The sequence below is a fragment of the Yersinia alsatica genome (genome assembly GCF_025133195.1).
GTDB classification, from domain to species: domain Bacteria; phylum Pseudomonadota; class Gammaproteobacteria; order Enterobacterales; family Enterobacteriaceae; genus Yersinia; species Yersinia alsatica.
In genome coordinates this window covers 2,537,542-2,652,884 of record NZ_CP104006.1, presented here as the reverse complement: position 1 = coordinate 2,652,884, position 115,343 = coordinate 2,537,542, and the positions used below count along the sequence as shown (strand labels likewise).

The following is a 115,343-nucleotide window of genomic DNA, read 5'->3' as shown; positions in this document are numbered from 1 at the left end:
GATATCGATATTATCTTTGAAGCTCTCAAACAGCATGGTCACATTCTTATTAAATTCAGAGACTATCTCTGCGGTGGTGACCTTGGCTTTCTCATGAGCCCGTGATACCAGCTCAAATGGCGGTACCAGTTTTTGCTGTGACAGCGCTTCCTCCAGTTCACGTCTGAAAGCCGAATAACCGGTAAACCCTAATTTATTTAAAAAACGCCCAACGGTTGCTTTACTCACCATGGCATTACGTGCGAGATCGACAATGCCATGAAATGGCAGTTCGTTAAAATGCCCTTGAATATATGCATCAAGGCGACATTCTGATTCTGTCAATGAATTTAATTGGATAGTTTGTGAAATATATTTCTCAAGTGTCAACAAATTATTAATTTTCATTCATTATTGCCTCTTGACCTTCAAATTGACTAGCTAACATATAAATATATTCTCGGAAAAAATATCTTGTTAATGATCACGCAAAGTATAGGTAAAATGAAATCATTTATTGATGTAACAAAGAATTTCAAGGAATGAGACGTCGCGCACAAATTACTGTGAGAAAACTATTTTCTCATTCTGCCAATGATTTCTTACTTCTACTATGGATACATTGCAAACAGGCACACAGATTAACCGTTCACGCCTGAGATATATCTGAAAAGATTTATTTAACTGTGGTTTTTCACTCGGGAAAACAAATAAAAAGGGCTCATCTCATGATTGCATTTATAATCGCAATAGTGATTACTATCATTGCTGCATGGTTAATCATTAAGAATTACCAACCGCAAACCGTGCTGTTGTTAGCCGGTATTTCATTACTGACTATCACTGCTATTTTTTACCCAGAACACGATATTTTATACGATAAAGCGAAATCGACCGGTTCAGTTTGGATTGATATTTTTGCCTTTGCAAAAAACTCACTCTCTACTCAGGTTGCCGGCATCGGTTTGATCATTATGGCTGCCGGCGGTTTTGCCAGCTATATGGACCATATCAAAGCATCAAATGCCATGGTTAATGCCTGTATTCGCCCTCTACAACTGATTAAAGCCCCCTACCTTATTCTGGCAATTGGCTATATTTGCGCACAGTTATTGCACGTGGCAATTTCCAGTGCTGCCGGGTTAGCCATGCTGTTGTTGGTGACTTTCTTCCCGGTACTGGTGCGCTTAGGTGTGAGTAAAGCCGCAGCAGCCTCAATGATTGGCCTTTGTGCCTTTATGGATCTTGGTCCTGCGGTGGGGACAGCTAACCTCGCGGCAAAACACGCAGGCATGGAAACCGCAATCTATTTTGTCCATTATCAGATGCCGATTGCTGTTGCCGTGATGTTAGTGGTGTCGGTGTTAGTCTTCTTTACCGCCAAATATTACGATAAAAAAGATGGTCATTCTGTTGTCGTTCAAGATATTAACAGCGCCGAAAACACCGAAGAAGCACGTGTTCCTACCTTCTACGCATTATTACCTATCTTCCCGGTTGCTCTGGTTCTGATATTCAGCCCGTTATTTATTGATACCATAAAAATAGATGTGGTCACCGCCATGATTATCGGTACGTTGACGGCATTTGTTTGTGACCTGTTGGTGAAACGTGATTTCCGTGGCTGTTGTAAAGGCATTCAAGTTTTCTTCAAAGGTATGGGGAGCATGTTTACCAGCATCGTTTCTTTACTGGTTTGTGCTGATATTTATGCCCAAGGGATGCAGAAAATTGGGGCGATAGACTATTTGCTGGAGTCAGTCCAAAACGCCGGCTTTGGCTTTGCCAGCATGACAATTCTAATGACGCTGCTGGTCGGTGTAACTGCAGTATTAACTGGTTCTGGTGTCGCTGCCTTTTTCTCCTTCTCAGGTATGGCACCCTCTATCGCCAGTAAATTCGGCCAAGAAGCAGTTACCATGATTCTACCGATGCAGTTAATGGCCGGGATGGGCCGCTCTATTTCTCCGGTAGCCGGTATCATCATCGCCGTCAGTAAGGCCGGTGAATGCTCTCCGTTTATGATTGTAAGACGAACGCTAATTCCGGCTATCGGTGGCATCGTCACCATGATGATAGCTAATTACCTGCTGTTTTAAATTCAGAACATTTCATCATCGTTGAGTATTTGGATATTTAATATGTTTCATGAAGATAGCCAAGAATCACTGTATATTCCCTATACGGGCACGTTATTGATGGACACTCCCCTGTTAAATAAGGGGAGTGGATTTACCAGTCATGAGCGGGAAACTTTTAATTTACGCGGGCTGCTGCCCGCGGCGGTAGAAACTATTGAAGAGCAGTCGCAGCGGGCCTATCAACAGTTTCTCGACATCAAGTCCGATATTGCTCGCCATATTTACCTGCGCAATATCCAAGATACTAACGAGACACTGTTTTACCATATGGTCGGCAAGCATATTTCAGAGATGATGCCGATCATTTATACCCCGGTTGTCGGCCATGCTTGTGAGCACTTTTCTGATATTTATCGCCGGGCTCGGGGGCTGTTTATCTCTTGGCCTGACAGACATATGGTTGATGATATTTTGCATAATGCGACTAAGCAGAATATTAAAGTGATTGTGGTAACTGATGGTGAGCGCATTCTCGGTCTTGGAGACCAAGGTATTGGCGGTATGGGGATTCCAATAGGCAAACTCTCCTTATATACCTTGTGCGGTGGTATCAGCCCAACTCAAACACTGCCTATTTTACTTGATGTGGGAACGAACAATTCTCAGCTGCTTAATGACCCACTCTATATGGGTTGGCGTCATCCACGGATTAGCGGCGATGAGTATTTTGAGTTTGTTGATATGTTTATCAGCGCAGTCAAACGCCGCTGGCCCCATGTATTATTACAGTTTGAAGATTTTGCCCAGCATACGGCTATTCCACTGCTAAACCGCTATCGCGATCAGCTCTGTTGCTTTAACGATGATATTCAGGGTACAGCCGCCGTCACGTTGGGTACCTTAATGGCCGCCAGTCGCGCCGCAAATAATCAGCTACGGGATCAGCGCGTGGTATTCCTTGGTGCTGGTTCTGCGGGGTGCGGTATTGCTGAGCATATCGTGGCACAGATGGTATCCGAAGGCTTAACCGACGCCCTAGCGCGCGCCAATATCTATATGGTTGACCGGTTTGGTCTGTTAACCGATGACCAAACTAATCTTGCGGCTTTCCAGCAGCATCTGGCGCAACCACGCTCAAGTTTGACAGGCTGGAATTGCCAAGGTGAAACATTCTCACTTATAGAAGTGATCCAGAACGTCAAGCCGACAGTGCTGATTGGGGTCACGGGTCAACCGGGGTTATTCAGTGAAGAAGTGATCAGGACAATGTATTGCCACTGTCAAAAGCCCATTGTTATGCCGTTATCCAACCCAACCTCGCGCATGGAAGCTCGCCCGGAGGATATTCTGCGCTGGACTGAGAGTCATGCCATTATCGCCACTGGCAGCCCCTTCGAGCCCATTGTTTATAAGGATAAGGCCTACCCTATTGCCCAATGTAATAATGTTTATATTTTCCCCGGCATAGGGCTGGGTGTTATTGCCAGCCAGGCACGACGTGTCACGGATAGTATGTTAATGGCCGCCAGTCGGACGCTGGCCGATTTCTCGCCCCAAGCTCGTGATGGCAATGGCCCACTGCTACCGGATATTAAAGATATTCAACAAGTCACACAGGCCATTGCTTATAGCGTCGCGAAAGAAGCTCAGTTAGCCAGCGTAGCAAACGAGATCCCAGATGATATGCTGAGAGAAACTATCATTAAGAATTTCTGGCAACCGCAATACCGTCTTTATAAACGAACATCCTTTTGATTATTTTTAAGAGACTGGGGAGCAACGTATTTATAAAGTGCCACTGGCACTAAATATGATACTCCCGCTATCAATACCTAGTCTTGATTTTTTACTTCATTAACTGATGGGTATCAGGCTAAGGTCTGAGTTAATTGGAGTCGGAAGCGGTAGACAAGGTCTATAACAAAACTAATTATCTTGGTGTTGTAATTTTCGAGTTTTGGATATGGGGTAACAAGTCACTGGTAATTAAAGGTGACCCGCACACTGAGCCTCGCATTACGGATGCAGAAAAACTGGAGGTTTCCACTGCACTCAAAGTAGTAGCTGCAGTCTATCCCAAATCCAGTCTTTCATTTTCTGGTAATCAATTTAATTGATTCGAGAATTTCATTACTACTCAGCGAATCATTATCAACGTTAAACTAACAGAAGATTAAATTCTATAGTCATATTTGCAACTATATTAATTTTTCAGTAGTTTTTCTTTCCAAAGAATCCATCTTCATATTTACACTCCTTATCCTCTTTTCCCCAATACCTTGGAATACCATCAGTATGATTTAAATCAACAATTTTAACACCAGAATTCACTGCATAAATATCATAGTCATGCCCTGTTTCAGGAACAAAACCTATCCAACGCGTTGCGATTATTTGGTTATACTGCGACCTAAATGTTTCTTCCTTATATGTTATTCTTATATGCTGATTAGATTTAATTCTATACTCCAACGAATCCATTCCATTCATTTCCGAAGAAGGAGGACGCATTCCTGTTATTTTCTTATTGTACGTCGATTTTATGCCAACAAGATTAATACCTGCGGTCAAAGATTTTGTACTTACCAGTTTAAAACATTGACCTGATTTTTCATAAATTTCTAATGTCAGTGGTGGAAGATAGTTTTTGACTCTTATTCTTGCCGAATCACTTCCAGTGTAATCCTCCAACGATTTGGTCATATTAACTGCACATCCTGAAATGGCACAACTCAAAATAAATACTGTATTAAGCTTAATTAATTTCATTAAAAACATAGCAAATCCTTTTCCATAAGTTAATTTTACTACAACAAAAAATATTAGCCCTAAGTTTATCGCTGATCTTCAGTTAGGTCTTCACGTTTGATACCCAGGTACATCTGTTGGGCAATATACTTACCCATTACCCCACCAGACGCGTCGACCACCACATTACTGGCAAAGGGCTGATTTCGAGAGTGGGGAAACAGACATCACTAACTGAGCATTTTATCTATCCCTAAGGGATATATTGCTTCATCCAAAGGCATTTTTAGTCACGGCGGGGAACAAATGCCCCCTGTAATATCAGGGGGCATGGGCACTAAAGAGAGTTACTTAGCATCTTTACCGTAATTGGGTGAACGCGGCCCGTACAGAATGCCGTTAGGCGTTCCTGCCGTCAGCATTCGGGTGCTGGTAATTCCAGCAATATCATGACTATGATCAGTCAGTGTATTGCTGATTTGTGTGACCGCCGCTTGCACCAACATGTCGATGACACCACCAGAAGAGTTATCGCCTTCATTACTGGACGCAGTAGCACTGCCGCTCCACAACAATTTTCCGGTTCTCAAATCAACCAGTTTGGCATTCGCTGTGACACGAGTATCACTGGTGATAATCTGATAAGAGGTACCGTATTGCACCACAGTGATGTACAGCACTGCATCTGCGCCGAAGATTTTATGCAGTTTGGCTGGGCTGGCAGCATGGATGTCGCCCGCATTTGTCATGCCATTTTGCTTAAATGTCTCTTCCACGACAGCAACGGGCAGCACGTAATAGCCCGCTTCAGCTAACGGGTAAGTGACCTGAGACAACATACCATGGCTGGCAGCCACTTCTGGTGATTGGTTCTGCGGCAGCAAGACCAAAATACTCTTTGGTTTGCTTTGCTTAAATGCAGAATAGTCCTGCTGCTGTACTGGCTTGGCACAGCCAGTCAACAGTAGCGCCATCATAACAGCACAGATTGCGAAAATAGATTTCATTTAAATGCCCCTTTATCCTTGCTCATCAAGAAATCCATAAACGGAGCAGACTCAGGGAATGCCGTTTTCTCGGTATTGAATTCAGCCATCGCCAAATCGGTATGCCCGGTATTACCATACAGCATGCCCAAATGAGCATGTAAGCCCGGAGGAACTGGCATATTTTTCGCGCGTGACTTTTCAATATTCTCTTTTAAAGCAGCAATTTGCTGTTCAGGGCTGGCATCCGATTTATAGTAATCATAAATCGTCGTTTGGTAGTTATCCCAGTTGTAAATAGGTTTCGGTGCTGTGGCACAGCCCGCCAATACTGCGGCAGCTAGCACCAAAGAGAGCTTTCTCACTAATTTCATATTGTGGTATCCATACTCATTATTAGGAATTATTTTGCCATTAACGTCTATTTCGCCGGTTGCCATGCGCCCGATTCAATGCCAGCAACCAGATTGTTGACAGCTTCACGGATAGCTAAGTCCAGCACCTTGCCATTCAAAGTTGAGTCGTAACTTGCTGTTCCGCCAAAACCGATCACTTCGCGGTTAGACAGTTCATACTCGCCTGCACCTTGTGAAGAGAACACCACTTCAGAGGTTTTCACATTGACGATATTCAGATTCACTTTAGCGTAGGCAATCTGAGATTTACCCCGACCCAAAATGCCAAATAACTGACGATCACCAGTCTCTTTGCGACCAAACTCGGTCACATCACCGGTCACGACGTAAGTCGCGCCTTTCAATTGCTGGCTTTGCCCTGAAATAGCCGCTTCGGTTTTCAGCTCTTCCATATTGGTACGCTCTAATACGTTAAAGCGGCCAGTTTGTTGTAAGTGCGTCACCAGAATGGTTTTTGACTGGTTCCCCAAACGATCAACACCATCGGAGAATATCCCGCTCATATAGCTTGAACGGTTGTCAAATTTACCCACAGAAATAGGGCTGCGTGGGCCGTTATATTGCGTGCCATAAGAGGCGACTTTCGCCACTTCTAACGACCGCGAGGACTCAGAGGCACACCCACTTAATAAAAATGCAGTTATTAAGGTGGAGGCTAAAAATATTCTTTTCATCATAAAAGCACTATTCTCGATAAAAGATTGAACAATTATATCTGATACCCTTGGCAGACCTGTTATGGAGCACTTGGGCAGCCAAAAGACTCAGACAGTTAAGCAGGTTACTGTTGGGTCTCTTTTTTTATTAAAAATACATATTAAATCAAAAAGATAAAAACATTTTCATTGTTAGGTAAAGCCAGTTTTCTACATCAATGTGAGTTCACCGCACTATTAGCCGAATCATCTCCACTCTGCGAAGCGGGAGGAGCGGGACAACTGGGAGTCACCACTGCGCCCGGTGTGCTCCGGTTGCAGCGGTGAGAAGTGGGAGGATTTATATTTATAAAATAGCTTTTGCTATATATCTTTCAATAACATAAACATTATTTACTTCACATTCTGGATAAATCCACTTTTCCCAATTAGCTATGACCCATTGAGTACTAAGTCCTCTAACCTCTGGTAAACTGCTTTCTAGGGGTAACAGAACAAGTATCAGACCAGCTTTATAGCCCGATGATACGATTAATCCATTTGGCCGCTCATCGTCTTGAGTATCGAAGACCATAAAATCGACATACTCTTCATAGGGCCACTGTGCTGGCAGTCGCAATATATTTCCATGGCACAGAGCTTGCTCTTCAAAGTCAGTTAACTTCACAATTTCCTGCATTTTATTTCACCTTCAGGTCATGTTTACCTGATTTATCTGCTGGCTTTGTTTGGGCCATTCCAAAATTAACCTCTCCCAGATGCTTACCATTCTGGGGATCTACTACTTCAAAACGACCATGTTGCGTATCCAACGCGTACAAGTTACCGTCAGCTCCTCGATACACATCTCTGTTATTCAATTTAGTAAGCTTGTTATCCTTAACCATTCCATTTTCTAAAACAACTTTTACTGCTGTTTCTTTAATTTGTGCAACTCGTTCGCCAGGAGGTAAACCCGATATTCCCTTTTCAAACTGACCAACTGTTTTTCCTCCAGGTATTACTATGGCTCCAATATCAGGCAATTTTTTACCCGGTAGGAAAAGACCCGCCAGCATTCCACCTGTGGCTTCAAGAGCAAGCTGGTTACCTTGAGCCGCTTCTTTCACCTGTCCTGCAACCGCTGACCAGGTTTCACTCTTCATTAGGGCTTTCAGCGTATCTGCCGCAGCCTGATTTTTACCCGCCAGATCGTTTAATGCCTGAGTGCAGTAACTGTCTCCCATTGCGCATGAAGTGAGCGCCATAGCCGCATCAGCGCCGTAATCCACGCCACCTAATATCGCATCACCTGTGTCAGCTGTCGCATTGATTATACTGTTAACGATAGCGGAGAGTGTCCCTTCACCCAGTTTGTCTCTTACCTGATCTTTCAGGTTACTCGTAACCTGCTCAACAGACTCGCGGGCTTGATCTCCACTCAGGGAGTTATTCTCAACCGCATTCTTCCCGGCCTGCGCACCTGCAACCGTATCAGCGGTGCTGTCACCGGTCAAGCCACCCGCCAGCCCTGCTGCCAGTGTTGCCAGTGCACTGACCGTCTGTTTCTGGTCTTCCGAGAGATTGTTTTTGTCCCAGCCCATTGCCGCGATGATAATCGGTGCCATCAGTTCTGCCGTCGCCGCACCCGCTGCACCCGCCAGTGCATTGTTACCACTGGCATACGCTGTTACCGCACCCAATACCGCGTGCGCCATGGCATTGGCTACCTGATTATCCCCTGTACCGGCCTTTATCACTTCCGCCAGATACGGTGCCGAGGCGCCGCTCAGTGCCTGTGCCATATTGCCACCCGCCAGTCCCTGTATTGCTGCAGTGGCCGCCTGCATCGCACGCTGTACCGAGCCGCCTGTTCCCAGACCTGACTCGTTAAACGCCTGATTGTAAGCAGTTTGGTATATCTGGTTATTGATATCTTCAGCGGTAGCTACTTTGCCCGGATTGGCTTTTTCCCACTGTTCTTTGGCTGCCGTAATATCTTCAGGCCGGACATCCTTCATCTTCTCGTTAGCCGCATTGGTCGCAATAATCTTGCCCTGCGTGCGCGCAATATCCATCGCCTGACCGCCAATCTCGCCAATCAGCTGGGCTTCTCGCAGGCGGTTTTGCTCTTTCTCTTTATCAAATATCGGGCCGATGCTGCCGTTGGCATTGTCGGTGTCGCGGCTTAGGTCTTCAACATTCTGCTGCTGTTTATCCTGGTCTCGGATGGTGATAGTACCATCCGCGATTGCCGACTGAGTGGTGCCCTCGGCATGACCATCATTACTCAGACCCGACAGCACCACGCCACCCAGATTACTCAGCAGGTCAGACCCGACCGGGCCACCGGAGCTCAGGCTGCCGCCCTGATGTTCGGCCTTGAAATCGGCCTTGTTCTCAATATCACTGAAGCCCAGTGTGCCGGTATCCAGACTGTTTTTGCTCTTGTCGGCGGTGCTGGCAATCACCGCGCCATCAAGCTGCGTATGTTCACCAACGGTGATATCAAAACCGCCTTTGCCCGCAAAGATACCGGTCTGCTCCTGCACCGAATCATAATTGCTGTGCAGCTTGTCCTGACTCATGCTCAGGTTGGCTGAACCGCCGCCGCCGACCACTGCCATGCTGATACCGCCGCTGGTACTGGTTTGCTTCGCATCATAATTGTCGCTGTCTTGCTGGCTTTGCAGCAGCAGGTCGCGGCCGACATCCACCTTGACGGTTTCACCACTCGCCTGAGCACCGATTAACGCGGTATCACGGCCACTGTGTAGCGACAGCGTGCCGCCACTGTCGACCTGGGTTTCCGTCCAAGTCGTGCCGTCGCCGTGCTCATTGCCCTGACCCTTGTTGGCGTTGGCAAAGATGCTCAGGCCACCGCCAGAGCTACCGAACCCCAGACTGACACCCACACTGCCGCCACTGCTGCTGTTACTGCCGTCGGTTTTTTGTGTGTTAGCGGCACCCAGCAGCAATATGTCGCGCGCAGCATCCAACGTCGTATCGCCACCGGCTTTGAGCTGGCTGCCCTGCACCACGATATCGCCGCTGTTCGCTGGGTTCCCATCACCGGTCGCATTGATGGTTAGATTGTTACCTGCCGTCAGGGTCGAACCGGTCACGCTGGTCTGTTCCTGATGCTGTTGCGAGGCCGATTTTTGTGAGCCTAATGAGGCGCTGATGCCGAACATGCTGGCGGTATCGCCCCCCTGCGCCTGCACCAGTTGCCCAGCCTGTACCGCCTGAGCACCACTGAGCGCAGCCTTCACGCCTTGCAATGCCGCCAGTCGGCCATTGCTTTCGTCGCTGGCAGCTTTGGCGGTGGTGACCGCGGTATTGAGGGCGCTGCCGACTGCGCCGGATAGCGCCAGTGTCAGGCCGCTGGATTTTTGTTCGACGGTATGGGTCTGGCTGCTTTGGTTTTCAGCCGCCACAATGGCAACGTTTTTCCCGGTCAGACTGATGTCTTTACCGGCTAACACGTCGGAGCCTTGCACCATCAGGTTTTCACCGGCGGTCATGCTGACATTGCCCAGTACACTGCCCACCGTGCTGCCGACGTTGGAAATCGATTGACCGGTATCGGTCATTTTGGTGCTGTTGCTGCCAACGGTGACCCCAATACCGCCAGTGCTCATTAGGCCAGATTTTTTCTGCTCATACAGGTGAGACTCACTTTCACTCTGCTGCGCGGTGCCGACGATAATGTTCTCTTGCGCGCGCAAGCTAATGTCGTTGTCGGCCACCACATTGCTGCCGATGACGGCGATATTTTTACCACTGATATCCATAGAGCCAGCTGACAGCATCGAACCCACCGCCAACGTCTGGCTAATACTGTCTTCGGTGCGGGTGGTGGTACTGGAGGCCAGCCCTTTTTTAGTGCCGGTATGGTTGCGCTGCTCGTCATGCTGCTCAGTCTGGGTGGTGAGGGTGATATCGCCGCCCGCCGCCAGCTTCAGCGCACCGTCGGTTTGTATCGCGCTGGCGCTGATATTGATGTCGTGCGCGGTGTTCAGGTTGATATCGCCGGTGGCGTTCAACTGGCTGCCAAGCAGGGTTTCATCATAGAGATCCACCGAGCTGCGACTGCGTTTGCTCGACGATTCACCGGTGACATGCAGGCTGTCGGTGGCGGCACTGAGGTTAATATTCTGCGCCTGTACATCAATAGTATTGGCATTAATATTAGCGCCGATGGCGGTCAGATTGTTGACGTTAGCGGTCAGTGCGCCTCCGACATTCACTTCACTGCCCAGATGGCGAATATGCTCACTGGTCGAACTGCCACTGCCATACTGCGCACTGATCTGGTCGCGGGTTTGCACCGTATTGAGCAACCAGTCGCCGCCAGTATTGACCTGTAAATCCTGACCGACATTGAGGCCAGCGCCTTGCATGATAAAGTCACGTTCAGTATTGATAACCGCGTTATTGCTGACATTGATGCTGGCTAGCGGCCCCAGCACGGTTTGGCTGCGCTGGACGGCCCCATTATCGCTGCTGAGCTGCGCACTGTCGGTGCGCAGAATGATATCGCGGCCGCTGTCCAGTTGCAGGTTGGTGGCATTTAATCGGCTGCCCGTCAGGTCAATATCACTGTTCAGTGTACTGAGTAACATGTTGCCGCCCGCCTGCAGTAAGCCGCCGCGGTTATTCAGGTTGATGTCCTGCGCCATGCTGATGCTCAGGTTATTGCCGGCTTTCATCGCTCCCTGATTAGTGAAACCCTGAACCTCGGTTAAGGTGATATTCTCGGCGGCAATTAATGCGCCGTTGGCCTGTAAGTCGCCCGGTTTAACACCCGCCAGATAGACCACCGGTACCAGCACGGTTTGCCCGGCGACTTCACGGCTTTCCATCAGCACAATATTGGTGGTTAATGCCGCCATCTGTTCTGCACTGAGGTGAGTGCCGAGGGTAATATTAAAGGCTTTGCTGTACTCCAGGCCCGCCGCAAATAACTGCTCGAACTGCTCCTGCGCGCTACGATAATCACTGGCCACCGCCTGACCGGTCAACGCCAGCACCTGGTCGCGCACCAAACGCTGCTCATAGGCATTATCGCCCAGCCGTTTGAATATCACATTCGGGTCGTTATTCAGTTGCTGCAGCACGTAGTCCGAGCCACGCCAGTTATTCAGGTTGGCAAAGGCCGGATTCGTTTCTATCAGGTACTGGCTGTTAACGGTGTAGTCAGTACTGAACTGATACAGCCCGCCATTAGGCGGTGTCAGGGAAATGCCGTTAAACTCGATGGCAAGGTCTTTCCCGGAATTGTTGTTTCCATTGGGTGGCGCAATAGCACCGGGATTAGCCCCATTGTTGATCGTGGTGCCACTGCCGCTGACGGTTTGTGCGGTGAGGCTGGAGGCATATTGGTGAGTCGCGCGCGCGCTCACCTCGGGGCCCCAATCTCTGTGCCATAACCCGCCTTTATAGTTACGGTAATTCCACTGACCGGAGGAGGTGGTCTGCTCCATCAGGCGTTGTGCACTTCCCCAGCCATCCTGTTGCAGGGTGACGCCGGTGAGGTTAATCTCACCCTGAGCACTGATTTTACTCCAGAAATTCTCCAGCGTGCCCACTTGCGGGGTCAGGTTGCCCCCCGCCAGCAGTTGCGCCTCCGGGCTGATGTTATCGATGCTGTTATAGGCGATAGTCGACGTATAATCGGTGCCAATATAATCGCTGTTATCTGCCCCCTCATGAGGCGGCTCGCTATAGCGCCCACCCGGTATATCGGGGTTTTCCACTGTCCAGTAAGCTGACCCATTCACCGTGTCGGCCACCACAAAGTCGCTATTGGCGGTGAGAATATGGCGGCTATTGGTCAGCGTTGTGGCGTAAATCAGCATATCCTGGCCGGATTCAATCAAGCCGGACAGGTTGAGTACCTGAGCCGCCCGCAGATAATTCCCGCCGCTGTCTTGCCCACCGGCCAGAATAATCGTGCCCATCCCTAAAATCGTGGTGGTCGGCGCGGTATCGGTGTCAGTGACGGTATCACTGTTTTCAATCACCGGAGCCAGTAAGGCTAAAGTACCGTTTTCATCCGTGGCACCGATCAGGGCGTTCGGGCCGGAGTTAGTGATGCGCTCGCGTGCTTTGAGTGTGGCCTGTGCACTAATAATGGTGCCCGTATTGAACAGGGTGTTAACGTCGGTATTGAGCAGGCCGCGGGTCAAGATATCGCCGCTATTTATCAATGCGCCAACGGTGGTGAGGCTGGTTTGTGCCGCAATGATATCGGCGGTATTCAGTAAGCTGTTTGAGTCGGTGCTGAGTTTGCCGCCCGCGAGCATTTGCCCGTTATTGGTCAAATCGCCTGCGGTGGTCAAGGTGAAATCACGCCCAGCCTGAAGGGTAGAACCCGCCAGATGGGTGAAATCACGCTGTAAGCTAATCGCCAGATCTTCGCTGGCTGTGATCTTGCCAGCATTATTGTCCAATTGGCCCAGATTCAAAGAAACCGTGTTTGCCGCCAGCGCGCCACTCTGGTTATTGAGGGTTTGCCCGGCATTGGCACTGGCGTTAAGGGTCAGTGCGCCAAGGGCGAGTATATTGGCACGCTGCGTGCTGATATCTCCCTGAGTGGCAGTGATATTCATCTCACGAGCTTGGGTGTAACTGTCACTCAGATCAATCCGGCTGCCGGTTAATATCATGGTATCGGCGGCGAGGGTTTGTCCTTGGGCGATTAATTCCTGACGAGTATTGACCAGCAAATTACCGGATTCTGTCAGGCGGCCATCACTCTGTATGCCCGCGCCCAGCAGGCTGTTGCCGTTGCTGTGTAAACCTTCGGCTTGTAGCGAGAGTGTGCCGATAGACAGCAGAGTGCCATCACGGTTATCAATATAACCCGGCAGATTGAGGTTGAAATCTGTGGTGCCGGTTTGCGCAATCACGCCGCCCACATTAGAGAGGGTTTGTGCGTTAAAGGTTATTTTATCTGCAATCAGGCGGGCATTATCGGTATATAACACCGAAGTCGTTGATGCCGACAGGCTGTGGCTGGCAAGCACCTCAGCCCCGGTGAGATTGATGTCCCCGCTTTGTGCTGTGAGGGCCACATCACGGCTTTGTGTCTGACTGCCGCTTAAATCAATACTGCGCGCATTGAAGCTCTGCGCCGTGCCGCTAATATTTTTCCCTTGGGCGACTAACTTGCCGCTGGCTTCTACTTTCAGTGTGCCACTAGTAATGCTGCTGTTGTCGGATTTTACGCCCGCACCCAACACAGAATTTCGGCTGCTGTTAACCTCAGCCGCACGCAACGAAGTGTCACCCGCCGCGGCAATGGTGCCACTGTTAGTCAGTTTACCGGCGGTGGTGAGCTGGGTATTGGCGCTGGCGTAGAGCACCCCGGTGTTCTCTATACCAGCGGCGGTATTCACCACTAAGTGCTGTGCGCTGTTGATTTGGCCGCTGTTCATTAGCATGCCGTCGGCGGTTATCGTGATATCGCCCGCAGCAGCCCCTATCTCTCCGGCATTGCGCACACCGACACCGCTTTCAGTGCCAATTAGACGAATTTTACCGGCATACATGCCGCCTAAACTGGCGACATCCACTGCCACGGTAGGGCGCGGGCTGCCATCGCTGGCTTTGGCATTAATGGCCTGATGCGCGGCATCCACCTGATTGCGCCCGGTGGTGACATTCAGCTCATTGGCCCAAATGCCCGCATTGACTTTGACGGAACGGGCGATCAGATCGGTATGATCCTGACGGCTGCTGTCCAGACCATTGCCCTGAATAACAATTTCGCCCCGTTCGACATCGTAGCCCGTCAGTTGGCCGTTATTGAGTTGCGCCTGACCGGTGGTTAATGTCGCGCGGTTGGCGTTGATAAAGCCGCAGCCCTCGCAGGTAATGCCTGCCGGGTTGGCAATCACCACCTGTGCCTTGCGCCCGGCCACTTCGATATAGCCATTGAGCTTGCTCGGGTCGCGGCTGTTGACTTCGTTGAGGATAATACTAGCTTCGCCCCGTGCCAGCCAGGGGTTGCCATCCACCACACCAGCAATCTGGGTTTGGTTGGGACCGTGGCCGTTATTGAGGATCACCCCGCGATTATCGACATCAAACTGGCTATAAACGTTGCGCGATACCCCACCGCTACTCGGGGTCTGGATATTGACCTGTGGTGTGCCGTTGGCACTGTTAATAATGGTCGGCTGCTGATTACCCGGCGCACTGCCATCGGCGACAATATTGGCCTGAGCGGCTAATGAAACACAGCCCAGCGCCAGTAATAGGCTGAAACTGAGTGGAGATAATGCACTGATACGACGGCTCTGAGTCTGCCCAACACCTGATGACGCAGAAGAGGTAGCCCGACCGGAGGCGGCAATATCAGCCACCACCATCAACATGCCACGCGCCTGGTTAAATACGATACGGTACAGGTTCTTATTCATGGTTCATTCTCAAAGAGTCGTTATTAATCAGGCGCATTAGTATTGCCAGTTCAGGTTAAAGCCCACCGTCACCGAGTCGGTTTTGAAGCCATCGGGTTTCGACAAGGGTTTGCCAGCAAACAGGTCATATTGGGTATTAAGCACGCGGCCACGCACCCCGACGACACTGCCCGCCAGATGGTGGCCCAGAAGATAGGGGTCACTGCGGCCACCCACTTCGCCATAATCAACACCGACATACAGCTCATGCCCCGGCAGGGGCGTATACCAGCCGAGATCATTGCGCACCGTCCAACCACGATCGGCATTAAGCGTGCGTTCGCCGTCAAACCCGCGCACTGACCAGCGCCCGCCGATACTGAACTGATCCTGTGGTGTCAGCGGTGTATTGGTGGTCTGGCGTTGGTACTGCAGGTTGTAATGGAAGTTTTGTTTTTGAATGGCAAAAGGAATATCCAATTGCGCATTCATGCGCAGAATTTTGCTTAACGCAGTGGCTTCGCCGAAATACTCTTCCTGCGCAGGTACCGCGCCAAACCAGCGAGTGCCGCGCTGATAGCTGATACCGGCGTCCAGTGTGGCTTGCGAGATAAAGTGCCGATGCTGTAGCCCGACACGCCAGGCCGAGGTGCGGCGGCGCTGCACTTCCACTTCAGTATCATTGATGTAGTTTTTCGAGGAGCGAGTCAGCACATCGTAAGTAACAGTGGTTTTTTGGCTGGCATTGCGATGCAGCAGGCGGCTGAGTTGCAGTGAAACATTCTCACTTTCGCCCCGATAGCCGTAATCGCCATTCAGACCTGCCACGGTTTGATGATAGTCATAACTGCTGGCGGTAATCCCTGCGGTCCAGTAACCGAACGGCAGCGAATAATGGCCGGTCAGGTTATTGGTGCCTTTCTCGCCGCGACTTTTCAATGAGCCACCAGCAGAGACATAAAACTGGTCACTCAGGGAGAGCGGATTATCCAGAAACAGGGTTGCGCCACCTTGATAACGGCCGGTGCTGCGGGTGCCTGAGTCATCCAGAGAGGCCGCCAATCGCCACATTTTGCTTTGTTGCCAGCTCAGCGCGATATCAGTCTCGCCGGGGGCATCACCGGGGATCAACTCCATGCTGGCCTGTACCGTGGGGAGGCGCTGCAAATTCTCGAGCCCTTGTTCAATATCGCGCAAATCCAATAAGTGACCGGGACGAGCGGGGAAAGCGCTGAATAGCGTGACATAGCGGTCACTGTCGGGTGTCAGCTCAACACGCCGTATTTTGCCGGGCACCACTTGTAACGCCAGGGTGCCGCTGTTCAAATCCTGCTGGGGAGCCAGCACGCGGGTGGTGACATAGCCATGATCCACCAGGCGGTTTTGTATTTGGCTCATCAGCAGGTTAATGCCTTTCGCTCCTAAGCACTGACCTTGCGCCTGATCGGCAATGCGTTGTAGTGGCAACCAGCGCGGTAATGGTTCTGCGCCACTGATTTTTATACGATCAATGACAAAACAGGGCTTTTCTATCGGGAAAGTAAGGTGACCAAAGGAAGCAGGAGGTGCAGATAAGCGCACGTCAGGTGTTGCAGGGGCCAAACGTTCTTCCAGGGCGCGCTGACGTTCTTGTTGATGAATAGTTTGATCGACCGGTATTAATTCAACACCTTGACTAATAGGTGAAATAACTATTGCTGTCAGCAATATACTGCCAAGTAATATAGAATAATTGGAACGCAGCACAGGGCATATCCTTATTCGCCCGGCTGGGGCAGATAAATAATATAATCAAAATAATTTGGCGCATTATGCCTGTGGGAAGATTATTTTCAATGTGTTTTTAACCTCATTAAAAATATAGGAAATTTCGCTAAATTATTGTAGGAATAATCCCACCCCAGCAAGATAACCCCAGAAAACATCCTATTTAGAGATGTTTTAGCATTAAAAAAACAGATTAAATCTTCAAATAAATAATTAATAAAGCTATGCCACTGATATAGAATTATTTAGTAAATTCTTTATTTAAAATGTGTATAGGCGCTGTTTTTAATTTAAAGAAAAAATAACGTGGTTAAATATAAAATCATTATTGGATTAGAACATTATTCGCAGTAATCGCAGCTACAGTTTGACCGTGTTCTTGGTTGGAAATTTCAGCCCACGTTGTCTAACGGCAGTAAAAGGGGAAATGGCATACAGAACAACAAAGTAAGAGATTAGATTGGAGTGAAAAACGAACAAAACTGAGAAGATAAAGAGAAATGATGGCGGAGGAGGAGTCCGCTAAAAATATTTCTAATGCGGAACAATACATTTCAATTTTAAACTATAAAACAAAAGGTTATATAAAAACCACCTCAATCCAGTACAAATGAAAACAACCCTACCTAATCATTAATGGCATACTCAATGGCATACTGGAATTTTAAGAGATTCACTGATGGCTACTCTCACCGATACCAAAGCTCGCCAGATCAAACCAGATGACACTCCCTTTCCTCATGGTGGTATTACCGGTCTGACACTGCATCCTTCCTCCAGCAAAGGTCATGGAAAATGGGTCTTACGCTTCATAAGCCCAGTAACAAAGAAACGTCGTAATGCTGGCTTGGGTACCTATCCAGAAATCAGCATCGCTGATGTAGTAAAACAAGCACATGCCATGCGACAGCAAATTGCCCAGGGGATTGATCCACTTGAACAAAAGAGAGTTAACTCCGAAAAAATCGCAGTGCCAACTTTCGAAAATGCCGCCCGGCGGATTCATACTGACTTATTGCCGGGATGGAAAAATGATAAACACGGAAAACAATGGATTGCAACATTAGAGCAATATGCATTCCCACTCATAGGTACTGCGACGATCAATACTATTTCCCCTGCCCATATAGCTGAAGTATTGAGTCCTATCTGGCTTTCGATACCGGAAACAGCCAGCCGGGTTAAGCAAAGGTTACATGCAGTGATGGCTTGGGGATGGGCTCATGGTCACTGTACTGCTAATCCGGTTGATGTCGTTGTTCATCTACTGCCTCAGCAACCCAGTAAACTCACCCGCACCGAGCATCAGCCTGCCATGCCCTGGCGAGATATTCCTGCATTTATAAATACACATGTCAGAAATGCTAAGCGTTTTGATGTAACCCGTTCACTGCTGGAAATGGTTATCCTAACAGCCTGCCGCTCTGGCGAAGTTAGAGGTATGAGATGGTCTGAGATTGATTTCGATTCTGCTACCTGGACGATCCCCGCAGAGCGGATGAAAGCCAAGATTATGCATCGGGTCCCGTTAACACCTCGAACCATTGAGATCCTGAGAGGTTTAGAAGGATTACATGATGATCTTGTTTTCCCTTCCCCAAGGAAGCAAGCATTGCTGTCTGACATGGTGTTAACTTCGTTCTTGCGCCGCGTCGAAGCCCCCAGCAATACATCCGGACGGGTAGCGACCGCCCACGGCTTCCGCTCAAGCTTTCGCGATTGGTGTAGTGAACAGGGTTATCCCCGAGATTTGGCTGAACGAGCATTGGCCCACACAGTGCAAAATAAAGTCGAAGCGGCCTATCATCGTACTGATTTGCTAGAGCAACGGCGGCCAATGATGTTAGCGTGGGCTGATTTTGTGATAGCAGCGGATCGTGGAAGTATTATTGACGGTGGGACAAAAGGAATGCGGCTCGTTGGGTAGAAAATATAAGCAGTATTGATGCAACTTGAAATCTCACAATGCAGCTCGGCATATGTTGCTAATTAAATTGGTCGCTGCAACGTTATCTTCGAACAATGATAGCGTTGCTTCAACATTGAGGAGAGTCTCCTAAGATATTAGCCGTACTTCTGGTAGATACAAAGACTGTTCCCTTGCTAGCAATAAAACTATCCTTTTGATTTAGATAAATATTTTAGTCTTTTATATTTCATTGTTTTAGACTATCATTTATGTTAAGCAACCCTTATAGCCTTATGATTTTTAGCGTTTTTTAGGATAAAACAATGACAATGCTAAAATGGATTCGACAGGAAAAAGCCTCTAATTTAGTACTCTTTATTCATGGACTGAATGGAGGTGGTGATACTTGGAATTACAGCGATGAAGTTTCCTTTCCAAAGTTATTAAAATCGGATGAAGATTTAGCAAGTTTCGATATTTCATATTTTGAATACTTTACAAACTTCACAAGTAAATTTAATGTAGCGAAAGGCTTCTTGAGGAAGCTTTTTAACTCTACAAATAAAATACAAATGAACTTGCCAGTTGACGAATTATCTGAGCTCTTAGTTACAGAAATTGATGTTAACCTTTCAGAATACAAAAACATTATATTTGTAGCTCACAGCATGGGGGGGTTGGTTGCTAAATCATGTATTTTGAAAATGATAAAATATGGTCGCAACGATAATATTAAAGGTTTTATTTCTCTTGCCGTTCCCCATGCTGGCTCTGAGCTTGCGTCCTACTCGTCAATGATATCATCAAGTGCACAGATAAAAGATTTGAAAGTATTTAGTGATGAGACTGATTCTTTAAATAGAGAATGGCTTGCGTCAAATCAAACGCCAAGTTCAAAGTTCATTTATGGCACAAATGATTTAATAGTAAATAAAAAAAGTGCATTACCAATTCAAATCCTAGCAAAAGACTCAGTAGCAGTTCATGAAGATCACGGTACCATCTGTAAGCCTTCAGATACTGATAACAATGTATATAAATTAGTAAAAAGATTTATATTAGAAATTGATCGTGACAATCGAGAGCCATTAGTTATAAATGATTTCGTCGATGAAAATCAATATGATAATGAATACTTTGTATTAAAGATGATTGTAGCTGATGTACATGATGATATTTCAAATCATGCAAAGGAATATTATTATAATGCGGAGTTAGCAAGAAATTTCTTTACAAGCGATCGTGACAGAGCGATATTAGATGGATTGTATCGTAAAATTAAAGGGTTATATCAAACCCAGCTTCAATCAGCCATTGCTAACCATCTTACTGCTGATCAGTTATTATCAGCGATCCACAAAAAAATTGAAGATGAAGATCGTGTTGCATTAAATGTTTTACTTTCTGATTTCGATAATTTGTATAAAAAAGGTATGCTTCATCAGTTAGCCAACAAATCAAATAGAGATGTAATTTGGTCTGCTGATACTACACTTGAATCGCTCAATCAGCTCAGGAGTAGTCAGTGAACATTTTACCTTATATTCCATTAGATGAAGAGTTTAGTCTCAATCTATGCATATTAATAATTATCACTGAAGGCTTAGGAGAAAATAAAAACTCTGACGCAGTCATGGATATTAATAAAGCGCAGATATTCATGTACTTGATAAAAAACCCATCTAAAATTGAGCGGGCGATGTTTTTAGCTGGTAAAAAAATACCAATAATTGATAGAGAGGAGACTTATACGATAAAAGGTCTCTCTCTAAATGTTGACATTTTATTTAATAGTAGAAAAATAAAAGAGTTAATAAAATACCTGTCTTGCAAAGGGCTTATTGAGGCTTTAAGAAATGATGGTGTTACATTAATTAAACTATCAGAGAATGGAAAGCTCTTCTTCAAGAATTTAGATTCTGATTTTTTTAATCAGGTTAAACAACACGTAAAATTAATTTCTGCTTTAAAATCCTGCACAACACCCAAGCTCAATAAATTGACAAATGACCTAGTAAGGATATCAGAATGAAATCTTATTTAAGGATTGAAAAATTAATTCTCGCAGGGTTAAGAAAAGATTATATTGTTTCTTTTGAGAATGGGCTAAATATTATTCATGGTGATTCTGACACAGGTAAATCCAGCATATTAGAATTTATAAATTATTTACTTGGCTCAAGTAGAATTGAATTAGCTGATGAGGTTATATCTTCGGTTAAGTTCGCTGCCATGGAAGTTTTTATAAATGACTCACCTTTTACTATAATAAGGGATATCTATAAACCATCTGAATTAATTGAAGTTTACCCAAGTTTGTATGAAGAAAAAGATTCTTTTTTACCCGGAAAATATGCACCTAATTTCAAAATAACAAATGCTCCGGACGGTTTTTTTTCTGATTTTTTAATGGATAAACTTAATTTTCCTAAACTGAAGCTAAAAGTGTCGCCAACTCAGGAGGTATCTAAGTTTCAAAGACTAAGCTTCAGGAACATTATGAAATTTGCCTATATTAATCAGGATGACATGGGAAGTAAGTCACTATTAAACTTAACTGAATGGGGACGTTATACCCAAACAAAAGAAGTATTTAAGTACATTTACAATTTGTTCGACGCAGATATAGCCGATATTGAATCTCAAATTTCAGAGAAAAAATCTGAACATGCAAGGTTAGTAAAGAAATATGATAACGTTGCTGAGTTCCTAAGAGAAACGGGCTATGAAAGCATATCATCTTTAGATGACGCAATAACCGAATGTGATACCCTCATAGAAGACATTGAAGAGTCTCTTTCAGAAATCAATGCTACTATGACAGCTGATTCTGAAAATTATAATGAATTAAAGTCACTCCATAATGAATTCAATTTAAAAATAAAAGGTTTAAATAAAAAGTCCATCGAGCTTAGTCACAAGAAAGATCAATATATTAGACTTAAAAATGACTATTTAAATGACGTTAAAAAGATCAAAGCAATTCACGTCGCTAATGAAAGAATTGGCTCACTAGTAGATGTAAAATGCAACTGTCCAATCTGTGACAATATAATGTCAATTAACACCACAGATGGCGGATTCATTAATTCAAAACCAGAACAATTAGATGAAGAACTTAAGTCATTAATCAAAAGAACGAAATCAATTGAAGAATTGATAATAGGTATTACAGCTCAACAGCATGATATGCTAGTTAGTAAGAACATATTAGAAAAAGATCTTATAAAGGTAAGTGAGATGATCGATTCTGAATCTAGGGAAATGATCACTCCATTTTTAACACAGAGAGATACTTTAATCAAAGAGGTTGTTAGCACAAAAAAACAGCGAGAAAATCTCGTATCAAGCCTGCGAGTAAGAAACCATCAAGAAGAAATTCTAGTTAGACAAAAAACATTAATTGATAACTTAGAAAAATTAAATGAAGAGTTGGACCGACTCAGATCTAATGCTCCAAGTATAGATGGTGTACTATCAGATTTAGCTGATAACTTAAACGATTTTCTTGCTAAAATTAATATTAAAAACAGAACTGGGATAGATATTAGCAAGACGCATTTTTCGGCAATTGTTAGAGGGAAGGACTACTTCAATATTACCTCAGGTGGATTGAGAACAATAGTCTCCATTGGATACATGTCCTCTATACTCAAAAGCTCAATTAAAAATGATATTAATCACCCGCGTCTTTTAATGCTCGACACAGTTGGAAAATATTTAGGGAAAAATTTAAAAGAAAAATATGTCGAGTTTACTGATAAAAAGGAAGATGCAATTGAGGGCGCCTCTGACCCCTTAAAATATGAAAAAATATACTTCAATCTTATTGATATTTGCAATTATGCGGAAAAAAATAAAACCCCAATTCAGATCATAGTAGTTGATAATGACGTGCCTGAAAATTTGGCCGAAAAATTGAGGGAGATTACTGTCGCACAATACAGTTCAACCGGTGAAAATGGTTTGCCTATTGGTCTTATTGATGATATTTAGTTAAAATGCCGCCTTCTATGAAGGCGGTATTGATTTCATCTTTAAAAATAGAACGGCTTATATGTGGAATGCTTACACTCACTGTGACAAATTAAACAAAATTCCAAGTAGCACTTCATATATAAACACCTAAAACGCTTCGGGGCATTCATTGAAAAAATATTTTCTACTAATTGGATGCATTACCTTATTTCAGAACCATCAAACCCCAGAGCCATGTCGTAATAATTATTGTCATTGAGATACCAGGGGACCATGCATAACTGATTCAATAAAATGGCATAATAATATCGGATTTTAGAGTAACTATTTTTCCTTATCGCTTTATGCCGCAGATACAAATTTCTAGCTGAAACACTAAAACCAGACTCCATAAACTTTGATCTGATTTTTTCTGAAATTGTAAGGCTATTATTACCCTCATAATAAATCGCCAGTTCAGGTTCTACCCAACGGCTAACCTCAATATCAAATGCTCCCAGCGTTCCCAGCCAGCTTCCCTGTGTGCCACCAAACATTCTTTTATGAAAATAAAATTTGCTCATGTTTTTAAGAAGCATTTCGACATTTAAATCCGAAACATCACCTTTACATTGAAAAACCACAAATGAACCAGGTTTATCTTCCAGCAACCAAACATCAACAAGTCTTTTATAGTAATCAGCAATATTCTTTCGCTCTGTACAGGACATTCGGAGATCTGCAGCGGGTAAAACAAGAGTACCATTATTATTGAGGGAGGTTATCACCTTCACTGCTCTTTGCAGCATCTTAAACTCAAAAAGTAAGCCTGCACGAATGAACAAAAGTGATAATTCTGAACCAGACTTATTCACAAACTGATCACGATGATGTGAGTATTTTCCACATAAAACAATACCCAGACTCACCAACTCCCGATAAAAAAAGAGAGGAGCATCAGGATATTCCAGTGCATAGCAACACTCGGTAAGACGATATCTGATAAAACGCGGCATGGTAGATAACGCCTTATCATTCACTAACTCTTCTGTTGCCTGAAAAAAGAATTCTCTGTCCACACCATTATAATCGGCAATATTGCAAAGTATGGCGATACTGCAATTTCGGTTGTGTTCAACAAATTGCTCGTGAAGCTCTCTGTTGTAAGGTGCACCACCATCAACACCTTTATTATTGTGCTCAATTGTATCCGAAAAAAAGTTGCTATCAATAGACAAGTAGATTTCAAGAGCACCCAGCAAATAATGCTTGGCTATCTGAGCCTGTTTTCCGGTTATCCCTGCCCTCTGAAGGATACTGTTGATTCTGCCAAAAATACGGCGATACCACTCTTCTGCAACGGGGTCTGCGCATATGAGGCTCATCACAACCTGACTGAAGTGAAGACTGTCGATAGCATCAAACGCTGCTTTCTGTGCGGATGTTGTTGCTGGCATAAGTTAGTGTCAAAAAAAGTAAGTAGTAATTGCCAATTTTAGACACCATTCGACTTCATTACAATCCATCGTATACCAGCCAATCGATTCAGGTATTGAATAACGGCTCTCCGTTATTCAACAGATAACTTACATTCTTACAGTTCAATGAGGTAGAAAGATGATCACCTACACCCAGACCGTAAAAATCCTGCGTATGCCAGCAGTTGCGGCCAAACTCGGCATCGCTCGTTCCACCATCTACGACTGGCTGAATGCAAAGTCACCCCGTCACGATCCGGCATTCCCTAAGCCCTACCCGCTAGGAAGGCAGTCTGTTGGCTGGCTGGAGTCCGAGCTGGATGAATGGATTATGCAGCGTAGACCGGCATTGTACTGAGCGCTCACCTTCACAAGCTACTGTAGAAAGAGCCTACTGAAATAACACACCCGTAATGAACATCTACCGCATGCCCTTACCCGGTAGGGTAAGTCGCATCGGCGATGTCATACCTGAATTAATCAGATTAAAGAAAAGGAAATTAAAATGAATCAATTACCACCAAGACCTACTTTCCAGCAGCAACCGATTCCGATATCGACTTTTCCTGTATGTGCACTACCGCTACTCATGCAAAATGTCATTAGCTATCTGCAGGATGGCGGCAAAATTCCGACAGAGTTAGTTGTCAATCCGGTTTTAGCTGCTGTATCGCTGGCTTGCCAGCCCCATATAGAAGTGCTCAATCCCTACACGAACATGGAAGAGCATTGCGCACTTAACATACTGACACTTGCTCACTCCGGTATGGGAAAATCAACCATCAACAAACAGGTGATGAAACCCTTTGATACATTCAGAGCTGAGTTAGCTAAGGAGTATCTGGCCAAATTATCTACTTACAAGGGAGATTATGCCGTCTGGAAGACCAAACATAAGGCTCTGGATAGCAAACTGCATCAAGCTGTCAAAAAGGGTAATTGTGCCGATGAAGCCCAGACAGAACTGAAAGCTCATGCATCAATTGAACCCATCAAGCCTCTACTACCCACGCTTGTATACAATGACACCTCGCTTACGGCTCTCATTGATGGATTAAATGAATATCCATATGCAGGTCTGATATCCGATGAGGCAAGCAGTTTTTTTGACCATCGCCTCAAAGATAATCTGGCATTCTTTAATAAAGCCTGGGATGGTGATATTTATGAGCACAAACGGAGTAATCGAGAACCTCTGAGTTTCAAACCAACTCTGATGGTATCATTACTACTGCAGCCCCCCCTCTTTCTCGATTACATGAAAAAGGATGGTGATAAAGCATTAGAGAGTGGTTTTTTATTCCGCTTCCTATTTACTAATATCCAGCCAAGCAGTAACTACCGCTCACTTGTTATGAGCCATCGTTATTGTTCGAATACTTCTACTCGTGATGAAACTGCATTAAATTGTTTTCATACCCAGATTAACAAATTGCTGATAAAGCAGAAGAAAGAAATTTATTCGCGGCGAACAGAAAAAAAGACGCTTAAACTTTCATCTGTGGCAGAAAACTACTGGGAGCAGCAGCGAGCTATCTGGATTGAACAAACTATGCCTGGTAAGGCTTGGTATTATATCAATCCTATGGTGTTGAAGGCCAACACGAATACTTTACGAATTGCTGGATTGATTCATCATTTCTCTAGTCAGGACGTTGACATTATTTCACTCGAAACTATTGAGCGAGCATCCACTATCATGGAGTGGTATCTCAACCATTTCGCCTCCTGGTTTTATCAGTTCACGGATGAGTATAAATTTCAGCAAGACGTGTATGAACTTCACCAGTGGATTTACCAGCGTTTTATGTCTAATTGCTGTATCCCGTTCAAAAAGAATGAGGTTATCAAATACGGACCTAGCAAGTTCCGCCGCAGCGATAAACTGGAACCTTTGCTGAACAGCATAATAGCTACCGGTAGCATTGTTTACGCCCAATTAAACCCTCATTCAGCGGTGTATATTACCTTCCTCATGGGTAATGGTTACTATGCGCCAATTATTGAGTACCCAACTGGCAAGCAATTTCCCACACAGCAAGAACCTAAACAACTTAATTAAATGCTCTTATTTTAGGCTGGTGATAAACAACAAAACAGCAACATAATGTTGCATTATTGCCATCAAAAACCCACATTCGATAGGCTCGTGATTCAGAGGTATCAACGAGCCTTCCTCCTCTAAAATAGAAGTATCGTTATGCTGGTACCCTGCTACAATTGCTACAGTAGCGAACTGTAGCGGCGTTTAGAGATAGCCATGCAGCAAAATCACATCAAATAGCTTAATTTTCACTCACCTAATGAGTGACATATCATTCCGCTACAGTGCTGCTACAATACATTGCAACCAATGCACGTTAACACCATGTTATATTCAAAACCGCTACAGCACTATTTACGCCCTGCTACAATGATATTCCAAACCATAGCATACTGGTTCTCTTAAATGCGTTAATACTGACTACAACCAAAGTTACGCTGTCGGTCAGTACCTATTTTGCTGTGCTCTTTGGCCAAGTAAATTATTCGGTCCATAACTGTACAATAATCAGTATTGAAACGTTGGTTATTGGTATTCAGATGGTAATAGCATTCGCTAGGGAAATGTACCAAAGAGTAATGCTGCTGATAATTGACTTGTGTATGAAGGTTTAAAGTCCGTACCCATGCTTCCATTATCATCAATGATAAATTATGCACATAGCCATTTTCTTTACAGTAGTAACTGCCCGGATAAGCATAGGTATCTTTATTGAAGAGTAATACCAGATGATAATGTTTCTTGCCATCCGGGTTAAACTCCCTGACCCATATGTGCCGTATTCTGCAAGGGTGTACTCGTTTCCCTGCACAGACCTTTCTCTGTAAATCTGCTTCAACCTGTGCTTTCAGAGAAATGATAAAGCGGGTTATAAGCGTGGAGTCGGCATTATGGTTATTTATATTATCTGTAGGTAAATGAAGATCTATTCTCAGACACATTGTTCTGGGATATTCATTCACTGACTTGTTTAGGGTATCTTGAATACGATTAATATAGTTGGAGTTTAAAGGACCATAACTCTCGATACTGATACTCATTATTCATTGCCTCTTATCATTAACTATCGTTATATTAATATAATCTTACAAGTGGGTATTAGATATAATACATTCTAAATATTAGTGGTATACGTCATTTACTTTTATCAAATAGGCAGCATGATTACTGATTACATTTCTATACGTTATCTGTAGGATAATAAAACCCCTTCTTTATAGTTATATTACCAATCCGACACAATAATACAGACTAAAACCACAAAATGCATATATAAGAAGAAAGTATAGATATTATCCATATTGTTCTCATTAAATAGTAATTATCTACTCTCAAGTTAACATAATATAGGCAACAAAATCATCAGATAGAAAATATCATTAAAATTGGGTTATTAAGCACGTCATTAATAGTGAACGAAAATATAAAACAATAATAAATAACATTAACTACTGACTATCAATTTTTTTAATTAACCTATTCCGTACCTGTCCCATATTCTGTGTAAACGCCCGTTTATAAATACTCAGCCAACCGCTCCGGGTATTCAATCATAAAGTGGTTTAATGCCTGCAGCCAGTTCTGGACTGATATTTGAAGCAGGCCGAGGCAGGAACGTCCGTTTCTGAACTGTGCCGTGAACATGGCATGAGTAATGCTAGTTTCTCCAAGTGGGCTCCCGCTTTGAGCGAGAGGCGGACCTTGAGCCAAAAAGGCCTTTCGGTTTTAAAGCGAAGGGTGAGAGTTTTTATCGGGCTGACAGGCTCTAGCAGTGAAGCTGGTATGCAGAATGGTCCTTTCAACATGCAATTAGCCAACTATCTGAACGTTAATCGGCTGTCCTTCGCGTTTTTATCCAAAAGGAAGTGCTATGCCAAGTAAGCCAGTTACGTTCAGCGAAACCGTAGCACTCTGACGGTAAGTCATGTCGATTCCCTGCTCTTCGATCAAGACCTAGCTCTCAACGAGTTTATTCACAGGAGTTGGACGTGCATGTGCAATAAGTGCATCATAAAATAAAGTATTCTGCATAACCGCCATGCAATTTTTAGCTGCCAGCTCAAATATCTGAAAAGCGTGATCCTGACTCAAAATTACGCCTATTCAGAAACAGGATCAGGCCAGTCATCGAGAGCAGTGGTAAAGCATTCTGATCACAGGTGGCCCATTAATGTCTGAAGAAATTAAAAATACTGCGATCACTGCTGCAGGCTATGTCTATCAGAACAGGCAGGGGCTGAAACTGCTGTGTGACTGGCTAGATGCGCCGACACGCTATACCCGAGTGAAGTTTGAGTGCGACGACGAGGCTGTTGCTCCGACCGGGCTGGATGACATCGTCGCCGAGCGCCCTAACCATCTCGTTGACCTCCAGCAGGTGAAATATACTCCTAATCCTGCCGAGCACACCCTGAATTGGGCGTGGATGTTGGAGAGGACCGGGAAGACAGCACGATCGAGGTCGATGTTGCGTAAGTGGTTTGATGCTTTTGTTAAATTGGATTCTGCTCGCGTCGGAGAGCTATCGTTGAAGACCAATCGCCGACCAGATGCCGACATTGAGTCTTGCCTGACTGATGGAAAAATCGATTTATCCAAAGTTCCAGAGCCACGGCGATTAGAGGTTATCGCCGAACTCGGCGACGAAAAGAAATGCGAATTATTTTTCAAGCAGTTGCAGATTGTTCACAGCGATAAGAGTTTCGAATCACTTGAACACGAGATCGATGCGCGATTGCGCTTGCACGGCACACAAGAGGGAGTTGCGAACTTAAAAAACGTCGCCTTGAACTGGTCTATTCAGAAAAACTTTCCGCCGCCAGAAGGGTGGATTTCTCTGGAGCAAGTCCGCACTATTCTGCGGGCAATACCGCCGGCCCCCCTGCCGGAAGATTTTGTTGTGCCTCTCGGATATGAGGTGCCTGACGAGACGTTCCACAGTGAATTCGTACGTGACACGATTGCCGGGGCCGGGCAGACAATCGTGCTCACAGGGCCGCCTGGTCGTGGGAAGAGCACATACTTGAGCGCGATGTGCGAAGTACTTGCTGAATCAGGGGTTCCCACGGTACGGCACCACTACTTCCTCTCGACGACCGAGCGGGGACGAGACCGTGTGAACAGCTACGTGGTTGAGCAATCGATCGAGGCGCAAGTCAAACGGTTACATCCGGAAGTTGATGCGCCTGGTAATGACCTGCGGGGCCTCCTCGAAGCATGCGCAACCTACTACAAGACTAAGGACAAGCCGTTCGTACTGGTTCTGGACGGCCTGGACCATGTCTGGCGCATTAACAACGCTGACAAACGGCCGCTGGACGATGTGTTCTCCCAGATTATTCCCTGCCCGGATAACATGGTTCTGTTGGTAGGCACACAGCCGGTCGACGACACTCAACTGCCCAGGGACCTCTTGTCAGTTGCACCTAAGGCTAGTTGGCGAACATTGCCGGCGATGTCCGAGAACGCCATCCTGTCCTACCTTCACAAGGCGGTTGACGAAGGCAGGCTCTTGATCCGGTTCAACGATGAAGATCAGATAGAACACCAGCTACAGGAAGCTGCGACCGCACTTCGCAATAAGACCAACGGCCACCCGCTGCACGTCATCTATGCCACGGCTGAGCTTGAGCACGCAAGACGAGACCTGGATAGCTGGAATATTGAGCGGCTACAGGGTGACATGACCAAAGAGGCAAAGTTCTACTACGCATCGTTGTGGGAAGAGCTGCCACCAAGTCTCAAAGACACGCTGCGATTGGTATGTGCGTTTCCCTTCTTTTGGCCCAAAGCCGCTTTTCTGGAGATCTCCGCTAAGCAGGGCGCTGCGCCGCCAGATGTCGCCAGGGTGGAACATCTGCTGCACTCATCGGCTGCTGGTCTGAAGGTCTTCCATGAGAGTCTGGCGGTTTTTGTACGCTCGACCTCTGACTACGGCGAGCGTATCAAGAACCTGATGCCAGCGGTGGCGATCTGGCTGGAAACTGAGGCGCCACCTTCTCTTCGCGTTAACTGGCTCTGGACGGTCCAGGCAAGGTTGGGTAATCCTGAAAATCTCATTACTGGGCTAACTCGTGACTGGATCATGCTTCGTTTAGAGGAAGGCTATCCAGAATCGCTCTTTGACACGCTGCTATCCGAGGCACTGGTCGCAGCTCTGGAGACCAACGCATTTGCGGACGCATATCGGCTCGCACACCTGCAGTCCCGGATGGTTGGCGGCAGCGAATTTCAGATGCAGAGCGACGACATAGCCCGGCTTGTGTCATTTACCCTGACGCTGACAGCCAATGAGGGGGTTGTTCAAGAGGCTATAGCCTCGCGGCACGAGACAGATATTTTGGACGTGGCAGCTCTCGGCTTAGCCTTGCAAGCACGTGGACAAACTGTACTGGCCGAGACCTGCGGTGAGGAGACCCTGCGTCGTTTTAGAGGCCTTAGCCGCTTCTCCAATCGGTATTCAACCAACGCGGGGGCTGACGAGTTCCAGTTTCTGGTCGATGCGTTCACACGCCTTGGTGCCATTGGGGCGCCCCCAGAGGCTTTTACCCAGTTAGTTCGAGAAAGCAGCCAAATAGTATGGATGCCCAGAGCCCGAATGCTGGTTCAGGATGGTTATCTGGATGACTTGATGGAAGCGGCTGTTTCGCTTCTACCTGATTCGGACACGAGTGTTCTAAGTGATTTCTGCGTTCGCGCGGCCGCAACGGCCGGAGTAAGCATCGTCGACCACGATGACTTCAGCAAGCTGACGCGAACCCCCTTTGTTGCAGCGGTGGAAGCGGCCTGTAAGCGGACTTCGAAGCCACTAAATGAGCCTATTCCGGTCGAGTGGCTCAAAGGAAACTACTACGAGCATAAAGACAATCTAAACACGCTGGTACACCATTGGTTCTTCAGCGGTGTGCACCTGAGCCTGTGCATGAAAGCTGAGAATCAAATCGCCTTCGAGTTCGTACGAGCACCCAGTTACGAGGAAAGGGAGAACATCAGTCACTTCCTTGATGCTCTCTCAGAGATTGCAGCCCAGGTTGCAGAGCGTTGGTGGCAAGGGGAATTTGTGGATTTTCATGAGCTATTCAATCTCCTCAAACCGGTCAAGTTCCAACATTTCAGGCAGGATCACCATATGAGTTCAGCGGCAGAGGACTTCCGGGCAGGATTGCATCGTGTTGCCTGCGACATTCGGCTTGGAAGCTGCTTGCTCTTCAATAGTGACGATGTGGTTCTTACTGAGTCAACCTTGGCAGCGGCAGCCACATCTGAGTGGTTTGACAGTGCATCTTTCCGCACTCAGTACGCAACAGGATTGCTGACAAGGATGAGTGATGAGGCGGCTGCAGCTTTCGTCCATTCTCAACGCGTCATGCTGGATGCAGATATCCGCGAGGAGACCAGCGTGCATTTACAGACGCCTCTGCAGTTATGTGGCATCACTTTGGCCCATGGATTAAACGTCAACGCACAAGAGCTCTGCAAACAGGTCTGGGAGCTAACGACCGGCTATGGACATCGTAAAGATCCCACGTTGAGTAACACGGTCGATGCTATTGGCTACCTGGTGGATGCCTCACCAGATGACGCTCGACGGCTACTCAGTCTGCTTTCGCCCCAGATCCATCACGTGCTGGACTACACAGACGGAAAAGGCACTAGGCACCTGCTTGAAGTTGCAGACCACCTGCTGGCAAAACTCAGCCCGATGGCTTTGGTCGTAAAATACGAGGAACACACGCACGCAGGTGAATGGTCGCATGCGGAGAACAGTTTGCGGGTATATGTGCAACAGGGCGTCAGAGACGGCTGGCCGCTGGATGCACTCATGCGTACGGGAGTTCATCCCGACGTTCAGGACGAGTTAATACAGCTTGAACGCGATGGTCAGGATGGTGCCGCAGAACAGCTACGTGTTCTTAGGGAGCATGCCGGCTGGGACATTGGTGTGCTGCAGGGCACTGGTTCGCCCAGCAGCGATAACGACAGCAATCCGTATACTGGCGATATTACCAACTTTGCCCCGGAGCAACTCGATGAGCTGCTGGTAAGTTTGTCAACTAGCAACAACGACAAGAAGAGACTGCTTCGGGCCTGGTATGAGCACTGGGATCGCTCCGGGCAGGGGAAACGCTTACTCGCGGCTCTGGATGGTTTGCTGCAGTCAGACGAGGGGCGGCAAAAGGGCATCTTCGATCTGTCTGACCTTGCCTTTGAGACCAAACGCAGGTTGAGCGGCTCGAAAGCTGCGTGGAAATATCTTGTCCAGGCGCAGATTCGAAATGGCGGGTGGATGAGTTTTGTGGAGAGAGAGGAAGATACATGTAAGAGGTTTGACATGGTAGTGAAGTACTTCCCGAGCCGTTGCGATGAGTTTGTTGATGCGACTACCTACAGCTGGTTCGGAGAGCCCGAGCTGCAGCGTGTAGCGCCGACCGAGCTGCTGGTCTATTTCTATGTGCAACAAAAGCGCGTAGCAGATGCCGTGAAGTTTGCCGAAATGATGGTCAACTGCGTGCGTGAAGATACCCGAACCCTGCCTCTGGAACGCCCACATTGGGCAACAGAACTTGATGCTTCGATGACAATGGGAAAATGATGGACGACCTAAGTATTCTAATCGCCAGACTCGGCTGGCCATCAACCGCTACAAGATGGTGGACCATGCAGGAACTTGCCGCCCGGTTGGGTGAATCAGCATCGAAAGCTACAACGGAGGCTGCGTTACTTAGGTTTCTGAGCTCGCGTAAGCTTGAGGCCGAAGTGGTGGAGGCACTTTGCGTCTTCTGGATAGCGGTGCAGATGCATCGTTACAAGGCGAGCCAGAAATTGGCGCAAAACATTCCTAGACCGTCCATCCTCTCTGATCTATTGCTGGAAAGCCTTGGTCTACAGACTGAGACCCCTATAACCGGTCTGGAAGAGGTGACTGAGAGCTTCGCTATTCCACAGGATTTTAACGGTGTTCAAGGAACAGATCTTCCACGGATTTTTCACACTACTATGGTTAACCTTGAGCGTGATAGCGGCTTCCCATTCGTCCGTCAGATGGCGTTCGAGTGGTCAGTAAACAGCAATGTCTATCCAGATGCTCCTTTTCAGGGGGACCACTGGCATTTTGTGAGGCCACTTGGCGACGGGTTCATCGGTCAGATCTCTTCCAGGGCTGCCATACGGATGATCTCCGCCTATCTCCGCACATTGTCGGTTGCTGAAGAGCTCTGGAGCATGCCTTTAGAATTGGCGGAAAAAATGACTCTGCTGGCATTGCCTGTACACCCAACGCTTGCGTTGCTCAGACCTCGACGTCCGTCTTGGTTTCCCTGCGTAACTGATTTCGATGGTGGCCACGAGGCAATAGGTGCAGCTGTACGCAGTCTAATTGGACAAGCCTCAATCGAAAGTCCCGGAGACGAGCTGATAGCCTTCACGTCGCCCATCGTAATTTCAACTGAGCGCTGTGTAGAAGTATCGGTCGTCCGCTGGGAGCAGATAACAGATGGCTGCATCGAGGATGATAACTTGGCCGAGCACCTAAAAGACTTTTGGAGTAGCGGACAAATGCTTCACGGTTATGCTCCGGAGCCACTGAGTACGACGACTGTCTTGATGTCGCCCACCCTTTACTCTGTCGTGGACAATAGGAGTAGAGCCTTACCTATGGCCATGCCGATCGGTATGGCCCGTTTGGGCTACCTGCAACATGATCTGTACCCGGGACGACTTTTATTGCCCACTATGCCTGGCCATGAACTGATCGAGATCGTTCCTCGTAACGGGCAATTGGAGGTGAAATCAGGTAATGAGGTTGTCGCCCACCTTTATTACTGGAATGCGGGTTGGGGACCAGTTCGCCCAATGCAGTTTGATGGAAACTGCGGTACAGCTCTTGTTTCTAAAGGTAAAGTCTATCGGGAACTACCAGATGTGGCAGTCCAAGATATGCGATCGTTTTACTTCTGGCGTGTACGAACACTTCACAGAAAGGGCTCTTTTGACAGTTTCGACGAGGCGATGGACTTTGGAGTCGTGTTTGTGTGATGAAATTAATTATAGCCATTTAATTCAATGGATTGATGACTATAGCAGTAAACTAACTAGGAATGATATGTGAGAAGTATTGGTGGCTCTCATCGCTGTTAAATGGAACCGCGCCTATATAATTTCCTATCATTTAATGGAGCGTTATGGATTTTCTAGCATCTGCTGTTGGCACAGAGCAGACAAAAAGCAAGGTCATAAGGTTCGCTATGAGCGAAGAACGGACATATACCTGAGTAGCGATTGCATGATATGTATATTATAGAAAACGCAAAATGATCAGATATGATAAGGATAATCTATGAAAGGCATTAATTTTCCTCCGTTTGTTGGGGATAAGTACTATGACAGCTGTTACGGAATACGCGTAATGGTGCTGGGAGAATCACATTACGGAGACGGCTCAGATTCAGCCTGCGATTTCACGCAACAAGTGGTTAAAAAACATGCTCTAAAAGCTGGTCAGGCATTCTTTAGCAAGCTGACTAATTTACTCAGGGGCCATATTGATTACCCTACAGAAGAAGAGCGGATAGAGATTTGGAAGCATGTTGCTTTTTACAACTACATACAGGAGTTTGTAGGCGAAGGAGCTCGAATAGCACCTACACCGGAAATGTGGAAAGCGGCATACGTTCCATTCCTTGAAGTTGTGAAGCAACTGGAGCCGAATGTTATTCTGGTACTTGGCAGCAGGCTTTGGGATGAAGTGCCTGAACTACCGCCCGCATACCCTGTTGAGTGGTGCGGCATTATACATCCCAGCAGTCGTATGGCATATGAACCATCAATCGCCGCCTTGGCTGAATCTATTAAGAAAGCTGGCGGTATTTATCCAAAAAAGGACTGAAGTGGGATACTTGACCTGTCGTTGTTTCGTATCATCTGCAGTTTTGCTTCTTTGATTAGCCGTAATGTGGCGGTCAGTTTGAAGGGATGTCGTTTTACCTCGTTTCCGCTGAGGTAGTCATATACAATCCGTGATTTAGCGACAAAGGATATTTCGTGAAAACCCTATTGAAAGTAGCCGTCATTTTTCTGATTAGTGCAGCATTATACGGGTGCGTTGCGCCAACGGATTGGATTGCCAAAGAAGAAACCTTCAACACTGAAATTACCTATTATCAGGTAAACAATGATGAGGGAAAAGTGAAATTGACGACGGCGCCATCATCACTAAATGAAAACCACCTCAGACGTCTGGACGGTAGCGAGCAAACCTTTTTTCAGTTGTATTATGGTGGGTATTTTTCTGTGTTCGCTATTCAGAATCCGGCTGAATTTGACACAAAAATAAATCTACTTAACGATTTCATCCATTGGTCCAGGAAAGCCAGTAGTGAGCGGCAGCCACAATTGAATATAGCTAAAATATTCACTGGCTCTGATGAAGGGCACTACTCCTTTATTGACGTTGATGGAGAACCTTATCTTCAGGCAGTCTGGGGAAATGGCAGCAACTCCTATTTCCCGACGCACAACTTCAATATTGCTCTGGACACTCGCAATGTAAAATTGTTACTCAAACAGGTCGAACTGGCCCGCAATTTCACGTTCAGATAGGAGAGAAAGGGTATCGCACAGCAGCGTTTTAGATGAATAGCTGTTGCGGGTACTCGATCCTGATTTTGGGATATTTTTCTCGCACCTGAGGAGGTCTGTCAGCTCTGCATCAAGTGCCGTTTCAACGGTAAGCTTCGTCAGTATGCGAGAAAATGCATTTAGTTCGGCTTCGGTTTTAAGGCCTTAGCCAATTCAGTTGCAAGAGATTTAAGTTTCTTTTGCTCATAACTTACCTATCACTGTTATTGAAAGAAACATATCAAAAACTGGTAATTACACATTTTTATTACAGCCTCGGCTTTGCATAAATTCAAAATTTTTAATGGTAACCATATTACATTCACTTCTCTTATTGAGAGAGAAAAAATAATATAATTAATACCGTGGGATATATTACCCCTCCCCCATCGGCCTCTGCCAGAGGAGGTGGGATATATATTACTCTTGTAAGTAAACATCATTTGAATTAATGCTTTGATACCACTTAATAGCTTTAGTGTAATCTTGCGGCACTCCTTTGCCGTAATAATAAAGGTTACCAATATTTTTTTTAGCATTGGCATTACCATTACTGGCCGCTTTTAGATACCATTCCATCGCTTTAGTATAGTCTTGTGGTACACCTTTTGCTTTTTCATACATCACGCCAACATTATTTTGAGCTTCACCGTGATTTTGCTTTGCAGCCTTTAAATACCACGCCATAGCTTTTGAATAATCTTTTTCAACTCCTTGTCCTGAAACATAACAAAAAGCCACATTATTTTGAGCTTGAGGATCATTTTGAATAGCTGCTTTCATATAAAATTCAAAGGCTTTATGATAATTCTGCGTAACACCTAATCCTTTAGCGTACATAATTCCCATTCTATTTTGCATTTCAGAAGTTATATCCTTGGGCTTGTCCGGCTGAATAGAATTAGATGTGCAAGCAGTTAATGCTAGAGTTAAAAAACAACAGATAAGATAAATTCTTTTCACTTTTCATCCTTGATAAATAATTACAATAACTCAATAAAATAATTTTTTCATAATCACTACACCCCTAATCAAATTCATCAATCACACTAGTTACTAAATTATATTCGTGATTATTCAATCTGAATTTAACTTGTTTCATATTTTCCCCATCAAATCGACTGCAGGAACAGACAAAACGATAGTTTTAGATATTTATGGTAAATTGTACCAATTTGGCAATGGATGTCTATCCTGTATTGTTATTTGTACTTTCTTATGGGTTAATCAACTTTTTAGCTCTCGCAATATCAAGCGTCTGTTTTGAACTCTTCGGTATAGCGTTTACTGCTCGTGGGCAACTTTCTTTTCAGCTATCTTAAATGACTCAGAAACTGAAATTTTCGTTCTGTGTTCGCGATGATTTTTGTACGGACTTGTTATCAGACGCTGCACTGAGTGGCAACATACCCTTCATCCATCCAGACGCTGTAGACGAAATATAGGTTCACCCATCAAAGCGATGAACCTGCTTGCTCATCAACATATTACGCTAACATTCTCCAGCTTCACCTGACTTTCAGGCTTATCATTTATCTGATGGGCAACCGGGACAAATACGTTTATATCTTTCGGCCAGGCTTCTTTGCTACTGCTATCTGGCTGATTTTTCTGTGTTTTAGTACATTCAACTAACAGATATTGCCCGCTAAACTCAGGGAAAGGTTATGAGCATCTCCCTCTCCTGTTACCTCGCAACGTAAGATTCCTGAAGAAGATACTTGTTTATTGGAATCAATATCGTCCCTGTGTGTCTGAAAATGTTGACCCATTACCAGCGGGAAATGCAAATCAGTCTGCAACTGGCCAAGCAGTCTCGCTTCACTAGTGATGGACATGGCGAACTTTAGCTGTAGCAGATTAGCCAGCGTTAAACGCTGAACCTTCCAGATACCATATTCTTCCAGTTTACGCACATAGCCATCCGGCTGAGCCTCTAATTGAACATTAACCTTACCAAGTGCGCTTATCCGTCACCGCGCTGGAGACGCTGAAACATATAAGTCCTCAATTTCGCGGCTGATATCGGTTTAGCTCATCCCCAGCGCGGACATCCGAATGATTTTCTGTTCAATCTCATCGAAGAGCGTGGTCTGGTGTTTTTTCACTAATTGCGGTTCGAAAGTGCTGTTGTGGTCGCGAGGTGTAGCGAGTTCAAAGCTGCCAGTCGGCGTTTGGATGGTTTTTTTGCCAGCGTCGTTCCTACGATTAACGTCAGTATCACTGGCCAGATGAGAGTCCAGCGTCGCCGCTAATGCAGCTTCAGTTAACTGTTTGATTAACGAAGTTAAGATGTCATCTTTACCGGTCAACGCTTGACCTGATTGCAAGGCTTTTAGAGCTTTTTCAAAATCGAAAGGTTGAGTCATGTGTCATTCCTTTTTTTAAATACTTTAGCAGAATGACATAGAATTTCTAATACTCCCTACTTAGTCGCGCGCCCACTATTCGCGGTTAGGATCATGTATCTATTACTTTTTTATTCAGTTTCTTCAATGCACTTCTCTGCTCTGGATATATTTTCTTCTTTTAACCTATCCCATTAATTTTCAGACCTATATCACTAAGTTGAAAGTATTCCTCTTAGATATTTCACATCATCATTCTGAAACTATTGATCTGCCACACCGATCGAAACACCCCAATTAATAGATATTAACAATCAATAAAAATAAATCGATCGTTAATATCGATAGGTTGTAACGATCGGTTTCAGCTTATTGATCTGTACTAACGATTATCCCATCTCCCGAAAAATGAATACGATTGCACAGAAGCATTCTCTGTCTATATCAAAAGAATACTCTGATTTTCATTACATTAGGCCATCGAGCCTATCGACAACATGTCCCTATTAACGGGGTTTAAGGAGACTCAATGACTAAAACTATACGCGCAGGGCTGCTACTGGCAGGGATGATGCTCTTTAGCGCAACAACACAGGCCGTCGTCGGGGAGCAGCAGTGGGGGAAATGGTACGGCAATATCGATGCCATGGAGTTTGCGTTGAACACGAACAATAAAGCAGGAGAAACCCTGACGCTGCGTTGCAGTGATAGTCAATTGGCAGTGACTTATGAAGATACGAAAGGACATTACCGTGTCAATAGCGAAGGCCTTAATGATGTCCAATTGCTAATAGGCAAGAAGGCATACAGCCTAAACAGTTCAGCCTTTTCCGCACTCAAATACAGCAGTGCAAAAGACAATATCACTTTCTCCTCGCGTCAGAGTGGGGAATCAGCCCCCTTCAGTGCTCAGGGCCTGAAAGAGGCTCTGCAGGACATCACCTGGCAGGATTGCACCAGCCATTAATTAATTGAAAGGATATCTCATGCGTAGATTCATTATGTTATCACTCAGCAGCGTAACGTTGCTTATTCCCGCCGTATCTTCAGCGCTGGATGTCTATGGAGAAATTCATCCTGAACGCTATACCTTTTTTCTCAATGATAAAGGCGGTGACAATTTAAAGCGTTTAAATAATAAGATGGTCAGCGCTATTGGCAAGGTTCGTCCTGGTAATATGCATGATGCCCTGAACATGAGTAATTTGCAGAAAGAAGGATATGACTCGGTCGGAATTGCATCTTTTGTCCCTGAGAGTATCCAGAAATCGACGGTACGTGACGACGATCAACCTGTAAAAGCTGTGACTTGCCTGATGTCCACTGTCACGGTCCCACACGCTAGCCGTCATATCACAATGGAAAGAACCTGGTGCAAGGATGAAGTGGGTGCCGAATACATTGGCTTCAACGGGTGGCCGTTGCGCAGTGCAATAGCCAAGTCTTGCCGTGTGGGTGACAATGATTGCCCTGTCTATCTGACTCTGCAGAACGACGATCCCACTGTGCGGGATGATTCTGTTAATTTCGTTCCAGTACATCCGCCAAAACCACAAGCTCTTCCCGAACCGGCACCAAAGGAAACTGATCCGGCAATTGTGAGCAAAGTCGTTGCCGACCTGAAAGCCAATGGCTGCGCAATCATCAACAAATATAAGCAATCTCCTCCTCAATGTGGCTCAGTGATTGAAGTGGTTACAGGGAAAGGTATGGATCGCGAGGGTATCAGATCTTATGAAATTGATTATGCGGAAGCAGGTACTGGCTGGCGAGTGCAATGGCCTGCCAAGCTGACCTATCGCGGTACGACTTTAATTCGTTTTAAAGGTGGCGATAGTTTTGATGCCGTGGACATTGAGGATCCCACTAATAATCAGCCTTCCATCACATCGACACAAAGTAGTGCCTGGAAAATGGCCCGCAATGAAAGCTCAATAATATTCACGACAGAAAATGAATCCGGTACACAACTTGAATTAGCCTGTGGTGAAAATGGTGATTTTGCAGTCCGATACGGAACAGAAGGTCACTGGACGTCTTCAGGTCCTATGTCACCGCTGAGTCTGAAGGTCGGAGCAGATGAATTTAGCCCGGACCAGATATTCTTTGAATCACTCAGCCACCTTCCACCCAGCAGTAAAATCGTTGTATTACAAATGGGTCATGAATACGGGAGTTTTTCCAGTCATGGCTTATCTGAACTGTTAAAGGGGATCTCCTGGAAACAATGCCTCAATCCGCAGAGCAGTATATAGAAAGGAACTCTTTATGCCGAAAGACACCTGCAAACCTGAAATGCCGGATGTTACCTGGCCTGTTGTGTTGGTCGTTACAGGGATCACTTTAATGCGCAGCGACTCTATAACAATCAAAAGTATGGGGGCAGCGCTCACGACGTTACACCTAATCCGGATTGTCAAAAAACTCGCCATATTGGCCTGAACACCCGACCTGCTGGCCTGGAGGATAATAGTCATATGCCTGAAAATACCAAAGGGAAATTCGGCAGGCTGAAAGATAAATTAAGCTTTGCCCGAAAGGCGTCTCCTGTCGATATACCAATTGAAACCGTTGAAGAGCCTGAACTGGGCAGCCCTGTTGAACCGTCGGTTTCTCGCTTATCAAAATATAAACCGTTGCTTGAAAATATCGTTATCAATGGGCTGTTGAATATTGCTGAAGATAAATTAAACGACGATATTTTTGTTGAATCTGTCTTCAGCAAAGCCTATGAGCTTTTACCTGCACCAGTAAGAATGGTGGTAAAGCGGGAATGGTGTTTGAGCTACCTGCAGTCGCGTAAGACACCGCTTCTGGTGAAACTGCAGCTTTATCGGGATGAAAGAAGCCGTGCTGAAGAGCCCGCAGCATTGCCTGATAAGGAACACATTGCCCAACCGGTTTTGCCCCCCGTGACACCGTAAACAATCTTGCCACTCAATCAGGGCCATCCTTCGGGGTGGCTTTTTTATGCCCACTTTTTGTTAAGGAATGAATCATGACCCGTTTAGCCTCCCGCTTTGGCCGGGTGAACTCTGTTCGCCGCGACCGCCCCCTGACCCATGATGAACTGGCCTACTATGTCCCCAGTGTATTTGGCGAAGACAAACATGCCTCCCGCAGTGCGCGGTATACCTATATTCCCACTATTACCTTGTTGGATAAATTGCGCGAAGAAGGATTTGTGCCGTTCTTTGCCTGCCAGACTCGAGTACGAGACCTGGGTAAACGTGAGCATACCAAGCATATGGTGCGGTTACGCCGAACAGGGCAAATCACGCAGAGAGAAGTGCAGGAGATTGTTCTGCTCAACAGCCATGATGGCTCCAGCAGCTATCAAATGCTGCCGGGTATGTTCCGTGAAATTTGTAGCAACGGACTGGTTTGTGGTCAGAGTTTTGGCGAAATTCGTGTACCGCATAAAGGGGATGTGGTGGAAAAGGTGATTGAAGGGGCCTATGAAGTGTTGGGGATATTTGACCAGATAGAAGAAAGTCGTGAAAGCATGCAGTCATTGACGCTATCAGCGGAGCACCAACATGCATTGGCCCATGCTGCACTGACCTACCGTTACGGTGAGGAGCACCATCCCGTCACGGAGTCCCAAATCCTGATGCCTCGTCGTTGGGAAGATAAGAAAGATGACCTCTGGACAACATTTCAGCGTGTGCAGGAGAATCTGACCAAAGGCGGGATATCAGGTAAGAGCACTGGAGGAAAACGTGCCAGAACCCGTGCTATCAGTGGTATCGATGGTGACATCAAACTCAATCGTGCACTGTGGGTCATGGCTGAACAGCTTAAGCAGGCTGTGCTCTGATGTTGTTTCACACCTCCAGTGACGATCGATTTCAACGATCGGTTTCGCGTTATTGATCTGCACAACCCATTATCTTTTCTCTTTACCCATCGATAAAATTGATAGGGTTACCTGTCAGCAAAATGTATTCAAAACAGCAGTCAGGGACAGGCGTTATGCCAATATTCAGGGAAAACCACCGCCCGTTATCCCGACGATAACGGGTTTTTAATCTAAGAGGTCCTGCCTCTCCCCGCGTCCTATCTTCACTCACGACTTTAAATATTGAATCAAATTCTTAACCCATTAAATAAACAGGTTCCCCGGTATTCCCGGAGGGCTGTTTTGCTATTTATCTTTATTAAAGAAGGACATTACTCATGAATATCCCAACGACAACTCAGATGGATACACTAACCGCCACGCCGGTTACCGACTCTCAGCGCATTCACTTCTGGCCAGACCATTTTGGTGGGATACCGCAATGGATTTTGATTGAACCACAGGTGTTTGGTTGGCTGGACCGATTGTGTGACGACTATCGCGGCGACTTCTGGGACTACTATACGCTCAGCGACGGCGGCGCATTTATGGTGCCAGGTACGGAGCAAGACTACGCATTGTTTAACGCACTCAATGGCAACGGAGCCACCGTCAGTCGTGAAGCAGCCGGAATCATCGCCTGCCTGATGGCTTACAGTCACCATGCCTGCCGTTCTGAAAATGAGCTTATGACCGAACACTTCTATCGGTTGCGTGCTTACGCGCTGCATCATCCAGAAAGTCATGCCATTTTTGCATTAATCGATTGATATAAGGTGATGTTCCATTCAACCAAACGATTTGGTAACCCTTAGCATCTTCCTGACTTAATCCCAAATTATCCACATTGAGAACATCCCCATGAAACCAAACCCCACAACAGCGGGTGCATTGCCCGTGCCTGTTATTTATCAACAACTGCTCGCTTTTCTGCTGGAGCACCACTACGGCCTGAGCCTCAACGATACGCCCTATCACGATGAACAGGTGATTGCACAGCAGATAGAACAAGAGATTTCAGTCGGCGACACCATAAACACACTGGTTGAGAAATATGCCTTAGTGCGAATTGGTCGTAATGGGTTCAGCGCACTGGCGCAAGACCCGATGTTGAGCAAGGGCGATATCGTGCGGGCTCGCCAGGCTGCGGGTCAGTGGCGTGCGCATTTTCCGCCAACGTTGCTGTACCCAACCGAGTCCCTCAATCCTATTCCATAGAGACCGTTAACATGAATAACCACATGACTACTTCCCCAACATGGGGTCTGAAACGTGACATTACGCCACGTTTGGGAGCTAGGCTGGTACAGGAGGGAACACACCTGCACTTTCTGAGTGACAGAGCCAATATTCTCGGCACCTTTTCCCTTGAAGCCACTCAGGCTCTTGATGCAGCGTTTCCCGCACTGATAACCAAACTAGAATCTCAGCTGCTGTCCGGGGCGCTGGATCCACGCCGTCAGCAAGGCATTACGGTTCGGCATGGCGAATTTGTCTGTGACGCCGATACTCTGGGCAGTCACGGTTATGTCTATATCGCGGTGTATCAGGAACTGTCTTGAACGGCAGACACTGGCACCTGAAACATCCCTCTTCCTCGACGCCAACAACAATAGTTGGTGTTTTGCTTTTATGGAGTTCCTACGATGTCTACTTCACTCAGCACAGTTATCGATGAGCCACAGGTTCTAACCGGCCACACCGATGTGATTTGCTCCACCAGTATTGAACGTATCATCACCGTGCGTAACACCGCGCTAGTGCAGATTGAGATGCTAATCCAGCAGCTTGAGGATATTTCAGCCATCACCAACAGCATTGGCGGTGGAATTGCAAAGGATTGGGCCATGCGGCAAGACTTCCGTACTGGCTGCTGGTTCATGGAGAAATCAGAAACGGCGATGAAAGCCATTATCCGCAATCTTGATCGCGGTATATGGCGAGATTTGATGAAAAAATCGGGCATGCTCAGTTTGATGGATGCCCAAGCCCGTGACCAGTGGTACAGAAACCTTGAGGGAGATAATATTCCTGCCGTCAGCGAAGCCAACATACTCAGTACCTTTGAGCAACTCCACCAGCAGAAAGACGAGGTATTTGAACGCGGGGTCATCAATTTATTCAAAGGGTTATCTTGGCACTATAAAACCAATAGCCCATGCCGATTTGGTAAAAAGCTGATCATCAGCAATCTGGTCAGTTGCAACCAATGGGGCTTTACCCTGAACCACAGTTACCGGCGAGACCAGTTGGCGGATTTGGAACGAATGCTTTATCTGCTGGATAGTAAACCTATTCCTGACAACCGTGGCGATGTGACAACTCGGCTTTATGCGCATATCAGTGCCAATCCGCATATAGCGAAAGTTTATGAAGACGATTACTTTTCGATAAAATATTTCATGAAGGGCTCAGCGCATCTGACATTTAGGAAGCCTGAGTTGATTGATAAGATGAATGATATCGTGGCGAAACACTATCCACAGATGCTTTCGACAAAAATTTAGCAGCATCTAAATTCGATACTCTCAGAACCGATTGACCCGATTTCTATCGGGCCGAATTGTGGATACTTATCTTCATCGCAGACTGTATCTATCCTAATCTCAATCAATTTAGTCTAATCACAGCGAATGGGACATGGCATACCCGATGGCATACCAGAAAAAGTCACAAACAAAAAATCCCAACCTTTTCAAGGGATTGGGATTCTAAGATGGCGGAGGAGGAGAGATTCGAACTCTCGAACGGTTTCCCGTCGACGGTTTTCAAGACCGTTGCCTTCAGCCACTCGGCCACCCCTCCGCAACGAGCCGAACTATAAACAGAGCGCCGCTGCTTGTAAAGCTTGTTCGCGTTCAACCGCCCAAAAAGTCATCATTCAATTGTTAAATGCTGAATTAATCGTCATCCGCGATACTGGCTGATGGTTCAGTGTACAGCTCCCTGACCTTGTTCTGCATCAATGGAATCTTACAGCGTAAAAATACGGACTTCATTGGGTTATCGGCAAAGATTTGCTAAATTAGCCACCGTTTCATTAATTGAATCTGAGGTTGTATGTTGGAGTTTGAAGGTCGGACAATTGAAACCGACGCACAAGGGTATCTAAAAAACAGTGCAGACTGGAGCGAAGCTTTGGCTAGCATACTTGCCGAGCAGGAAGGTATTACGCTCACCGAACCTCACTGGGAAGTGGTGCGTTTTGTGCGCGCTTTTTATCAAGAGTTCAATACCTCACCCGCGATTCGTATGCTGGTAAAGGCGATGGCGCAGAAATATGGTGAAGAAAAAGGCAATAGCCGCTATCTGTACCGCTTATTCCCCAAAGGGCCAGCAAAACAGGCGACCAAAATTGCGGGATTGCCAAAGCCGGTGAAGTGTATTTAACGCGGAGCCGCGAGTAACGCTTTTTCCGGTGCATACCTTGGTTAATAACGAATTTTAAAAGTCTCAAACTGTGTGGGAGGATACGGCTCGGTCAGCAAGCGCTCAACTCGCGCTCCGCGTGGCCCTCCCTGCTTGATCCACTCCATTAGCTGCGCCACAGCTTGCTGCTCACCACAAGCAACCACTTCCACACTGCCATCATCACAATTCCTGGCATACCCCGTCACCCCCAGTTCTTGCGCCTGGCGTTGCGTGCTATAGCGAAAACCGACACCTTGGACGACACCATAAACATAGGCCGCAGTGCATACTTGAGGCATATCGACTCCTTATCTCCGTGATAATTTGCATTTTACGGCTCATACTCCGACAATACCGCTCTTTTTTACCTAGCTGGCAGCAACCTAATTATGACCGTACGCTTGATTCTTGCCAAAGGACGTGAAAAATCCTTACTTCGTCGCCATCCATGGATTTTCTCTGGGGCTGTTCAACGCATTGAAGGCAATGCTATTTCCGGGGAAACCATCGATATTCTTGATAGTCAGGGAAAATGGCTGGCCCGCGCCGCCTACTCACCAGAATCTCAAATTCTGGCACGAGTCTGGACATTCCAACAAGATGAAGTTATCGATAGCGAATTCTTTGTTCGCCGTCTACAGCAAGCACAAAGCTGGCGGGATTGGTTGGCACAACGAGATGGCTTGAATGGCTATCGCCTGATTGCGGGCGAATCTGACGGCTTGCCCGGCATCACCATTGATCGCTTCCAAAACTTCCTGGTATTGCAACTGCTGTCAGCGGGTGCCGAATATCAGCGAGCGGCGCTGGTCAGTGCCTTGCAAAAGTGCTACCCAGAATGCTCTATTTATGACCGCTCCGATGTTTCAGTGCGTAAAAAAGAAGGCTTACCGCTGACCCAAGGTACGGTCTATGGTGAGATGCCTCCGGCACTGTTGCCAATTACTGAAAATGGCATGCAATTGCTGGTTGATATTCAGCAAGGTCATAAGACAGGCTTTTATTTAGATCAGCGCGATAGCCGCCTCGCGGCGCGTAATTACGCCGATGGCCGCCGTGTTCTGAACTGTTTCTCTTATACCGGGGCTTTCGCTGTTGCCGCGTTAATGGGGAATTGCCAACAGGTTATCAGTGTCGATACGTCACAATCAGTGCTGGATATCGCCAAACAGAACGTTGAACTCAACCAATTGGATTTGAGTAAAGCTGAATTTATTCGTGATGATGTATTCCAATTGCTGCGCAACTACCGCGCGCAAGGGGAAAAGTTCGACATGATTATCATGGACCCACCGAAATTTGTAGAAAACAAAAGCCAGCTCGCCAGTGCTTGTCGCGGTTATAAAGATATCAATATGTTAGCCATACAGCTATTGCGCCCAGGCGGGATCTTGTTAAGTTTCTCCTGCTCAGGTTTAATGCCAACAGATTTATTCCAGAAAATTTTGGCTGATGCTGCGTTAGATGCAGGTCATGATATACAATTTATAGAACAGTTCCGTCAGGCAGCGGATCACCCTGTTATCGCGGCATATCCGGAAGGTTTGTACCTGAAAGGATTTGCGTGTCGGGTAATGTGACTTGAAATGCCCTGCACTGCCCTCATATAGAAGGCAGAGTAAGTTTCTCAGGAGGTTATCATGATCGCCAGCAAATTCGGTATTGGGCAGCAGGTTCGCCATAGCCTACATGGCTACTTGGGTGTGGTGATTGATATCGATCCTGAATATTCTCTTGAGCCACCAGCACCTGATGAAGTTGCAAACAATGACATTTTGCGTTCATCACCTTGGTATCATGTGGTCATTGAGGATGATGAGGGGCAACCGGTACACACCTATCTGGCTGAAGCACAGCTGACTTATGAAGATATGGATGCTCATCCGGAGCAACCTTCATTAGATGAACTGGCGGCGTCCATTCGCCATCAGTTACAGGCTCCGCGTCTGCGCAACTAAGTCTTGAGACTAATCAATAAAACCCGGCTCATTTGGCCGGGTTTTTTATCGTCAAAAATTCATCCCATAGGTAGCGAAAAGATCACTCTTTTTCTAATCCCAATCGCGGGATTTCAATTTTCGGGCAGCGGTCCATAACCACCTTCAGCCCAGCATCTGCCGCCAAAGTTGCCGCCAATTCATTAATAACCCCAATTTGCAGCCACAGAACCTTAGCGCCGATAGCAATAGCATCCTGTGCGACACCATACGCAGCCTCAGCGTTACGGAATACATCCACCATATCAATCGGATGAGGTATGTCAGCTAACTCAGCATATACCTGCTGACCTAGCAATGACGTTCCAGCCAGTTTAGGGCTGACAGGTATCACCTGATATCCCTGCTGTAACAGGTAAGCCATGACACCGTAACTTGGACGTGAAGGCTTATCACTCGCGCCAACCAATGCAATTGTTTTTACCTGCTGGAGAATGTCAGCAATCTCTTTATCGTGCATTTTTCAGTTCCTCTGATGCGCTAAAAGAATGTTCCAATCCATTTGCATCCGAATGGATTTACAAATAGGGGCGACGCCTTAAGTGTACATCATGATGAAAAACGATGATAAATGCAGACTAATTGATTTGGTTTAATAGTTAGAGAAGTATTAACTGTTAGATTAGCTGTTTTATCTTTAGAATTCATCAGGATAAAATGCCGTATTTATACTGAATATTTCAAAACGTAAATAAATATGGGCAACCGGAAAGAGTTTGACACATAATCTAGCTGGTCTGACAAAATAAGCAGATATCGCCTTCAGGAGTAGCACATGAAATTTGGTCTGGTGGTCGCAGGGATTTTGGCCGTTTGCTGTAGTGCTTCAGCTATAGCCACGACCTTAAAACTTGCACCGGAAATTGACCTGTTGGTGGTCGATGGAAAAAATATGTCGGGTTCCTTGCTGAAGGGAGCTGATAGCTTGGAATTAAATAGTGGGCAGCACCAAATCCTGTTCAAAGTCGCTAAAGCGCTTCCGGCCGACCCGAAAGTTTTGTACACCTCTCCGCCGTTAGTCGTGGTATTTAACACCCGCAACATTCGTTCAGTTGCTATAAAATTACCGACGATTGATACCGAGCGAGATGGCTATAAGTTCTCTAAAAACCCGCTATATCAACTTATTGGAGATAATGGTCGCCCATTGTCTGTACGTCATGACGTATTGCATCAGGACAACCTCAATACTGCTGCCACACTTGAAACGGCCATGGCAACTTATAATGTCGGGCAATTTAGTGCTTCAGTCCCCTCTTTTGCCACTATTCCTCCGTCGCCAGTAAGTGCGGTACCGGGTACTACCATTGCCGTGGCGGGCACCAATGCCGCACAGAAAGCCACCAACTTGCAAGGTGAGAATGTCGCCGAGCAGATGCTGCAATATTGGTTCCTGCAAGCGGACAAAGAAACCCAGCAACGTTTCCTGTTATGGGCAAAAAAACCGCCGACTAAATAGCCCAACAGCGCTAAGGCCGTTTTTAAACATCAGGTTATGCTTGTTTCCTCGCATTTCTTTGCGTTACCACTATGCACAAAATCGCCATTTCAGTAATCTGTCAGCAAACCGTCGGCACTTATTGAAGGATATTTTGATGGAACTCACTACCCGCACTATTGCGGCACGTAAGCATATTGCTCTTGTTTCTCACGACCACTGTAAGAAATCACTGCTCGAGTGGGTGATGGAAAACCGGGATCTTTTATCGCAGCACGAACTTTATGCCACCGGCACCACAGGGAACCTGGTGCAGAACGCAACAGGTATTGATGTTCACTGTTTGCTCAGTGGCCCAATGGGTGGAGATCAAGAAGTGGGGGCGCTGATATCTGAGAAGAAAATTGATATTTTGATTTTCTTCTGGGATCCGCTCAATGCCGTCCCTCATGATCCTGATGTCAAAGCCCTACTGCGCCTGGCTACCGTGTGGAATATTCCGGTTGCCACTAACCGATCTACCGCAGATTTCTTAATTGGGTCGGCGTTATTTAGCGGTGAAGTGACCATCGCGATCCCCGATTATGAGCGCTATCTAAAACAACGCCTTAAATAAGCATTAAGCCCGGTGCGTTAAAATCACCGGGCTTAATCTATCGAGAATCCCTTCGTAAACCTTAATTAGGGCTTGCGCTGAGTTGGCACACCTAACTCACTGAGTTGGCTGATAAAGACTGAAGGGTTAGCAGTGTCTTGCAGTAACCAAACTTGATGTTTTGCTCTGGTCATCGCGACATAAAGTAAACGCCGTTCTTCCGCGTCAGGGAAATCCTCTGGAGCGGGTAGCAGCACATCCTCCAGAATAGATTCGCGCGCGACGGCTGGGAAACCGTCATTCCCATCATGCAGACCAACAATGATGACGTAGTCTGCCTGTTGCCCTTTACTGGCGTGAATAGTCATAAAATCAATCGTTAACTTTGGCCAACGGGTTGCTGCTTTTTGTAAAATCTCTGGTCGCAGATGATGATAACGCGCCAAAACAAGGATACGTTCATCATCCTTAACAAAGCCACTGCATTTATCCAGCAGTGTTTCAAGCTGCTCACTTGGCAAGATAACCACTGACTTTTTATTGCCTTTACTCAAGCTATTTAGTGGTTTTTTCAGTTGGTATGGATTCTGCTGAATAAACCGGTTAGCAATCTCACCAATACGGTCATTGAAACGATAAGTGGTATCCAAGGCGCATTCCGCCCCTTCACCAAAATTCTGCTTAAAAGCGGTGGTGAGAGAAAGCTCTGCACCACTGAATCGATAAATAGCCTGCCAATCATCACCAACAGCAAATAGACAAGTTTGCTTATTTTGCTTACGCAAGGCAGTCAGCAACATTGCGCGTTGTGGCGAGATATCTTGAAACTCATCGACCAATATATGTTTCCACGGGCTGACAAAACGCCCTTTATCCAACAAGTTAACGGCTTGATGGATAAGCCCGGAAAAATCGACCGCGCCCTCTTCTTTCAGTGCAGTCTTCCATGCTTTGAGTAGTGGTGCCATTAGCCGTATACGTTTTTGGAAGAGATCACGCACTTCTTCATCAGCCTGCTCTATCATTTCAGCTTGGCTGCCACCATGCATCCGCATTAATCCTAACCAACGTTCCAGTCGCCCTCCCAGCCGTGCCGCCAGCCGTTTATCCTGCCAAAACTCGCCTTCGGCGACGTCCCACTCCAGCTCGTCAGTAAGCCATTCGCGCCACCCTTTGGCTTGGGCTTTTTTCTCACTGCATTGTTGCTGCCAATTCTGAATCAATAATGACCTTCTGGCCTTGCTATCAGACTCAAGCTTACTGATCACTGGCGTTTTGCGGCTACCTTGCTGGATTATCTGCAGTGCAAGGGCGTGGAAGGTTTTGGCCTGAATATCGTCCACCGCCAGCCGTTGCTTAATGCGGCTATTCATTTCATCCGCCGCTTGACGACCAAAAGCCAGCAATAAGATTTGCTCCGGTAAGGCTTCATTGCGACGTAATAGCCAACCTGCACGCGCAACCAACACTGACGTTTTGCCGCTCCCGGCACCCGCCAACACCAATACCGAATCTTCACCATTGACCACCGCACGGCATTGCGATTCATTCAACGGAGAAGTTTCGACACTCTGGAAGAAGTCTTGATGCTCTTCCAACATGCGGTTAGTCCACTGCTGATTACGATGATCAACACTGCGGCTGCCCTGCTGTAGCCAGCGCAGACAGAGCTCATAATCGGCGCGGCACGATGCAAACTCGGGCAGGCGCTGAACCGGCATTGGCAGTGATGCAAAAGCCTCACCAATGGCAGCCTGCACTTGACCTAATTCGCTACGTTTAAACCATTTATCCTGCTGCTCAATTCGCTTAATTGATTCGACTTGTTTCTGCAAAACCTCAACACAAACCAGGCTCATCTCCTCACTCCATTGCTGCCAGATACCCAGTAAGTGATGATAAAAGCGCTGAGTTTCCTGCCATTCAGTGCCATGCAAGCGCACAACTTGTTGATTTGGCAATTCAAATTCCATTTCGCCCCAGACAATACCGCGCTTACATTGAATGTTAACCAACTGGTTAAAAGGAATCAGGTATTGATGTTTATCACCGCATACTTCGATGCCCGCATTGAGCAAACGAACCCGGTTATAGGGGTGCTGAGCCAGATGCTTGCCAAAGGATGTCGCTTTAAGTTCCATATCTGCGCGCCATAACTCGTATTAAGTGAATTGAAGTAACATAAGGGAGTGTAAATAAAATAATTGAGTTTAAACAACAGGTATCCGATAGTTGTTTAAGGAAACTAACTGGCGCTATCCGTATAGAATAGATAGCACCTGTTTTTACTCATCCGCATTGCGGTTTTTTATTCAGCGAGGCTGACTAACTATTATGCGTACTGTACTGAATATTTTGAACTTTGTTTTAGGTGGTTTCTTCACAACATTAGGCTGGCTACTCGCAACCGTGGTCAGTGTTATCCTGATTTTCACCTTACCACTAACTCGCTCTTGCTGGGAGATTACTAAGTTATCATTTCTGCCTTATGGTAATGAGGCGATCCATGTCAATGAATTATACCCAGAAAAAAGTAATCCTCTGTTATCCGCAGGCGGTTCTTTACTGAATATAGTCTGGTTTGTTTTGTTTGGCTGGTGGTTGTGTTTATCGCATATTGCGACCGGCATTGTGCAATGTATAACCATAATTGGTATTCCGGTTGGGATCGCCAATTTTAAAATTGCCGCTATCGCATTATGGCCAGTGGGCCGACGTGTCGTTTCTGTCGAAATGGCACAACAAGCAAGAATAGCCAACGCCCAACGCCAGTATCAGCAACGCTGACTTTTCTGTTTTTAGAGGTTTTTTGTGCTCACTTTCGTCACTGGTTTACGTCGTTACGTCTACAACAGCAACCTGCTTTACCATGTCCGTATTTTTATCGCATTAGCAGGAGTAACGGCGGTTCCATGGTGGATTGATCAACCCAAGCTGACAATCCCCTTAACTCTCGGTGTCGTTGCCGCAGCACTTACTGATCTTGATGACCGCCTGGCTGGGCGGTTACGTAACTTATTTATTACGCTGATTTGTTTTTTTATCGCATCAGCCTCTATTGAACTGTTATTTCCTTATCCATGGTTTTTTGCCCTTGGGCTGACCTTATCAACTTGCGGCTTTATTCTGCTCGGAGCCTTAGGCCAGCGTTATGCCACCATCGCTTTTGGCGCATTACTTATCGCCATCTACACCATGCTGGGCACCTCGATGTACCATATTTGGTACCAGCAACCACTGTTACTGATAATCGGTGCCGTTTGGTACAACGTTCTGACCCTGTGTGGCCACCTGATTTTCCCTATTCGCCCCTTGCAGGATAATCTGGCCCGTTGTTATCAGCAGCTTTCTCACTATTTGGAAGCAAAAGCCAATCTATTTGACCCAGATATTGAATCTGATGTTGACCAGCCGCTTATTGATGTGGCGATGGCTAACGGCATATTACTGACGACATTGAATCAGGCCAGAATTTCACTGGTTTCACGGCTGAAAGGTGACCGCGGGCAGCGCGAGACTCGACGAACGCTTCATTATTATTTCGTGGCACAAGATATCCATGAACGCGCCAGTTCATCACATGTTCAGTATCAGTTGCTTCGAGAGAAATTCCGCTACAGTGATGTTTTGTTCCGCTTTCAGCGCCTACTTAGCATGCAAGCCAGAGCCTGTATGCAACTCTCGCAATCCATTTTAATGCGGCAAAAGTATCAACATGACCCACGTTTCGAGCGCGCATTTACCTATTTAGATGCCGCACTCGCCAGAGAAATGGCTCAAAATGAGAATGTGCCACAAGTGAAAGCGCTGTCACTTTTGCTTAAAAACTTACGTGCCATTGATGCACAACTGGCTGGTATTGAATCTGAACAGGTATTAGCCGAAGGCTCACAGCCTGAAAACCGTCTATCTGATGATCGCCTCACCGGATGGAGCGACATTAAGCTGCGTATCAGCCGCCATCTGACACCGCAATCTGCACTATTTCGCCATGCTATCCGCATGTCAGTGGTACTTTGCGTGGGTTATGCTTTCATTCAGCTTACTGGTATGCGCCACGGCTATTGGATTCTATTAACCAGCCTTTTTGTCTGCCAACCCAACTACAACGCGACGCGCAGCCGCCTTACACGGCGTATTATCGGTACCCTCGCAGGGATACTTATCGGGCTACCTATCCTGTATTTTGTCCCTTCCATTGAAGGGCAACTGATCTTAATCGTCATTAGCGGCGTGCTGTTTTTTGCTTTCCGCAATGTTCAGTATGCTCATGCAACAATGTTCATTACCCTGTTGGTTTTATTATGTTTTAACCTATTAGGTGAAGGATTTGAGGTTGCCATTCCGCGAGTATTTGACACCTTGCTCGGCTGTGCCATTGCCTGGGTTGCGGTGAGTTTTATCTGGCCTGACTGGAAATTCCGTCATCTTCCCGCCGTGGTGAATAAAACACTGAATGCCAACTGCCGTTACCTTGATGCTATTTTAGTGCAATATCATCAAGGTAAGGATAATAGCCTGTCCTACCGCGTTGCACGCCGCGACGCGCATAATTGCGATGCTGAACTGGCGTCAGTGATTTCAAATATGTCAGCTGAGCCCAACAGCAATAAAGAAACTCAGGAAGCGGCATTCCGTTTACTCTGCCTAAACCACACGATGTTGAGTTATATCTCTGCGCTGGGCGCTCATCGTGAAAAACTGAGTAATACCGCCACCCTGAGTTTACTCAATGACGCGATTTGTTATATCGAGGGCTCACTTGAGCAAGAACAACCCGACAGTAGCCAAATGGCACGAGTGCTAACCGGCTTATCTACCAGGCTGCAGGACTGTAATCCTGAGCCGGAAAGTATAGACCAGTTGGTTTTACAACAAATTGGCTTATTGCTTGAATTGTTACCTGAACTTAGCGAGCTGAATAAACGCATCAGTCAAGCGAGCTAATTAATGCTCGGGCCACGTTCTATTAGTGGCCCACTGCTATACAGTTTCATATTGTGCAATTTTGGGCGAACGAATGTGTATTTCAAACCATTCAATAAGCTCACTTCGCATCATTAGAGGCAATGCTGCATAGTGGTGACCACTGATCGCGCCAGCAAGGGATAACAAAATATTCACTCCGAGCGACCGTCTTAATGCTCGCAATTTAAGATAGCAGCACTTGGCACCCTCGATGCGCAACTCTGCTGCACTCTTGATGCCCACTTTCCATAATAATCGCTCTAGACTGGCACTAAGATTTGGTAAATCTTTTAAGCGAACCGCGGGGCCTTTCTTACTTAAAACCTCAGCTTTAGCCCCTTGATAAGCCAACTTAGCAAAATGGCGCAGTGCGAGGTCATCACTCCATAGTAGAGTGTCCACCCAATAGTAGCGCAGCAAAACCGGAAGCCCGCGTTTAGCATAAATAAGGTTGGTCATTTCTCTGGTGCGGAATAAATTTTCAACCTGATCATTACCCCGTAGATACAACTCTCCCTCAGAAACCACAGCAAACATAATGCCGTTAGCCAACAGTCCATAACCGCCAAATTGTGAGCGAACTGTGATTTGACCCAAAAAATCAAAATGAGACTGAGCCCGTACTATCATCCTTTCTGATACGTTTTTCATGACTACTCCTTTAGCAAAAATCCGATCAAACGTCCCTATTCAGTTGTAATAAGTGTAAGAGGAACAACTAATTAGAAAATACGCAATATAGATAACTGAGCCAAACAAAAAATGTGTTTGACGCCCATCTGCATCACAATAATGCGAAGCGTCTTGTAAAAATTTAGTTGATCTTCGAACAAACAGTGACTACTGTATATACATACAGCACACTACAGGCGAGGTTCATAATGCGTACCCAATCACTAAAACCTTATCATGCTAATTATCATTCTCTGAATACCCGTGATACACAGGAAAGAGTTGATGCCCCAACAGATAGCGGTCTTATCAGTGAACTTATGTACAGTGAAAACCAGCCTGCTGTAACACAGTTATTGCTTCCACTTTTACAGCAACTTGGCAAACAATCTCGCTGGTTGTTATGGTTAACACCACAGCAGAAATTAAGCCGTTCATGGATACAGCAATCAGGTTTACCAATCAGTAAAATTGTGCAGGTAAGGCAGATCAATCCATTATCAACAGTTGATGCTATGGAAAAAGCCCTGTTGACCGGGAATTATAGTGTTGTTCTTGGTTGGCTACCTGAATTGTCAGAAAACGATCGTAGCCGATTACGCTTAGCAGCAAAGTTAGGGAATACTTACGGGTTTGTTATGCATCCTGTGGATGACACAAAATCGCCTCAAGGACAGTGCGCAACGTTAAAAATTCATTCTTCTTTGTATCATTAAGTAAATTTAGGATTTATCCCATGAATTTTTACAATATCTAGCGCTTAGTCCTGTGTAACCAGCATAAAGCGAGTCAGAATGCGGCTTGCAGCAGAAAATAACGTATAAGAAAAGCTGCATTTTCCCGCTAAATCGTTAAAGATCATGCACAATTTCGGTTTTTTTTCAGGCGGTTTATCACATCACACTTGTAACTTTCTCGCCACGTTGTAGACTTTACATCGCCAAGGTTGCTCTAAAACGCCAAATTATACTGGCAGCGTGATTAACGGGAGCGCGAATACCTTGACGAAGAATTTTAACCAAGGGCTTGGCTTTTAAAGCTCATTGCCTATTTGGATGATAACGAGGCGTAAAATGAAAAAGACAGCTATCGCATTAGCAGTGGCACTGGCAGGTTTCGCTACAGTAGCGCAAGCCGCACCGAAAGATAACACCTGGTACACCGGTGGTAAACTGGGTTGGTCCCAGTATCAAGATACTGGCACTGGCGGTATCTATGGCGACGTTGGCAACGACGGTCCTACCCATAAAAACCAACTGGGCGCTGGTGCATTCTTGGGTTACCAAGCAAACCAATACCTGGGCTTTGAAATGGGATACGACTGGCTTGGCCGTATGCCTTACAAAGGCGACGTGAATAACGGCGACTTTAAAGCACAGGGCGTTCAACTGGCTGCTAAACTGAGCTACCCAATTGCTCAGGACCTGGATCTGTATACCCGTCTGGGTGGTATGGTATGGCGTGCAGATTCTAGCGCTTACAATGCTCCAACTGATACTCGTGCTAGCAACCATGACACCGGTGTTTCTCCACTGGTAGCTCTGGGTGCTGAATACGCATGGACCAAAAACTGGGCAACCCGTATGGAATACCAATGGGTTAGCAACATCGGTGATAAAGCTACCGTTGGTGCTCGTCCAGACAACGGCATGCTGAGCGTAGGTGTTTCTTACCGTTTCGGTCAAGATGATGTAGTAGCTCCAGTAGCTCCTGCTCCAGCTCCAGCTCCAGTTGTTGACACTAAGCGTTTCACTCTGAAATCTGACGTGCTGTTCGCTTTCAACAAGTCAACTTTGAAACCAGAAGGCCAGCAAGCTCTGGACCAACTGTATTCACAGCTGAGCTCTATCGATCCTAAAGACGGTTCTGTAGTTGTTCTGGGCTTCGCTGACCGTATCGGTCAACCAGCTCCTAACTTAGCTCTGTCTCAGCGTCGTGCTGACAGCGTGCGTGACTACCTGGTTTCTAAAGGTATCCCTGCTGACAAAATCACCGCTCGCGGTGAAGGTCAAGCAAACCCAGTTACAGGTAATACCTGTGACAACGTGAAACCACGTGCTGCTCTGATTGAGTGCTTGGCACCAGATCGTCGCGTAGAGATCGAAGTTAAAGGCTACAAAGAAGTTGTAACTCAGCCACAGGCTTAAGTTTACTCCTTTAATAAAAAACCCCGCTTTGCGGGGTTTTTTTTATCATCTGTTTCTTATTAGATATTCTTTAGTATCTATATCAGCAAAATACACGGCATATCTTATTGGCTTAATAGCCGTATTTTAGTGCTCTGAATATTGATTCATACCTAAACAGCTTAAATCTCTTTCCTCAGAATATCCTGCAAGTCCTGCTTTAAGGACGACATCTGACTCTCATATTTCTCTTTGCGCTCAGCATCTTCAATTAATTGAACAACGGTCTCTGACAAAGTTATCCCTCGGCGTCTGGCAAGAGCTGCCAAACGTTGCCAAACCAGAAATTCCAAATCGATTGATTTCTTGCGGGTATGTTGATGTTCTGCATTGAAATGCCGCTTACGTCTGGCACGAATAGTCTGCTTCATCCGGTTAGCCAGTTGCCTATTCATGTGAGTATCAATCCACTCCAGCACTTTCACCGGCTCACTTTCCAGTTTCATCAGTTGCTCTACTGCTTCCTGCGCGGCGCTGTTTTCAATATGACGAGTAATAGCCTCACCTTCACGGTGTTTTTTTACCAAATACGCCCATTTCCAACCGCTTTCCAGATTTTCCAGTTGCTGATATTTCATCGTGAGCTCTTTAGTGACCGTGTAACTTAACTCAAGCATAACAGCTTTACACAGAATTTCACCCTACTAAAAGCACATGATTAGTTTGTTTTTTGTACGGAACACTGCCGATTTCTTACTCCTTGCCACCAACTACCACTCTACGTATATGCAGTCTGCTTTATTCTTGTATAATCGCACTTTCCCTTTTTGACGATTGCATCTATCACTTTGACCAATAACAGACTTGAATGGCAGTCACTGCTGCCGAACACAACGCCATATGAAGCGTTATTTGCTACTGCCTCCCAGTTGGAGCCTGTTTCTTTCGCCGCGATTCAGCCCCGGTTAGAAAATGGCATGACGTTATTCTGTCATCCACAATCTCAGCCGCGTTTTATGCTGATCAAAGCACAGGAAAGTACTGAGTATTTGGCATTGATCGCTCAAGCTGTTAAGGAGCTGCAACCTGAGGCCTCTGCCCTGTCTGGCGGAGATTATCTGGTGCACGGTCACCAAGTCACTTGGCAACCAGCGCAACGCGGTGACGAGCCCTTTGCGGCGCTCTCACGCTGTCTCTATCAAGAGTGGGTAGAGCCCGAACAGCTGTTTGGCTGTGTCAGATGGCATAAAGATCAAATAAGTTTACAGCCCGGCTTGGTTCATCAAGCCAATGGCGGCATCTTGATCTTGTCGGTGCGCGCATTACAGGCGCAGCCTTTGATGTGGTTACGACTGAAGCAGATGATTGTTCAGCAGCGCTTCGACTGGCTATCACCGGATGAAACTCGTCCTTTGCCAGTACATATCCCGTCAATGCCATTGGATTTACGTCTGATTCTGGTTGGCGATCGTCTGGGATTGGGTGATTTCCATGATATGGAACCCGAGCTGGGCGAATTGGCTATTTATGGTGAGTTCGAAGTAGAGCTGCCGCTGGTCGATATTGATGGCATGACCTTGTGGTGCGGCTATATCAATACACTGTTGCAGCAAAAACAGCTCCCTGCGCTGTCTGCCGATGCCTGGCCGGTACTGTTCCGCCAAGCAGTGCGTTATAGCGGCGACCAAGGCAGTCTGCCACTGTGCCCACAATGGCTGACCCGCGTGCTTGCGGAAGCTGCGCTTTATGCCGAAGAAGACACCATCACAGCTAACGCGCTGGAAGTGGCGCTCAATGCCCGAGATTGGCGCAATAGCTACCTGGCTGAACGGATGCAGGATGAGATAGAACTGGGGCAAATTCTGGTTGAGACCGAAGGGCAAGTTGTCGGTCAGATTAATGGTCTGTCAGTCTTGGAATATCCCGGCCACCCTTATGCCTTTGGTGAACCCGCTCGTATCAGTTGCGTCGTCCACTTAGGTGATGGCGAATTTGTTGACGTTGAACGTAAAGCAGAGCTGGGCGGTAATATTCATGCTAAAGGCATGATGATTATGCAAGCTTTCTTGATTTCAGAATTGGAGCTTGATCAGCCGCTGCCTTTCTCCGCCTCCATTGTTTTTGAGCAATCCTATGGTGAGGTTGATGGCGACAGCGCATCACTGGCAGAACTTTGTGCATTGATCAGTGCCCTGTCACAGCAGCCAATCAATCAGCAAATTGCCGTGACAGGTTCAGTTGACCAATTTGGTAATGTTCAGCCTATTGGTGGCGTCAATGAAAAGATCGAAGGCTTCTTCGAAGCTTGCCAACGTCGTGGGTTGACGGGCCATCAAGGGGTGATTTTACCCGCCACCAATGTCCGCCATTTGTGCTTGAATCAAGCAGTCATTGAAGCGGTGCAAAATGGTCAATTCCATTTATGGGCGGTGGATAGTGCTGCTGAAGCATTGCCATTATTAACCGGTGTGGTTTATGCCGATGAGCAGCAACCAAGCTTGTTAGGTATAATTCAAGAACGAATCTCACAAGTAAATCCGCAGGACAGGCATCGTTGGCCATGGCCACTACGCTGGCTGAACTGGTTCAACCAGGGCTGATCGGACTTGCTCAGCGTACAGCTGTACGCTATTCTGCGCACTTCATTAAAATAAGGCTTACTGAGAACATGGTAGATAAACGCGAATCCTATACAAAAGAAGACCTTGAAGCATCTGGCCGTGGCGAACTGTTTGGCGCGGGTGGGCCACCATTGCCAGCAGGCAATATGTTAATGATGGACCGTGTCGTCAAAATGACGGAAGACGGCGGCCTCTATAACAAGGGTTATGTGGAAGCGGAACTGGATATTAATCCGGATCTATGGTTCTTCGGTTGCCACTTCATTGGTGACCCAGTAATGCCTGGCTGTCTGGGCCTTGATGCCATGTGGCAGTTGGTTGGTTTCTATCTTGGCTGGTTAGGTGGCGAAGGCAAAGGCCGCGCGCTGGGTGTCGGTGAAGTTAAATTCACTGGCCAAGTACTGCCTGACGCCAAGAAAGTGACATACCGTATTAATTTTAAACGCGTTATCATGCGTAAATTGATCATGGGTGTTGCGGATGGCGAAGTGTTAGTGGATGGCAAAGTGATTTATACCGCCACCGACCTGAAAGTTGGCCTGTTTAAAGACACTGCTGCTTTCTAATATCTTTATCCGTGACCTGATGCAGGGGCCGTTAAATCCCCTGCATTGTTATCAGTATGCCAATGGCATTTTTTTTAACTTTAGTGACTACAATAAATGTAGCCACCAATTAATATCAGCCAGTAATCAGCTATATTCACAGGAACACACGAGGAGCAGTATGCAAAGAACTCGCCTGCAAGATATGCCCTGCCCGGTAGCTCGCTCCCTTGAGCGAGTGGGTGAGTGGTGGAGCATACTGATCCTGCGTGATGCTTTTCAGGGGTTAACGAGATTCGATGAATTTCAGCAAAGTTTGCAGCTTTCCCCCACTATCCTGACCCGACGTTTAAAGTATCTGGTAGAAAGCGGCATCCTTGAAAAGCGGCTTTATCACTCCCGTCCTGCTCGCTATGAGTATCTATTGACCGAGCGTGGCACTGATTTCTTTCCGGTTATTGCCGCCCTATTTCAATGGGGTAATCAACATTTTGCACCCGATGGCCCCGCAGTGATACTCACCGATCGCCGTACTGGCACACCGCTGGAACCCATCTTACTGGACAATGCCACTCGACAGCCTATCCGTGCACAAGATGTCACCCTCACGGCAGGCTCTGTCAGGAGCGATATAATTAATAAACGGCTGGCACTGATGCATGACAAACAATCAGTCGATGCCAGACACCCACAACATTCAATTGAGTCTAGAAAGGAAAAATGATGAATACGCGCCGTGTCGTAATTACCGGGATGGGGGTGGTTTCCCCATTAGGCTGTGGTATCGAAACTGTCTGGCAACGTCTGTTGGCGGGACAATCGGGTATCCGTGTTCTGCCAGAGGAGATTGTCGGCGATCTAGCGGCAAAAATTGGTGGGCAAGTTCCAACTCTTGCAGCAGACCCTGAGGCAGGCTTTGATCCGGACAAAGCCGTTGCGCCTAAAGATCAAAAGAAAATGGACCGCTTTATTGAATTTGCGATGGCCGCAGCAGATGAGGCTATTGCCCATGCGGGCTGGCAAGCCGATGATTTAGATAAACAAGAGCGAACCGCCACGGTTATCGGTTCCGGCATTGGCGGCTTCCCGTCCATTGCACATGCGGTGCGCACCACAGATAGCCGTGGACCAAAGCGCCTGTCTCCTTTCACCGTCCCTTCATTCTTGGTAAATCTGGCCGCGGGCCACGTCTCTATCAAGCATCATTTTAAAGGGCCAATTGGTGCCCCGGTCACTGCCTGTGCGGCTGGTGTTCAAGCTATCGGTGATGCGGTACGCATGATCCGCAACGATGAAGCAGATATTGCCCTATGTGGGGGAGCTGAAGCGGCAATTGATAAAGTCAGCCTGGCCGGTTTTGCGGCAGCTCGCGCATTATCGACCGGTTCTAATGATGCGCCAGAGAAAGCCTCTCGCCCATTCGATAGCGCCCGTGATGGTTTTGTGATGGGTGAAGGTGCTGGCTTGCTGATTGTCGAAGAGTTAGAGCATGCTCTGGCCCGTGGCGCGCAACCATTGGCTGAAATTGTCGGTTATGGCACCAGCGCCGATGCTTATCATATGACCTCAGGCGCGGAAGATGGCGACGGTGCATATCGTGCAATGAAAATTGCATTACGTCAGGCGGGAATTAAACCCGAGCAAGTTCAGCATCTGAATGCACATGCAACCTCAACACCGGTGGGTGATCTGGGTGAGATCAATGCAATTAAGCACTTGTTTGGCGAGGGTAATACGTTAGCCATTACATCAACAAAATCAGCAACAGGCCATTTACTCGGCGCTGCTGGCGGACTGGAAACCATTTTCACTGTGCTGGCATTACGGGATCAAATTGTCCCCGCAACATTGAACTTGGAAAATCTGGATCCTGCGGCCAGCGGGCTTAATGTGATTGCTAGCAAAGCTCAGGCTCATGAAATGACATATGCCCTGTCAAATGGCTTTGGTTTCGGTGGAGTCAACGCGAGTATCTTACTGAAACGCTGGTAGGCGGGGCCGCAGCTAGGCGGTAAACGATTAAATCCCGATGAGTTGACGCCTGTCAATGATTCGGGTTTATGAGAGCAGCCAACAATGCTGCGGCAGTCAGTACGAAGAGATAACTCAAAGTAATTGGTGTTGCAGCTAGGCGGTAAACGATTAAATCCCGATGAGTTGACTTCTGTCAATGATTCGGGTTTATGAGAGCAACCAACAACGCTGCGGCGGCAAGTACGAAGAGTTTTTCAAAAACCTCCGCGATATGCGCATAAAGCGGAGGTGTTCCTTTAGTCTGACAGAGAGCCGCTTAGGCGGTCACAGCCCTGTCCTCCATGGCTTGTCGCCAACCTCCTAACCAATGTGATCTGGCGTCTAAAGCTTGGTAAGGGCAAATTTCCCTTGAACGCCCTGAAATACCTGCTTGGTACCCACGTGACAACGCCCTTTCCAGGCGATCTCTTTTCTGTCTCTTCATGCCTCGTTTCCCTCATCTTTCGGTCTGGTGGAAAGAAAACAGTGACTACTTTATGTGCGGTCACAGTTAAGTGATAGACCTTAGGAAACAGAAAAGCAATGCGCAAAATTCACGCCAATGTCACATTTGTGAGCTATGCACGCTGATTAGCCTAAGTGATTGATTTGGAGTATTGGAGGGTAACTTATTGATATTTATTGATAACCCTCTTTCACGATAAATTCATTATTACCAATGAAAGAGGGTTAGACTGATTTAGAACAAAATATTATTTAACTCGCTGCAACTGCGCTGCAATCGTCTTAGCTTCTTGCTGCCAACCCTCTGCCAAGGCACGAATAAGAGCATCATAGCCATCTTCACTCTGTTTAAGCTCGAGATCGAATGGTTGCTTAATAAGCTGGTCCTGATGTTTCAGTATCCAAACACCACGGATGATGGCACGACCATCATAGCGGCCATGGAACCCGGTTACAGTCACATTGAGAACGTCCTGATCGCTATCGAGTGGCTGTGAGGAAACCAACCAACCCGGCAGCGCATTACTCAGATTCGTCACCAAGGTTTGCTGCAATTGCTGGTCCAGTGGGCTGGCCCAAAGGTTGTTACTGGCAATCACATACTGCACATCATTGGTCTGATACACCACGCCAGCCGCAGCCAGATAATCAGCGACACCAACATGCTCAATCCACAGCTGCCGCGATGTCACGTTGCTACTGGCCGTTGCAGGCGCGCTGAGTGCTGGTAGCTGATAATACGTCTTGCTGGGTTCGCTACTGCAAGCGCTGAGTAACAGCGCGGCGATTACTGCCATCCATTTTATCATTTTTTGGCCTTCTTAGGCTGAGGGTCCTGACTTCCTGCCGCTTCAAATACCAGCGCGTTACTCTTCTCATTCAGCGTACGCAATACCGGTTGTAATTCACGCAACACTTGATCTAACCGCTGCATATCACCCACCATTTTATTGTATGCCGGAGATCCTGGCTGGAAGCCTTTCATGCTGCGATTAAGCTCATTCAAGGTTTTTTGCAGATCTTTTGGCAGGTTCTGCATGGCTGGGCTAGAGGTAATCGCGGTCAGTGACTCCAGCGTTTTCTGAGTTTCATGCATAGTTTTCTGGCTTTCAGCCAGTGTCTTGGTGGCTTCATTAATCATTGGCTCTAGCGGCAAATTATTAATCTTATCCAGCGTTTGCGTCAGTTTCTGCTGAATTTGCGCTAAACCACCGCTGACTGTTGGCAGTAGCGGATAACCCACCACTTCCAGCGGCCCTTTCCACGGTTTTGCATCTGGATAGAAATCCAAATCGACAAACAGTGCACCGGTCAACAGGTTTCCTGATTTCAGTGATGCTCGCAAACCGCGCTCTTTGGCTTGTTTCAGGGTTTGTTCAAAGTTCGCATCCGGGCCTAAATCATTACGGAAACGACCTGGCTCAATACGAATAAGCACTGGGATACGGAAGTCATTATCAACACGCTGCTTCATACCAATGGCGAAGAAAGGTACTTCACCGACAGTCCCCACGCGGATCCCACGGAACTCGACTGGCGCTCCCTTCTGCAAGCCGCGAACAGAATCAGAGAAGAACAGCAAGAAATCTTGATGTTCAGTGTACAGAGAATTTTGAATGCTACTGCGGTCATCAAACAGTTTGAATTCGGGCTTCTGTTGCGTGATTGGCTGACCCAGATCCAAACCATCGGGTACATCGAAACTCACGCCACCACTGAACAACGTCGCCAGCGAGGCCATTTCCACCCGCATCCCTTGTGAGGAGAGATCAACCGCCACACCACTGTCTTTCCAGAAGCGGACATTGGTCGTCACCAGACTGTCATAAGGCGCGCCAATAAAGAGTTGATAACGCATCAGGCGTAATTTGGCGTCGAAAGTACTGGTCTCCACTGAACCCACGCGGTAACCACGAAACAGGACCGGATCTCCGGCATTCAACTGCCCTGCCTGTTCGCTGTCGAGTATAATGCGCAAGCCTTTGGCATCCGGTGCCGCCAGCGGCGGAGAGTCGAGCAAGGTGAATTTATCTAATGCCTTACCTTTGCCGCCGGGTTGCAGTTCAATATAAGCACCAGAAAGCAGTGTCCCTAAACCGGAAACACCTTCGCGACCTATTTGGGGTTTGACCACCCAGAAAACCGTATCGCTATGCAGTAAATTCTTCATGCCGGAACTCAAGCGCGCTTGCACAATAACGTGGTTGAGATCTTCACTCAGAGTGACCTGCTCTACGATGCCAACATCCACGCTACGGCTTTTTATTTTTGTTTTACCGGCTTCAATGCCTTCAGCATTCAAAGTGGTCATAACCACTTCTGGCCCCTGATGGCTAAAATGATAAAACAGTATCCATGCGCCGATCAGCACGGTGACAATAGGGATGATCCACACCGGGGACCACCGCTTGATTTTTTCAATTTCCGCCACACCCTGGCTGGGATTATTGTCCGTCACCTTGCGGCTCCTTCTTGGGTTGTTTCACTTATCCGATCCCAGGTTAACCGGGGATCAAAGGTTAATGCAGCAAACATTGTCAGGATCACCACCATCGCAAACAGCAGTGCACCAATTGCCGGATAGATGCTCATAAGTTGCCCAATGCGGACTAATGATGAAAGCACTGCAATAACAAAAACATCAATCATTGACCAGCGGCCAACGAACTCCACTATTTCGTAAATAAAATGCATCCGTTCGGTATCCGTATTACCCTTGCCTTTTGCATCCCAACATAACCAACCGATCGCCAACATCTTCAGTGATGGCACCATAATACTGGCAATAAAAATCACCAATGCCACTGGGTAGGAACCTTCACTCCACAAGAAAATCACCCCAGACATAATGGTCGAACCCATCTGGCTACCCAAGCTTTCGGTAATCATAATCGGCATCAGATTGGCTGGGATATATAACAGTATTGAGGTGATGAGTAATGCCATGGTCCACTGCAAACTATTGCGACGACGAACATAGCCATGAGTATGGCAACGCGGACATTGCTCTTGAGATTGCGGCAAAATCGCCGTGCAGCACGAACAGGAGCGCAGACCTTGACGCAACCCCGTGCGGCCCGCAACGAGTGGGTAAGGTAGCGCTGGGGCGGGAGCAATATCTTGCCACATCCAGTGGCGGTCAACACACTGGAAAGCGCGCACCTGCAACAAGCAGAATAAACAGTAAGGAATAAAACTGCTACCAATGCCAATATCGCCATAGGCCATTAGTTTGACAAAACTGACCAGCACACCGGCGAGAAAGATCTCAACCATGCACCAGGTTTTAAATTGGAATAATATTTTGGCGATGAATGCTTTCCAGCGTGTTGGCATACGCACCCGCAGGCAAAGCAGAATGATGGCCACCATACAGAAGGCCGGAATCAACTGCACCAGCACCATAAATAAGGTTGCCATGCTGACATAGTCATCAGCCACCATCACTTGTGGTATTTGGATCAGTGTTATTTCGCTGGTGATCCCCGCCACTCGCATGTTAACGAAGGGGAACATATTCGCCAGCAATAACATAAACAGTGCGCTGAGCGCATAACCGACTGGGCGCTTACGTGGTTCATCCCACCGCGCGGTCAGGGTTGTTTTACAACGCGGACATACCGCTTTGGTGCCATAAGGCAGAGAGGGTAAGACCACTGACATATCACACTGCCGGCACAGGATCACATTCCCTGTCTGCCCGGCGTGCTCAGGCTGAATTACAGAACACAATATCTCATTCCTCAATACCCTTTATCTTTCCAAGCACAGGTGTGTTGGCCGCATTCGCTAGCCCAAATCACTGGCATCAGTCAGTGAGTCGATATTCTTTCGCTTGCCGCCATCCTGTACTTGGAAATCTATTGGGTATTACTAATGTCGCTGAGTGCCGTTTTGTCAGGAGGCTTAATATAACAATAGACATAATATCGTATACCACCTCATCTGACAGAACGGCTATTGCATATTTTTAGCCGTTTTTCTGAGCTTCCAGCTCTTCCCAACGACTAAATGCCACTTCTAATGCCTGTTCAGCATCGGCCAAAGCTTTCAATACCTGCTGCGTCTCTTCATGTGGACGAGAGAAGAAATCAGCATGACCGACCTGAGCCTGTAACTCACTGATTTCATTTTCCAGCTTTTCCAACTGCTGCGGCAATTGGTCCAGCTCACGTTGCAGGTTATAGCTCAGCTTACCAGGGCGTTTCGCCGCGGGTGCCGCGCTTTTTACTGGCGCTGCAACTTTGGTTTCTTCCACTTTAGCTGCAACCTGACGAATAGGTTTTGCCTCAGCACGTTGTTGGTGAGCATCATAATACCCGCCAACAAAGCTGCTGATTTGCCCATTGCCTTCAAAGATCCAGCATTCTGTCACTGAGTTATCAACGAATTGGCGGTCATGGCTCACCAGTAACACGGTGCCCTGATAGCTATCTACCATTTCTTCCAACAGTTCCAGCGTTTCAACATCCAGGTCGTTGGTCGGTTCATCGAGAATCAGTAAGTTACTTGGCTTAAGGAATAATTTAGCCAATAACAGACGGTTACGTTCACCACCAGACAAGGCTTTTACGGGCGTCATCGCGCGTTTCGGGTGGAACAAGAAATCTTGCAGATAGCCCAGAACATGGCGTGAACGGCCATTGACCATCACTTCCTGCTTACCTTCCGCCAGGTTATCCATAACCGTGCGTTCTGGATCAAGTTCTGCACGATGCTGGTCAAAATAAGCCACTTCCAGCTTAGTACCGCAATGCACTTTGCCGCTGTCTGCTTTAAGCTGACCGAGCATCAGTTTCAGCAAGGTGGTTTTACCGCAACCGTTCGGGCCCACCAGCGCAATTTTATCGCCACGCTGGACTTGGGCGGTGAAATCTTTCACCAGCACTTTGCCATCAACCTGATAATTCACATTTTCCAGATCAAAGACAATTTTGCCCGAGCGTACAGTCTCTTCCACTTGCATCTTGGCGGTGCCCATCACTTCGCGGCGCTGTGAGCGCTCCATCCGCAAGGCTTTTAGGGCGCGAACACGGCCCTCATTACGCGTGCGTCGTGCTTTGATGCCTTGGCGAATCCACACTTCTTCTTGCGCTAACTTGCGGTCAAACTCAGCATTTTGTAACTCTTCAACCCGCAATGCTTCTTCTTTGCTGGCAAGATACAGTTCGTAGTTACCCGGCCATGACACCAACTTACCGCGGTCCAGATCGACAATGCGAGTGGCCATTGCACGGATAAAGGAGCGGTCATGGGAGATAAAGACAATGCTGCCCTGGAACTCTTTCAGGAAGCCTTCCAGCCAATTAATGGTTTCAATATCCAAATGGTTGGTCGGTTCATCCAGCAACAGCACTTTTGGTGAGCTTACCAGTGCGCGACCTAATGCCGCTTTACGCAACCAACCACCAGACAGCGACGAAAGTTCGGCATCTGCCGATAAGCCCAATTGGACCAACACTTCCTGGATACGACTGTCTAATTGCCATAAGCCCTGATGGTCCAAAATTTCCTGCAATGCTGCCAGACGATTAAGGTTTTTCTCGCTCGGATCAAGTTCAACCTGATGCAACGTCGCGTGGTAAGCCTTCAAATGTTCAGCCTGTTCTTGCACGCCTTCAGCAACAAAATCAAACACCGTCCCGGCCACATTGCGCGGTGGATCTTGTTGCAGACGCGCGACAATCAAATCCTGTTCATAAGTGATGCGACCATCATCCAAAGGAACTTCTTTGCTTAAGATTTTCAGCAGGGTGGATTTACCCGCACCATTACGGCCCACCAGACAAACACGCTCGTTTGCCTCAATATGTAATTCCGTATTATCTAATAAAGGTGCATCGCTGAACGACAGCCAAGCACCGGACATGCTAATTAACGACATAGTTTTTACTTTTCCTCGCTGGCGTGGGTGACCAGCCAACAGTTGTGGATCTGACGATTACGGGCAAAGTCTTCAGATTGCGTCTGCGCTGTGATTTCTTTCGCTTCCAGCCCCAACGCTGCTATACCGGCCAAATCCATCTGGAAACCACGCTTATTGTTAGAGAACATGATTGTCCCCTTACGGCGCAGTAACCGTTTAAGTTCTTTCATCAGCACTAAGTGGTCGCGCTGAACATCAAAGGTGGTCTCCATACGCTTGGAGTTGGAGAACGTCGGTGGATCAATGAAGATCACATCGAATTGCTCATCGGTGTTACTGAGCCAAGAGAGGCAATCAGCTTGAATCAAGCGGTGCTGCTGACCTGTAAGGCCATTTGCTCGCAGGTTCTTCTCAGCCCATTCTAAATAAGTACGCGACATATCGACCGTGGTCGTACTACGCGCGCCACCCAGCCCTGCATGAACACTGGCAGTACCGGTATAGGCGAACAGGTTAAGGAAATCTTTACCCTGACTCATTTTACCCAGCATCTGACGGGCGATGCGGTGGTCAAGGAATAAGCCAGTATCGAGGTAATCAGTCAGGTTAACCCACAGCTTGGCGTTATATTCGCTCACCAGCAGGAACTCACCCTTCTGTGCCAATTTTTCGTATTGATTTTTACCTTTCTGCCGTTCGCGTGTTTTCAACACCAGTTGATTTGACGGTAAATCCAGCACCGCCAAAGTGGCATTAATCACATCAAACAGGCGCTGACGCGCTTTTTGCGCATCAATGGTTTTCGGCGGCGCATATTCCTGCACCACAACTTTGCTACCGTAACGATCGACCGCCACGTTGTAATCTGGCAAGTCGGCATCATACAAGCGATAGCATTCAATACCCTGCTGCTTAGCCCACTTATCCAGTTTTTTCACATTCTTGCGCAGACGGTTGGCATAATCCTCTGCCACTTGCACGCCGGCAGCACCCTGTGGATTCGCCGCCAACTGGTAGTTTTTCTGCACACAATCCAACGGGCCATTTTTGGCTTTGAATTCGCGCTCTGCACGTAACTGCAAGCAGCTCAGCAATTCAGGTGACGCGCTGAACAGTGACAAACGCCAGCCGCCGAATGCACTTTTCATGATGCGGCCCAGCATATTGTGCAGGGCAATCAGCGCCGGTTCACTTTCCAGCCGCTCACCATAAGGCGGGTTACTGATAACCGTACCTACCGGCCCTTCGGGCAGTGGATTCACCAGCTTGCTGACATCATTGGCATTAAAGGTAATCAATTCTGATACCCCGGCACGGCGGGCGTTGGCCCGAGCCATCTCAATGACACGCCGGTCAATATCTGAGCCAAAGAAGCGAGACGTTGTTTCTTGCAAGCCACGGCGAGCACGCACTTGTGCTTCGCTGGTTAATTCGCGCCACAGCTCTTCGTTGAATGCGCTCCAGGCAGTAAAGCCCCAATGTGCCCGATGCAAACCTGGTGCGCGATCAGAGGCCATCATGGCGGCTTCAATCAACAACGTACCGGAGCCGCACATTGGATCGACCATTGGCGTACCCAACTGCCAACCTGAGCGCTGAATAATAGCCGCCGCCAGGTTTTCTTTTAATGGTGCCTGTCCGGTCAAGTCGCGATAACCGCGCTGATGCAGGCCTTCACCGCTAAGATCTAACGCCACACTGGCCATATCTCGTTGCAGGAACACATTGACCCGAATATCCGGTTGCTGTTTGGCCACTGTCGGGCGCTGATCCAGCTTGCGAGTAAAGCTATCGACAATAGCGTCTTTTACTTTTAATGCACCATACTGACTATTGCGGATTTCCTCATTCACGCCGCTAAAATGCACGGCAAATGTCTTGTCCACACCAAAGATTGACGGCCAGTCAATTGCCTGCACCCCAAGGTACAAGTCTAAGTCACTGTAAACTTTGAATTCGTTGAGCGGTAGCAAAATGCGCGAAGCCAAGCGGCTCCACAACAGGCTTTGGTACATGAGTCGATCGTCGCCCTGAAAATGTACCCCACCCTGCACTATTTTACAGTCGTGAGCGCCCAGCGCTTCGAGTTCGCTTTTTAACAGTTCTTCCAGTCCACGCGCCGTGCTGGCAAACAGAGAGTTCATATCGCACTATCACCAAAAAGAAAATTGTTGCGCATTATAGCTAATCCCAGCAGCTTGTCATAAAGTTGCTCCCTCTAATTTAATACTCGCACGGAGGCAATGGTGATTACCCTCTCCCGACTTTACGTTCATCCGGTGAAATCCATGCGCGGCTTGCAGCTTTCTCATGCTCAAGTTAGCAGCAGCGGACTGGCCTTTGACCGCGTATTTATGATTACCGAACCGGATGGCACTTTTATTACTGCGCGCCAATATCCGAAGATGGTCATGTTTACCCCGGCATTAATGCCAGACGGTTTGTACCTTACTGCCCCCGATGGCGAGAGCGCCAGTATCCGCTTTAATGATTTTTTAGCCAATGGGGAACCCACTGAAGTTTGGGGCAACCATTTTACCGCGTTAATTGCCCCACCCGCTATCAACAACTGGCTCAGTGACTATTTTCAGCGTGAAGTGCAATTGCGCTGGCTCGGAGCAGAATTAACCCGCCGGGTAAAACCGATGCCGAAAATTCCACTCTCCTTTGCTGATGGCTTCCCTTATTTACTCATTAATGAAGCATCATTTAAAGAATTACAGCAGCGCTGCCCCGGCAGTATTAAGCTGGAACAGTTCCGCCCCAATTTAGTGGTGACGGGGGCCAATGCCTTTGCTGAAGACAGTTGGCAGGTTATCCGAGTGGGGGATATTACCTTTGATTTGGTCAAACCATGCAGCCGCTGTGTATTAACCACAGTCAGCGTTGAACGTGGACGTAAACATCCTACAGGTGAACCTTTACAGACACTACAGACATTCCGAACCGCTGAAAATGGTGATATCGACTTTGGCCAAAATATGGTGGCCAGAAATAGCGGGATTATTCGGGTTGGGGATGAAGTCGAAATTCTGTCAACCAAACCACCACGCCCTTATAGTGCCGGTGCTGTGGTTGAAAGCTTAGCCGCGCCGCAAGATCAATCCAAAACGCTGTCTATTGAATATAATGGCATCCGCTTTAATGGTAATAATCAGCAGGTATTATTAGAGCAATTGGAGCAACAAAATATTCGTATACCTTACTCTTGTCGGGCAGGGATATGTGGCAGTTGTCGAATTACATTAATCAATGGCGATGTCGCACCTTTAAAACAGAGTGCTATCGGTAATGACGGGACGATTCTTTGTTGCAGTTGTATCCCTAAAGGGGATATTACTCTCAGCGGTAAATAAGAGAATACCGACTAACTTACGTCAGTAAGGTAGCCACCACGGCTGTAGCTTGAAAGATAATGGATATTACATCGCCCGGTCGTAGGCTGGCGCGGTGTACGTCTGTTCAATCACCAGCGGTAACAAACGATCATTCATTATCTTTATTGCGTCACCCAATACTAACTGACGCCCTGCTAATACCACCTGAGATTGTGCCAATAAACATAAGCTGGCAGAGTCGCCTGATTCAACCACCAATAAACTAATATCTTCACCGCTATCCAATACTTTTACTGTCGCCAATTCAGCATTCTGTGGCAACCAAGCTTTTGGCTGTTGTGCAAAATACCAGCTTTTAGGCATTAAAGGTTTTAGAAAACGAAATGCAACCAAAGCATTTAATATCAATTCTGAACGTTGCTCATGGCCCATTTTAATTTGGCGGCACTGATCTTCAAATTCAAAATAAAGCGCGGCATCATCAACACAAAATGCGGAGTCAGCAAAAGCATCAGGGGTTAACATTTTTGACGGGAAACGCGAGCGAAATATCATACCATTAGCTAAATCCAACATGAGTCGATCATGTTCGGTATCAAAATACCAACGCCATTTATCGTCTGGTTTAATCCGCATATTTTATCCTTCCCACTATTGTCGCCAACATCATTGACTCAATGAGCAAGATTTTCACCCGCCAAATGAGACTAAATTCAAATAAGGTTTTTGATGTATATTTAATCTATAGGAACAAAATATAGACGAGCTGGGGGAATAAATAAACCCCCAGGCAAGTAAAGAAGATAAATAATTAGATATGAGTAACGATATTCTTAATCAAACCTGGCCCACGGAAGATAAATCCGGAATAAATTTGAATCAATGAAGCACCCGCAGCCATTTTTTCACGAGCAGCGGTTACTGAGTCTATTCCACCCACACCGATAATAGGCAGACGCCCTTGTAGCTCTTGCGATAAACGACGAATCACTTCAGTACTGCGTAATTGTAATGGTCGGCCACTTAAACCACCGGCTTGTTCGCAATAATTTAATCCCTGAATGAGGGAACGATCTAAAGTTGTATTAGTGGCAATAACACCATCTATATTATGGCGAACCAAACTGTCAGCTATTTGGATCAATTCCTCTTCAGTAAGATCTGGCGCGATCTTTACTGCCACAGGAACATACTTATGGTGGCGCTGGTGTAATTCAGTTTGTTTATTTTTAATTGCAGCTAACAGATCGTCTAATGCTTCGCCATACTGTAAAGTTCGTAATCCCGGTGTATTTGGTGAAGAGATATTAATCGCAATATATCCAGCGTAAGGATAAATTTTATCCATACAAATCAAGTAATCGTCTTTACCTTGTTCTACGGGAGTATCTTTATTCTTGCCGATATTAATACCGAGAATACCGCCAAAATGTGATTTTTTAACGTTTTCAATTAAGTTATCAACGCCGTGATTATTAAATCCCATGCGGTTGATCAAACCTTCGGCTTCAACGATCCTAAAGAGTCTGGGTTTATCATTACCTGACTGCGGCCGTGGTGTCACAGTCCCTACTTCAATAAAACCAAACCCCATTGCCCCCAGAGCATCAATACACTCACCGTCTTTATCCAGACCCGCAGCCAAGCCGAGTGGATTTTTGAATGACAATCCCATACAACTTACCGGTTTAGTTGGCACCGACTGACGTACCAAAAACTCAAGCGGTGTGCCGGTAATTCGTTTTAGCTGGCGGAAAGTAAACTCATGGGCACGTTCTGGATCAAGCTGAAAGAGTGCTTTTTTGACGAGAGGATAGTACATGTAATCTCCTGAGCGAGCGATGACAAGCCGTTGATGCGGGAATGGTAAATTCATCTTTCAGGAAAGTAAACGTTTGCGAAGTAAAGCCATGGAAAGAATAGTGGTATTGCAGAGTGGGTCAGTCATGAATAGAGGGCACAACTGCCCTCTATTCATTATACAAAAACAGCTTATGCCGCTAATGCCTTGGTGATTTTCTCGTACAGGTCACCTGATAAGTTTTCCAGCATTTTCAACTGTTCCAATGCCTGACGCATCAGAGCTTGACGCCCTGAATCATAGCGTTTCAAACGAATCAATGGCTCAATCAAACGAGCAGCAACCTGTGGGTTACGGGTATTCAAGTCGCTGAGGATTTCCACCAGGAATTGATAACCACTGCCATCAGTGGCATGGAAGGCCGCTGGGTTGCCGGAAGCAAAGCTACCAATCAATGAGCGAGTACGGTTTGGATTACTCAAACTAAACGCCGGATGCTTAAGCAACCCGCGAACTTGCGCCAAAACATCTACCGCCGGGCTGGTTGCTTGCAGAGCAAACCATTTATCCATCACCAGACCGTCATGGTTCCAGCGCACATCAAAGGCAGCCAGTAACTCGTCCCGGCATGGCAGTTGTGCCGCCACTGATGCGGCTAATGCGGCCAGCGAGTCAGTCATATTATCGGCTTGATGATATTGCGAAGAGACCAGTTTATTAGCAAACTCGGCATCACCAAACGCCAGATAATTCAAGCAGGTATTACGCAAGGCACGCTTGGCTATATCACTGTGCTCAATACGATAGACTGGGGTGATATTCGCCACATAGACAGCCAACAGTTCGTCGGACAACTCTTGAGCCAGGCAACGAGTAATCGCCTCATGCACCGCACTGATTGCCTGTGGATCAATAGTGGTAAACAGCTCAGCAATTTCATTTTCGGATGGCAATGTCAGGATCTGAGCGGCTAAAGCGGGATCAAGATTTTCATCAAGCAATATTGCACGGAAAGCATCGGCCACGTGATTAGGTAAACTCAGCGGCTGTTTCTGCTGGTATTTAGCAACATTAAGCTTGATATACGTTGCCAACAAGCTCTGCGCCGCATCCCAACGGGAGAATTCATTGCGCGCATGCTGCATCAGGAAAGTCAGTTGCTGGTCACTGTAGGTGTAATCCAGTTTTACCGGCGCGGAGAACTCACGCAGCAGAGACGGGATCGGCGTATGTTCAACATTATCAAAAGTAAAAGTCTGTTCCGCTTCTGTCACATTCAGGACGTGATGAACCGGCAAGCCATTTCTCTGTAACGGAATAACATTGCCTTTGCTGTCATATAACTCAATATCCAATGGGATATGCAATGGCAGTTTTTCCGGCTGATCGGGGGTTGGTAATGTTTTCTGACTCACATACAGATGATATTGCTGTTTTTCCGCATCATAATCATCACGTACCGTCAGGATTGGCGTACCCGATTGGCTATACCAGCGGCGGAATAAAGATAAATCGACATTTGATGCATCTTCCATGGCCTGGACAAAATCATCACAGGTTGCGGCGCTGCCATCATGGCGCTCAAAATAGAGTTGCATACCCGCCTGGAATTGCTGTTCACCCAGTAATGTATGCATCATGCGGATAACTTCTGAACCTTTCTCGTACACCGTCAAGGTATAGAAGTTGTTCATCTCGATAACTTTATCGGGCCGAATAGCATGAGCCATTGGGCTGGCATCTTCTGCAAACTGTGCCGCGCGCATGACACGCACATTTTCAATGCGATTAACCGAACGCGACCCTAAATCAGAGCTGAATTCCTGATCACGGAATACTGTTAGCCCCTCTTTCAAACTTAACTGGAACCAATCGCGACACGTCACGCGGTTACCAGTCCAGTTATGGAAATATTCATGGCCAATAACCGCTTCAATATTCAGATAGTCTTTATCTGTCGCTGTTTCTGCTTTTGCCAGAACATATTTTGAGTTAAATACATTCAACCCTTTATTTTCCATGGCGCCCATATTGAAGAAATCAACCGCAACAATCATATAAATGTCTAGGTCATATTCCAGACCAAAACGGGTCTCATCCCATTTCATGGAATTCTTCAACGAGGTCATCGCCCAATCAGCACGATCCAAATTGCCACGGTCAACAAACAACTCCAGCGCAACTTCTCGACCAGAACGAGTAATGAATTTATCGCGTAAAACATCAAAATCACCGGCGACCAAAGCAAATAGGTAGCAAGGTTTTGGGAATGGGTCTTCCCATTTAACCCAATGGCGACCATCGTCTAAAGTGCCTTTCCCCACCGGATTACCGTTGGAGAGTAAATAAGGATAAAGCGTTTTATCGGCAACAATCCGCGTAGTAAAACGCGCCAGCACATCAGGGCGGTCTAAATAATAGGTAATATGACGAAAACCTTCGGCTTCACACTGGGTACACAATGCTTCGCCGGAAAGATATAACCCTTCAAGCGCACTGTTGGTTGCAGGATGAATATCATTAACAATTGTAAGTGTGAAATTCGCCGGCAGTTGTTCGATGACCAGCACGTTATCCTGTATCTGATAATGTGGCCAGGCTTGCCCATCAACACTGAGACTCATTAATGTGAGATCTTCACCATTTAAAATCAGCGGTGCGCCATCTGTTCCCTGACGTTTTACTTTACTGACCGCCGTTACCGTCGTTTTTTGTGCATCTAGCGCGAAGTCCAGACTGATATCGGTGATAGTGTAATCCGGCGATTTATAATCGTGACGGTATTTAGCTTGCGGCTGTTGTGTCATAGAAACCCTTTTGACGTCATCAGTGAATATGATTACCAGGTCTGCAATTATGGTTGTTGGGGCTAAAAAACATTAGGCTAAAAACAATAATGTTTGAGTGAAAACCAATAATTTTGGGTTAAAAACAAGGCTGCCAGTGGCTTTGCCCTCAGACTCAGATAGCTTTTCAATGTATCACAATTGCAAAAAAATCCCAGTTGAGAACCTATGCTATTGCGGCAAATTCTGTATCGAACAAAAAGCAGCCTGCACATTAATAAAATTAAACCCAGATAAGCAGATACTCACTTAATCACCACCACAACCCCACGTCTATGTCTGGCCTAAAAATAGCCAGAAAATCTATAAAAGAACACCAAGCCAGTCAGCCCTCCTTTAGTTACCTCTTATTAAAATTTTGCCTCGTTTTGACTAAAATTAAATAATTGTTAAGAAATGCAAATATAATGACGGGGAAATGTGCAAGATGCATTTCCCCATCGTAGACATAAAAACTTACGCTTTGTCGATATTCTACTCAAGTTAATAACCCTATATTTTTTAAGACAATATTTCTCTCTCATCATCTAAATACCTAAAAATTTGGCTTTTATCCCATAACACATTTAAGAAAAGAGCGACTTCGCTGATAATGGCACGTTTAATCCTAGACCTCTGATTAGCATTTATGGTGTGATGAGGCTTCAATAACAGGATAATACCGGTATACTCCTGCAACTTTTAGATTATGCCGACTGTGGAAAATGCTCCTACGAGGATGCTGTATAGCGCCATGACCCAAGACGCCTCACCGATTTTGACTTCATTGCTTGATACGGATGCTTATAAGCTCCATATGCAACAAGCAGTGTTCCATCGTTATCGCCATATTACCGTTGCTGCGGAGTTTCGCTGCCGTGGTGATGAGCTGTTGGGCGAATATGCCGACGAAATCCGCCATCAAATAACATTGATGAGCCAATTGGCATTGACCGATGATGAGTTTATCTATCTTTCAAGTTTACCCTTCTTTCAGGATGACTATCTGAATTGGCTGCGGGATTTTCGTTTTAATCCAGAGCAAGTCAGCGTATTAAATAAGGAAGGGAAATTAGATATTCGCATTACCGGGCTGTGGTGTGAAACGATTCTATGGGAAGTGCCATTACTGGCAGTAATCAGTGAAATCGTACATCACCGTCGTTCTGTACATGTCACCGCCGCTCAAGCCGTCAAGCAATTGCGTAGTAAACTTCAGCAATTTAAAGCGCTGAGTGCTGATATCGATATTACTCACTTCAAATTAATGGACTTTGGTACACGCCGTCGTTTCTCACGCGAGATACAACATGCCATTGTTAGCAGCTTAAAAGACGAGTTCCCCTATCTGGTCGGCACCAGTAATTATGATTTAGCGCGCGAGTTATCTTTAACGCCGGTTGGCACTCAGGCCCATGAATGGTTCCAGGCTCACCAGCAGATAAGCCCGGTTCTGGCCAACAGCCAACGCGTGGCGCTGCAAGTTTGGCTAGATGAATATCCCGATCAACTTGGGGTCGCATTAACCGACTGCATTACCATGGATGCTTTCCTGCGCGATTTTGACGAGACATTCGCTAAGCGCTATCAGGGATTGCGCCATGACTCGGGTGATCCGGTCGAATGGGGTGAAAAAGCTATCGCTCATTATGAAAAACTGGGTATTGACCCTATGAGCAAGACGCTGGTGTTCTCTGATAATTTAGACTTGGAAAAAGCGCTGTCGCTATATCGCCATTTCTATCAGCGGATTAAATTGGTGTTTGGTATTGGTACCCGCCTAACCTGCGATATTCCCGGTGTCAAACCACTTAATATTGTTATTAAGCTGGTCGAATGTAACGATAAACCCGTCGCTAAGCTTTCTGATAGCCCGGGTAAAACTATTTGCCACGACCCGGCTTTTGTTGATGAATTACGTGAAGCATTTGCTCTGCCGCTGGTTAAGAAAGCCAGTTAGCATATTGCTCACGGGTTTACGAGTAGCTGGGCTCATTCTGCCCGGCTATTCATATCACCGACATCTTTTGTCTCCTCATCATTGTCTCTATTAAACTCTATCCCGTTTATGCCGTCTTTATTTAAGCTAACCCTAGAAATGTTGCACCGATTTGGTGATTTCTACTTGTGTCCTGCACTGCCACAAGTAACATAGCAATATCCCCATTTTGTTGGGTTATTAACTATTTCTATAAAACTATTTATTAAAGAGAGAAATCTATGAGCGTAGTGCCTGTAGTCGACGTACTGCAAGGCCGTGCTGCGGTTGACAGTGAAGTCACCGTACGCGGTTGGGTGCGTACCCGGAGAGATTCTAAAGCGGGTATCTCCTTCGTTGCCGTTTATGACGGTTCCTGCTTTGACCCGTTACAGGCCGTCGTGAATAATAGTTTGCCGAATTATCAGGATGAAGTGCTGCATCTGACTACCGGCTGTTCTGTAGAAGTCACCGGAACGGTAGTTGCATCACCGGGTGAAGGCCAAAGTTTTGAAATTCAGGCCACGGCTATTAAAGTCGTCGGTTGGGTCGATGATCCCGATACCTACCCAATGGCAGCAAAACGTCACAGCATCGAGTATCTCCGTGAGGTCGCGCACTTGCGCCCACGGACTAACTTAATCGGCGCGGTTGCTCGCGTTCGCCATACCTTGGCGCAAGCCATTCACCGTTTCTTCGATGAGAATGGCTATTTCTGGGTTTCTACCCCACTAATCACCGCCTCAGATACCGAAGGCGCTGGCGAAATGTTCCGTGTATCCACATTGGATCTAGAAAATCTGCCACGCACAGATACCGGTGCTGTCGATTTCAGCGAAGACTTTTTCGGTAAAGAAGCTTTCCTGACAGTATCCGGTCAGTTGAATGGTGAAACCTACGCCTGTGCGTTATCAAAAGTTTACACCTTCGGCCCAACTTTCCGGGCAGAGAACTCCAATACCAGCCGTCATTTGGCTGAATTCTGGATGGTAGAGCCTGAAGTGGCTTTTGCTTCCTTAGATGATGTCGCCGGTTTGGCTGAGAAAATGTTGAAATACGTTTTCCAGGCAGTACTGAACGAACGTGCTGATGACATGAAATTCTTTGCCGAGCGCGTAGATAAAGATGCTGTAGATCGCTTACAGCGTTTTGTGACTTCTGACTTTGCTCAGGTTGACTATACCGACGCCATTGAAATCTTGCTGGCATCGGGCCAGAAATTTGAAAATGATGTGTCTTGGGGGATTGATTTGTCTTCTGAGCATGAGCGCTATTTAGCTGAGAAACACTTTAAAGCGCCGGTAGTGGTTAAAAACTACCCGAAAGATATCAAAGCTTTCTATATGCGGATGAATGAAGATGGTAAAACCGTAGCCGCGATGGATGTCCTTGCCCCGGGTATCGGCGAAATCATCGGTGGTTCACAGCGTGAAGAACGTTTAGATGTGCTGGATGCTCGTCTGGCAGAAATGGGCCTCAATAAAGAAGATTATTGGTGGTATCGTGACCTTCGTCGCTATGGCACAGTGCCACATTCAGGTTTTGGCCTTGGATTTGAGCGTTTAATCTCCTATGTAACAGGAGTTCAAAACGTTCGTGATGTTATTCCATTCCCTCGCACACCGAGAAATGCCAGCTTCTAAGTTTATCATTTAGAAAAAATTTGTATTTTTGTATAAAAAAAAGCCAGCTCAGCTGGCTTTTGTCATTTTTTAAAGTTCGATCTAAGTCACAAAGTTCCCTGATATTTACATTTAGTAACACATAGTTTCCCAATGAAACATATTCAGGTAATTGGTAGCATTTTCGGTGTGGATTATAGGGCCGGTGAATGGAACACTGCGTTCAGACACAGACGACACCAAACTCTCAACAATAGTTCCAAAAAAATTATTGGCGGCAGTGGCAGGTGTCCGAATAAAACCAATGAGGGTAATAATAATGATGAAGCGCAATATTCTTGCAGTAGTAATCCCAGCATTGTTAGTAGCTGGCGCAGCTAATGCAGCAGAAATCTACAACAAAGACGGCAACAAACTTGACCTGTACGGTAAAGTTGACGCGCGTCACCAGTTCTCTGATAACGCTAAACAAGACGGCGACAAATCTTATGTTCGTTTTGGCTTCAAAGGCGAAACCCAAATTACTGACCAACTGACCGGTTACGGCCAGTGGGAATACAACGTTCAAGCAAACAACACCGAAGGCGGTGACGCTCAAGATGGCAACGCAACCCGTCTGGGCTTTGCTGGTCTGAAATTTGCTGAATTCGGTTCATTCGACTACGGCCGTAACTACGGCGTAATCTATGACGTCAACGCATGGACTGACATGCTGCCAGTGTTCGGTGGTGACTCAATCTCCAACTCTGACAACTTCATGACTGGCCGTTCTACTGGTCTGGCAACTTACCGTAACACCAACTTCTTCGGTCTGGTTGACGGCCTGAACTTTGCCCTGCAATACCAAGGCAAAAACGAACGTAATGGCGATGTTAAAGAATCTAATGGCGACGGCTTCGGCATGTCTTCCACTTATGATATCGGCTACGGCGTGAACTTCGGTGCTGGTTACTCTACTGCAAACCGTACTACTCTGCAGAAAGATGCTTCTACCGCTCCAGGCAACCAAGCTCAAGCATGGAACGTTGGTGCTAAATACGACGCAAACAACGTATACTTGGCTGTTATGTATGCTGAAACTCAGAACATGACTCCATACGGTACTGTAGCTAACACCATCGCGAACAAAACTCGTGACCTGGAAATTACTGCACAATACCAATTCGACTTCGGTCTGCGTCCATCTTTAGGCTACGTTCAGTCTAAAGGCAAGGATCTGAATGACGCAACTGGCGACAACCATGACCTGTTGAAATATGTTTCTGTTGGTTCTTACTACTACTTCAACAAAAACATGTCTACCTATGTTGATTACAAAATCAACTTGCTGGACGAAGATACCTTCACTGTTAAAAACGGTCTGAACACAGACAACGTTGTTGGTGTTGGCTTGGTTTACCAGTTCTAAGTTAAACTTAATCACGCAGTTTATCTGCTGACATAAGTTGAAAAAAAGACAGGGCCTCGGCTCTGTCTTTTTGTTTTCCCTTTAGTCAATCTAGGGATATTACGCTGCTGATTGACCTATTCTGCCGATTTTTCACCCTGAATCCCCCCGCCTCACAACATTCATTTCTTTTTCTCGCAAACGGTTGGCAAAGACCGCAACTGGCGCTACCCTGATGGTTCTGTTTGCTTAACGCTAAGCCATGGAAGCCTCTGACATGTTTGAAAAAATCACTGCTGCACCTGCGGACCCAATTCTGGGCCTGACCGATATTTTCCGCGCGGATGACCGCCCTAATAAAATCAACCTGGGGATCGGTGTCTACAAAGACGAAACCGGGAAGACGCCGGTGCTGACCAGCGTAAAAAAAGCTGAGCAGTATTTGCTGGAAAATGAAGTTACCAAAAACTATCTGGGCATTGATGGCCTGCCCGTTTTCGCCAGTTGTACTCAGGAACTGCTGTTCGGTACCAATAGCGCGATCATTACTGATAAGCGCGCGCGTACTGCTCAAACGCCTGGTGGTACTGGTGGATTACGTATCGCCGCTGACTTTATTGCCCACCAAACCAGCGCCAAACGTGTCTGGGTCAGCAATCCAAGCTGGCCAAACCATAAAAACATCTTCGCTGCTGCTGGATTAGAAGTTGTTGAATATGCCTATTATGACGCTGCAAACCATGCGCTGGACTTCGATGGCCTATTAAGTAGCCTGTCAGAAGCCCAAGCGGGCGATGTCGTGCTATTCCATGGCTGCTGCCATAACCCAACAGGTATCGATCCAACAGAAGCCCAGTGGAGCCAATTAGCTGAGCTGTCTGTAGCCAAAGGTTGGCTGCCGCTGTTTGACTTCGCTTATCAAGGTTTTGCCAAAGGTTTGGAAGAAGATGCCCAAGGTTTGCGTATTTTTGCCGCGAAGCATCAAGAACTGATTGTTTGTAGTTCTTACTCCAAAAACTTCGGCCTGTATAATGAGCGCGTTGGTGCTTGTACTGTTGTTGCCGCAAGCAGTGAAATAGCCGATATTGCTTTCAGTCAGGTTAAAGCTGTTATCCGTGCCAACTACTCTAACCCTCCTGCTCATGGTGCTTCTGTGGTTGCGACCATACTCAGCACCCCTGCGCTACGCGCAATTTGGGAACAAGAACTGACTGACATGCGCCAACGCATTCATCGTATGCGTCAGTTGTTTGTGAATACCTTGCAGGAAAAAGGCGCTCAGCAAGATTTTAGCTTTATCATTAACCAGAACGGCATGTTCTCATTCAGCGGTCTGACTAAAGAACAAGTTCTGCGTCTGCGCAATGAGTTTGCTGTTTATGCCGTAAATTCTGGCCGTGTTAACGTTGCTGGCATGACACCAGACAATATGGCACCACTGTGTGAAGCCATCGTTGCCGTGCTCTGATTAAGTGGTAATGTCTCACTGTAAAAGGGTGCCTTGGCACCCTTTTGTTTTATACATAAAGCCAAAAGAATCTTAATGGAACATATATTTGGCAAACTCGTTCATTGGCATTGGTCGCCCGTACATATAACCTTGCAGATAATCAACCTTGTGCGCTTGTAAATAACGCATTTGGGTATCATTCTCGACGCCTTCGGCTATAGTTTGCAGCCCCAGTCGTGTCGCCAGATCGATAACATTCCCCACAATGTGGCTCGACAACGCATCTGAACCAATCATGCCGACAAAACTTTGGTCAATTTTAATAAAGTCGACTTTAAACTTCTGCAAATAAGTCAAACTTGAATGCCCCGTACCAAAGTCATCGATAGCAATAAATACCCCCAGAGCATGAAGCTCTGCAAATAACCTATCTGTAGTCTCATCGGCAACAATCAACTTTCGCTCGGTTAGCTCTAGCGTAATATTGATCTTATTGCAGCCAAAGGCCTCAATAAAATTACGGCAGTCATCTACCAGACTCAAATCACGGCAATGATTGGCGCTAATATTAAAACCAAAGTGGAAACCTTCAGGCAATTGATTGACATAAGGTGCAAATTTTTCACTCACTTGTCTCATAATAGAGCGCGTCATCGGCACGATAAGTTCACTGTCTTCAGCCAACGGAATAAATTGATTAGGTTGAATTAGACCATGCCCAGGATGCTGCCAGCGCATTAATACTTCGCAGCCAACCCAGCATTGATCCTTACCGGATACAATGGGCTGCATATAAGGAATAAATTCATTATTTTCTAATGCATGTTTTAATACTAAGGTTGGTGATGCCGCCCTACCCGATAACCAAAAAACCAGTGTGGCAGACCCGACACTCATTAGGATGAAGAAAATTAAGCTGCCTCGCGAATATTGCCAGGCATAATCTAAATATTGCTGATGGGAAAGAGTGGTACTTAATGAATACGCATATTTCTCAGATGCCAAATATAAAGGCTCGTCTCCATTTGGCGGGCGACCTGAATGGACTATTCCTGCCGCATCCATCCATGTATTCCCCACTCTCAGTTGCAGCTCAACATTGCTGCTCAAGAGATTCAGAATACTGCGTAAGTAGTAGCCATCGACGGCAACCAAAATACTGTAATCACCGCGTTCCAGCCGGTAAACCATCAGAGCGCGATCCGGCGTCACATCATTGCCCGACATTAATTCCAATTGCCCATTAACAAACACGTCTAAATCAAAAGGAGTCGCGAGTGGGCCATATATTGAGGAACAATAGATCGTGGAGCCTTTCGCTAAACTGACTGAGCGAACATCCGGGATCATTACCACTTGATCCCGAAGATTCTGTACAACTTGCACACAAGGTTTCCCTAATCCGGTTTCTACCTGAATAGCAGCATGCTGCAAGTTATTAAATATTTGATCAAAGCGAGCTCTGGCTTGCAATAACTTAGCCTCAGCATCCTGATGCATATTGGCCTTGGTTTGTGCATAAATCACTACTGCACCTAACAACAGAAATAGTAATAAAACCATGCAAGCAAAGCCGAGCCGGGACAGTAACTTATTCAGTCTGAAACGACGAAATGGCATAGTAGATTCCATTGAAAGGTGTTCGTCATTTTACGAACTCAAAATGGCAACAAAGAACGATGCCGGATTAATACCAGTGAGATCTTTTTTGTTTTGCTGCGCCTTATCAATATCGTAAAAAACATGCTGACTTAATAGCCATCACCATTATGTCTATAGTACCAATAAATAGCTGATTATTTGTTCACAAAAGACTTTAATCACTCATATTAAATATAACGTAAAAAAGGCACCGTCAGGTGCCTTCATTGTGATCAATACTTGAATTATGCATAGAGTATATGACAGTAAACTTGATGCATCACCAGATTGCAGGTTCTTCTCGTATAAATGGATTAGTCTGCCGCTCATGACCTAGCGTCGACATAGGGCCATGGCCTGGAATAAACGTCATATCGTCACCCAAGGGTAATAATTTGGTTCGGATAGAATTAATTAATTGCTGATGATCGCCGCGTGGAAAATCGCTACGCCCAACACCACCATTAAAAATAACGTCACCCACGAGCGCCAAACGATCCTGTTGATCAATAAAAACAATGTGCCCCGGAGTATGCCCTGGGCAATGTAAGACGGATAACTCCACTTCGCCAACAGTGACTTTGTCACCCTCTTCTAACCAGCGAGTCGGTGTAAAAGCCTCACATTCGCTGAGCCCAAACATTTTACTCTGGGCCGGCAATCCTTCTAACCAAAAAGCGTCTTCTTTTTCTGGGCCATAAATAGGCACCTGAAAATGTGCAGCTAATTCTGCGGCAGCACCTACATGGTCAAGGTGACCGTGAGTCAGTAAAATCTGGCTCACTTTAACGCCTTGACGTGCCACTTCAGCCATAATTTTGGCGGCTTCACCACCTGGGTCCACTAGTGCGGCCTGCCCTGTCGCTTCACACCAGATTAGTGTGCAGTTTTGGCTAAAAGCCGTCACCGGAATAATTTGATATTTCATAAAGCTCCAACCCCAATGCCAACTCAGTAGCTGCGAAGCATTGGCAAAAAATGCGTGTTACCAGGTTCGTGCTGGCCCAGTATCAATATGCACAAAATTACTGCGAGGGTAATATCCTACACCACCTGCGCGCATTTTTAATGCCGCTTTGCGGATATTACTCAATTGAATGCCTTCTATGTGGAAATCCATCGCCCGCCCTTGGGTATGGAAGCTATGTTTAGCCACACCCCGGCTACGTTCACGTAGTTCATTATTGGTATCAAGTGAGCGATAACCTGAAATAAGCTGTACCGGTTTAGTGGTACCGAGAAGGCCTTGCAGACGGTAGAGTTGATCAAAGAGGCGTGGATCGATGGTTTTAACTTTATTAGCCCGATAATCGCGGAATAGATGATTTAAGCGGGAAAGTTCGTCTTTGTTATAGCTTCGACCATCAAAGAATTCGGCTTTTATCGACTCACCTGTATTCAAATTATTCAGGGTCAAGATACGTGGGCGAGGAGTAGAAAGGGTAGCGAATGCTTGCCCCGGAAGCAGCGATATACCCAACGCTGCCCCGCCTAACGTTAGCCATTTACGGCGATAATTATCAATTTTATCCATGATCTCTGTTAATACCCGGCAAGAATGTCAAAAGTAAGCACTATAAAATGTGCCGTCCCGAACCATAACCGCCTACGGAAAACCAGTCAACCCGCATTCGGTACGCATTCACTGTGCGTTTAGATTTAGGGGCTGGGCACCCATTAATGAGTGCCCACAAGACAACCCGATATTGAGACCATTAGTTATTGAGTTTTACTGCATTTATTGCAGCAAAAGTTCAGCCTGTTGGGAGATTTGTGAACCTGATCTCACCGTCATATCATAATTGTAAATATCTGTTCTAAACTGCGGTTTGCCATCGTCGGCAACCCATGCCGTCAGGTAATACAGTTGTACCGGGATACGTTGGCGAATGTTGACGTAAGTGGTATTTCCCTGCTTTAAGGTCGAGGACACTCGCGCATCATTCCAACCCGCATCCTGCAACAGCATATTGGCTAAATCAGAGGCTTTATTCACTCGAACACAACCAGAACTAAGTGCCCGGATATCTTTCTGGAACAAGCCATGGTTCGGCGTATCATGCAAATAAATAGCATCCGAGCTTGGCATATTAAACTTGAAGCGCCCCAAGGAATTACTGGCGCCAGGCTCCTGACGTAGACGATAGGGGAAATTATTCGGCGAAATCATGTTCCAGTTGATCATCGAAGGATCGACGACTTCAGCATCGTTACTCCAGCCGGACAATACGGTATAGCCGTGGCGCTGGAAATAGCTGGAATCATAACGCGCTTTTGGCACGATATCCTGACGTATCAGGGATGTCGGCACGTTCCAGGGCGGGTTCACCACCACATTATTCAACGCGCTGCTCATGAGTGGTGTTTTGCGGCTTGGACGGCCAACAATCACTCTCGATGAGAGCACCTCTGTACCATTCTTATAATAATTCAGCGAATAGTTCGGGATATTAACCATAATGCCGTTGTCTACCCGGCCCGGCAAAATACGTAATCGCTGAATATTCAATGCTAATAATGTTGCCCGCATTTGCGGCGAAACATTCAGCCATTCGCGAGTCCGAACCCCGATAACCCCATCATCACTCAGCCCGTGCCACTGTTGAAAACGTTTGACGGCCTCCATCAGCTCTGGAGTGTAAACATTATCAGTCACTGCGGCAGTCGCCGTCAGTGGTGATGATGATGGCGCAACCACCCCTTCAGTAACCGGGACATCCGCGACCGGTGCCGCCGATGGGCTTACCACCAAACTGTGGGCCTGGGCACGGCTTTTCTCTTCATCAACCGAGAGGTCATCATTAACAACCGCGGCTGCCGGGTTATCCACGGGGATAACTTCGGTATCTTTCGCGGGAACCGCAGCCACCGGATGCAGCATGCCGGTTCTGTCGAGAATCTCCCGCAGAGCGGGAATATCGTCACTGAGTTGGCCTGGGCGTAAACTCGGGCCATTGGCCATTTGCGGCCATGGACGGCGGTCAGCCAACAGTTGTTTCAGCGCCTGATGCATTTTTTCATATTGCGGATGCTGAGGAGCCAGTGAGGCCAGATAAGGCGCAGTGGTCCCTTCGTGTACGGCCTGCTGCCAGCGATTTAAAATCGTAGTCGGCGGCATAGCCATCTTGTACGGCACATTGCTATAGAGCCAGACACTGCCATTCGCGCCAACACCTGAGATAAAGTGCAAATACCCCAACATGGCATCAGACAAAATAACATCGCGGGCCATGCCAGTAATTTCAGGATCACTCAGCCATTTCACCCACTGCATAAATTGTGGTTGAATACCGGAGAGTGCCACTTCAGCCAATTGCTGCTGAAAATGCTGAACAGCCGTTCTATCCTGCCACATGGGCTGCATTTGATTAGCGGCATAAAGCAGCGCTAACTCCGAAGCATAGAATGGCGTGACGTTTTTCGGTAACGTCGCCAATAACTGAGAGCGGCTTTGTGCGACCGTCATACTTTTTGACGATGTGGACAGTGCTGAAGATGAATCTACAGGCATGACTGGCGCGGTGGCTGATGCTGTAAATACCGGCATCAGGCTACAAATTAAAGCGCAGTATAACGCGAATACGCGTTGCGGATTTTTTCTCTCTACCGACATTCTATGCCCCCGGTATGCTTGTCTAAATACGTCATAGTCTGTCGTTACCTTTCTTCCCTGAAGTCGCAGCATGCTAGCGGCTTTCTCACCCGAATGACTGACGGGAACCCGCTCAGCATTGTTTGTTCATCAACTGCAATACCACTATCTTTGGGTATTAACATTATTATACAAACAGAAATCCTACTGGGCGGCCAATATTAAAAATTTAGCCATTTACGTTACGCTAACAGATTTTCTCTGGTTATAGAATATAACCCTCAGCTGTAGCAAAAAATAAAAATGGCCGCTAGACGGCCATTAAATGGAATTAATTATTATTCACCTTTTTGCTGAACGATAATTAACCGGGTTGCTGCTGTTCAACAGGTTTTGAGGGCAGAGTTGGAATTTCATTCGCAAAACCGCGTAAACCAACCACATGTACATGTTCATGATTTTGGAAGACTTTTCGTACCAGTTTATAGGTTGTCCCTTTTTCTGGACTAATATTTTCTGGTGCAGCAATAATTAACTGCATTTCTAGTCGCTCGCACAGTTCGAATAATGTCGCGATGGATTTTGCATCCAGACGCGCGGCCTCATCCAAGAACAGTAAACGGCATGGCGAAATATCTTTGCCACGTAAACGACGAGATTCTTCTTCCCAACTCTGAACAACCATCACCAGAATAGACATCCCGGTACCGATAGCCTCACCGGTTGATAATGCCCCACTCTCTGCCCGTAACCAACCATCCGCACCGCGGTAAACCTCAACTTCCAGTTCCAGATAGTTACGATAATCCAGTAACTCTTCACCAATGGTTTGCGGCAAACGCTGCCCCATATCCATTTGTGGGTTCAGGCGCTGATAGAGTTTTGCCAGTGCTTCAGAGAAGGTCAGGCGATTACTGTTGAACAGGTCCTGATGCTGCTCTTGCTGCTCAGATAGCACATCAAGCAAGGTTGCATGGGCTTCACGCACATTCACATTCAGCCGCACACTCTTCACCTGACCGAATGACACCGCTTGCAGACCCTGATTCAGCATCCGAATACGATTCTGTTCGCGCTGAATGGTTTTGCGGATGATATTCGACACGCTTTTTGAACTGATCGCCAGTTTCTGTTCACGGGCAGTCAGTTCTTCGGTCAGACGGCCCAGCTCAATCTCCATTTGTTCAATGGCTTCCACTGGGTCATCAGTACGGATAATATCCTGACGAATACGTTCACGCAGATGCTGGTACACCGCAATATAGAACTGAATTTTGCGTTCAGGTCGCTTTGGATCTTCTGATAACCGCAGCACATCACGCAGATGTTCATTATCGGCTACCGCCAAACGCAGCGCCCCGAGCGCCTTATCCGACATTGAGCGCAGTTCGTCGCCATCCATATAGGCCAGTTCCCGACGATGTAAGCGGCGCTCAACACCATTATCCTTCACCATGCGCATCACTGCACACCAGCCCGCTTTAGCATTAACCACTTGCTCGCGAATCTGATGATAATCCCGCTCCAGCTTGCGCAGTTTCTTCTGCAAGCTGTCCATTTCGGCTTCGCAGAAAGTCAGCTGCTTTTCTAACTGATTACGGCGTGAGCGATTGGCACTCAATGCGGCATGCAGTTCATCACGGCGAGTACGGGCGCGGGCTTCAGCATCAGGATCAGCCTGAACACCAATATCCACCAGCTCCTGACTCAACTCTTTGAGCATGTCACGTTTGGCATCATAAGAACTTTTTAATGATGCCAGCACCTGATTGTATTGCGTAAATTGGGCCTGATACTGACGCAGCTGTTCGCGGGCGCGGGTACGCTCGGCTTCGGCCTGCTCTAAGCGCTGGCGCAACTTATCGTTGAGGTCTGAATTTTCAGTCAGCATGCCTGCTGAGTCGGTATAGCTAAAGTGTGCGCGGCGCTGCACCACTTCAGTCAATGCGAAAGCTTGCTGCTTCGCCTGACGCTGGCTGTTTTGTGCCAGTAGGTAGTTTTCTTGCAGCTGTTCGTGCTGTTGTGGATCACTTTGCAGCACCGCTAACAGCGGCTCGAGTTTGGTCAGTGAAGCGCCGTGTTTTTGTATATGACGCGCGGCTTCCTGTGCTTCTGCCAGCTCCTCGGTTGTCTCTTCTACCCGGTCAGTCAACGTATCATCAAGTAACAATGAAACCAGCGGAATCAGGCGGTTAAGGGCTGAAATACCCTCTTTAGCCTGTTCAAACTGCTGACGTTGTTGCTGATTTTGATCTTCATGTGCACTCAGGGCGCGCTCAATTTCACCACGGCGAGTATTCAGCAGGCGAATTTCAGCTTCGGGATCAGAATCAAATGCCACAGCCAGATGAGAGCCGATAAAACGGCTGAATGCTTGATGCAGGCGCTGCGTTTTTTGCACATCAAAAGACAACGTCGCATAGCGTTCTGCCAAGCTATCGCGCTCTTGATACAGTGATTCCAGCCGGTTTTCACGGGCGGCACGGCCAAACAGTGGCACTTCCGGGTAGCGAGAATAACGCCATTGGCGATCGGCAATTTTCACCACTACCGCTTTTTCATGCTCTTCGACGGCAAATACGCTGTCATCAAATGACTGCGGGTCCCCTTCGATGAGATAGAGATCTTCCGGACAATCTTCCAGCCCCTGCAATTGGTCACGCACCAATGACAAGTCTGGCACCACGATACCGTGGCGCGATGGGCCATATAATGCAGAGAAATATGGTGCATCGTCGATGGTTACATCGTCATAAATCTCGGATAACAGCACGCCGCCAAAACGTTCAGCCAACGCAATCATCCGCGCATCTTCAGCACCACTAGGCTGGCTCAGCCGCTCGATTTGGGCATCAATGGCGCGTTTAGTCGCTGCCACTTCATCGCGCTCGACCGTGGTTTCACGCTCACGCTCCAGCAACTGCTGCATGTGCTCAGTAACCTGACGGCTGTCTTCCAGTGCTTCGCCACTTTGCTCACTGAGTTGGCTCAGCGCATCTTGTGCCGCCAGCCAAACCGGAGCTCGCGCAGTCAGTTGCTGAATTTTCTGCTTCAGTTGCTCCAGTTCCTGACGCATTTCCATGCGCCGCTCCCCGGCATCACTGACACTGAGAGACAGCTCTTCAACCTGCGATTCCAGCTCGCGCTGCAACTCTTCCAGCTCTTCCGGCTGATACTCCTGCCCCTGACGTTTGCAGAACTCCTGTAATAAACGCTCGGCATCTTGCTGGGCACGCAAGCGCTGTTCCAATTCGGACAAACGCAGGCGCAAGGGCTGAACGCGCTCAGCCAAATGTTGCTGAGACGGCCAATCACGTAATAATTCACGCGCGGTCTGCCAAGCTTCACTGCGGCTGACTTGACCGGCAATCGCCACCACCAGCTGATAAGCTTGCTCAAATTGGCTGTGCGCCGCATCGGCAACACTCAGTTTTTGTTCAAGCTGCAATAAAGACTCGGTGGCTTCTTGCTCTTTGGCCTGAAAAGTTTCCAGCCACTCGTCAGCATTATCAGCTGTTAATTCTGGTAACTGGCACAAGGCACGCGCACGTTCCAGAGCCTGTAATGCTTGTTGATATTGAATAGCTCGCGTCTGCTGCACATCCAGCGCTTGCTGATAATCGGCTAACTGACTTTTCAGTTCGTCCACTTCCAGCTCTGCGGCTTCAGCTCGCGCTTCATTATCAGCTTGCTGCTCGCTTGACTCGGCAACAACTTCGTTTTGCTCTTCCAGCCGGTAAGTCAGCTCTTCCAGATCACTCTGATAGCGCTCGATTTTTTCCTGCTGACGCATGGCTGTCTGCACCAAACTCAGATGGTCGCTGGCCGCTTGGTAGTCAGTCTCGAGATCAGATTCTGCCCCACTTTGCTCTGCCAATTCGCGCGACATTTCAACATGCCGATACTGCTCGGTCACCAGTTGCTTGCGGCTCGCCAGCAAATCGCGGCGCAATACTAACGCGCCATCAAGGTGAATACGCCGCTCATTGGCATGACGCATATAGTCAGCAGCAACATATGAAGTCGCTTCTGAGATCAGATGCTTAAACAGGTCGCGGTCAGACTGAGTAACGCGAATCGCCTCCAAAGTCATGCGGTTTTCACGCAACGCCGACTCCATATCCTGGAAGGCTTTTCGTACCCCGCTGTTTTCCGGCAATAAATAGTCGCGCAGGGAACGGGTAATGGCGCTGGAGATACCACCGTACAGAGAGGCTTCAATCAAACGATAGAATTTACTGCGGTCGGCTGAGGAGCGTAAACGCTTCGGAATCACTCCCAAATCGAACATCAAGGCGTGGTAATCAGTGATGGAGTTAAATTGTTTAAACTGCACCCCCTCCATTGCTTCGACGCGCTCTTTCAACTCTTGCAATGACAACACCCGCGCCTGACGTTCACCGACCACTTCAGTGAGAATTTCGGTCGGTTGAATGGCGGTTGGCAATCCTTGGATAGTAAAAGGCTTGATATCCACTTTGCGGTCACGCCCGGCAACTTGTTGCAGACGGACCCCAACCACCACTCGCTGATGGCGAGAGTTGACCACATCTAAGGTGGAATAACACACCCCGGCGCGCAATTTACCGTGCAAACCTTTATCACGGGAACCACTGGTCGCCCCAGCTTCGGTGGTGTTACGAAAATGCAGCAGCGTCAGGTCGGGGATCAGTGCGGTAACGAAAGCCGCCATGGTGGTGGATTTCCCTGAACCATTGCCACCGGATAATGTGGTGACCAGCTCATCAAGATCGAATGTCCGGGCAAAGAAACCATTCCAGTTAACCAAGGTCAGTGAGCGAAACTTACCGCGTTCAATCATTCCTGTTCATCCTCTGCACTGTCCGTTGCATTACCCATGGTGATATCGGTTTCATCATGGAGTGACAGACTATTCTCTACCGCCATGGCTTCACCATCACGGATCATGCGTAACTGGGCTTCGCGTGGATCATCGCCACTACGCACATCGGCACCAAAGCGGAATACCGCCTCAGTGATACGGAATTTGCTACTGTCATTGCCCATAAAGTAGATCATTCCCAAGCGACGTAGCCGGTTGAGTGACGTTCGTACTTTTTCCTGCAATTTCTGTTTATCTAAATCTGAACCGGTCGAGCGCTGATTAACGAATTTCAGCAATTTGCTCTCATCGGCCAGACTCAGCAGCTCTTCATACAGCTCATGCTGCGCAAAAATGCCTTCATGGGCCAAGCGCTCTGGGCTGAGATAGAGATAACAGAGAATTTTGCCAACCATCATATCCAGCTCAGATAACACTGAACGCGGGATAAGGGTGGTAGAACGCGGGCGTAAATAGAAGAAACCTTCCGGTGCACGGATTAATTCCACGTTATAACGGGTATAAAACTCTTCTAAATATTCCTGAAAATCCATCAGGAAGGCATGATTATCCAGCTCATCAATACCGATATGACGGCCAGCGCGCAGCTGGCTATCGAGTGCCGGAAACAGTGAGTTGGCCAATGCCTGAGCCAGTTTAACCGGCATTACTACTTCAATATTTGTTGATGACATGTGCCTGCACCTTGGCTCCGTAATCATTGATTGCCAACCATTCAGCTGGTAACCCTGAGAAATCGGCTTCGGCCACACCAAGGCGAACTGCCTGGTCGACCAGGATACGAGCCACGTCGAAATGACGAGCACGCGGATATTGCGCGAGGTAATCGCGCATCACTTCCCCCAGATTAAGTGGCAGTTTTTGCTGCTGATAAACCAGCAATGCCTGCTCAATCATGGCGGCTAGCTGCTCACGGATCTCATTAAACTCTTCAAATTCCAGATCCGGTGGCAGCTCCCCGGTAACCTCTTCACTACGCAATGCCAACTCTTCATCGCGCATATCCAGCAAGCGATCGGCGTTGGCGTAGGTAAGAGCCCAAGGGCTATCAAAATAATTTTGCACTGATTGGCGCAAACGCTGGGCGAATACCCGGTTTTTATCCATATCAATCGCAGTACGGATAAACTTGTGTACATGGCGGTCATAACCAATCCACAGGTCAATGGCCTGCTGACCCCAACTGATAATGCGGTCAAGTTTGCTTTGCAGATCAAAGACCAGCTTATCAACTAGCTCCAGACCAGCATTGCCGATGGTGGCTTCCTGAATTCGCAATAAATTCGCCTGAAGCTTATCACCCGCCGCTTCCAGCGTATCTTGTAATTCTCGCAGTGTACCGGAGGTTTCTGACAGCAACATTTCGCAGCTGGCAATGGCGGCACGCCAGTCTTGATTCAGCAATGCGGCGATGTCTTCCTTCACGCTATGCTGCTGTTCATCCATCAAGCGCTGCGTCATATCAATACTGTCAAAGATTTCAGCTACTGAATATTTGAGCGGGGCAAACACATTTCGGTGCCAGTGGAATTCATCACCGTCCTCTTCTGCCGCTTCGGCTGCACGTTGCAGCTCTTGCGCCACAATCGACAACTGCATCGACAAGCGCAGAGTCGAGAACTCGCGCTGGCGGATATAATAATCTGTAATACCAATACCCAATGGAGTCAGGCGGTAAATAGCATTACCGTCGGCCATTTCACTGGTAAAGCGGTTCAGTAAACGCTGGCGCACCATGTCATTGATGGCATTATTGGCGCGCACTGCCACGGTTTCGGTGGTCTGTTCAAAACCTTTACTGACGTGACGAAATGCATCAACCAACTCCCCTTCGCTCATTTCGCCGTCCAGCCGCTCACCGTTTAGGGTAGCAATAGCCATAAGAAAGGCCAGACGCTCCGTTGGCAGAGTAATCGAAAAATCATTTTTTCGCGCCCAGGCGACCAGTTCGGGTACTGTCTGGGAAAATTCACTCATAATGGGTCCTTCAGATTCGGCTTAAACGCCATGACATGCACGTAGCGCCCCAAGCTGATAAAGGGCTCCTGCCGGCAATAGCGCTGTTCCAACGCCAATAATTCAGCAAACTCATCGACTTGTTGCTGTTTATTTTTCATGTAATCGTGAAACACCCGCACTCCCGTCTTACCGCTAATGGTTAATCCCATTTGCTCAAGCCAACCATATACCGTCGGTGGGTCTAAAGGATATTGCGGTGACAGCGAGCGCTGTCGGCGCCTTTTGACACCCGGTATTGCCAACTGAAAGTTACCCAATACCGCATTACGCATCACCAACCCATTGGCATTGAAAAACATCAATGAAAGCGCGCCACCGGGTTTTAGCGCATTAAAAAGTATTTGCAGAACTTGTTGAGGCTCTGCAATCCATTCTAAAACCGCATGGAACAATATCAGATCAACTGGCTGTTCTAAATGTTGGGTGATGTCCTGCGCCGCACTTTGTACAAATTGCATGTTGTGGCTCACACCTTTTTCTTCAGCCGCAACTTTAGCACGCTGGATCATCTCAGCAGACAGGTCACATAATAGAACCTGATGACCTAATGCTGCCAGTTGGCAAGCCATGTGCCCTTCACCACCACCAGCATCTAAAATCCGTAGCGGGCGTTGCGGTAACTGCGCTAATAGCCCGGTGATATCTTGCCAAACCACCGCCTGACGAATCATGCCTTTCGTCGTGCCGTAGATATTGCGGGAAAACTTCTCGGCAATATCATCGAAATTGCGATCCTGCATAGATAACTGTTCCACCATCATCAATATAACTATTGATTTACCCGCCTTGGTAGAGACGTACAAATCAATGGCTACAGCAAAAAGAATGACTACCAACCTGCTATTTTGGCACAGCCTGACTTAGAATAAATCTTCTTGACCCATAATCATCACCAAATGCCGATTTTTCAGCCAAAAGGTGCCTGTTTTTATGCTTTTTACCCTAAAAAAATTTGTCGGTGGCTTATTAATGCCACTGCCTTTGGTGCTAATCCTTATGGGATTGGCACTCATCTTATTGTGGTTTACTCGCTGGCAGAAAAGTGGCAAAACGCTTTTTGCATTAAGTTGGCTGATATTATTGCTTATTAGCCTGCAACCTATCGCGGATCGCCTGCTATTACCGCTGGAAAAACAGTACGCGACTTATCAGGGAAACGACCCGGTAGATTACATTGTTGTCCTTGGTGGCGGCTACACGTTTAATCCGAATTGGCCGCCAAGTGCGAATTTATTCGCAAATAGTTTGCCGCGTGTCACCGAAGGGATCCGGCTATATCGTGCTCATCCCAATGCAAAAATGGTGTTTACTGGCGGCGCTGGCCCCAATAGTCAAAGCAGCGCAAGAACCGCGGCACAGGTTGCTGAAAGTTTAGGTGTCCCAGCCGAGAATATTATTGCGTTAGAGCAGCCCAAAGATACGGTGGAAGAAGCCGCTGCAGTGGCGGGCTTGGTCGGTGATAAGCCGTTTTTGTTGGTGACTTCCGCCAGCCATTTGCCACGGGCGATGAAATTCTTCGCCGCCAAAGGGCTGCATCCCATCCCGGCGCCGGCCAATCAGTTAGCTATTACCACCCCACTGCATAGCTGGGAGCGCAGCATTCCGGCCGCCGTATATCTTGGCCATTCCGAGCGGGCCTGGTATGAAACATTGGGGCTAATCTGGCAGAAATTAACTGAAAATAACCCGCCAGAAAATTGAAAGAGATAATGGGATATTTAATCTAACCAAGGTAAAAGTTGCCGGGCCGCATTATCAAATAAGGCACGGTCTAAATTGCCGGTATGAATAAAACGAGATACCAATTCCCACAGGGTATAGAGCCAACGGCGGGCAACAAAGGATTCAGAAACCGGCGCTTTATTGAGATAACGATAAAATAGTTGGCTCGGCATTCCCTCTTCACTGAGTCGGAATAAATCATACTCGCGTGGCGCCCATAATATCGGGCCGGGATTCAGCATCGCTAATAACTGATCGCTGCGCGCATCTTTCAGCATACTGCGTAAGGTGAGATTGCCGTGCACCAGCACTGAACTGTCGTCAAAACCGGCGAAAAGTGCACTTAAGGAGGCCCGAGCACGATAAAGTACCGCGCGGTCTTCCAAGGTCATGACCGGTGAATTCATATTAGATAGTGTGGCCCACAATACTTCGACGCGTTGCTGATACCAACTGAACCAATTATTTTCCTGTGTGCTATCAACGTTACCCACACAACCATGGCTATCAATGCGGTGCCAGGCTAATACACCTTCAACTATCTGATCCATCAGAGCATCCCAGCGTTCGCCGGTCCGGGTTGGCGCTTCCACTGAAACCCCACGTAAACGCTCCATTAGCAGAATTTCTTTATACGGGGATTGGTGGGTCATGACTAAGCCATACACTGTCGGCAGGCGGATATCGCCCTCACGCGACAACATTGACAGTTTATATGCCTCTTGCTGCGCAATCCCCTGACAAACATAACTTTTCGCCAACAATGGGATGGCCTGCCCCTGCTGATTATACATTGCATACAGATGGGCATAGGGCTGCTCGCTGATACGTTCAAGGCGGGTAATAGACTCCCCAAGCACGACACTCAACTCAGCTTTCAGCTGTTCCATAAGGCTCTTCCGATTATCTGACTATAGGGATTCTTCATAATGAGATGGTGGGCTGGATATTTCCAGAACCCAGATCAAATAACATCCATAATAAAAATCAAACCATCGGCTATAAAATAGCAACGGCAGGATCTAATGAGCCTGCCGTTGGAGTTCTAACGATGATTATTGCATTACTGATTGAGCATAATCGCCCGAACTCGGTCCAAATCTTCTTGAGTATCCACCCCAACCGCCGGCACAGCTTTTGCCACGGCAACATGGATTTTCTCGCCGTACCACAGCACGCGAAGTTGCTCTAATAATTCGATTTGTTCCAGTTTGCTGGGTGCCCAATTAACATAGCGGCGAATAAAACCGGCGCGATAAGCATAGATACCAATATGACGTAAGAAACAGTCACCAATGGTGTCTTTGGATTGAGCAAAACGCTCTCTCTCCCATGGGATTGCCGCACGGGAAAAATAGAGCGCATAACCCTGAGCATCCATAACAACTTTCACCGCGTTTGGATTAAACGCTTCTTCGCTGCTTGCAATCGGTACAGCTAGTGTTGCCATACCCGCGCTAGAGGCGGCCAAATTATCAGCAACCTGGCGAATAATCACCGGCGGTATCAGTGGCTCATCGCCCTGTACATTGACGATAATGTCATCATCAGCAAAATTATAACGCTCGATAACTTCGGCTAAGCGCTCGGTACCAGACTGATGATCAGCTCGAGTCAGGCACACCTCGCCCCCTGCTGCTTCAACAGCTTTCACCACTTCTGGATGGTCTGTTGCCACAATCACCCGAGAGGCACCTGACGCCAGCGCTTGCTCCATCACATGAACAACCATAGGTTTGCCAGCAATATCAGCCAGTGGCTTACCGGGTAGACGGGTTGATGCATAGCGGGCGGGAATTATAGCAAGGAAACTCATGCGTGCTTCTCATCAATTGACAGTGGGCGGGCTTCGTTCTCCAACAATACCGGAATGCCGTCACGCACCGGGTAAGCCAGATTGTCAGCTTTACATACCAGCTCAAGGTTTTCTTTATTGAAGTACAACTTGCCGTTGCAGACCGGGCAGGCAACGATTTCGAGTAAACGGTGGTCCATACATCCTCCAGAATGGAGTTTAGCCAGCAGGAAAGTGGTCGAGGATATCATATCCACAGTTGCAGGTTAACTGCGCCGATGCCGTCATTGATATCCACGGTTAATAACAAGCAGTTATGTTAAGCAGCATTAATATAAGTAAATACTCTCGGCAATTGGGGTGGTAAATGTTGGTTTTGTTATTGATATGTTGAATATCGAGGAGTATTATTTTGTGACTGACATCACACAATTATGTGCATCGAGTAAGAAATGAAAGTATTCCATAAAATTATTGCGCTGTTTGCTAACTTCAGCAACTAAGCCGCAAAAATACAAATAGCAGCACCTGCAAAATAGCCCGGCGATGAAGTTAATATCGAACAGAGGCAACAACGACTCAAAATAATTGGCGCTACGGCGTCCAGTCAGAAGAGTAAAAAAAACGGCTACCCTTGGGTAGCCGTTTTTTTAGAAAGCGATCACATCAGCGGCTGACGGCCCGTGAATACTACGATATGTAGAGAATTCAACGTCCTGCCCTTCACTCAGTGATTTATTTTTGGTGTTGGCAATGGCTGTCTTGCTGACATACACATCCAAACTACCATCATGTGGAGAAATGAAACCGTAACCTTCGGACTGGTTGAACCATTTCACGCGACCCATTTTTAACGTCATAATAAATTTCCTTTTACTGGGCATCCTAACAACTCATTTTTATTTATTGTTTAGATGCAGTTGCCCATCCTAAAGTTTTCTGATTAAACCTCTATGAGCTTGATTGTATGAAAAAACCCGCATAAATGCGGGTTTTAGAATTTTGCTATCCGGATAGATGATTAGCACATCGGCATCATCAATTTCCAAGATAATTCAAACATTATAATTCTGAATTACAGAGCAATAACGTTTGCGGCAGCCGGCCCGCGCGGGCTGTCTTGGATGGTGTACTCAACACGTTGGCCTTCAGCCAAAGTTTTGAACCCATCAGTTGCGATTGCGGAGAAGTGAACAAACACATCGTTACCGCCATCATGCTGTTCAATAAAACCAAAACCTTTAGCTTCGTTGAACCACTTAACCTGACCAGTTTTCTTAGACATAACTTTTACCTTTACTATCAAATACAAATACTAATAAATCTGCCATAAGGCACTCTACGCTATTGGCAATAGCGGGTCTGCATCAGAAACATTACTTATGGGAGTTACTTATCGGAGATACTAGGAGGTTCGTCTTTGAAGCGGCATCAAAAAGATAACGTCTTGGGAGGAACTGCTTTGCTTTACTCTCGTACACTCTTACACATAAATAGGTCTGTATCACAGGCCGGCGGCTATTTACTCACAAAAAATATAATCATGCAATCATTTTATCTGGGAAAATACATCCAGCTGCAGCATCAATGAGATGTCACGCATAAAAAACCAATATTCTCCGCTGGTTACTCCCTAACTTAACGATATCAAACTAAAATAAAAATTGAGCATACAGTAACCACCCGGCAATTTGCGCTGCAATAGGCCAATAGGAGCCACCTGATGACGACCCAGCCATCCTTTGTTCAGCCCGATGAAATACGTGCCAGATTCTCCCGCGCTATGTCGGATATGTATCAGGCCGAAGTCCCGCTATACGGGGCCTTATTGCAATTGGTTGCCGAAATAAACACCCAGACCATGGAACAGCAACCAGAACTGACTCGTCATTTGCGCCAAACAGGGGAGATTGAGCGGTTAAATATGGAGCGTCATGGCGCTATCCGGGTGGGAACGGCCGCCGAACTTGCTACCTTGCGCCGTTTATTTGCCGTCATGGGTATGGTTCCTGTTGGTTATTATGACCTGGCTCCAGCCGGAGTACCGGTTCACTCCACGGCATTTCGCGCCGTGCATGAAGCCTCATTGCAGGTCAGCCCTTTCCGGGTTTTCACTTCACTATTACGTCTAGAGCTGATTGAACAACCTGAGCTGAGACAGCAAGCTGCTGATATTCTTGCGAAAAGAGATATTTTCACCCCACGTGCCATTGAGTTAATTGCAAAGTATGAAACTGCGGGTGGGCTAACGGATAATGAAGCGACTGATTTTATTACTCAGGCCTTGGAAACATTCCGCTGGCATAGCCAAGCCACTGTCAGTGCCGAGGTTTACCAGCAACTTCATGATCAGCATCGCTTAATTGCTGATGTAGTTGCTTTCAAAGGGCCCCATATTAATCACCTGACCCCACGAACGTTAAATATAGATGCCGTGCAAACAGCGATGCCAGAGCACCATATTACCCCCAAGGCGGTGATCGAAGGGCCGCCGCCACGCCACTGCCCGATACTATTGCGGCAAACCAGCTTTAAGGCATTGGAAGAAAAAGTCGCCTTTATATCCACTGATGGCCAGAGAGTTCAAGGGCATCACACTGCCCGCTTCGGCGAGATAGAACAGCGCGGTGCTGCACTGACCGCCAAAGGCCGCTCCCTTTATGACCACTTGTTACAGGCAGCCCAAGATCAATTACAGGTGCCTGCGAATGAGAAAAATGCTGAGCAATATAAAACTCTCCTTTGTGAGCAATTCAGCCAATTCCCTGATGATTACCCGACAATGCGCGCAGAGAAACTCGCCTTTTTCCGTTATTTCCCTACCGAGAAAGGCCTCCATATTTCTGCGGCATCAATCCAAGATCTGACTTTAGAACAACTAATTAGCGCCGCTATCATCCAATATGAACCTTTGGTTTATGAGGATTTTTTACCTGTCAGTGCCGCAGGGATTTTCCAATCAAATTTAGGGGATAAAGGCCAGAGTCATTTTACCGGACACTCCAGTAAACAGAATTTTCAGCGTGATTTAGGGGTTGAGGTCATTGATGAACTGCAATTGTATGAAGAAACCCAGCAACGTTCGTTGGCTGCATGTGCAGCAGCCTTACAATTGCCGACTCTGAGTTTATAAATTGGATGATACCGAATGGCGAGGGAGTGCCTGAATTTTCAGCAGTAATTGTTCAGCCTGATCAGGCGGTAACTGTGCATCGACTGGCAGATACCACCAGTTAGGCTGAGCAAAAGCCCGGCATTTGACGGCATCTTTTTCGGTCATGAGTAATATCTGTGGCCCCGAAGTCAGTGGGCTAAGTTGAGCCAATGAATAATCCTGATGGTCTGCAAAAGCATATTCATTTTTAGGCTCAATACCTAATGAACTCAGTGTGGCAAAAAAACGGGGCGGATGACCGATTCCCGCCATAGCGACGACATGGTGCAATTGCTGTGCGGGTAGGCGTTCACCTGTTACCAAATTAATCGCGTCGCATGCCACCAACTGCATGGGGATTTCACCCACAGCTGCCAGACCGCCATTAGTTATCACTGCATCGACAGAGCGAAGTCGCCCTGCCCGCTCCCGCATTGGACCAGCAGGAAGCCACCAGCCATTACCGAAACGCCGCACACCATCAATCACCACCAGCTCAAAATCGCGCTGCAATGCATAATGTTGTAAACCATCATCTGTGATGATGAAATCCAGCTCGTGATATTTCAGTAAGGTTTTTACAGCCTCAGAACGTTTAGGAGAAACGGCCACTGGCGCACCAGTGCGCTGAAAAATCAGCACCGGCTCATCACCTGCCTGAGCCGTTGTGATTTCATTGGAGAGTAGCAACGGATAGACATCCGACTTACCGCCATAACCACGGGACACCACACCAACACGGTAACCCCGCAGTTGTAGGTGTTCCACCAGCCAGATAACCACTGGCGTCTTACCATTACCGCCAGCGGTAAGATTACCAACAATAATAACCGGCACTGGGGAGCGCCAAGCTGAACGCAGCCCCAGAGTATAGCTGGTACGAATAAGCCAGGTGATTGCACCATAGAGCCAAGATAGCGGTAGCAGTAATAAATACAGCCACGACTTCCCAGACCAAATACGCTCAATCATTGGCCAAACTGCATACGGTTAAGTTGGGCATAAGCACCCTTTTTCGCCAGCAATTCTGCATGTACACCGCGTTCGACAATGCGCCCATCTTCAATCACCAAGATCTCATCCGCTTTTTCAATGGTGGACAAGCGATGCGCAATAACCAGTGAAGTGCGGTTTTTCTGTAACTCATCCAATGCAGATTGGATCGCCCGCTCAGATTCGGTATCCAATGCCGAGGTCGCTTCATCCAGAATCAATATTGGGCAATCTCGCAATAGCGCTCGCGCAATGGCAATACGTTGACGTTGACCACCAGAAAGCATCACGCCGTTTTCACCAATCACGGTGTCCAGGCCATTTTCCATTTTATTGATAAAGTCCATGGCATAAGCCATGCGGGCAGCTTCTTCAATTTCAGCGCGGCTGTATTGCTCATCACGGGCATAAGCGATGTTATTAGCAACAGTATCATTGAACAGATGTACGTTTTGCGATACCAGCGCAACCTGATTACGTAGGGAGCCCAACCGATAGTCACGTAAGTCATGACCATCCATCAGGATGCTGCCTTCACTCACATCGTAGAAACGGGTAAGTAAATTAGCGATAGTTGACTTACCTGAACCTGAACGCCCTACCAATGCCACGGTTTTACCCGCTTCAATGTGCATATTAATATCATTCAGTGCTGGGGTGTCTTTGCCCGGATAGTAGAAAGTCACATGGCGGAATTCTATTTCACCTTTCGCGCGTTCAACTTCCAGTTTGCCATCGTCCTTTTCCTGCTCCATATCCAGAATAGTGAATAGCGTCTGGCAAGCCGCCATACCGCGCTGGAATTGGGCATTCACATTGGTGAGTGACTTCAATGGGCGCATCAGTGCAATCATGGCGGAGAACACCACCGTAATCGTACCGGCGGTCAGGGTTTCCATCACACTTGGGAAGCTTGCTGCATAGAGCACAAACGCCAAGGCAAAAGAGGCGATCAACTGAATAATTGGGTCGGAAATAGAAGAGGCTGAAACCAGCTTCATCCCCTGCTGACGCATGCGGTTACTGACCGTCTCAAAACGCTCGGTTTCAACTTTCTGGCCACCAAAGATCAACACCTCTTTGTGCCCTTTAAGCATTTGTTCTGCACTGGTGGTCACTTCCCCCATCGTGCTTTGCATATTTTTACTAATATTACGAAAACGCTTTGAGACCAAACGGATAGAAACCGAAACAATCGGTGCGATGACGATTAAAATCAGCGACAACTGCCAGCTGTAGTAAAACATCATAATGAACAAGCCGATAATCGAAGCCCCTTCCCGCACTACAGTAACCAATGCGCCAGAAGAAGATGCCGCGACCTGCTCGGAGTCATAGGTTATACGGGATAACAGAGTACCCGTTGATTGCTGATCAAAAAATGAAACCGGCATTCCCATCATATGGCTGAATAAGCGGCGACGGATATGCATCACCACTTTGCCTGAGACCCAGGAGATGCAATAGCTTGAAACAAAGCCAGTGACACCACGGACAACCATCAAACCGATTACCGCCAGAGGCATCCATTTTAAAATTGAGCTGTTCGCTTTACCAAAACCATCGTCTAACAATGGCTTTAGCAATGACAACATAAAGGTGTCACTGGCAGCATTAAGGATCAATGCTATCGCCGCCACCACAAGACCGGTCTTAAAAGGAGAGATCATTGGCCAGAGGCGACGGAACGTCTGCCAAGTGGATAGATCTTTATCATTCATCATGCAAATACCAGCACCAGAAGAAATAGCGGCCCATTCTACTCATTATGACCCCTAACGCCAAATTGCTGGTGGTACCAACGTGGCATTAATTGTTCCCGATAGCCATTAATTTGCCAACTATCGCTGTAAAAATACACACTTAGTTGTCCAGATACCGAGGTATCACGCCAAATAATGCTATTTTTTTGATAGCGCTGAATCACTTTTTTGGCAGGAAGATGCCATTGGTTATAGCGTGCAACAGAAGTCAGTGCCAACTCCGGCTTCACCGCCCGTAAGAAAGGCGCAGTTGAAGAGGTATTGCTCCCATGATGAGGAACCTGTATCAGTGTTGAGGCTAGCTTTGGACGAGAATATTTGACCAACTGCCGCTCCCCCTTCATTTCAAGGTCACCGGTCAGCAATAAGCGGTATTTGCCATCATCGATACGAATAACACACGAATCATCATTTTGAGCATTAACCACCTGTGCCTCAGGCCATAAAACCTCGAAATTCAAACCTTGCCACTGCCATTGCTCCCCTTGCTTACAGGGCAACACACTGACATCGCCCTCTAGAGGGAATGGCGCGCGAACCGTCGCCAGTGGAAAAGCAGCACGAAGTTCAGCTAATCCTCCAGTATGATCCAGATGATCATGACTAAGGATAATCTGCTCCACGGTAATGCCACGCCAGCGTAAATAAGGCAGGATAACCATTGAGGCCATGCTACCCGTTGCCCAGCGGTTACCTGTATCGAAGATAATGGCTTTTCGGTCGCGTTCAATTACCATCGCCAAACCATGACCGATATCCAACATATCAACACGCCAGCGGTATTCATCACGTCGTTGTGTGAGCAATATCAAATTAACGCAAAGAACTATGATTCCAATAGGGTAATTACGCCACCACTGGAAGCGCCAGACCAGCATGAGCAGCCAACCTCCGTATCCCAAAGCAATGGATGTCGTACCGACATATAGCCAACCAGTGCTCAAATAGTGAAGGGGCGAAAGCACTGCCGCTAGCGACATATCAGCCAATGACCAAAACACTGCGGCAATAGTAGGAAGTAGCGTAAAAATCAGCGCCAATAGAACACTTGGAACAGTCATGAAGGAAACAACAGGGACCGCCCATAAATTGGCTGGTATCGAAAATAAACTGATGCCATGGAATAGACCTATTTGCAATGGCATCAACAGCAGCATCATACCCAATTGCAAATGAAACCAACGGATTGGCCCTCCATACCTACTCGTTTTAAAACGCGATGAAAGTGGCATCCAGTAGAACCAACATATTAGGCTGAAGACTGCCAGACAAGAGAGCCAGAAACTGTCTGAAAGTACTGCGAGTGGGTCGCTGAGTAAAATTAGCGCCAATGCCCATAACCACACTTGCCAGGCACTACATGACACGCCAGCTAGTCGAAGCAATGACCATAGCGTTAATGCTATGGCAGCCCTGACCGCAGGTGGATTGGCCCCAGCCAACCAAACATAAATCATTGCCACCAGCCAGCCTATCAACAACGGAAACAGTGGCCGAATCCCGCTAACAGGAAGGAAAAGCTGCACACACCGGGCCAGAGCGCCGCCAAACAGTGCCGCCATTGCAATGTGCAAACCTGAAATTGCCATCAGATGTGCCGTGCCGGTGTCACGTAGAAGAGCCCAGAGCTGAGAGTCTAGTTGACGTCTTTCACCAAAAGCCAGCGCCAGCAATATTCCTCGTTGACTGTAGGGTTCAAGTTGCTGCTCAACAGCCCGGATAACCTGCTGGCGAGTATTACAGCGGGCATCAAGTACTTGAGCGTGAATGACTCGCCCTTGCAGCGGACGGTGATTGGCTATTGCCCAACGTTGGCTATCAAAACCCCCTTCATTGAGTAAACTGTGGACACCTCGCATCTTTAGGCGAAGTTTCCACTGCTGCCCCGCACAGTAGCTAAGATCCTTTTGCCACTTTAGCGCAACGCTAATCGGCGGGAAAACTCTCTGACCATTAACCTGTTGAATACCAAGCAGGACTTTGTTGTCATCCTTCCAGGCCAAATGTGAGCTATTGATTGTACCAACGACTTGCTGCTCCCCTTGAGTCAAAAGCTCAATCTGCATCAATGCTTTATCTCCATGCCAAACACCCCATGCAAAGCTAATCAGGGCCAATGTAAGACATTGGCAATAAGCATTACCACTCATCCATAACAAACCACCCAACACCAGAAATGCGCTTATGGCTGCCGCTCCAGGAAGCTGCGGCAGAAAAACCAGGGGCAGAAGGCCGGCAACAATAGCTATTGCGGCATGATCAATTGATAAAGTGATATTAATCCATCCATTCTATGACGCTCAGATAAGCTTATTGCCATCCGAACCTCTCTGGGTAAGACACGGATTCTCTATGGGAGTGGGCAATACAACCAGCATGAATAGTGAGTGTTCAGAGCAGGTTCGCGAACAGTTTTGCCTTGTTGCAAAAACAATCTTAGAAATGCGGGATGTATCTTAAATAAATGGGGTTTTACTCATGAAGGGAGAGCGTTTTGATGTAGCTAGATTTGATCTGGGTAGGTAGTCGAGGCGAAGAACAAAATAAAAACGGTGCCATTATAGGCACCGTTTCGTATTAGCGTTACACCTGAGTAATCTGAAGCATACGCCTCAAGTACTTTAGGTATATATAATAACGCGGAAAGTTGTAAACAACTTAACCGTAGATATTAGCGCGATCGCGCAATTCTTTACCTGGCTTAAAGTGTGGAACGTACTTACCGTCCAACTCAACTTTAGTGCCAGTCTTCGGATTGCGGCCAACACGCGGAGCACGGTAGTGAAGCGAAAAACTGCCAAATCCGCGGATCTCAATGCGCTCACCTTCAGCTAGTGTTCCAGCCATATGTTCAAGCATTTCTTTCACTGCATCCTCAACGACCTTCGCCGGTACGTGAGATTGCTGGCCAGCAAGTCTTTCAATAAGTTCAGACTTGGTCATATTACCTCCAAGCTTTGCAGCTAAACTACCGTATAGGGGCAGAAAGACCGCCCCCCGTTATTACTCGCCTTTTGCAGCTTTGAACGCTTCTGCCATTGCGCTAGAGAAGTTGCCTTCTTCTGGCTTGTTGTTAACTGTAGCAATAGCATCTTTCTCATCAGCTTCGTCTTTAGCACGAACAGACAGGCTGATTACGCGGTTTTTGCGGTCAACGCCAGTATATTTGGCTTCAACTTCATCACCGACGTTCAGAACCAGCGTCGCATCTTCAACGCGGTCGCGAGTTGCTTCGGAAGCACGCAGATAACCTTCTACGCCGCCTGCCAATTCAACTGTAGCACCTTTAGCGTCAACTGCAGTTACTTTACCAGTAACAATAGCACCTTTCTTGTTAACAGACAGGTAGTTATTGAACGGGTCTTCTGCCAGTTGTTTCACGCCCAAGGAGATACGCTCACGTTCTGCGTCAACTTGCAGAACCACAGCTGCGATTTCGTCGCCTTTCTTGTATTCACGAACTGCTTCTTCGCCTGCAACGTTCCAGGAGATGTCAGACAGGTGAACCAGGCCGTCGATGCCGCCGTCCAAGCCGATGAAGATACCGAAGTCAGTGATAGACTTGATTTTACCTTCAACGCGGTCGTTTTTGTTGTGGGTTTCTGCAAACAGCTGCCATGGGTTAGATTTGCACTGTTTCAGGCCCAGAGAAATACGACGACGTTCTTCATCGATGTCCAGAACCATAACTTCCACTACGTCGCCAACGTTAACAACTTTAGACGGGTGAATGTTTTTGTTGGTCCAATCCATTTCTGAAACGTGTACCAGACCTTCAACGCCTTCTTCGATTTCTACGAAGCAGCCGTAATCAGTCAGGTTGGTTACACGACCAGTCAGCTTAGTGCTTTCTGGGTAACGTTTAGCGATAGCAACCCATGGATCTTCGCCCAGCTGTTTCAAGCCAAGGGATACACGAGTACGTTCGCGGTCGAATTTCAGAACTTTAACAGTGATTTCGTCGCCCACATTGACGATTTCGCTTGGGTGTTTAACACGTTTCCAAGCCATGTCAGTAATGTGCAGCAAGCCATCAACGCCACCCAGATCAACGAATGCACCGTAGTCAGTCAGGTTCTTAACGATACCCTTAACTTCCATGCCTTCTTGCAGGTTTTCCAGCAATTGATCACGCTCAGCGCTGTTCTCGGATTCGATAACTGCACGACGAGAAACAACGACGTTGTTACGTTTCTGATCCAGCTTGATGACTTTGAACTCAAGCTCTTTGCCTTCCAGATGCAGAGTATCGCGAACTGGACGCACATCAACCAGTGAACCAGGTAAGAACGCACGGATGCCGTTCAGTTCGACTGTAAAGCCGCCCTTCACTTTGCCGTTGATCACACCAGTAACGGTTGCAGCTTCTTCGTAAGCCTTTTCCAGCATCAGCCATGCTTCGTGACGCTTAGCTTTCTCACGGGACAGCAGAGTTTCACCGAAGCCGTCTTCAACAGCGTCCAGAGCAACGTCAACTTCGTCACCAACTTGAATTTCCAGTTCGCCTTGCGCGTTCTTGAACTGTTCTGCTGGAATTGCTGACTCAGATTTCAGACCGGCGTCAACCAGTACGATATCTTTATCGATAGAAACAACAACACCACGGACGATAGAGCCCGGACGTGTTTCAATTGTTTTCAGGGATTCTTCAAAGAGTTGAGCAAAAGATTCTGTCATGTTAATAATCTTCAGGATTCTTAAGTTTAACGTCCATCTAGCATCCCGCCGGATGGGGTTGTTTCACATGCCTCGCCACACATCCTTGCAGCAAGGTTAAAGTGCTCATCAAAAATAATTTTAATTAAAAAATAAATCGTTGAGAGCTCAGAACTGACCGCATTGTCGTTATTTTTTTAACGGCAACGCTAGAATTCGTTGGGCATAAGCCAGCGCCTGTTCGATCACCTGCTCGATGGACATACTGGTTGAATCCAGTACCAACGCATCTGCGGCAGGGACTAAAGGTGCAATAGCCCGATTACGATCGCGGTCATCCCGCTCCTGTATCTCGGACAAAAGACGTTCAAAGTTAACATTAAACCCCTTTTCCTGCAACTGTAGCATGCGCCTGTGTGCACGTTCTTGCGAACTTGCATCCAGAAATATTTTCACTGGCGCATCAGGGAAGACTACAGTGCCCATATCGCGACCATCAGCAATCAGGCCTGGTGCTTCACGAAATGCCCTTTGTCGGCGTAACAATGCTTCACGCACTCGGGGGAAAGCCGCAGCCTGAGATGCCGTGTTGCCCACAGTTTCAGTGCGAATCTCATTGCTGACATCCTCACCTTCTAAAATCACTTTTAACTGCCCATTCTGTGAGACAAAACGAACATCGAGATGCGCGGCAAGTGGAACTAATGCCTCTTCGGTGCTGATATCAACCTGATGATGCAGTGCTGCCAAAGCTAAAACACGGTAAATCGCACCAGAATCCAGCAAATTCCAGCCCAGCGATTCAGCCAGTGCTTTACAAAGCGTACCTTTACCTGCACCACTCGGTCCATCAACGGTTATCACCGGGGCTGACGCCGTCATTTATCTCTCCTTTCGGTAGGCAAAACCTCTTGTCTACCCGATAGGGCAAACACAGGAGCAGTATTATACGCTGCATCGGTATGAACTGTTACCCTGCAGTGGTTTAGTTGCTGAAAATAAAACCATAGGCTGTGGCTGAAGTGTAGAAGATATGGGCAAGATAAGCCGATAATTATTTATTTCTAATCTATCTATCACCAAGATTTCACCGCCGATAGCCAATCATAACTCGCTCAGAAATCGCCTTTATGTCATAAAAAATGGGTACCCATTGGCACCCATTTACGCAGTTAAATTATGTCAATCTACCCTTGAAATTATTGGCTCAAGCGGGCCAGTTGTTCAAAGTAATCAGGGAAAGTCTTGGCGGTGCATTTAGGGTCCAGAATAGTGACCGGCGTATCGGACAGTGCCACCAGAGAGAAGCACATTGCCATGCGGTGGTCATTGTAAGTCCCTATTTCTGCGGCGATTAACTGTGCCGGAGGTACCACCCGAATATAATCCTGCCCCTCTTCCACTTCGGCTCCGACTTTTCTCAGTTCCGTCGCCATTGCAGATAAACGGTCAGTTTCTTTAACTCGCCAGTTATAAATATTACGAATCACCGTCGGGCCATCGGCAAATAATGCCGTCGTGGCAATGGTCATTGCCGCATCTGGGATGTGGTTCATATCCATATCGATACCATGCAATTCACCACGGCTGCATTCGATATAGTCATCACCCCAACTCACTTTCGCGCCCATTTTTTCCAACACATCGGCAAACTTAGTATCACCTTGCACGCTTTTCTTGCCGATACCCGTCACACGCACGGTGCCGCCTTTAATCGCCGCAGCTGCCAGGAAATAGGATGCCGATGACGCGTCGCCTTCAACCAGATACGTTCCCGGTGTGCGATAAGTCTGCCCACCTTTGATATGGAATACTTGGTAGTTTTCATGCACCACATCGACGCCAAAAGCCTTCATCAGATGCAGGGTAATATCGATATAAGGCTTGGAAACCAGCTCACCTTGAATCTGAATATCAGTATCTTGTTCAGCTAAAGGGGCCGTCATCAGTAATGCCGTCAGGAATTGGCTGGAAACACTGCCATCAACCGTTAGCTTACCGCCGCGAAAACCGCCACGTAAGCGCAATGGCGGGTAGTTTTCTTGCTCCAGATAATCAATCTGTGCACCGCCCTGGCGTAATGCATCCACTAAATGACCAATTGGCCGCTCTTTCATACGCGGTTCACCGGTCAGTACGATATCGCTATTCCCCAGACACAGTGCCGCCGCCAATGGGCGCATTGCTGTGCCGGCATTGCCTAAAAACAGCTCCAACGGCTGCTCGGCAACCAGTTTGCCGCCAAGGCCATCAACGTCACAGCGAGTACGATCAGCAGAAAGACGGAACTTTATCCCCAATGCCTGAAGCGCATTGAGCATATGACGGATATCATCACTGTCTAACAAATTGTTAAGCTGGGTAGTCCCCTCAGCCAGCGCTGCCAGAAGAAGTGCACGGTTAGAAACACTTTTAGAACCAGGTAAATTAACGGTGCCATTAATCAGGGCAATGGGTTGTAAAGTCAGGGATTCCAGCATGGGAAAAGCACTCTCCAGTCTTAATGAACCACAGCCCCGCACGGGGCTGTGGCTATCAATTAATAAATCACTAATGAATAAGTTACTAATGAATAATTACGATGCAAATAATGGCGATAAATGAATCTGTGCAGGTTTATACCCACACAGCGAAATCAACCATGGCGGCGTTCAAAATCAGCCATAAAATCGGTTAATGCTTTAACGCCTTCAATTGGCATAGCGTTATAAATTGAAGCCCGCATTCCCCCAGCGACCCGATGGCCTTTCAAGGCTTGTAGCCCTTGAGCTTCAGCTTCACTCAAGAACAGCTTGTCCAGCGAAGGATCTTTCATTTGGAACGGCACATTCATCCGAGAACGATTTGCGGTAGCAATCTGATTGCGGTAAAAACCAGTGCGGTCAATAGCGCTATACAGTAACTCAGCTTTGGCCTGATTACGTTTTGCCATTTCGCCCAAACCGCCCTGCTCTTTCAGCCATTTAAATACCAAGCCAGAGAGATACCAGGCGAAAGTTGGCGGAGTATTGAACATCGAATCGTTCTCTGCCAGAACTTTATAATCAAGGATTGACGGCAGTTCTTGGCGGGCTTTGCCGAGCAAATCGTCACGCACGATAACCACTGTTAGACCCGCTGGGCCGATATTCTTTTGGGCACCGGCATAAATGACACCATAGCGGCTGACATCAATCGGGCGAGAAAGGATAGATGAGGAGTAGTCTGCGACAACCACTTTGTTACCAAAATCAGGCTCTTCATCGATAGCAAGCCCATCAATGGTTTCGTTCGGGCAGTAATGCACATAGGCGGCATTATCACTCAATTTCCATTGTTTCATGGGCTGAATGCCAGTGACGCCATTCTCGTGAGTCGTCACATCAATGACATTCGGAGTGCAATATTTCTGTGCTTCTTTGACCGCACTGTGCGCCCAATAGCCGCCATCAATATAATCGGCACTGTTACTGTCACCGAGTAAATTCAGTGGAACCGCAGCAAACTGCGCGCGCGCGCCGCCGTGACAAAATAACACTTTATAATTGGCGGGGATCTGCATCAGATCGCGCAGATCTTTTTCAGCCTCTTCAGCTACCTGCATAAATTCTTTACTGCGGTGGCTGATTTCCATGACCGACGTACCCAGACCATGCCAGTTACGTAATTCCTGTTCCGCACGACGTAAAACTTCAACCGGTAGCATTGCTGGACCAGCACTAAAATTATAAACCTGTGTCATTTCCCCTCACCACACTCTACTGAGATTGCCATCGTTATAACCCATCACTCGGTTTTATCATCCGAGTCCGCCTGCTGCAACGGTTATTCACTGGCAAGGAGCAAACTCTCAACCTCGGCTACAGCAGGCTGTGCGTTAACTGGCTATTAATTTGAAATTATTCACCAAAAGTGGCCCCATACTATCGCTACGGCACGATAGATAACTCATTTTGCTCGTTGATGGTGCAAGGCCTCAACCCAGTGGTGATGACCGCAACGTTGGCAGGTAGCCCGTGAATCCGCTGATAACCTAATAATGAGGCTACATTGGCTACAGGCATATTCACCCTTTTTCTCGATGATACTCAATGGCTTGATGCAACATTTTGGCAGGACAGGCAGCCCAGGCTTAACCTGTTCATTAGTGAAGAAAAAGACGCTAATAGCCCCATTGACCTCTAAAATTGCCAGCCGTACCTGACCAAGGTGCTCCACACCTTGCTGACGCAACTCCATAAAGAACTCGTCATGGGTAATATTTTCCTGCTGCATAGTTTTCCAAACAAAGACACCGTCGCTGATAATAATCAGCGGCTTACCTTCCATCCATTGCTGTATTTTTTCGCTGCGCGACATCAGAAAAGTGGACAGACGGTACAAAATCATAATGCTGATAAATACCGTGACGACAGGCAGCATAGGGACATCTTCATAAAAGGTGACGTCACCCGCGGCAGAACCAAGTGTCAGAATGATCACCACTTCAAATAGCGACATCTGCCGCACACCTCGGCGACCACTCAGTTTGAGAAATAAAAAGACTAAAACAAAGGTAAATAAGCAGCGAATACCCACCTCTGCTAAAAATTCAATAGGAAACTTATCCAGAGCCATCCGGTTGAAATCAAAGGTTTTCATTTATTATTTTCCCGCAGTCTAAAAAAAACACAAATCCTTGCCTGATACCCATTAAAGGTAGCTGGCAGAAGGTATTAGCGTTTTTATTTCAGATTACAGGTAATAAAAAGACGGAGGCCGCAACCTCCGTTAAAGATTGGCTAAATCAATAGGTGTGGAAAAGTTTTTGAATTTCTTGCGGTTTTTGCGTTTGTGTCAGTGCCAATTGCAACAATACCCGCGCTTTTTGTGGATTTAGTGCGCCGGAAGCAACAAAACCATACTTGGTATCGTCAACTTCAGCATCTTCCGTAGTCGAGCCTGTGGGCACGCGAGATGAACGCACCACAGCAACACCGTTATGTGCCGCAGTTGCCAAGGTATCGAACACCGTATGATAAAGATTGCCATTGCCAACACCGGCACTAACAATTCCCTGATAACCGTCGCTAATCAAAGCCTTGGCGGGTAAATCAGAGGCATTGGCATAGTTATAGATAATGCCAACTTTCGGTAAGGTATTCAGCTTGCTGATATCGAAAGCAGGCTGTCTTGGTGCGGGCTGATGCAGATAATTAACTTTACCATCATAGATATAGCCCAATGGGCCAGTGTTCGGTGACTGGAAGGTTTGCACCGAGGTGGTATTGGTTTTCATGACATCACGGCCAGTCATTACCTGGTCATTCATGGCAACCAACACACCACGTTTAGCTGAATTGGCATCACTGGCAACCACTACCGCATTATAGAGATTCAGTGGGCCATCAGCACCCAAGGCGGTTGCCGGGCGCATCGCCCCAACCATCACCACGGGCTTATCACAATTGACAGTTAAATCGAGGAAATACGCCGTCTCTTCCAAGGTATCGGTACCGTGGGTAATCACGAAGCCGTCGGTTTTAGCGCAATCGGCATTGATTTTCTTCGCCAATTTCAGCCAAACCTCGTCATTCATATCTTGAGAGCCGATATTTACCACTTGCTCACCTTGAATATTGGCGAGTTTTTTCATTTCTGGCACCGCATTAACCAGGGCATCGACCCCAATTTTGCCCGCGGTATAGTTAGATTTGGTGGCTGAATCACCGCCACCAGCGATAGTTCCCCCGGTTGCCAACAAGGTTATATTGGGTAGAGCAAAGGCCGAACCGCTGATCCCTGCTAAGATTCCGGCTAAGACAGTTAGCTTTATAGACTTCATATTATGACTCC

General features: G+C 47.0%; 89 protein-coding genes, 1 tRNA gene and 4 pseudogenes (1 of these 94 running past the window's edge). 42 read left to right on the top strand and 52 right to left on the bottom strand.

Going from position 1 to position 115,343, the window contains the following annotated elements; translation table 11 throughout:
• Window positions 1-387, bottom strand: partial view of a MurR/RpiR family transcriptional regulator gene (locus tag N0H69_RS11660; protein ID WP_050109018.1) — the beginning only. Its footprint begins 501 nt before the window's first position; 387 of the gene's 888 nt are visible here — the first part of the coding sequence; it begins with the start codon at window positions 385-387; its stop codon lies beyond the left edge, outside the window.
• A gap of 320 nt (window positions 388-707) precedes the next feature.
• Here N0H69_RS11660 and dcuC point away from each other — a divergent pair, with 320 nt between their 5' ends.
• Both dcuC and N0H69_RS11650 read left to right on the top strand, forming a co-directional pair.
• Complete coding sequence (gene dcuC / locus N0H69_RS11655) at window positions 708-2,078, top strand: C4-dicarboxylate transporter DcuC (RefSeq protein ID WP_050121037.1); 1,371 nt, start codon at window positions 708-710, stop codon at window positions 2,076-2,078.
• A gap of 42 nt (window positions 2,079-2,120) precedes the next feature.
• Window positions 2,121-3,815, top strand: a complete 1,695-nt coding sequence (locus N0H69_RS11650) for an NAD-dependent malic enzyme (protein ID WP_050151073.1) — start codon at window positions 2,121-2,123, stop codon at window positions 3,813-3,815.
• A gap of 456 nt (window positions 3,816-4,271) precedes the next feature.
• Here the strand turns inward: N0H69_RS11650 and N0H69_RS11645 are convergent, their stop codons facing one another.
• The 7 genes from N0H69_RS11645 to N0H69_RS11615 all read right to left on the bottom strand — a co-directional run bounded on the left by N0H69_RS11645 (window position 4,272) and on the right by N0H69_RS11615 (window position 16,999).
• The gene (locus tag N0H69_RS11645) at window positions 4,272-4,838 is read right to left on the bottom strand and encodes a hypothetical protein (protein WP_050135523.1); all 567 of its coding nucleotides are present in this window, start codon (window positions 4,836-4,838) and stop codon (window positions 4,272-4,274) included.
• A 317-nt stretch (window positions 4,839-5,155) separates the two neighbouring features.
• A complete protein-coding gene (locus N0H69_RS11640) occupies window positions 5,156-5,815 on the bottom strand; it encodes a DUF799 domain-containing protein (RefSeq protein WP_050151071.1) in 660 nt (219 codons plus the stop codon).
• Entirely contained in the window at window positions 5,812-6,168 is a 357-nt protein-coding gene (locus N0H69_RS11635; protein ID WP_050109013.1) for a DUF4810 domain-containing protein, read from the bottom strand. Before N0H69_RS11635 ends, N0H69_RS11640 begins: the two co-directional genes overlap by 4 nt.
• Before the next feature lie 47 nt (window positions 6,169-6,215).
• Window positions 6,216-6,887 (bottom strand): CsgG/HfaB family protein, encoded by a 672-nt coding sequence (locus N0H69_RS11630; RefSeq protein WP_050109012.1) that lies wholly within the window; start codon window positions 6,885-6,887, stop codon window positions 6,216-6,218.
• Between the two features lie 325 nt (window positions 6,888-7,212).
• Window positions 7,213-7,545 (bottom strand): Imm45 family immunity protein, encoded by a 333-nt coding sequence (imm45, locus tag N0H69_RS11625; protein WP_235895913.1) that lies wholly within the window; start codon window positions 7,543-7,545, stop codon window positions 7,213-7,215.
• A 1-nt stretch (window position 7,546) separates the two neighbouring features.
• Window positions 7,547-15,274 (bottom strand): hemagglutinin repeat-containing protein, encoded by a 7,728-nt coding sequence (locus N0H69_RS11620; RefSeq protein ID WP_172665422.1) that lies wholly within the window; start codon window positions 15,272-15,274, stop codon window positions 7,547-7,549.
• A gap of 36 nt (window positions 15,275-15,310) precedes the next feature.
• A complete protein-coding gene (locus tag N0H69_RS11615; protein WP_050151070.1) occupies window positions 15,311-16,999 on the bottom strand; it encodes a ShlB/FhaC/HecB family hemolysin secretion/activation protein in 1,689 nt (562 codons plus the stop codon).
• Between the two features lie 700 nt (window positions 17,000-17,699).
• Here N0H69_RS11615 and N0H69_RS11610 point away from each other — a divergent pair.
• From N0H69_RS11610 to N0H69_RS11595, 4 genes are all read left to right on the top strand, one after another.
• Window positions 17,700-18,947 (top strand): tyrosine-type recombinase/integrase, encoded by a 1,248-nt coding sequence (locus N0H69_RS11610; RefSeq protein ID WP_145581875.1) that lies wholly within the window; start codon window positions 17,700-17,702, stop codon window positions 18,945-18,947.
• A gap of 305 nt (window positions 18,948-19,252) precedes the next feature.
• Window positions 19,253-20,458, top strand: a complete 1,206-nt coding sequence (locus N0H69_RS11605; protein WP_145581873.1) for an ABC-three component system protein — start codon at window positions 19,253-19,255, stop codon at window positions 20,456-20,458.
• Window positions 20,455-20,961, top strand: a complete 507-nt coding sequence (locus N0H69_RS11600) for an ABC-three component system middle component 4 (protein WP_050915791.1) — start codon at window positions 20,455-20,457, stop codon at window positions 20,959-20,961. The genes N0H69_RS11605 and N0H69_RS11600 overlap by 4 nt, the downstream gene beginning before the upstream one ends.
• Window positions 20,958-22,925 (top strand): exonuclease SbcC, encoded by a 1,968-nt coding sequence (locus N0H69_RS11595; protein ID WP_151419944.1) that lies wholly within the window; start codon window positions 20,958-20,960, stop codon window positions 22,923-22,925. Before N0H69_RS11600 ends, N0H69_RS11595 begins: the two co-directional genes overlap by 4 nt.
• Before the next feature lie 182 nt (window positions 22,926-23,107).
• On the opposite strand, the gene N0H69_RS11590 is transcribed toward N0H69_RS11595, so the two are convergent.
• Window positions 23,108-24,343, bottom strand: a complete 1,236-nt coding sequence (locus tag N0H69_RS11590) for a hypothetical protein (protein WP_050915789.1) — start codon at window positions 24,341-24,343, stop codon at window positions 23,108-23,110.
• A gap of 160 nt (window positions 24,344-24,503) precedes the next feature.
• Between N0H69_RS11590 and N0H69_RS11585 the strand changes: the two genes are divergently transcribed.
• Together N0H69_RS11585 and N0H69_RS11580 are read left to right on the top strand one after the other, a co-directional pair.
• Complete coding sequence (locus N0H69_RS11585) at window positions 24,504-24,722, top strand: helix-turn-helix transcriptional regulator (RefSeq protein WP_050915788.1); 219 nt, start codon at window positions 24,504-24,506, stop codon at window positions 24,720-24,722.
• 147 nt (window positions 24,723-24,869) lie between these two features.
• Window positions 24,870-26,426, top strand: coding sequence for a DUF3987 domain-containing protein (locus N0H69_RS11580; protein WP_050915787.1), 1,557 nt, complete (start codon window positions 24,870-24,872; stop codon window positions 26,424-26,426).
• A 392-nt stretch (window positions 26,427-26,818) separates the two neighbouring features.
• Here N0H69_RS11580 and N0H69_RS11575 read toward each other — a convergent pair whose 3' ends face one another.
• Window positions 26,819-27,448: an inovirus Gp2 family protein gene (locus N0H69_RS11575; RefSeq protein ID WP_151419891.1), complete on the bottom strand. Its 630-nt coding sequence runs from the start codon at window positions 27,446-27,448 to the stop codon at window positions 26,819-26,821.
• A gap of 553 nt (window positions 27,449-28,001) precedes the next feature.
• On the opposite strand from N0H69_RS11575, the pseudogene N0H69_RS11570 reads away from it, so the two are divergent.
• From N0H69_RS11570 to N0H69_RS11550, 5 genes and pseudogenes are all read left to right on the top strand, one after another.
• Window positions 28,002-28,082 (top strand): annotated as a pseudogene (locus N0H69_RS11570) (transposase); the annotation flags it as partial.
• Window positions 28,083-28,578: 496 nt separating this feature from the next.
• Window positions 28,579-33,000 (top strand): NACHT domain-containing protein, encoded by a 4,422-nt coding sequence (locus N0H69_RS11565; RefSeq protein WP_151419892.1) that lies wholly within the window; start codon window positions 28,579-28,581, stop codon window positions 32,998-33,000.
• A gap of 65 nt (window positions 33,001-33,065) precedes the next feature.
• Window positions 33,066-34,442, top strand: a complete 1,377-nt coding sequence (locus tag N0H69_RS11560) for a multidrug DMT transporter permease (protein WP_229705469.1) — start codon at window positions 33,066-33,068, stop codon at window positions 34,440-34,442.
• 301 nt (window positions 34,443-34,743) lie between these two features.
• Window positions 34,744-35,292 carry a hypothetical protein gene (locus N0H69_RS11555; RefSeq protein ID WP_050078137.1) on the top strand — a complete coding sequence of 183 codons (549 nt, stop codon included), beginning with the start codon at window positions 34,744-34,746 and terminating at the stop codon, window positions 35,290-35,292.
• Window positions 35,293-35,447: 155 nt separating this feature from the next.
• The gene (locus N0H69_RS11550; RefSeq protein ID WP_050078138.1) at window positions 35,448-36,005 is read left to right on the top strand and encodes a hypothetical protein; all 558 of its coding nucleotides are present in this window, start codon (window positions 35,448-35,450) and stop codon (window positions 36,003-36,005) included.
• A 12-nt stretch (window positions 36,006-36,017) separates the two neighbouring features.
• Here the strand turns inward: N0H69_RS11550 and N0H69_RS11545 are convergent.
• The 4 genes and pseudogenes from N0H69_RS11545 to N0H69_RS11530 form a co-directional block, all read right to left on the bottom strand.
• Window positions 36,018-36,196 (bottom strand): annotated as a pseudogene (locus tag N0H69_RS11545) (IS256 family transposase); the annotation flags it as partial.
• 247 nt (window positions 36,197-36,443) lie between these two features.
• On the bottom strand, window positions 36,444-36,986 hold the full coding sequence (locus N0H69_RS11540) for a tetratricopeptide repeat protein (RefSeq protein WP_151419893.1): 543 nt from the start codon (window positions 36,984-36,986) through the stop codon (window positions 36,444-36,446).
• Window positions 36,987-37,654: 668 nt separating this feature from the next.
• On the bottom strand, window positions 37,655-37,939 hold the full coding sequence (locus N0H69_RS11535) for a hypothetical protein (RefSeq protein ID WP_050078140.1): 285 nt from the start codon (window positions 37,937-37,939) through the stop codon (window positions 37,655-37,657).
• 117 nt (window positions 37,940-38,056) lie between these two features.
• Window positions 38,057-38,392: pseudogene (locus tag N0H69_RS11530) on the bottom strand (transposase); the annotation flags it as partial.
• 508 nt (window positions 38,393-38,900) lie between these two features.
• Between N0H69_RS11530 and N0H69_RS11525 the strand changes: the two are divergent.
• From N0H69_RS11525 to N0H69_RS11485, 9 genes are all read left to right on the top strand, one after another.
• The gene (locus N0H69_RS11525; protein WP_050078141.1) at window positions 38,901-39,338 is read left to right on the top strand and encodes a hypothetical protein; all 438 of its coding nucleotides are present in this window, start codon (window positions 38,901-38,903) and stop codon (window positions 39,336-39,338) included.
• Between the two features lie 19 nt (window positions 39,339-39,357).
• Window positions 39,358-40,626, top strand: coding sequence for a hypothetical protein (locus tag N0H69_RS11520; protein ID WP_050917067.1), 1,269 nt, complete (start codon window positions 39,358-39,360; stop codon window positions 40,624-40,626).
• Between the two features lie 13 nt (window positions 40,627-40,639).
• Window positions 40,640-40,813: a hypothetical protein gene (locus tag N0H69_RS11515; protein WP_019081230.1), complete on the top strand. Its 174-nt coding sequence runs from the start codon at window positions 40,640-40,642 to the stop codon at window positions 40,811-40,813.
• A gap of 35 nt (window positions 40,814-40,848) precedes the next feature.
• The gene (locus N0H69_RS11510; protein ID WP_050917066.1) at window positions 40,849-41,295 is read left to right on the top strand and encodes a hypothetical protein; all 447 of its coding nucleotides are present in this window, start codon (window positions 40,849-40,851) and stop codon (window positions 41,293-41,295) included.
• A gap of 74 nt (window positions 41,296-41,369) precedes the next feature.
• On the top strand, window positions 41,370-42,191 hold the full coding sequence (locus tag N0H69_RS11505) for a DUF932 domain-containing protein (protein ID WP_050079019.1): 822 nt from the start codon (window positions 41,370-41,372) through the stop codon (window positions 42,189-42,191).
• A gap of 359 nt (window positions 42,192-42,550) precedes the next feature.
• Window positions 42,551-42,982, top strand: coding sequence for an antirestriction protein (locus N0H69_RS11500; protein WP_050917065.1), 432 nt, complete (start codon window positions 42,551-42,553; stop codon window positions 42,980-42,982).
• Window positions 42,983-43,073: 91 nt separating this feature from the next.
• A complete protein-coding gene (locus N0H69_RS11495) occupies window positions 43,074-43,430 on the top strand; it encodes a TA system toxin CbtA family protein (protein WP_050079017.1) in 357 nt (118 codons plus the stop codon).
• An 11-nt stretch (window positions 43,431-43,441) separates the two neighbouring features.
• The gene (locus N0H69_RS11490) at window positions 43,442-43,774 is read left to right on the top strand and encodes a type IV toxin-antitoxin system YeeU family antitoxin (RefSeq protein WP_050161063.1); all 333 of its coding nucleotides are present in this window, start codon (window positions 43,442-43,444) and stop codon (window positions 43,772-43,774) included.
• Window positions 43,775-43,858: 84 nt separating this feature from the next.
• The gene (locus N0H69_RS11485) at window positions 43,859-44,719 is read left to right on the top strand and encodes a DUF4942 domain-containing protein (RefSeq protein ID WP_050161064.1); all 861 of its coding nucleotides are present in this window, start codon (window positions 43,859-43,861) and stop codon (window positions 44,717-44,719) included.
• A gap of 210 nt (window positions 44,720-44,929) precedes the next feature.
• Here N0H69_RS11485 and N0H69_RS11480 read toward each other — a convergent pair.
• Window positions 44,930-45,017, bottom strand: a tRNA-Ser gene (locus tag N0H69_RS11480).
• A gap of 255 nt (window positions 45,018-45,272) precedes the next feature.
• On the opposite strand from N0H69_RS11480, the gene tusE reads away from it, so the two are divergent.
• The gene (tusE, locus tag N0H69_RS11475; RefSeq protein ID WP_050136604.1) at window positions 45,273-45,602 is read left to right on the top strand and encodes a sulfurtransferase TusE; all 330 of its coding nucleotides are present in this window, start codon (window positions 45,273-45,275) and stop codon (window positions 45,600-45,602) included.
• 41 nt (window positions 45,603-45,643) lie between these two features.
• On the opposite strand, the gene yccX is transcribed toward tusE, so the two are convergent.
• A complete protein-coding gene (yccX, locus tag N0H69_RS11470; RefSeq protein WP_050106349.1) occupies window positions 45,644-45,922 on the bottom strand; it encodes an acylphosphatase in 279 nt (92 codons plus the stop codon).
• A 90-nt stretch (window positions 45,923-46,012) separates the two neighbouring features.
• On the opposite strand from yccX, the gene rlmI reads away from it, so the two are divergent.
• Both rlmI and hspQ read left to right on the top strand, forming a co-directional pair.
• Window positions 46,013-47,203, top strand: a complete 1,191-nt coding sequence (rlmI, locus tag N0H69_RS11465) for a 23S rRNA (cytosine(1962)-C(5))-methyltransferase RlmI (RefSeq protein WP_050136598.1) — start codon at window positions 46,013-46,015, stop codon at window positions 47,201-47,203.
• Window positions 47,204-47,263: 60 nt separating this feature from the next.
• Window positions 47,264-47,581, top strand: coding sequence for a heat shock protein HspQ (gene hspQ / locus N0H69_RS11460; protein WP_050106347.1), 318 nt, complete (start codon window positions 47,264-47,266; stop codon window positions 47,579-47,581).
• 82 nt (window positions 47,582-47,663) lie between these two features.
• On the opposite strand, the gene N0H69_RS11455 is transcribed toward hspQ, so the two are convergent.
• Complete coding sequence (locus N0H69_RS11455) at window positions 47,664-48,080, bottom strand: CoA-binding protein (protein WP_050151069.1); 417 nt, start codon at window positions 48,078-48,080, stop codon at window positions 47,664-47,666.
• A 315-nt stretch (window positions 48,081-48,395) separates the two neighbouring features.
• Here N0H69_RS11455 and N0H69_RS11450 point away from each other — a divergent pair, with 315 nt between their 5' ends.
• Together N0H69_RS11450 and N0H69_RS11445 are read left to right on the top strand one after the other, a co-directional pair.
• Window positions 48,396-49,079 carry a DUF2057 family protein gene (locus tag N0H69_RS11450; protein WP_050106345.1) on the top strand — a complete coding sequence of 228 codons (684 nt, stop codon included), beginning with the start codon at window positions 48,396-48,398 and terminating at the stop codon, window positions 49,077-49,079.
• A 136-nt stretch (window positions 49,080-49,215) separates the two neighbouring features.
• The gene (locus tag N0H69_RS11445; protein ID WP_050106344.1) at window positions 49,216-49,674 is read left to right on the top strand and encodes a methylglyoxal synthase; all 459 of its coding nucleotides are present in this window, start codon (window positions 49,216-49,218) and stop codon (window positions 49,672-49,674) included.
• Between the two features lie 65 nt (window positions 49,675-49,739).
• Here the strand turns inward: N0H69_RS11445 and helD are convergent, their stop codons facing one another.
• Window positions 49,740-51,794: a DNA helicase IV gene (gene helD, locus N0H69_RS11440; protein WP_050151068.1), complete on the bottom strand. Its 2,055-nt coding sequence runs from the start codon at window positions 51,792-51,794 to the stop codon at window positions 49,740-49,742.
• A 193-nt stretch (window positions 51,795-51,987) separates the two neighbouring features.
• Between helD and N0H69_RS11435 the strand changes: the two genes are divergently transcribed.
• On the top strand, window positions 51,988-52,440 hold the full coding sequence (locus tag N0H69_RS11435) for a YccF domain-containing protein (RefSeq protein WP_050106342.1): 453 nt from the start codon (window positions 51,988-51,990) through the stop codon (window positions 52,438-52,440).
• A gap of 24 nt (window positions 52,441-52,464) precedes the next feature.
• The gene (yccS, locus tag N0H69_RS11430; protein ID WP_050106341.1) at window positions 52,465-54,600 is read left to right on the top strand and encodes a YccS family putative transporter; all 2,136 of its coding nucleotides are present in this window, start codon (window positions 52,465-52,467) and stop codon (window positions 54,598-54,600) included.
• Between the two features lie 36 nt (window positions 54,601-54,636).
• On the opposite strand, the gene N0H69_RS11425 is transcribed toward yccS, so the two are convergent.
• A complete protein-coding gene (locus N0H69_RS11425; RefSeq protein ID WP_050151067.1) occupies window positions 54,637-55,272 on the bottom strand; it encodes a TfoX/Sxy family DNA transformation protein in 636 nt (211 codons plus the stop codon).
• A gap of 230 nt (window positions 55,273-55,502) precedes the next feature.
• On the opposite strand from N0H69_RS11425, the gene sulA reads away from it, so the two are divergent.
• Complete coding sequence (gene sulA, locus N0H69_RS11420; protein ID WP_050121021.1) at window positions 55,503-56,009, top strand: SOS-induced cell division inhibitor SulA; 507 nt, start codon at window positions 55,503-55,505, stop codon at window positions 56,007-56,009.
• A gap of 357 nt (window positions 56,010-56,366) precedes the next feature.
• Window positions 56,367-57,440, top strand: a complete 1,074-nt coding sequence (gene ompA, locus N0H69_RS11415; protein WP_050106338.1) for a porin OmpA — start codon at window positions 56,367-56,369, stop codon at window positions 57,438-57,440.
• 161 nt (window positions 57,441-57,601) lie between these two features.
• Here ompA and matP read toward each other — a convergent pair whose 3' ends face one another.
• Window positions 57,602-58,057 (bottom strand): macrodomain Ter protein MatP, encoded by a 456-nt coding sequence (gene matP / locus N0H69_RS11410; RefSeq protein ID WP_050136584.1) that lies wholly within the window; start codon window positions 58,055-58,057, stop codon window positions 57,602-57,604.
• A gap of 210 nt (window positions 58,058-58,267) precedes the next feature.
• Here matP and N0H69_RS11405 point away from each other — a divergent pair, with 210 nt between their 5' ends.
• From N0H69_RS11405 to fabF, 4 genes are all read left to right on the top strand, one after another.
• Window positions 58,268-60,019 (top strand): AAA family ATPase, encoded by a 1,752-nt coding sequence (locus tag N0H69_RS11405; RefSeq protein ID WP_050151066.1) that lies wholly within the window; start codon window positions 58,268-58,270, stop codon window positions 60,017-60,019.
• A 68-nt stretch (window positions 60,020-60,087) separates the two neighbouring features.
• The gene (gene fabA / locus N0H69_RS11400; protein ID WP_050106366.1) at window positions 60,088-60,606 is read left to right on the top strand and encodes a bifunctional 3-hydroxydecanoyl-ACP dehydratase/trans-2-decenoyl-ACP isomerase; all 519 of its coding nucleotides are present in this window, start codon (window positions 60,088-60,090) and stop codon (window positions 60,604-60,606) included.
• A gap of 160 nt (window positions 60,607-60,766) precedes the next feature.
• The gene (locus N0H69_RS11395; protein WP_050106335.1) at window positions 60,767-61,309 is read left to right on the top strand and encodes a winged helix-turn-helix transcriptional regulator; all 543 of its coding nucleotides are present in this window, start codon (window positions 60,767-60,769) and stop codon (window positions 61,307-61,309) included.
• Window positions 61,309-62,577, top strand: coding sequence for a beta-ketoacyl-ACP synthase II (gene fabF / locus N0H69_RS11390; RefSeq protein WP_050151065.1), 1,269 nt, complete (start codon window positions 61,309-61,311; stop codon window positions 62,575-62,577). Before N0H69_RS11395 ends, fabF begins: the two co-directional genes overlap by 1 nt.
• Before the next feature lie 298 nt (window positions 62,578-62,875).
• Here fabF and rmf read toward each other — a convergent pair whose 3' ends face one another.
• The 6 genes and pseudogenes from rmf to rlmKL all read right to left on the bottom strand — a co-directional run bounded on the left by rmf (window position 62,876) and on the right by rlmKL (window position 71,073).
• Window positions 62,876-63,043 carry a ribosome modulation factor gene (rmf, locus tag N0H69_RS11385; RefSeq protein WP_005170911.1) on the bottom strand — a complete coding sequence of 56 codons (168 nt, stop codon included), beginning with the start codon at window positions 63,041-63,043 and terminating at the stop codon, window positions 62,876-62,878.
• 268 nt (window positions 63,044-63,311) lie between these two features.
• The gene (pqiC, locus tag N0H69_RS11380; protein WP_050151064.1) at window positions 63,312-63,872 is read right to left on the bottom strand and encodes a membrane integrity-associated transporter subunit PqiC; all 561 of its coding nucleotides are present in this window, start codon (window positions 63,870-63,872) and stop codon (window positions 63,312-63,314) included.
• Window positions 63,869-65,521: an intermembrane transport protein PqiB gene (gene pqiB, locus N0H69_RS11375; protein ID WP_050106332.1), complete on the bottom strand. Its 1,653-nt coding sequence runs from the start codon at window positions 65,519-65,521 to the stop codon at window positions 63,869-63,871. The genes pqiC and pqiB overlap by 4 nt, the downstream gene beginning before the upstream one ends.
• Window positions 65,508-66,795 (bottom strand): annotated as a pseudogene (gene pqiA / locus N0H69_RS11370) (membrane integrity-associated transporter subunit PqiA). The gene pqiB and the pseudogene pqiA overlap by 14 nt, the downstream one beginning before the upstream one ends.
• A gap of 238 nt (window positions 66,796-67,033) precedes the next feature.
• Entirely contained in the window at window positions 67,034-68,947 is a 1,914-nt protein-coding gene (locus tag N0H69_RS11365) for an ABC transporter ATP-binding protein (RefSeq protein WP_050106331.1), read from the bottom strand.
• Between the two features lie 5 nt (window positions 68,948-68,952).
• A complete protein-coding gene (gene rlmKL / locus N0H69_RS11360; protein ID WP_050121013.1) occupies window positions 68,953-71,073 on the bottom strand; it encodes a bifunctional 23S rRNA (guanine(2069)-N(7))-methyltransferase RlmK/23S rRNA (guanine(2445)-N(2))-methyltransferase RlmL in 2,121 nt (706 codons plus the stop codon).
• A gap of 99 nt (window positions 71,074-71,172) precedes the next feature.
• Here rlmKL and N0H69_RS11355 point away from each other — a divergent pair, with 99 nt between their 5' ends.
• Window positions 71,173-72,285, top strand: a complete 1,113-nt coding sequence (locus tag N0H69_RS11355) for a YcbX family protein (protein ID WP_072077474.1) — start codon at window positions 71,173-71,175, stop codon at window positions 72,283-72,285.
• Between the two features lie 66 nt (window positions 72,286-72,351).
• On the opposite strand, the gene N0H69_RS11350 is transcribed toward N0H69_RS11355, so the two are convergent.
• The 3 genes from N0H69_RS11350 to pepN all read right to left on the bottom strand — a co-directional run bounded on the left by N0H69_RS11350 (window position 72,352) and on the right by pepN (window position 76,875).
• Window positions 72,352-72,903 (bottom strand): cell division protein ZapC, encoded by a 552-nt coding sequence (locus N0H69_RS11350; RefSeq protein ID WP_004709973.1) that lies wholly within the window; start codon window positions 72,901-72,903, stop codon window positions 72,352-72,354.
• A gap of 175 nt (window positions 72,904-73,078) precedes the next feature.
• The gene (gene pyrD, locus N0H69_RS11345) at window positions 73,079-74,089 is read right to left on the bottom strand and encodes a quinone-dependent dihydroorotate dehydrogenase (RefSeq protein ID WP_050106328.1); all 1,011 of its coding nucleotides are present in this window, start codon (window positions 74,087-74,089) and stop codon (window positions 73,079-73,081) included.
• Between the two features lie 170 nt (window positions 74,090-74,259).
• Complete coding sequence (gene pepN / locus N0H69_RS11340) at window positions 74,260-76,875, bottom strand: aminopeptidase N (RefSeq protein WP_050121011.1); 2,616 nt, start codon at window positions 76,873-76,875, stop codon at window positions 74,260-74,262.
• Between the two features lie 772 nt (window positions 76,876-77,647).
• Here pepN and pncB point away from each other — a divergent pair.
• The 4 genes from pncB to N0H69_RS11320 all read left to right on the top strand — a co-directional run bounded on the left by pncB (window position 77,648) and on the right by N0H69_RS11320 (window position 83,348).
• Complete coding sequence (gene pncB, locus N0H69_RS11335) at window positions 77,648-78,853, top strand: nicotinate phosphoribosyltransferase (RefSeq protein ID WP_050147314.1); 1,206 nt, start codon at window positions 77,648-77,650, stop codon at window positions 78,851-78,853.
• Window positions 78,854-79,113: 260 nt separating this feature from the next.
• Window positions 79,114-80,514 (top strand): asparagine--tRNA ligase, encoded by a 1,401-nt coding sequence (gene asnS / locus N0H69_RS11330; protein ID WP_050147278.1) that lies wholly within the window; start codon window positions 79,114-79,116, stop codon window positions 80,512-80,514.
• Window positions 80,515-80,815: 301 nt separating this feature from the next.
• The gene (ompF, locus tag N0H69_RS11325) at window positions 80,816-81,901 is read left to right on the top strand and encodes a porin OmpF (RefSeq protein WP_050147316.1); all 1,086 of its coding nucleotides are present in this window, start codon (window positions 80,816-80,818) and stop codon (window positions 81,899-81,901) included.
• A gap of 256 nt (window positions 81,902-82,157) precedes the next feature.
• The gene (locus tag N0H69_RS11320) at window positions 82,158-83,348 is read left to right on the top strand and encodes an amino acid aminotransferase (protein ID WP_050121007.1); all 1,191 of its coding nucleotides are present in this window, start codon (window positions 82,158-82,160) and stop codon (window positions 83,346-83,348) included.
• Window positions 83,349-83,420: 72 nt separating this feature from the next.
• Here the strand turns inward: N0H69_RS11320 and N0H69_RS11315 are convergent, their stop codons facing one another.
• From N0H69_RS11315 to cmoM, 8 genes are all read right to left on the bottom strand, one after another.
• Window positions 83,421-84,950 carry an EAL domain-containing protein gene (locus N0H69_RS11315; protein ID WP_050151063.1) on the bottom strand — a complete coding sequence of 510 codons (1,530 nt, stop codon included), beginning with the start codon at window positions 84,948-84,950 and terminating at the stop codon, window positions 83,421-83,423.
• Window positions 84,951-85,251: 301 nt separating this feature from the next.
• A complete protein-coding gene (locus tag N0H69_RS11310; RefSeq protein ID WP_050106322.1) occupies window positions 85,252-85,899 on the bottom strand; it encodes an MBL fold metallo-hydrolase in 648 nt (215 codons plus the stop codon).
• 57 nt (window positions 85,900-85,956) lie between these two features.
• Complete coding sequence (gene mepK, locus N0H69_RS11305) at window positions 85,957-86,505, bottom strand: peptidoglycan L,D-endopeptidase MepK (RefSeq protein WP_050106321.1); 549 nt, start codon at window positions 86,503-86,505, stop codon at window positions 85,957-85,959.
• Between the two features lie 204 nt (window positions 86,506-86,709).
• Entirely contained in the window at window positions 86,710-88,584 is a 1,875-nt protein-coding gene (locus tag N0H69_RS11300) for a L,D-transpeptidase LdtD (protein WP_050147282.1), read from the bottom strand.
• Between the two features lie 343 nt (window positions 88,585-88,927).
• Entirely contained in the window at window positions 88,928-93,385 is a 4,458-nt protein-coding gene (gene mukB, locus N0H69_RS11295; RefSeq protein ID WP_050133059.1) for a chromosome partition protein MukB, read from the bottom strand.
• Window positions 93,382-94,101: a chromosome partition protein MukE gene (gene mukE, locus N0H69_RS11290; RefSeq protein WP_050151062.1), complete on the bottom strand. Its 720-nt coding sequence runs from the start codon at window positions 94,099-94,101 to the stop codon at window positions 93,382-93,384. The genes mukB and mukE overlap by 4 nt, the downstream gene beginning before the upstream one ends.
• The gene (gene mukF, locus N0H69_RS11285) at window positions 94,082-95,404 is read right to left on the bottom strand and encodes a chromosome partition protein MukF (RefSeq protein WP_050106317.1); all 1,323 of its coding nucleotides are present in this window, start codon (window positions 95,402-95,404) and stop codon (window positions 94,082-94,084) included. The genes mukE and mukF overlap by 20 nt, the downstream gene beginning before the upstream one ends.
• Window positions 95,401-96,186 (bottom strand): tRNA uridine 5-oxyacetic acid(34) methyltransferase CmoM, encoded by a 786-nt coding sequence (cmoM, locus tag N0H69_RS11280; RefSeq protein ID WP_032911336.1) that lies wholly within the window; start codon window positions 96,184-96,186, stop codon window positions 95,401-95,403. Before cmoM ends, mukF begins: the two co-directional genes overlap by 4 nt.
• 190 nt (window positions 96,187-96,376) lie before the next feature.
• Here cmoM and elyC point away from each other — a divergent pair, with 190 nt between their 5' ends.
• Entirely contained in the window at window positions 96,377-97,147 is a 771-nt protein-coding gene (gene elyC / locus N0H69_RS11275; RefSeq protein WP_050151061.1) for an envelope biogenesis factor ElyC, read from the top strand.
• Window positions 97,148-97,164: 17 nt separating this feature from the next.
• On the opposite strand, the gene N0H69_RS11270 is transcribed toward elyC, so the two are convergent.
• The 5 genes from N0H69_RS11270 to cspE all read right to left on the bottom strand — a co-directional run bounded on the left by N0H69_RS11270 (window position 97,165) and on the right by cspE (window position 100,248).
• On the bottom strand, window positions 97,165-98,058 hold the full coding sequence (locus N0H69_RS11270; protein ID WP_050106315.1) for a YcbJ family phosphotransferase: 894 nt from the start codon (window positions 98,056-98,058) through the stop codon (window positions 97,165-97,167).
• Window positions 98,059-98,231: 173 nt separating this feature from the next.
• The gene (kdsB, locus tag N0H69_RS11265) at window positions 98,232-98,984 is read right to left on the bottom strand and encodes a 3-deoxy-manno-octulosonate cytidylyltransferase (protein WP_050151060.1); all 753 of its coding nucleotides are present in this window, start codon (window positions 98,982-98,984) and stop codon (window positions 98,232-98,234) included.
• On the bottom strand, window positions 98,981-99,163 hold the full coding sequence (locus tag N0H69_RS11260; protein WP_004700032.1) for a Trm112 family protein: 183 nt from the start codon (window positions 99,161-99,163) through the stop codon (window positions 98,981-98,983). Before N0H69_RS11260 ends, kdsB begins: the two co-directional genes overlap by 4 nt.
• 450 nt (window positions 99,164-99,613) lie before the next feature.
• Window positions 99,614-99,823 carry a cold-shock protein gene (locus N0H69_RS11255; RefSeq protein ID WP_005159937.1) on the bottom strand — a complete coding sequence of 70 codons (210 nt, stop codon included), beginning with the start codon at window positions 99,821-99,823 and terminating at the stop codon, window positions 99,614-99,616.
• 215 nt (window positions 99,824-100,038) lie between these two features.
• Window positions 100,039-100,248, bottom strand: a complete 210-nt coding sequence (cspE, locus tag N0H69_RS11250) for a transcription antiterminator/RNA stability regulator CspE (RefSeq protein ID WP_050106313.1) — start codon at window positions 100,246-100,248, stop codon at window positions 100,039-100,041.
• Between the two features lie 438 nt (window positions 100,249-100,686).
• Here cspE and hglS point away from each other — a divergent pair, with 438 nt between their 5' ends.
• A complete protein-coding gene (hglS, locus tag N0H69_RS11245; protein ID WP_050151059.1) occupies window positions 100,687-102,096 on the top strand; it encodes a 2-oxoadipate dioxygenase/decarboxylase HglS in 1,410 nt (469 codons plus the stop codon).
• Here the strand turns inward: hglS and lpxK are convergent.
• From lpxK to ansB, 10 genes are all read right to left on the bottom strand, one after another.
• Window positions 102,091-103,089, bottom strand: a complete 999-nt coding sequence (gene lpxK / locus N0H69_RS11240; RefSeq protein ID WP_050151058.1) for a tetraacyldisaccharide 4'-kinase — start codon at window positions 103,087-103,089, stop codon at window positions 102,091-102,093. The two genes, hglS and lpxK, sit on opposite strands and share 6 nt — an antisense overlap.
• Complete coding sequence (gene msbA / locus N0H69_RS11235) at window positions 103,086-104,834, bottom strand: lipid A ABC transporter ATP-binding protein/permease MsbA (RefSeq protein WP_050106310.1); 1,749 nt, start codon at window positions 104,832-104,834, stop codon at window positions 103,086-103,088. The genes lpxK and msbA overlap by 4 nt, the downstream gene beginning before the upstream one ends.
• 35 nt (window positions 104,835-104,869) lie before the next feature.
• Window positions 104,870-107,155 (bottom strand): ComEC family protein, encoded by a 2,286-nt coding sequence (locus N0H69_RS11230; RefSeq protein ID WP_050151057.1) that lies wholly within the window; start codon window positions 107,153-107,155, stop codon window positions 104,870-104,872.
• A gap of 376 nt (window positions 107,156-107,531) precedes the next feature.
• The gene (gene ihfB / locus N0H69_RS11225) at window positions 107,532-107,816 is read right to left on the bottom strand and encodes an integration host factor subunit beta (RefSeq protein ID WP_004710022.1); all 285 of its coding nucleotides are present in this window, start codon (window positions 107,814-107,816) and stop codon (window positions 107,532-107,534) included.
• Between the two features lie 60 nt (window positions 107,817-107,876).
• Window positions 107,877-109,550 (bottom strand): 30S ribosomal protein S1, encoded by a 1,674-nt coding sequence (gene rpsA, locus N0H69_RS11220; RefSeq protein WP_004391091.1) that lies wholly within the window; start codon window positions 109,548-109,550, stop codon window positions 107,877-107,879.
• 168 nt (window positions 109,551-109,718) lie between these two features.
• Complete coding sequence (cmk, locus tag N0H69_RS11215) at window positions 109,719-110,411, bottom strand: (d)CMP kinase (protein ID WP_050106308.1); 693 nt, start codon at window positions 110,409-110,411, stop codon at window positions 109,719-109,721.
• A gap of 317 nt (window positions 110,412-110,728) precedes the next feature.
• Complete coding sequence (gene aroA, locus N0H69_RS11210) at window positions 110,729-112,009, bottom strand: 3-phosphoshikimate 1-carboxyvinyltransferase (protein WP_050151056.1); 1,281 nt, start codon at window positions 112,007-112,009, stop codon at window positions 110,729-110,731.
• 155 nt (window positions 112,010-112,164) lie between these two features.
• Entirely contained in the window at window positions 112,165-113,250 is a 1,086-nt protein-coding gene (serC, locus tag N0H69_RS11205) for a 3-phosphoserine/phosphohydroxythreonine transaminase (protein WP_050106306.1), read from the bottom strand.
• A 206-nt stretch (window positions 113,251-113,456) separates the two neighbouring features.
• On the bottom strand, window positions 113,457-114,149 hold the full coding sequence (locus tag N0H69_RS11200) for a DUF421 domain-containing protein (RefSeq protein ID WP_050151055.1): 693 nt from the start codon (window positions 114,147-114,149) through the stop codon (window positions 113,457-113,459).
• A 145-nt stretch (window positions 114,150-114,294) separates the two neighbouring features.
• Window positions 114,295-115,332: an L-asparaginase 2 gene (gene ansB, locus N0H69_RS11195; protein ID WP_050106304.1), complete on the bottom strand. Its 1,038-nt coding sequence runs from the start codon at window positions 115,330-115,332 to the stop codon at window positions 114,295-114,297.
• Between the last annotated feature and the right edge of the window lie 11 nt (window positions 115,333-115,343).

What these genes read in the sequence shown, in the direction of transcription:
- tusE (WP_050136604.1), top strand. Translation starts at nt 45,273, where the DNA reads ATGTTGGAGTTTGAAGGTCGGACAATTGAAACCGACGCACAAGGGTAT.
- ompF (WP_050147316.1), top strand. Translation starts at nt 80,816, where the DNA reads ATGAAGCGCAATATTCTTGCAGTAGTAATCCCAGCATTGTTAGTAGCT.
- N0H69_RS11520 (WP_050917067.1), top strand. Translation starts at nt 39,358, where the DNA reads ATGCGTAGATTCATTATGTTATCACTCAGCAGCGTAACGTTGCTTATT.
- N0H69_RS11580 (WP_050915787.1), top strand. Translation starts at nt 24,870, where the DNA reads ATGAATCAATTACCACCAAGACCTACTTTCCAGCAGCAACCGATTCCG.
- N0H69_RS11575 (WP_151419891.1), bottom strand. Translation starts at nt 27,448, where the DNA reads ATGAGTATCAGTATCGAGAGTTATGGTCCTTTAAACTCCAACTATATT.
- N0H69_RS11620 (WP_172665422.1), bottom strand. Translation starts at nt 15,274, where the DNA reads ATGAATAAGAACCTGTACCGTATCGTATTTAACCAGGCGCGTGGCATG.
- mepK (WP_050106321.1), bottom strand. Translation starts at nt 86,505, where the DNA reads ATGGATAAAATTGATAATTATCGCCGTAAATGGCTAACGTTAGGCGGG.
- N0H69_RS11310 (WP_050106322.1), bottom strand. Translation starts at nt 85,899, where the DNA reads ATGAAATATCAAATTATTCCGGTGACGGCTTTTAGCCAAAACTGCACA.
- N0H69_RS11300 (WP_050147282.1), bottom strand. Translation starts at nt 88,584, where the DNA reads ATGTCGGTAGAGAGAAAAAATCCGCAACGCGTATTCGCGTTATACTGC.
- N0H69_RS11610 (WP_145581875.1), top strand. Translation starts at nt 17,700, where the DNA reads ATGGCTACTCTCACCGATACCAAAGCTCGCCAGATCAAACCAGATGAC.
- N0H69_RS11565 (WP_151419892.1), top strand. Translation starts at nt 28,579, where the DNA reads ATGTCTGAAGAAATTAAAAATACTGCGATCACTGCTGCAGGCTATGTC.
- sulA (WP_050121021.1), top strand. Translation starts at nt 55,503, where the DNA reads ATGCGTACCCAATCACTAAAACCTTATCATGCTAATTATCATTCTCTG.
- helD (WP_050151068.1), bottom strand. Translation starts at nt 51,794, where the DNA reads ATGGAACTTAAAGCGACATCCTTTGGCAAGCATCTGGCTCAGCACCCC.
- N0H69_RS11590 (WP_050915789.1), bottom strand. Translation starts at nt 24,343, where the DNA reads ATGCCAGCAACAACATCCGCACAGAAAGCAGCGTTTGATGCTATCGAC.
- N0H69_RS11505 (WP_050079019.1), top strand. Translation starts at nt 41,370, where the DNA reads ATGACCCGTTTAGCCTCCCGCTTTGGCCGGGTGAACTCTGTTCGCCGC.
- fabA (WP_050106366.1), top strand. Translation starts at nt 60,088, where the DNA reads ATGGTAGATAAACGCGAATCCTATACAAAAGAAGACCTTGAAGCATCT.
- N0H69_RS11485 (WP_050161064.1), top strand. Translation starts at nt 43,859, where the DNA reads ATGTCTACTTCACTCAGCACAGTTATCGATGAGCCACAGGTTCTAACC.
- ompA (WP_050106338.1), top strand. Translation starts at nt 56,367, where the DNA reads ATGAAAAAGACAGCTATCGCATTAGCAGTGGCACTGGCAGGTTTCGCT.
- N0H69_RS11515 (WP_019081230.1), top strand. Translation starts at nt 40,640, where the DNA reads ATGCCGAAAGACACCTGCAAACCTGAAATGCCGGATGTTACCTGGCCT.
- N0H69_RS11455 (WP_050151069.1), bottom strand. Translation starts at nt 48,080, where the DNA reads ATGCACGATAAAGAGATTGCTGACATTCTCCAGCAGGTAAAAACAATT.
- hspQ (WP_050106347.1), top strand. Translation starts at nt 47,264, where the DNA reads ATGATCGCCAGCAAATTCGGTATTGGGCAGCAGGTTCGCCATAGCCTA.
- kdsB (WP_050151060.1), bottom strand. Translation starts at nt 98,984, where the DNA reads ATGAGTTTCCTTGCTATAATTCCCGCCCGCTATGCATCAACCCGTCTA.
- pqiC (WP_050151064.1), bottom strand. Translation starts at nt 63,872, where the DNA reads ATGATAAAATGGATGGCAGTAATCGCCGCGCTGTTACTCAGCGCTTGC.
- pncB (WP_050147314.1), top strand. Translation starts at nt 77,648, where the DNA reads ATGACCCAAGACGCCTCACCGATTTTGACTTCATTGCTTGATACGGAT.
- ihfB (WP_004710022.1), bottom strand. Translation starts at nt 107,816, where the DNA reads ATGACCAAGTCTGAACTTATTGAAAGACTTGCTGGCCAGCAATCTCAC.
- aroA (WP_050151056.1), bottom strand. Translation starts at nt 112,009, where the DNA reads ATGCTGGAATCCCTGACTTTACAACCCATTGCCCTGATTAATGGCACC.
- lpxK (WP_050151058.1), bottom strand. Translation starts at nt 103,089, where the DNA reads ATGATTGAGCGTATTTGGTCTGGGAAGTCGTGGCTGTATTTATTACTG.
- mukE (WP_050151062.1), bottom strand. Translation starts at nt 94,101, where the DNA reads ATGTCATCAACAAATATTGAAGTAGTAATGCCGGTTAAACTGGCTCAG.
- N0H69_RS11645 (WP_050135523.1), bottom strand. Translation starts at nt 4,838, where the DNA reads ATGTTTTTAATGAAATTAATTAAGCTTAATACAGTATTTATTTTGAGT.
- asnS (WP_050147278.1), top strand. Translation starts at nt 79,114, where the DNA reads ATGAGCGTAGTGCCTGTAGTCGACGTACTGCAAGGCCGTGCTGCGGTT.
- N0H69_RS11555 (WP_050078137.1), top strand. Translation starts at nt 34,744, where the DNA reads ATGAAAGGCATTAATTTTCCTCCGTTTGTTGGGGATAAGTACTATGAC.
- fabF (WP_050151065.1), top strand. Translation starts at nt 61,309, where the DNA reads ATGAATACGCGCCGTGTCGTAATTACCGGGATGGGGGTGGTTTCCCCA.
- N0H69_RS11270 (WP_050106315.1), bottom strand. Translation starts at nt 98,058, where the DNA reads ATGGAACAGCTGAAAGCTGAGTTGAGTGTCGTGCTTGGGGAGTCTATT.
- N0H69_RS11630 (WP_050109012.1), bottom strand. Translation starts at nt 6,887, where the DNA reads ATGATGAAAAGAATATTTTTAGCCTCCACCTTAATAACTGCATTTTTA.
- imm45 (WP_235895913.1), bottom strand. Translation starts at nt 7,545, where the DNA reads ATGCAGGAAATTGTGAAGTTAACTGACTTTGAAGAGCAAGCTCTGTGC.
- N0H69_RS11650 (WP_050151073.1), top strand. Translation starts at nt 2,121, where the DNA reads ATGTTTCATGAAGATAGCCAAGAATCACTGTATATTCCCTATACGGGC.
- N0H69_RS11635 (WP_050109013.1), bottom strand. Translation starts at nt 6,168, where the DNA reads ATGAAATTAGTGAGAAAGCTCTCTTTGGTGCTAGCTGCCGCAGTATTG.
- pyrD (WP_050106328.1), bottom strand. Translation starts at nt 74,089, where the DNA reads ATGTACTATCCTCTCGTCAAAAAAGCACTCTTTCAGCTTGATCCAGAA.
- N0H69_RS11490 (WP_050161063.1), top strand. Translation starts at nt 43,442, where the DNA reads ATGAATAACCACATGACTACTTCCCCAACATGGGGTCTGAAACGTGAC.
- ansB (WP_050106304.1), bottom strand. Translation starts at nt 115,332, where the DNA reads ATGAAGTCTATAAAGCTAACTGTCTTAGCCGGAATCTTAGCAGGGATC.
- N0H69_RS11255 (WP_005159937.1), bottom strand. Translation starts at nt 99,823, where the DNA reads ATGACGTTAAAAATGGGTCGCGTGAAATGGTTCAACCAGTCCGAAGGT.
- N0H69_RS11500 (WP_050917065.1), top strand. Translation starts at nt 42,551, where the DNA reads ATGAATATCCCAACGACAACTCAGATGGATACACTAACCGCCACGCCG.
- cspE (WP_050106313.1), bottom strand. Translation starts at nt 100,248, where the DNA reads ATGTCTAAGAAAACTGGTCAGGTTAAGTGGTTCAACGAAGCTAAAGGT.
- hglS (WP_050151059.1), top strand. Translation starts at nt 100,687, where the DNA reads ATGACGACCCAGCCATCCTTTGTTCAGCCCGATGAAATACGTGCCAGA.
- N0H69_RS11595 (WP_151419944.1), top strand. Translation starts at nt 20,958, where the DNA reads ATGAAATCTTATTTAAGGATTGAAAAATTAATTCTCGCAGGGTTAAGA.
- N0H69_RS11450 (WP_050106345.1), top strand. Translation starts at nt 48,396, where the DNA reads ATGAAATTTGGTCTGGTGGTCGCAGGGATTTTGGCCGTTTGCTGTAGT.
- rmf (WP_005170911.1), bottom strand. Translation starts at nt 63,043, where the DNA reads ATGAAGAGACAGAAAAGAGATCGCCTGGAAAGGGCGTTGTCACGTGGG.
- msbA (WP_050106310.1), bottom strand. Translation starts at nt 104,834, where the DNA reads ATGATGAATGATAAAGATCTATCCACTTGGCAGACGTTCCGTCGCCTC.
- rlmKL (WP_050121013.1), bottom strand. Translation starts at nt 71,073, where the DNA reads ATGAACTCTCTGTTTGCCAGCACGGCGCGTGGACTGGAAGAACTGTTA.
- yccX (WP_050106349.1), bottom strand. Translation starts at nt 45,922, where the DNA reads ATGCCTCAAGTATGCACTGCGGCCTATGTTTATGGTGTCGTCCAAGGT.
- N0H69_RS11200 (WP_050151055.1), bottom strand. Translation starts at nt 114,149, where the DNA reads ATGAAAACCTTTGATTTCAACCGGATGGCTCTGGATAAGTTTCCTATT.
- N0H69_RS11495 (WP_050079017.1), top strand. Translation starts at nt 43,074, where the DNA reads ATGAAACCAAACCCCACAACAGCGGGTGCATTGCCCGTGCCTGTTATT.
- dcuC (WP_050121037.1), top strand. Translation starts at nt 708, where the DNA reads ATGATTGCATTTATAATCGCAATAGTGATTACTATCATTGCTGCATGG.
- N0H69_RS11510 (WP_050917066.1), top strand. Translation starts at nt 40,849, where the DNA reads ATGCCTGAAAATACCAAAGGGAAATTCGGCAGGCTGAAAGATAAATTA.
- N0H69_RS11560 (WP_229705469.1), top strand. Translation starts at nt 33,066, where the DNA reads ATGCAGGAACTTGCCGCCCGGTTGGGTGAATCAGCATCGAAAGCTACA.
- mukB (WP_050133059.1), bottom strand. Translation starts at nt 93,385, where the DNA reads ATGATTGAACGCGGTAAGTTTCGCTCACTGACCTTGGTTAACTGGAAT.
- pepN (WP_050121011.1), bottom strand. Translation starts at nt 76,875, where the DNA reads ATGACACAACAGCCGCAAGCTAAATACCGTCACGATTATAAATCGCCG.
- N0H69_RS11320 (WP_050121007.1), top strand. Translation starts at nt 82,158, where the DNA reads ATGTTTGAAAAAATCACTGCTGCACCTGCGGACCCAATTCTGGGCCTG.
- N0H69_RS11355 (WP_072077474.1), top strand. Translation starts at nt 71,173, where the DNA reads ATGGTGATTACCCTCTCCCGACTTTACGTTCATCCGGTGAAATCCATG.
- N0H69_RS11260 (WP_004700032.1), bottom strand. Translation starts at nt 99,163, where the DNA reads ATGGACCACCGTTTACTCGAAATCGTTGCCTGCCCGGTCTGCAACGGC.
- N0H69_RS11350 (WP_004709973.1), bottom strand. Translation starts at nt 72,903, where the DNA reads ATGCGGATTAAACCAGACGATAAATGGCGTTGGTATTTTGATACCGAA.
- N0H69_RS11640 (WP_050151071.1), bottom strand. Translation starts at nt 5,815, where the DNA reads ATGAAATCTATTTTCGCAATCTGTGCTGTTATGATGGCGCTACTGTTG.
- N0H69_RS11395 (WP_050106335.1), top strand. Translation starts at nt 60,767, where the DNA reads ATGCAAAGAACTCGCCTGCAAGATATGCCCTGCCCGGTAGCTCGCTCC.
- rpsA (WP_004391091.1), bottom strand. Translation starts at nt 109,550, where the DNA reads ATGACAGAATCTTTTGCTCAACTCTTTGAAGAATCCCTGAAAACAATT.
- N0H69_RS11445 (WP_050106344.1), top strand. Translation starts at nt 49,216, where the DNA reads ATGGAACTCACTACCCGCACTATTGCGGCACGTAAGCATATTGCTCTT.
- N0H69_RS11605 (WP_145581873.1), top strand. Translation starts at nt 19,253, where the DNA reads ATGACAATGCTAAAATGGATTCGACAGGAAAAAGCCTCTAATTTAGTA.
- mukF (WP_050106317.1), bottom strand. Translation starts at nt 95,404, where the DNA reads ATGAGTGAATTTTCCCAGACAGTACCCGAACTGGTCGCCTGGGCGCGA.
- N0H69_RS11365 (WP_050106331.1), bottom strand. Translation starts at nt 68,947, where the DNA reads ATGTCGTTAATTAGCATGTCCGGTGCTTGGCTGTCGTTCAGCGATGCA.
- N0H69_RS11315 (WP_050151063.1), bottom strand. Translation starts at nt 84,950, where the DNA reads ATGCCATTTCGTCGTTTCAGACTGAATAAGTTACTGTCCCGGCTCGGC.
- rlmI (WP_050136598.1), top strand. Translation starts at nt 46,013, where the DNA reads ATGACCGTACGCTTGATTCTTGCCAAAGGACGTGAAAAATCCTTACTT.
- N0H69_RS11525 (WP_050078141.1), top strand. Translation starts at nt 38,901, where the DNA reads ATGACTAAAACTATACGCGCAGGGCTGCTACTGGCAGGGATGATGCTC.
- elyC (WP_050151061.1), top strand. Translation starts at nt 96,377, where the DNA reads ATGCTTTTTACCCTAAAAAAATTTGTCGGTGGCTTATTAATGCCACTG.
- N0H69_RS11425 (WP_050151067.1), bottom strand. Translation starts at nt 55,272, where the DNA reads ATGAAAAACGTATCAGAAAGGATGATAGTACGGGCTCAGTCTCATTTT.
- N0H69_RS11585 (WP_050915788.1), top strand. Translation starts at nt 24,504, where the DNA reads ATGATCACCTACACCCAGACCGTAAAAATCCTGCGTATGCCAGCAGTT.
- matP (WP_050136584.1), bottom strand. Translation starts at nt 58,057, where the DNA reads ATGAAATATCAGCAACTGGAAAATCTGGAAAGCGGTTGGAAATGGGCG.
- cmoM (WP_032911336.1), bottom strand. Translation starts at nt 96,186, where the DNA reads ATGCAGGATCGCAATTTCGATGATATTGCCGAGAAGTTTTCCCGCAAT.
- N0H69_RS11435 (WP_050106342.1), top strand. Translation starts at nt 51,988, where the DNA reads ATGCGTACTGTACTGAATATTTTGAACTTTGTTTTAGGTGGTTTCTTC.
- cmk (WP_050106308.1), bottom strand. Translation starts at nt 110,411, where the DNA reads ATGACGGCGTCAGCCCCGGTGATAACCGTTGATGGACCGAGTGGTGCA.
- serC (WP_050106306.1), bottom strand. Translation starts at nt 113,250, where the DNA reads ATGACACAGGTTTATAATTTTAGTGCTGGTCCAGCAATGCTACCGGTT.